At 59.5% G+C, this 113,788-nt stretch carries 103 protein-coding genes, 4 tRNA genes and 2 pseudogenes (2 of these 109 cut by a window edge); 55 read left to right on the top strand and 54 right to left on the bottom strand.

The window, feature by feature from the left end; all coding sequences use genetic code 11:
* Positions 1-164: pseudogene (locus tag K5R88_RS31010) on the bottom strand (MCP four helix bundle domain-containing protein); its annotated part reaches 556 nt to the left of the window's first position; the annotation flags it as partial.
* A gap of 95 nt (positions 165-259) precedes the next feature.
* Positions 260-1,516: an MFS transporter gene (locus K5R88_RS16945; RefSeq protein ID WP_223414472.1), complete on the bottom strand. Its 1,257-nt coding sequence runs from the start codon at positions 1,514-1,516 to the stop codon at positions 260-262.
* Between the two features lie 434 nt (positions 1,517-1,950).
* On the opposite strand from K5R88_RS16945, the gene quiC reads away from it, so the two are divergent.
* Both quiC and K5R88_RS16935 read left to right on the top strand, forming a co-directional pair.
* Positions 1,951-3,852: a 3-dehydroshikimate dehydratase QuiC gene (gene quiC / locus K5R88_RS16940; protein WP_226298081.1), complete on the top strand. Its 1,902-nt coding sequence runs from the start codon at positions 1,951-1,953 to the stop codon at positions 3,850-3,852.
* Between the two features lie 102 nt (positions 3,853-3,954).
* Positions 3,955-4,632, top strand: a complete 678-nt coding sequence (locus tag K5R88_RS16935; protein ID WP_226298080.1) for a TetR/AcrR family transcriptional regulator — start codon at positions 3,955-3,957, stop codon at positions 4,630-4,632.
* 88 nt (positions 4,633-4,720) lie between these two features.
* Here K5R88_RS16935 and K5R88_RS16930 read toward each other — a convergent pair whose 3' ends face one another.
* From K5R88_RS16930 to K5R88_RS16910, 5 genes are all read right to left on the bottom strand, one after another.
* Positions 4,721-5,575 carry a shikimate dehydrogenase gene (locus tag K5R88_RS16930; protein WP_207285507.1) on the bottom strand — a complete coding sequence of 285 codons (855 nt, stop codon included), beginning with the start codon at positions 5,573-5,575 and terminating at the stop codon, positions 4,721-4,723.
* Positions 5,576-5,580: 5 nt separating this feature from the next.
* Positions 5,581-6,021: a type II 3-dehydroquinate dehydratase gene (gene aroQ / locus K5R88_RS16925; protein WP_226298079.1), complete on the bottom strand. Its 441-nt coding sequence runs from the start codon at positions 6,019-6,021 to the stop codon at positions 5,581-5,583.
* Positions 6,022-6,161: 140 nt separating this feature from the next.
* Entirely contained in the window at positions 6,162-7,073 is a 912-nt protein-coding gene (locus tag K5R88_RS16920) for a LysR family transcriptional regulator (RefSeq protein WP_008028916.1), read from the bottom strand.
* A gap of 190 nt (positions 7,074-7,263) precedes the next feature.
* Positions 7,264-8,343 (bottom strand): tRNA (uridine(54)-C5)-methyltransferase TrmA, encoded by a 1,080-nt coding sequence (trmA, locus tag K5R88_RS16915; RefSeq protein ID WP_192228019.1) that lies wholly within the window; start codon positions 8,341-8,343, stop codon positions 7,264-7,266.
* Positions 8,340-9,635 carry an NCS2 family permease gene (locus tag K5R88_RS16910; protein WP_008028910.1) on the bottom strand — a complete coding sequence of 432 codons (1,296 nt, stop codon included), beginning with the start codon at positions 9,633-9,635 and terminating at the stop codon, positions 8,340-8,342. The genes trmA and K5R88_RS16910 overlap by 4 nt, the downstream gene beginning before the upstream one ends.
* Before the next feature lie 222 nt (positions 9,636-9,857).
* Here K5R88_RS16910 and K5R88_RS16905 point away from each other — a divergent pair, with 222 nt between their 5' ends.
* Positions 9,858-10,304 (top strand): DUF4879 domain-containing protein, encoded by a 447-nt coding sequence (locus tag K5R88_RS16905; RefSeq protein WP_226298078.1) that lies wholly within the window; start codon positions 9,858-9,860, stop codon positions 10,302-10,304.
* Positions 10,305-10,370: 66 nt separating this feature from the next.
* A complete protein-coding gene (locus K5R88_RS16900) occupies positions 10,371-10,922 on the top strand; it encodes a DJ-1 family glyoxalase III (protein ID WP_207285511.1) in 552 nt (183 codons plus the stop codon).
* A gap of 6 nt (positions 10,923-10,928) precedes the next feature.
* Here the strand turns inward: K5R88_RS16900 and K5R88_RS16895 are convergent, their stop codons facing one another.
* From K5R88_RS16895 to K5R88_RS16885, 3 genes are all read right to left on the bottom strand, one after another.
* Positions 10,929-11,216 (bottom strand): HigA family addiction module antitoxin, encoded by a 288-nt coding sequence (locus K5R88_RS16895; protein WP_192228018.1) that lies wholly within the window; start codon positions 11,214-11,216, stop codon positions 10,929-10,931.
* A 13-nt stretch (positions 11,217-11,229) separates the two neighbouring features.
* On the bottom strand, positions 11,230-11,508 hold the full coding sequence (locus K5R88_RS16890; protein WP_226298077.1) for a type II toxin-antitoxin system RelE/ParE family toxin: 279 nt from the start codon (positions 11,506-11,508) through the stop codon (positions 11,230-11,232).
* An 86-nt stretch (positions 11,509-11,594) separates the two neighbouring features.
* Positions 11,595-12,833: an MFS transporter gene (locus K5R88_RS16885; protein WP_192228016.1), complete on the bottom strand. Its 1,239-nt coding sequence runs from the start codon at positions 12,831-12,833 to the stop codon at positions 11,595-11,597.
* A 480-nt stretch (positions 12,834-13,313) separates the two neighbouring features.
* Here K5R88_RS16885 and K5R88_RS16880 point away from each other — a divergent pair, with 480 nt between their 5' ends.
* The 3 genes from K5R88_RS16880 to K5R88_RS16870 all read left to right on the top strand — a co-directional run bounded on the left by K5R88_RS16880 (position 13,314) and on the right by K5R88_RS16870 (position 16,010).
* Positions 13,314-14,756, top strand: coding sequence for a cytochrome ubiquinol oxidase subunit I (locus K5R88_RS16880; RefSeq protein WP_008040295.1), 1,443 nt, complete (start codon positions 13,314-13,316; stop codon positions 14,754-14,756).
* Between the two features lie 3 nt (positions 14,757-14,759).
* On the top strand, positions 14,760-15,767 hold the full coding sequence (gene cydB / locus K5R88_RS16875; RefSeq protein ID WP_008028900.1) for a cytochrome d ubiquinol oxidase subunit II: 1,008 nt from the start codon (positions 14,760-14,762) through the stop codon (positions 15,765-15,767).
* 75 nt (positions 15,768-15,842) lie between these two features.
* Positions 15,843-16,010, top strand: a complete 168-nt coding sequence (locus tag K5R88_RS16870; protein ID WP_008028899.1) for a DUF2474 domain-containing protein — start codon at positions 15,843-15,845, stop codon at positions 16,008-16,010.
* A gap of 78 nt (positions 16,011-16,088) precedes the next feature.
* Here K5R88_RS16870 and K5R88_RS16865 read toward each other — a convergent pair whose 3' ends face one another.
* Positions 16,089-17,213: a methyltransferase gene (locus tag K5R88_RS16865; RefSeq protein WP_192228015.1), complete on the bottom strand. Its 1,125-nt coding sequence runs from the start codon at positions 17,211-17,213 to the stop codon at positions 16,089-16,091.
* A 150-nt stretch (positions 17,214-17,363) separates the two neighbouring features.
* Positions 17,364-18,095: an autoinducer binding domain-containing protein gene (locus tag K5R88_RS16860; protein WP_226298076.1), complete on the bottom strand. Its 732-nt coding sequence runs from the start codon at positions 18,093-18,095 to the stop codon at positions 17,364-17,366.
* A 336-nt stretch (positions 18,096-18,431) separates the two neighbouring features.
* On the opposite strand from K5R88_RS16860, the gene K5R88_RS16855 reads away from it, so the two are divergent.
* Positions 18,432-19,208, top strand: a complete 777-nt coding sequence (locus K5R88_RS16855; protein WP_226298075.1) for a ferredoxin--NADP reductase — start codon at positions 18,432-18,434, stop codon at positions 19,206-19,208.
* A gap of 42 nt (positions 19,209-19,250) precedes the next feature.
* On the opposite strand, the gene mscL is transcribed toward K5R88_RS16855, so the two are convergent.
* Positions 19,251-19,667 carry a large-conductance mechanosensitive channel protein MscL gene (gene mscL, locus K5R88_RS16850; RefSeq protein WP_008040320.1) on the bottom strand — a complete coding sequence of 139 codons (417 nt, stop codon included), beginning with the start codon at positions 19,665-19,667 and terminating at the stop codon, positions 19,251-19,253.
* Between the two features lie 657 nt (positions 19,668-20,324).
* On the opposite strand from mscL, the gene radA reads away from it, so the two are divergent.
* Positions 20,325-21,692 carry a DNA repair protein RadA gene (gene radA, locus K5R88_RS16845; protein ID WP_223557260.1) on the top strand — a complete coding sequence of 456 codons (1,368 nt, stop codon included), beginning with the start codon at positions 20,325-20,327 and terminating at the stop codon, positions 21,690-21,692.
* Positions 21,693-21,824: 132 nt separating this feature from the next.
* Here the strand turns inward: radA and K5R88_RS16840 are convergent, their stop codons facing one another.
* Positions 21,825-22,193, bottom strand: a complete 369-nt coding sequence (locus K5R88_RS16840; RefSeq protein ID WP_008040322.1) for a PilZ domain-containing protein — start codon at positions 22,191-22,193, stop codon at positions 21,825-21,827.
* 158 nt (positions 22,194-22,351) lie between these two features.
* Here K5R88_RS16840 and K5R88_RS16835 point away from each other — a divergent pair, with 158 nt between their 5' ends.
* The 3 genes from K5R88_RS16835 to yjiA all read left to right on the top strand — a co-directional run bounded on the left by K5R88_RS16835 (position 22,352) and on the right by yjiA (position 25,764).
* A complete protein-coding gene (locus K5R88_RS16835) occupies positions 22,352-24,418 on the top strand; it encodes a carbon starvation CstA family protein (RefSeq protein WP_008040323.1) in 2,067 nt (688 codons plus the stop codon).
* Between the two features lie 14 nt (positions 24,419-24,432).
* A complete protein-coding gene (locus K5R88_RS16830; RefSeq protein WP_007895266.1) occupies positions 24,433-24,630 on the top strand; it encodes a YbdD/YjiX family protein in 198 nt (65 codons plus the stop codon).
* Between the two features lie 162 nt (positions 24,631-24,792).
* Entirely contained in the window at positions 24,793-25,764 is a 972-nt protein-coding gene (gene yjiA, locus K5R88_RS16825) for a GTPase (protein WP_008028882.1), read from the top strand.
* Positions 25,765-25,859: 95 nt separating this feature from the next.
* Here the strand turns inward: yjiA and K5R88_RS16820 are convergent, their stop codons facing one another.
* From K5R88_RS16820 to K5R88_RS16810, 3 genes are read right to left on the bottom strand one after another with little or no spacing between them, the layout of a single operon-like run.
* The gene (locus K5R88_RS16820) at positions 25,860-26,549 is read right to left on the bottom strand and encodes a GntR family transcriptional regulator (RefSeq protein WP_226298074.1); all 690 of its coding nucleotides are present in this window, start codon (positions 26,547-26,549) and stop codon (positions 25,860-25,862) included.
* A gap of 25 nt (positions 26,550-26,574) precedes the next feature.
* The gene (locus K5R88_RS16815; protein WP_008040325.1) at positions 26,575-27,279 is read right to left on the bottom strand and encodes a FadR/GntR family transcriptional regulator; all 705 of its coding nucleotides are present in this window, start codon (positions 27,277-27,279) and stop codon (positions 26,575-26,577) included.
* A 52-nt stretch (positions 27,280-27,331) separates the two neighbouring features.
* Positions 27,332-28,645, bottom strand: a complete 1,314-nt coding sequence (locus tag K5R88_RS16810) for a C4-dicarboxylate transporter DctA (RefSeq protein ID WP_008040326.1) — start codon at positions 28,643-28,645, stop codon at positions 27,332-27,334.
* Here K5R88_RS16810 and K5R88_RS16805 point away from each other — a divergent pair.
* Positions 28,644-28,964 carry a hypothetical protein gene (locus K5R88_RS16805; protein ID WP_226298073.1) on the top strand — a complete coding sequence of 107 codons (321 nt, stop codon included), beginning with the start codon at positions 28,644-28,646 and terminating at the stop codon, positions 28,962-28,964. The genes K5R88_RS16810 and K5R88_RS16805 overlap by 2 nt on opposite strands.
* 8 nt (positions 28,965-28,972) lie before the next feature.
* On the opposite strand, the gene glyA is transcribed toward K5R88_RS16805, so the two are convergent.
* Together glyA and K5R88_RS16795 are read right to left on the bottom strand one after the other, a co-directional pair.
* Positions 28,973-30,226, bottom strand: a complete 1,254-nt coding sequence (gene glyA / locus K5R88_RS16800) for a serine hydroxymethyltransferase (protein WP_008028869.1) — start codon at positions 30,224-30,226, stop codon at positions 28,973-28,975.
* 217 nt (positions 30,227-30,443) lie between these two features.
* On the bottom strand, positions 30,444-34,292 hold the full coding sequence (locus tag K5R88_RS16795) for a sensor domain-containing protein (RefSeq protein ID WP_226298072.1): 3,849 nt from the start codon (positions 34,290-34,292) through the stop codon (positions 30,444-30,446).
* 283 nt (positions 34,293-34,575) lie between these two features.
* Here K5R88_RS16795 and ettA point away from each other — a divergent pair, with 283 nt between their 5' ends.
* Both ettA and gdhA read left to right on the top strand, forming a co-directional pair.
* Positions 34,576-36,240: an energy-dependent translational throttle protein EttA gene (gene ettA / locus K5R88_RS16790; protein ID WP_008037925.1), complete on the top strand. Its 1,665-nt coding sequence runs from the start codon at positions 34,576-34,578 to the stop codon at positions 36,238-36,240.
* Positions 36,241-36,587: 347 nt separating this feature from the next.
* Positions 36,588-37,925 carry an NADP-specific glutamate dehydrogenase gene (gene gdhA, locus K5R88_RS16785; protein WP_192228009.1) on the top strand — a complete coding sequence of 446 codons (1,338 nt, stop codon included), beginning with the start codon at positions 36,588-36,590 and terminating at the stop codon, positions 37,923-37,925.
* On the opposite strand, the gene K5R88_RS16780 is transcribed toward gdhA, so the two are convergent.
* The 4 genes from K5R88_RS16780 to K5R88_RS16765 form a co-directional block, all read right to left on the bottom strand.
* Positions 37,922-38,416, bottom strand: a complete 495-nt coding sequence (locus K5R88_RS16780; RefSeq protein WP_223451881.1) for a GreA/GreB family elongation factor — start codon at positions 38,414-38,416, stop codon at positions 37,922-37,924. The two genes, gdhA and K5R88_RS16780, sit on opposite strands and share 4 nt — an antisense overlap.
* A 70-nt stretch (positions 38,417-38,486) precedes the next feature.
* Positions 38,487-38,843, bottom strand: a complete 357-nt coding sequence (locus K5R88_RS16775; protein WP_008037920.1) for a hypothetical protein — start codon at positions 38,841-38,843, stop codon at positions 38,487-38,489.
* A 291-nt stretch (positions 38,844-39,134) separates the two neighbouring features.
* Complete coding sequence (locus K5R88_RS16770; protein WP_226298071.1) at positions 39,135-40,988, bottom strand: Lnb N-terminal periplasmic domain-containing protein; 1,854 nt, start codon at positions 40,986-40,988, stop codon at positions 39,135-39,137.
* Between the two features lie 131 nt (positions 40,989-41,119).
* Positions 41,120-41,608 carry a DUF3015 domain-containing protein gene (locus tag K5R88_RS16765; protein ID WP_008028855.1) on the bottom strand — a complete coding sequence of 163 codons (489 nt, stop codon included), beginning with the start codon at positions 41,606-41,608 and terminating at the stop codon, positions 41,120-41,122.
* Between the two features lie 276 nt (positions 41,609-41,884).
* Between K5R88_RS16765 and K5R88_RS16760 the strand changes: the two genes are divergently transcribed.
* Both K5R88_RS16760 and K5R88_RS16755 read left to right on the top strand, forming a co-directional pair.
* Complete coding sequence (locus K5R88_RS16760; RefSeq protein ID WP_192228007.1) at positions 41,885-44,323, top strand: Lon protease family protein; 2,439 nt, start codon at positions 41,885-41,887, stop codon at positions 44,321-44,323.
* A 281-nt stretch (positions 44,324-44,604) separates the two neighbouring features.
* Entirely contained in the window at positions 44,605-44,946 is a 342-nt protein-coding gene (locus K5R88_RS16755) for a PA4575 family protein (protein ID WP_008028851.1), read from the top strand.
* A gap of 5 nt (positions 44,947-44,951) precedes the next feature.
* Here the strand turns inward: K5R88_RS16755 and K5R88_RS16750 are convergent, their stop codons facing one another.
* Entirely contained in the window at positions 44,952-46,781 is a 1,830-nt protein-coding gene (locus tag K5R88_RS16750) for a hypothetical protein (protein WP_226298070.1), read from the bottom strand.
* Positions 46,782-46,940: 159 nt separating this feature from the next.
* On the opposite strand from K5R88_RS16750, the gene K5R88_RS16745 reads away from it, so the two are divergent.
* The 3 genes from K5R88_RS16745 to K5R88_RS16735 all read left to right on the top strand — a co-directional run bounded on the left by K5R88_RS16745 (position 46,941) and on the right by K5R88_RS16735 (position 48,721).
* Positions 46,941-47,429, top strand: coding sequence for a TIGR00645 family protein (locus tag K5R88_RS16745; protein ID WP_008037914.1), 489 nt, complete (start codon positions 46,941-46,943; stop codon positions 47,427-47,429).
* Positions 47,430-47,669: 240 nt separating this feature from the next.
* Positions 47,670-47,981 (top strand): DUF6482 family protein, encoded by a 312-nt coding sequence (locus K5R88_RS16740; protein WP_223451770.1) that lies wholly within the window; start codon positions 47,670-47,672, stop codon positions 47,979-47,981.
* Positions 47,982-48,103: 122 nt separating this feature from the next.
* On the top strand, positions 48,104-48,721 hold the full coding sequence (locus K5R88_RS16735; protein ID WP_008028844.1) for an FKBP-type peptidyl-prolyl cis-trans isomerase: 618 nt from the start codon (positions 48,104-48,106) through the stop codon (positions 48,719-48,721).
* Between the two features lie 115 nt (positions 48,722-48,836).
* Here K5R88_RS16735 and K5R88_RS16730 read toward each other — a convergent pair whose 3' ends face one another.
* From K5R88_RS16730 to K5R88_RS16720, 3 genes are all read right to left on the bottom strand, one after another.
* Complete coding sequence (locus K5R88_RS16730) at positions 48,837-49,094, bottom strand: PA4570 family protein (RefSeq protein WP_008028843.1); 258 nt, start codon at positions 49,092-49,094, stop codon at positions 48,837-48,839.
* 206 nt (positions 49,095-49,300) lie between these two features.
* Positions 49,301-49,642, bottom strand: coding sequence for a zinc ribbon domain-containing protein YjdM (locus tag K5R88_RS16725; protein ID WP_008028840.1), 342 nt, complete (start codon positions 49,640-49,642; stop codon positions 49,301-49,303).
* A 163-nt stretch (positions 49,643-49,805) separates the two neighbouring features.
* A complete protein-coding gene (locus K5R88_RS16720; RefSeq protein WP_008028837.1) occupies positions 49,806-50,774 on the bottom strand; it encodes a polyprenyl synthetase family protein in 969 nt (322 codons plus the stop codon).
* A 240-nt stretch (positions 50,775-51,014) separates the two neighbouring features.
* On the opposite strand from K5R88_RS16720, the gene rplU reads away from it, so the two are divergent.
* From rplU to K5R88_RS16690, 6 genes are all read left to right on the top strand, one after another.
* Positions 51,015-51,329, top strand: coding sequence for a 50S ribosomal protein L21 (rplU, locus tag K5R88_RS16715; protein ID WP_003176051.1), 315 nt, complete (start codon positions 51,015-51,017; stop codon positions 51,327-51,329).
* Between the two features lie 34 nt (positions 51,330-51,363).
* A complete protein-coding gene (gene rpmA, locus K5R88_RS16710; protein ID WP_003215862.1) occupies positions 51,364-51,639 on the top strand; it encodes a 50S ribosomal protein L27 in 276 nt (91 codons plus the stop codon).
* 193 nt (positions 51,640-51,832) lie between these two features.
* A complete protein-coding gene (gene cgtA, locus K5R88_RS16705) occupies positions 51,833-53,056 on the top strand; it encodes an Obg family GTPase CgtA (protein ID WP_008037904.1) in 1,224 nt (407 codons plus the stop codon).
* A 137-nt stretch (positions 53,057-53,193) separates the two neighbouring features.
* Positions 53,194-54,312: a glutamate 5-kinase gene (gene proB, locus K5R88_RS16700; protein ID WP_017340857.1), complete on the top strand. Its 1,119-nt coding sequence runs from the start codon at positions 53,194-53,196 to the stop codon at positions 54,310-54,312.
* A 12-nt stretch (positions 54,313-54,324) separates the two neighbouring features.
* A complete protein-coding gene (locus tag K5R88_RS16695) occupies positions 54,325-54,780 on the top strand; it encodes a CreA family protein (RefSeq protein WP_192228005.1) in 456 nt (151 codons plus the stop codon).
* Between the two features lie 11 nt (positions 54,781-54,791).
* Positions 54,792-56,900, top strand: a complete 2,109-nt coding sequence (locus K5R88_RS16690; protein ID WP_226298069.1) for a toxin-antitoxin system YwqK family antitoxin — start codon at positions 54,792-54,794, stop codon at positions 56,898-56,900.
* A gap of 125 nt (positions 56,901-57,025) precedes the next feature.
* On the opposite strand, the gene rpsT is transcribed toward K5R88_RS16690, so the two are convergent.
* Positions 57,026-57,301 carry a 30S ribosomal protein S20 gene (gene rpsT, locus K5R88_RS16685; RefSeq protein WP_226298068.1) on the bottom strand — a complete coding sequence of 92 codons (276 nt, stop codon included), beginning with the start codon at positions 57,299-57,301 and terminating at the stop codon, positions 57,026-57,028.
* 252 nt (positions 57,302-57,553) lie between these two features.
* Here rpsT and murJ point away from each other — a divergent pair, with 252 nt between their 5' ends.
* The 6 genes from murJ to ispH all read left to right on the top strand — a co-directional run bounded on the left by murJ (position 57,554) and on the right by ispH (position 65,033).
* On the top strand, positions 57,554-59,092 hold the full coding sequence (gene murJ / locus K5R88_RS16680) for a murein biosynthesis integral membrane protein MurJ (protein ID WP_008037902.1): 1,539 nt from the start codon (positions 57,554-57,556) through the stop codon (positions 59,090-59,092).
* A gap of 129 nt (positions 59,093-59,221) precedes the next feature.
* Entirely contained in the window at positions 59,222-60,172 is a 951-nt protein-coding gene (gene ribF, locus K5R88_RS16675; protein ID WP_008028822.1) for a bifunctional riboflavin kinase/FAD synthetase, read from the top strand.
* The gene (gene ileS, locus K5R88_RS16670) at positions 60,173-63,004 is read left to right on the top strand and encodes an isoleucine--tRNA ligase (protein ID WP_192230186.1); all 2,832 of its coding nucleotides are present in this window, start codon (positions 60,173-60,175) and stop codon (positions 63,002-63,004) included. It begins immediately after the preceding gene.
* Positions 62,997-63,509, top strand: a complete 513-nt coding sequence (gene lspA, locus K5R88_RS16665) for a signal peptidase II (protein WP_008028819.1) — start codon at positions 62,997-62,999, stop codon at positions 63,507-63,509. The genes ileS and lspA overlap by 8 nt, the downstream gene beginning before the upstream one ends.
* Before the next feature lie 7 nt (positions 63,510-63,516).
* On the top strand, positions 63,517-63,954 hold the full coding sequence (gene fkpB, locus K5R88_RS16660; RefSeq protein ID WP_177318165.1) for an FKBP-type peptidyl-prolyl cis-trans isomerase: 438 nt from the start codon (positions 63,517-63,519) through the stop codon (positions 63,952-63,954).
* 131 nt (positions 63,955-64,085) lie between these two features.
* A complete protein-coding gene (ispH, locus tag K5R88_RS16655) occupies positions 64,086-65,033 on the top strand; it encodes a 4-hydroxy-3-methylbut-2-enyl diphosphate reductase (protein ID WP_008028815.1) in 948 nt (315 codons plus the stop codon).
* Here ispH and K5R88_RS16650 read toward each other — a convergent pair.
* Entirely contained in the window at positions 65,010-65,552 is a 543-nt protein-coding gene (locus K5R88_RS16650) for a GspH/FimT family pseudopilin (protein WP_226298067.1), read from the bottom strand. The genes ispH and K5R88_RS16650 overlap by 24 nt on opposite strands.
* A 129-nt stretch (positions 65,553-65,681) precedes the next feature.
* On the opposite strand from K5R88_RS16650, the gene K5R88_RS16645 reads away from it, so the two are divergent.
* Genes K5R88_RS16645 through thiO form a run of 7 tightly spaced genes read left to right on the top strand, consistent with a single transcriptional unit; the run spans position 65,682 to position 72,471 of the window.
* Positions 65,682-66,155: a GspH/FimT family pseudopilin gene (locus K5R88_RS16645; RefSeq protein WP_008028811.1), complete on the top strand. Its 474-nt coding sequence runs from the start codon at positions 65,682-65,684 to the stop codon at positions 66,153-66,155.
* Entirely contained in the window at positions 66,152-66,601 is a 450-nt protein-coding gene (gene pilV, locus K5R88_RS16640) for a type IV pilus modification protein PilV (RefSeq protein WP_008037891.1), read from the top strand. Before K5R88_RS16645 ends, pilV begins: the two co-directional genes overlap by 4 nt.
* Positions 66,598-67,311: a PilW family protein gene (locus tag K5R88_RS16635; protein ID WP_226298066.1), complete on the top strand. Its 714-nt coding sequence runs from the start codon at positions 66,598-66,600 to the stop codon at positions 67,309-67,311. The genes pilV and K5R88_RS16635 overlap by 4 nt, the downstream gene beginning before the upstream one ends.
* Before the next feature lie 11 nt (positions 67,312-67,322).
* Positions 67,323-67,802 carry a pilus assembly PilX family protein gene (locus tag K5R88_RS16630; RefSeq protein ID WP_192227999.1) on the top strand — a complete coding sequence of 160 codons (480 nt, stop codon included), beginning with the start codon at positions 67,323-67,325 and terminating at the stop codon, positions 67,800-67,802.
* Entirely contained in the window at positions 67,789-70,902 is a 3,114-nt protein-coding gene (locus tag K5R88_RS16625; RefSeq protein WP_226298065.1) for a pilus assembly protein, read from the top strand. Before K5R88_RS16630 ends, K5R88_RS16625 begins: the two co-directional genes overlap by 14 nt.
* 14 nt (positions 70,903-70,916) lie before the next feature.
* Positions 70,917-71,315, top strand: a complete 399-nt coding sequence (locus K5R88_RS16620; RefSeq protein WP_008028801.1) for a type IV pilin protein — start codon at positions 70,917-70,919, stop codon at positions 71,313-71,315.
* Between the two features lie 55 nt (positions 71,316-71,370).
* A complete protein-coding gene (gene thiO, locus K5R88_RS16615; protein ID WP_226298064.1) occupies positions 71,371-72,471 on the top strand; it encodes a glycine oxidase ThiO in 1,101 nt (366 codons plus the stop codon).
* Positions 72,472-72,600: 129 nt separating this feature from the next.
* Here the strand turns inward: thiO and K5R88_RS16610 are convergent, their stop codons facing one another.
* The 4 genes from K5R88_RS16610 to K5R88_RS16595 all read right to left on the bottom strand — a co-directional run bounded on the left by K5R88_RS16610 (position 72,601) and on the right by K5R88_RS16595 (position 76,905).
* Positions 72,601-73,932, bottom strand: coding sequence for a sigma-54-dependent transcriptional regulator (locus K5R88_RS16610; protein WP_207285527.1), 1,332 nt, complete (start codon positions 73,930-73,932; stop codon positions 72,601-72,603).
* Positions 73,933-73,934: 2 nt separating this feature from the next.
* A complete protein-coding gene (locus K5R88_RS16605; protein WP_226298063.1) occupies positions 73,935-75,524 on the bottom strand; it encodes a sensor histidine kinase in 1,590 nt (529 codons plus the stop codon).
* Positions 75,514-75,747, bottom strand: coding sequence for a PP0621 family protein (locus K5R88_RS16600; protein WP_008028794.1), 234 nt, complete (start codon positions 75,745-75,747; stop codon positions 75,514-75,516). The genes K5R88_RS16605 and K5R88_RS16600 overlap by 11 nt, the downstream gene beginning before the upstream one ends.
* A gap of 135 nt (positions 75,748-75,882) precedes the next feature.
* Entirely contained in the window at positions 75,883-76,905 is a 1,023-nt protein-coding gene (locus K5R88_RS16595) for an outer membrane protein assembly factor BamD (RefSeq protein WP_008028792.1), read from the bottom strand.
* A gap of 151 nt (positions 76,906-77,056) precedes the next feature.
* Between K5R88_RS16595 and rluD the strand changes: the two genes are divergently transcribed.
* The 8 genes from rluD (at position 77,057) to K5R88_RS16555 (ending at position 83,928) form a co-directional block, all read left to right on the top strand.
* Positions 77,057-78,019, top strand: coding sequence for a 23S rRNA pseudouridine(1911/1915/1917) synthase RluD (gene rluD, locus K5R88_RS16590; RefSeq protein WP_008028788.1), 963 nt, complete (start codon positions 77,057-77,059; stop codon positions 78,017-78,019).
* On the top strand, positions 78,016-78,741 hold the full coding sequence (gene pgeF / locus K5R88_RS16585) for a peptidoglycan editing factor PgeF (protein WP_223434753.1): 726 nt from the start codon (positions 78,016-78,018) through the stop codon (positions 78,739-78,741). Before rluD ends, pgeF begins: the two co-directional genes overlap by 4 nt.
* 130 nt (positions 78,742-78,871) lie before the next feature.
* Positions 78,872-81,436 (top strand): ATP-dependent chaperone ClpB, encoded by a 2,565-nt coding sequence (gene clpB, locus K5R88_RS16580; RefSeq protein WP_226298062.1) that lies wholly within the window; start codon positions 78,872-78,874, stop codon positions 81,434-81,436.
* Between the two features lie 300 nt (positions 81,437-81,736).
* Positions 81,737-81,812 (top strand) — tRNA-Asn (locus K5R88_RS16575).
* Between the two features lie 9 nt (positions 81,813-81,821).
* A tRNA-Pro gene (locus tag K5R88_RS16570) sits at positions 81,822-81,898 on the top strand.
* Between the two features lie 5 nt (positions 81,899-81,903).
* Positions 81,904-81,979, top strand: a tRNA-Lys gene (locus K5R88_RS16565).
* Between the two features lie 95 nt (positions 81,980-82,074).
* Positions 82,075-82,151 (top strand) — tRNA-Pro (locus K5R88_RS16560).
* Between the two features lie 151 nt (positions 82,152-82,302).
* On the top strand, positions 82,303-83,928 hold the full coding sequence (locus K5R88_RS16555) for a methyl-accepting chemotaxis protein (RefSeq protein WP_008037880.1): 1,626 nt from the start codon (positions 82,303-82,305) through the stop codon (positions 83,926-83,928).
* A gap of 289 nt (positions 83,929-84,217) precedes the next feature.
* On the opposite strand, the gene K5R88_RS16550 is transcribed toward K5R88_RS16555, so the two are convergent.
* The 4 genes from K5R88_RS16550 to K5R88_RS16535 form a co-directional block, all read right to left on the bottom strand.
* Positions 84,218-85,516 carry an NAD(P)/FAD-dependent oxidoreductase gene (locus tag K5R88_RS16550; protein WP_226298061.1) on the bottom strand — a complete coding sequence of 433 codons (1,299 nt, stop codon included), beginning with the start codon at positions 85,514-85,516 and terminating at the stop codon, positions 84,218-84,220.
* 60 nt (positions 85,517-85,576) lie between these two features.
* Entirely contained in the window at positions 85,577-85,750 is a 174-nt protein-coding gene (locus tag K5R88_RS16545) for a DUF3094 domain-containing protein (protein WP_008028730.1), read from the bottom strand.
* Between the two features lie 68 nt (positions 85,751-85,818).
* Positions 85,819-86,346 (bottom strand): MOSC domain-containing protein, encoded by a 528-nt coding sequence (locus K5R88_RS16540; protein ID WP_223437615.1) that lies wholly within the window; start codon positions 86,344-86,346, stop codon positions 85,819-85,821.
* Positions 86,343-86,969, bottom strand: a complete 627-nt coding sequence (locus K5R88_RS16535) for a DUF1780 domain-containing protein (protein WP_032828736.1) — start codon at positions 86,967-86,969, stop codon at positions 86,343-86,345. The genes K5R88_RS16540 and K5R88_RS16535 overlap by 4 nt, the downstream gene beginning before the upstream one ends.
* Before the next feature lie 234 nt (positions 86,970-87,203).
* Here K5R88_RS16535 and K5R88_RS16530 point away from each other — a divergent pair, with 234 nt between their 5' ends.
* The 4 genes and pseudogenes from K5R88_RS16530 to K5R88_RS31005 all read left to right on the top strand — a co-directional run.
* Positions 87,204-88,571 (top strand): aromatic acid/H+ symport family MFS transporter, encoded by a 1,368-nt coding sequence (locus tag K5R88_RS16530; protein WP_008028725.1) that lies wholly within the window; start codon positions 87,204-87,206, stop codon positions 88,569-88,571.
* On the top strand, positions 88,568-89,773 hold the full coding sequence (locus K5R88_RS16525) for a benzoate/H(+) symporter BenE family transporter (RefSeq protein WP_226298060.1): 1,206 nt from the start codon (positions 88,568-88,570) through the stop codon (positions 89,771-89,773). Before K5R88_RS16530 ends, K5R88_RS16525 begins: the two co-directional genes overlap by 4 nt.
* 17 nt (positions 89,774-89,790) lie before the next feature.
* Entirely contained in the window at positions 89,791-91,059 is a 1,269-nt protein-coding gene (locus K5R88_RS16520; protein WP_207285532.1) for an OprD family porin, read from the top strand.
* 242 nt (positions 91,060-91,301) lie between these two features.
* A pseudogene (locus K5R88_RS31005) lies at positions 91,302-91,703 on the top strand (methyl-accepting chemotaxis protein); the annotation flags it as partial.
* Between the two features lie 9 nt (positions 91,704-91,712).
* Here the strand turns inward: K5R88_RS31005 and K5R88_RS16510 are convergent.
* Positions 91,713-91,952, bottom strand: coding sequence for a DUF2790 domain-containing protein (locus K5R88_RS16510; RefSeq protein ID WP_008028718.1), 240 nt, complete (start codon positions 91,950-91,952; stop codon positions 91,713-91,715).
* A gap of 1,215 nt (positions 91,953-93,167) precedes the next feature.
* Here K5R88_RS16510 and K5R88_RS16505 point away from each other — a divergent pair.
* Both K5R88_RS16505 and K5R88_RS16500 read left to right on the top strand, forming a co-directional pair.
* On the top strand, positions 93,168-93,857 hold the full coding sequence (locus K5R88_RS16505) for an energy-coupling factor ABC transporter permease (RefSeq protein ID WP_192227990.1): 690 nt from the start codon (positions 93,168-93,170) through the stop codon (positions 93,855-93,857).
* Positions 93,858-93,921: 64 nt separating this feature from the next.
* A complete protein-coding gene (locus K5R88_RS16500) occupies positions 93,922-94,137 on the top strand; it encodes a hypothetical protein (RefSeq protein WP_008033212.1) in 216 nt (71 codons plus the stop codon).
* Between the two features lie 8 nt (positions 94,138-94,145).
* Here K5R88_RS16500 and yacG read toward each other — a convergent pair whose 3' ends face one another.
* From yacG to pilB, 5 genes are read right to left on the bottom strand one after another with little or no spacing between them, the layout of a single operon-like run.
* Complete coding sequence (gene yacG / locus K5R88_RS16495) at positions 94,146-94,346, bottom strand: DNA gyrase inhibitor YacG (RefSeq protein ID WP_008033210.1); 201 nt, start codon at positions 94,344-94,346, stop codon at positions 94,146-94,148.
* Complete coding sequence (gene coaE / locus K5R88_RS16490) at positions 94,343-94,966, bottom strand: dephospho-CoA kinase (RefSeq protein WP_008033209.1); 624 nt, start codon at positions 94,964-94,966, stop codon at positions 94,343-94,345. The genes yacG and coaE overlap by 4 nt, the downstream gene beginning before the upstream one ends.
* Entirely contained in the window at positions 94,963-95,835 is an 873-nt protein-coding gene (locus K5R88_RS16485) for a prepilin peptidase (protein WP_192419974.1), read from the bottom strand. Before K5R88_RS16485 ends, coaE begins: the two co-directional genes overlap by 4 nt.
* Before the next feature lies 1 nt (position 95,836).
* On the bottom strand, positions 95,837-97,054 hold the full coding sequence (locus K5R88_RS16480) for a type II secretion system F family protein (RefSeq protein WP_192227988.1): 1,218 nt from the start codon (positions 97,052-97,054) through the stop codon (positions 95,837-95,839).
* A 2-nt stretch (positions 97,055-97,056) separates the two neighbouring features.
* Positions 97,057-98,757 (bottom strand): type IV-A pilus assembly ATPase PilB, encoded by a 1,701-nt coding sequence (gene pilB, locus K5R88_RS16475; protein WP_223437600.1) that lies wholly within the window; start codon positions 98,755-98,757, stop codon positions 97,057-97,059.
* Between the two features lie 225 nt (positions 98,758-98,982).
* Here pilB and K5R88_RS16470 point away from each other — a divergent pair, with 225 nt between their 5' ends.
* Complete coding sequence (locus K5R88_RS16470; RefSeq protein ID WP_008033203.1) at positions 98,983-99,399, top strand: pilin; 417 nt, start codon at positions 98,983-98,985, stop codon at positions 99,397-99,399.
* Positions 99,400-99,726: 327 nt separating this feature from the next.
* A complete protein-coding gene (locus K5R88_RS16465) occupies positions 99,727-100,080 on the top strand; it encodes a BON domain-containing protein (RefSeq protein ID WP_008042835.1) in 354 nt (117 codons plus the stop codon).
* 294 nt (positions 100,081-100,374) lie between these two features.
* On the opposite strand, the gene K5R88_RS16460 is transcribed toward K5R88_RS16465, so the two are convergent.
* From K5R88_RS16460 to K5R88_RS16410, 11 genes are all read right to left on the bottom strand, one after another.
* On the bottom strand, positions 100,375-100,671 hold the full coding sequence (locus tag K5R88_RS16460; protein WP_008033199.1) for a DUF2845 domain-containing protein: 297 nt from the start codon (positions 100,669-100,671) through the stop codon (positions 100,375-100,377).
* Entirely contained in the window at positions 100,671-103,619 is a 2,949-nt protein-coding gene (locus K5R88_RS16455) for a DUF748 domain-containing protein (RefSeq protein WP_226298059.1), read from the bottom strand. The genes K5R88_RS16460 and K5R88_RS16455 overlap by 1 nt, the downstream gene beginning before the upstream one ends.
* 93 nt (positions 103,620-103,712) lie before the next feature.
* A complete protein-coding gene (locus K5R88_RS16450; RefSeq protein ID WP_008033195.1) occupies positions 103,713-104,729 on the bottom strand; it encodes a class I SAM-dependent rRNA methyltransferase in 1,017 nt (338 codons plus the stop codon).
* 160 nt (positions 104,730-104,889) lie between these two features.
* The gene (locus tag K5R88_RS16445; protein ID WP_192227985.1) at positions 104,890-105,762 is read right to left on the bottom strand and encodes an oxygenase MpaB family protein; all 873 of its coding nucleotides are present in this window, start codon (positions 105,760-105,762) and stop codon (positions 104,890-104,892) included.
* A gap of 180 nt (positions 105,763-105,942) precedes the next feature.
* Positions 105,943-107,880 (bottom strand): acetate--CoA ligase, encoded by a 1,938-nt coding sequence (acs, locus tag K5R88_RS16440; protein ID WP_008042826.1) that lies wholly within the window; start codon positions 107,878-107,880, stop codon positions 105,943-105,945.
* Between the two features lie 172 nt (positions 107,881-108,052).
* A complete protein-coding gene (gene pgi, locus K5R88_RS16435) occupies positions 108,053-109,717 on the bottom strand; it encodes a glucose-6-phosphate isomerase (RefSeq protein ID WP_008033191.1) in 1,665 nt (554 codons plus the stop codon).
* 220 nt (positions 109,718-109,937) lie between these two features.
* Positions 109,938-110,318: an aspartate 1-decarboxylase gene (gene panD / locus K5R88_RS16430; protein WP_003228271.1), complete on the bottom strand. Its 381-nt coding sequence runs from the start codon at positions 110,316-110,318 to the stop codon at positions 109,938-109,940.
* Positions 110,319-110,514: 196 nt separating this feature from the next.
* Complete coding sequence (gene panC, locus K5R88_RS16425) at positions 110,515-111,375, bottom strand: pantoate--beta-alanine ligase (protein WP_226298058.1); 861 nt, start codon at positions 111,373-111,375, stop codon at positions 110,515-110,517.
* Positions 111,372-112,172, bottom strand: coding sequence for a 3-methyl-2-oxobutanoate hydroxymethyltransferase (gene panB, locus K5R88_RS16420; protein ID WP_226298057.1), 801 nt, complete (start codon positions 112,170-112,172; stop codon positions 111,372-111,374). Before panB ends, panC begins: the two co-directional genes overlap by 4 nt.
* 367 nt (positions 112,173-112,539) lie before the next feature.
* On the bottom strand, positions 112,540-113,025 hold the full coding sequence (gene folK / locus K5R88_RS16415) for a 2-amino-4-hydroxy-6-hydroxymethyldihydropteridine diphosphokinase (protein ID WP_226298056.1): 486 nt from the start codon (positions 113,023-113,025) through the stop codon (positions 112,540-112,542).
* Between the two features lie 2 nt (positions 113,026-113,027).
* A protein-coding gene (locus K5R88_RS16410) for a polynucleotide adenylyltransferase PcnB (protein WP_008033187.1) crosses the window boundary here: on the bottom strand, positions 113,028-113,788 show its 3' portion. The gene runs 640 nt beyond the window's last position; the window shows 761 of its 1,401 coding nt (coding positions 641-1,401); the start codon falls outside the window, past its right edge; its stop codon occupies positions 113,028-113,030.

Below are 113,788 nucleotides of genomic sequence, written 5' to 3'. Positions count from 1 at the left end.
AGGTAGCGAACGCTCGGCAGGGAGATGTTTTCCGTGTGCTGGCCGGTGGCGCGGACCTGTGCAACCTGTTTGAGGGCGAACAATCCCTGCAACAGAACCAGCAGGGCGATAACGCCGAAGCTGATCACGGCGCGTTTGGCAATGCTCAAGTGACCTGGCGACATGGTGGGTCTCTGTGGTGTTGAGAAAAAAGGGGGCATTCATAAATCCTGCGCATAAAAAAACGCAGGCCCGGGATCAGGCCTGCGTTTGGGGTGTATCAGTTTTCGACTGTAGGAATCTTGCGCGGCGCCATGAAGTACATCCAGGTCAGCGCGATGAAGTACATCGCCGGAATGATGGTGAACAGCACGGTGTAGTTGTTGTTGGTGATGGTCAGAATGTGGCCGACCAACTGGGTCATGAACATCCCGCCAATCGCCGCACACATGCCGCCGAAGCCGAACACCGTACTCATCATGTGTTTAGGCGTGTAGTCCATCACCAGGCTCCAGATGTTCGCGGTCCAGGCCTGGTGTGCACCGATGGCCAGGGAGATCGCAAACACCGCCACCCACAGGCTGCTCGAACCGGCGGCCATGACCACGCCGATGATGCAGCAGGCGAACAGGAACATCGACATCAGGCGCGCCTTGATCGGGTTGATCCCGCGGCCGATCAGGAACGAGGACAGGATGCCGCCGCCAACGCTGCCGAAGTCAGCGGTGAGGTAGATGATGATCAGCGGGATACCCATCTGGGTCACGTTGATCCCCAGGTTGTATTGCTGATTGAGGAACGGTGGCAGCCAGTACAGGTAGAACCAGAACACCGGCGCGGTGATCGAGTAGGCGAGGGCGAAGGCCCAGGTGCCACGCATGCGCAGGATTTTGGAGAACGGTACGCGGGATTGTTCCGGTTCGACTTCCTTCTGGATGTAGTCCAGTTCCGATTGTTTAACGCTTGGGTGATCTTCCGGGTTGAAGTACTTCAGGCCCCAGAACAGCAGCCAGATACCGCCCAGCGACGCCATGCACAGGAACGCGGCTTGCCAGCCCCACACGTGCAGGATCAGTGGCAGCAGCATCGGGGTGAACATCGCACCGACGTTGGTGCCGGCGTTGAAGATGCCGGTGGCCACGGCGCGTTCGCCGGCCGGGAACCACAACCGCGTGGTTTTCACGCAAGCCGGGTAGTTGGCGGCTTCGGTCAGCCCGAGGATAAAGCGGCAAACCATGAAGCCGACCGCTGACGTGGCCAGGCCGTGGGCGCCGGTCGCCAGGCTCCAGAGCAGCACCGCGCAGAAGAACACGCGCTTCACGCCGACCCGGTCGATCAGCCGGCCTTGCAGCACGAAACCGATGGCGTAGCCGACCTGGAACCAGAAGTTGATGTTGGCGTAATCCATCGCCGTCCAGCTCATTTCCTTGGCCAGGATCGGCTGCATCACGCCCAGTGCGGCACGGTCGATGTAGTTCAGGGTGGTGGCGAAAAACACCAGCGCCAGCATGCCCCAACGGGTCTTGCCGACGGCCATGGCGCCGCGGATCTTGTCGCCGATGCCACCGACGGCAGGAGTCGTGGAGGAACGCTCCACGGGAGAGCTTTGAGAAGGAGTCATGTAGGCCACCGATTATTTTTATGTGGTGTTCTGAGTCTTGGGTCACCGAGACCGATGGTTGTGACCGGACTCAATGTGTAGTGGATGGTGGGCAGTGGACGAAAAATCGTCAATTCGCCAAAGGCCATTGTGTTCGATAATCGCACGGAAAACTAACCGGATAGTACACTTTGAATTGCTGTGCTCGATACTACAGCCAATAATTTACTCCATGAAAAACGCGGTCCCTTGTAGGAGCCGGCTTGCTGGCGATGGGGTCCTCAAGATTGCCTTCGCGAGCAAGCTTCGCTCCTACAAAAAATGCGTGCAATGCCCCTAACAAGATGGTCTCCACCACCGGGAGTCGAAACATGCAGCGTTCCATTGCCACCGTGTCCTTGAGCGGTACCCTGCCGGAAAAACTCGAAGCCATTGCCGCCGCCGGTTTCGACGGGGTGGAGATTTTCGAGAACGACCTGCTCTATTACGACGGCAGTCCTCGGGAAATTAAACAGATGTGCGCCGATCTCGGGATCGCCATCACGCTGTTTCAACCGTTCCGCGATTTCGAAGGCTGCCGCCGCGACCGCCTGCCGCGCAATCTGGAGCGGGCCGAGCGCAAGTTCGACTTGATGCAGGAACTGGGCACTGACCTGGTGCTGGTGTGCAGCAACGCTTCCGCCGATTCCGTGGGTGATGAGCAAATCCTCATCGACGACTTGCGCCTGCTGGCCGAGCACGCCGGTGCGCGTGGTCTGCGAATCGGTTACGAGGCGTTGGCCTGGGGCCGGCACGTCAACACCTGGCAACAGGTATGGAACATCGTTCGCCAGGCGGACCACCCAAGTCTGGGCGTGTTGCTGGACAGTTTCCACACGTTGTCGCTCAAGGGCGATCCGAGTGCCATCGCCGACATTCCCGGCGACAAAATCTTCTTCGTGCAAATGGCCGACGCGCCGATCCTGGCCATGGACGTGCTGGAATGGAGCCGGCATTTCCGCTGCTTCCCGGGCCAGGGCGAATTCGATTTGCCGGGGTTCCTCGCGCCGATCATCAAAAGTGGCTACACCGGGCCGTTGTCGCTCGAGATCTTCAACGACGGCTTCCGCGCCGCACCGCCACGGGCCAACGCCGCCGATGGTTTGCGTTCGTTGCTGTACCTGGAAGAGAAGACCCGCGAGCGGCTGGCGCAGGAAACCAAACCTGCGACCAGCCCGGACATTCTGTTCGAGACGCCGAAGGCCAGTGAATACAACGGCATCGAGTTTCTTGAGTTCGCCGTGGACGAAAGCCTCGGCGCCAGGCTTTCTCATTGGCTGGAGCGGCTGGGCTTCGTCAAGGCCGGTCAACACCGTTCAAAAAGCGTGAGCCTGATGCGTCAGGGCGACATCAACCTGATTCTCAACTCCGAGCCCTACTCGTTTGCCCACAGCTTTTTCGAAGCGCATGGCCCGTCGCTGTGCGCCACTGCGGTGCGGGTCAATGACAGCGCCAGCGCGCTGGCCCGGGCCGTGGCTTACAAAGGTCAGCCTTATCGCGGACTGGTCGGCCCCAATGAGCTGGAACTGGCTGCGGTGCGCGCGCCGGATGGCAGCCTGATTTACCTGGTGGACCAGGACGCCGACGTCTACGGCACCGACTTCAATCTGCAACCGACGGAAACGGCCAGCGGTGGCCTCAAGCGCATCGACCACATGGCCATGGCGTTGCCGGCCGACAGCCTCGACAGTTGGGTGCTGTTCTACAAAAGCCTGCTGGATTTCGAAGCCGATGACGAAGTGGTGCTGCCCGATCCGTATGGTCTGGTGAAGAGCCGGGCGCTGCGTAGCCGCGACAGTTCGATCCGCTTGCCGCTGAACATTTCCGAGAACCGCAACACCGCGATCTCACACGCGCTGTCGAGTTATCGCGGCTCCGGCGTGCATCACATCGCGTTTGACTGCGACGATATCTTTGCCGAAGTCCGTCGGGCCAAGGAGGCGGGCGTACCGCTGCTGGATATCCCGCTCAACTATTACGATGACCTGGCGGCGCGGTTCGATTTCGACGACGAATTCCTCAGCGAACTGGCTTATTACAACGTGCTGTACGACCGTGATGCCCAGGGCGGTGAGCTGTTCCACGTTTACACCGAGCCGTTCGAAGGGCGGTTCTTCTTTGAAATCATCCAGCGCAAGAACGGCTATGCCGGTTACGGCGCGGCGAATGTGGCGGTGCGGCTGGCGGCGATGGCCAAATCCCGCAGCGGCGCCATTCGTCAGGCGAAGTTGTAGCAATTTCGTAAACGCGAGGTTAAACCGCTGCCGCGCGGCTTCCTTCACTGTGCCGTGCGGCTCATAATCGCCAGCCTGTGCAGTGATGGCCGTGAGCCCGCAATGACAATGACATCAGAACTCTCCGTAGCGCCCGACGAACCCATGGCCGAGCCACGCAAGAGTCGCAAGAACAACCCGGAAAAGACCCGCGAGAACATTCTTCAAGAAGCCATTGTAGAGTTCGTCCAGCAGGGGCTTTCCGGCGCTCGCGTCGATGCGATCGCCGAGCGTATCCACACCTCCAAACGCATGATCTATTACTACTTCGGCAGTAAGGAACAGCTCTACATCGAGGTGCTGGAGAAGCTCTACGGCGATATCCGCAGCACCGAAAACCGCCTGCACCTGGCCGAACTGGCGCCGGTGGAGGCGATTCGGCGGCTGGTGGAATTCACCTTCGATCACCATGATCGCAATGTCGATTTTGTGCGCATCGTCAGCATCGAGAACATTCACAATGCCGAATTCGTGAAGCGCTCCGATGCGATCAAGGCGATGAACAACACCATTCTTGATTCACTGGGCGTGATATTGCGTCGCGGGGTTGAAGAGGGTGTGTTCCGGGCGGGGCTTGAGCCCTTGGATGTGCATCTGTTGATCAGTTCGTTCTGCTTCTATCGCGTGTCGAACCGCCATACGTTTGGTGAGATTTTTCAGATCGACCTGCCGGACGAAAGCATCAAGCAGCGTCATCGAGAGATGATTTGCGAGTCGGTGTTGCGATACCTGCAGGCCTGACGCCTTCGCGGGCGAGCCTCGCTCCTACAGGTTTTGCGTTGATCTGTAGGAGCGAGGCTTGGTCTGGGCGGCATTCCGACGAAGCTTTTCAGCTATTCATGCTTTGAAAATGCGCCAGCATTCGCTGTGCATCCGGCACCACGCCGCTGAACAATTCAAACGCCTTCACCGCCTGAAACACCGCCATGTTGCCGCCATCCAGTGTCCGGCATCCCAAGGCGCGGGCGTTGCGCAGCAGTTCGGTTTCCAGCGGGAAGTACACGATCTCCGCCACCCACAACTGTGGCCTTAGCAACTCCACCGGGACCGGCATGCCAGGCAGTTTTTTCATGCCCATAGGCGTGGTGTTTACCAGGCCGTCAGCCTGAGCCAGCGTGTTCGGCAAATCATGACCCGCCACGGCTCGACCAGCGCCGAAATGCTGATTGAGATTGTCCGCCAGACTCTGCGCGCGACTGATTTCCACATCGAAAATGCTCAACCGCTGTACGCCTTCGCTCAATAGCGCGTGGGCCACCGCCGCACCGGCACCACCGGCGCCCATCTGGACGACACGCTCAAGGGCAACGCCCTGCAAGCCACGGCGAAAACCTTCGGCAAAACCCAGGCAATCGGTGTTGTGGCCGATGCGTCTGCCGTCCTTCAACACCACCGTGTTCACCGCGCCGATACCGCGGGCTTCCGGCGACAATTCGTCGAGCAGGGGGATGATCGACTGCTTGCACGGAAAGGTGATGTTCAGACCGGTGAAGTTCATACGTTCCGCCGCCATCAACAGGTCGGGCAGGGCGCTGCTGTCGAGTTTCAACTGATCGAGATCGATCAGGCGGTAGAGGTAACGCACACCCTGGGCGTCGCCTTCATGTTCATGCAGTGCGGGCGTACGGGACGCCTGAATGCCGGCGCCGATCAGCCCGGCCAGTACCGCGTTGTTCTGAGTCACGGCGTTCACCCTTTCAAGCGCAGGCTGAAATGCTCCAGCGCCAGGCGATAGCCGTGGCTGCCGAAACCGGCCATTACTGCGGTGGCAATGGCTGAAACAAAGGAGTGGTGGCGGAAAGGTTCGCGAGCATGGACGTTGGACAGGTGGACTTCGATCACCGGCAATTCGCTGGCGACCAGGGCATCACGAATGGCGACCGAGGTGTGAGTCCAGGCGGCGGGGTTGATGACGATCCCGGCGCAACGACCGCGGGCGGCGTGAATCCAGTCGAGCAGTTCGCCTTCATGGTTGGTCTGGCGAAACTCCACCGCCAGGCCGAACTCTTCGGCGGCCCGGCCGCACAACGCTGCGATATCCGCCAGGGTTTCGCGGCCGTAAGTTGCCGGTTCACGGGTGCCGAGCAGGTTCAGGTTCGGGCCGTTGAGCACCAGAACGATAGGGTTCATCAGGGTCTCTCCACATATTATTTTTGGCATGGGCTGATGCTTCAGCCTGTGGAGATAAATTGTACTAGATGGTTAATTTGGTCAATTGAACAGGCGCCAAGACGGAGGTTTGTGTGCGGTGATCGGACGGTTTCGGTGTCTCAACGCGGCAAATGCTCGATCAGAAAATCAATAAACGCCCGTAATCGCAGAGGCACATGGCGGCTTTGCGGGTAAAGCAGGGTGAATGGTCGTGACCGTCCGCCGTAAGGTTTGAGGATTTCCACCAGCGAGCCATCGGCCAGCTCTTTTTCGACGATAAAACGATAAGTCTGGAAGAGACCCGCACCATGTTTGGCCAGGGTCACACCGCCCAGCACGTCGTCGGAACAACTGAGATCGCCCTCGGCGAGGATTTCGCGCTGCACGCCATCGTCGTTGAACAGCCAGGCAATCCGCCGACCGCTGCTGGGCAAATCGTACTGGATGCATTCATGATTTTTCAGGTCATCCAGGGTTTGCGGCGTGCCCGCGCGCTTCAGGTAGTCGGGGCTGGCGATCATCACCAATTGCGCGTCCTCCAGTTGCCGGGCGATCAGCCCGGAATCCGGAATCGCCCGCACGCGGATGGCCAGGTCATAGCCTTCACCGACGAAATCGATGTTGCGATTGCTGATGTGCGACTCGACTTTCACCTGCGGAAAACGCTCCCGAAACGCCGGCAGCAACGGCAGGATCCGGTGATGCGCATACGTCGTGGGAATACTGATGCGCAAGGTGCCTGAAGGCTCTTGCTGCTGGCCCATCACTTCGCGCTGAGCCTCGACCAATTGCGCCAGCGCCTGACGACATTCTTCGTAATACCGGCGCCCGCTATCCGTCAGTTTGACACTGCGAGTGGTGCGCGCGAACAGCCGCACGCCCAGGCGTTCCTCCATGCGCGACACGGACCGACTCACCGCTGCCGGCGTCACGCCAGCGACCAGCGCGGCGGCGGTAAAGCTGCCCGCTTCGGCGGCGAGGCAAAACAGTTCGATGCTGCCGAGCTGAAGATCGTCGAATGTTCGCTGCATGATTGATTACACCGGGGATCAAATGGAGGGCCTGATGCAGTGTTTATCAAATTGCGGAAAGGATTGCTTACCATTTTTGCTCCTGGGTGCCGCTGGAAGCCTTGCTGGTCCGCGCATGCCATATCTCACCGAATGAGCACGCACAAAAAAGCCGTCGAAATGACGGCTGTTTTGTATCGCTCAGCAGCAATCAACGCCGGGTCAACAACACCCCGGATTCCATGTGGTGAGTCCACGGGAACTGGTCGAACATTGCGCATTGGGTAATGCGGTGGGTGTCGTGCAACTGGGCAATGTTGGCCGCGAGCGTTTCCGGGTTGCAGGAGATGTACAGGATATTGTCGAAGCGTCGGGTCAACTCGCAGGTGTCCGGGTCCATGCCGGCGCGAGGCGGGTCGACGAAGACGCTGCCGAACTCGTAGCTCTTGAGGTCGATGCCGTGCAGGCGACGGAACGGGCGAACTTCGTTCAGGGCTTCGGTCAGCTCTTCGGCGGACAGGCGCACCAGCGTGACGTTGTTTACCGCGTTTTCGCTGAGATTGCTCAGTGCCGCATTGACTGAGGTCTTGCTGATCTCGGTGGCCAGCACTTTGCGTACGCGGGTCGCGAGCGGCAGCGTGAAGTTGCCGTTACCGCAATACAGTTCCAGCAGATCGTCGGGACGGTCGCCGAGTGCGTCGTAAGCCCAGTTCAGCATTTTCTGGTTCACGGTGCCGTTGGGCTGGGTGAACGCGCCTTCCGGCTGGCGGTAGCTGAACGTGCGGCCACCGACTTCCAGTTTTTCGACCACGTAATCGTGACCGATCACTTCGCGTTTGCCTTTCGAGCGACCGATCACGCTGACGTTCAAGTCGGCTGCCAGCTTCGATGCCGCCGCGTGCCAGTGTTCATCCAGCGGGCGGTGATAGCACAGGGTAATCATCGCATCGCCGGCCAGGGTGGTCAGGAACTCCACCTGGAACAGCTTGTGGCTCAGGGCCGCACTGGCTTTCCACGCGGCCTTGAGCTGCGGCATCAGTTGATTGATGCGCAGGCTGGCAATCGGGAACTCTTCGATCAGGATCGGCGTGCGTTTGTCTTCCTGGGAAAACATCGCGTAGTGACGCTCGCCGGCTTCACGCCACAGGCGGAATTCGGCACGCAGGCGGAAGTTCTTCAGCGGCGAATCGAACACTGCCGGCTCCGGTGCATCGAACGGGGCCAGCAGGTCGCGCAGGCGCGAGACCTTTTCTTCGAGCTGAACGGTGTAAGCCTGGGAATCAAAAGTCATGCGTTGAACCAACCCAACTTGATCACAAACAGAATCGACAGAATCACCAGCGCCGGGTTCAGCTCACGGCCGCGACCGGACAGCAGCTTGATGGCGGTCCAGGAAATGAAACCGAAGGCGATGCCGTTGGCGATGGAGTAAGTGAATGGCATGGCCAGCGCAGTGACCACGACCGGTGCGGCAACGGTGATGTCGTCCCAGTCTATTTCGGCCAGGCCGGAAGTCATCAGGACTGCGACGAACAGCAGTGCCGGCGCCGTGGCAAATGCCGGAACACTGGCGGCCAGTGGCGAGAAGAACAGCGCCAGCAGGAACAGGATCGCCACCACAATGGCCGTCAGACCGGTGCGGCCACCGGCGCTCACGCCCGCGGCGGATTCGATGTAACTGGTGGTGGTCGACGTACCCAGCAACGAACCGGCCATGGCCGCGGTGCTGTCCGCGATCAGCGCGCGGCCCATTTTCGGCATGTGGCCGTCCTTGCCCATCAGGCCGGCGCGTTTGGCGACGCCGATCAGAGTGCCGGAGTTGTCGAACAGGTCGACGAACAGGAAGGCGAAGATGACGCTGACCAGACCGATGTCCAGTGCACCCTTGATGTCCAGTTGTAGGAAGGTCGGCGCCAGCGATGGCGGCATCGACATCACGCCGCCGAACGGGGTGAAACCGAGGGCAATCGACGCAATGGTCACGACCAGAATCCCGATCAGCACCGCACCGCGCACGGCGAGGGCTTCAAGGGCAACGATCAGGGCAAAACCCAGGGTGGCGAGGATCGGTGCCGGTTGTTTCAGGTCACCGAGGCCGACCATGGTCGCCGGATTGCTGACCACGATGCCGGCGTTGTGCAGGGCGATCAGCGCCAGGAACAGGCCGATACCGGCAGCAATCGCCGAACGCAGCGGCAGCGGGATGCTGTTGATGATCCATTCCCGGATGCGGAAGATCGACAGCAGGAAGAAGCACACTGCCGAGATGAACACCGCGCCCAGTGCCACTTGCCAGGTGTGGCCCATGTGCAGGACCACGGTGTAGGTAAAGAAGGCGTTCAGGCCCATGCCCGGTGCGAGGGCGATCGGGTAGTTGGCGATCAGGCCCATGGTCGTGGAGCCGATGGCGGCTGCCAGACAGGTGGCGACAAACACCGCACCTTTGTCCATGCCGGTCTCGCCGAGGATGCTCGGGTTGACGAACAGAATGTAGGCCATGGCCAGGAAGGTCGTGACGCCCGCAAGAATCTCGGTCCGCACGTTGGTGTTGTGTGCCTTGAGTTGAAACAGCCTTTCCAGCATGTCTGCTCCCCGTGGCGCGCCCGGCGCCGTGAATGTATCGACCTCAACAGCAAAGCACAGACCGCAGCAGGCGCCTGGTAATTTTCTGTGGGTCGGAAAAAGCCGCGCATCATACCAGCCGCGTGGGGTTGTGGCTGCTTATGGTGGTGATCGTCGTCGATGTTTTGCGTTAAAGCCAAGTGCGCCATACTGCGCGCTGGTTTTGGGGGACATGGGGATTGCATGAAAAAGCGTCTGGTTAACGTATTTGGAGTATTGATTGCCTTGATGCTGGGGGCGCAAACCGCTTCGGCTGCCTCGGCGGCGCCGTTGAGCCAGGTCAAGGTGCTCAAGGTCGAGTCGCCGGCCTGTGGGTTTGAGGACATTGGCGAGGGGCAGGAGGCAACACGCTGCGATCACAGCGGGCCGAACATCAAGATCTACGTGCTGGAAGTCGGCTATGGCCGCAAGGCGCAAGTCGGGCTGGACGGTTTCGATGTGGACGGCACCCGGACCCCGGTCTGCGCCTTTGATAACGGCAACCTTACCGATTGCACCGTCGGCAGAAAAACCGTGGGCTATCTGTATGTCTTCGATCTGGCCGGCAAGCAAGAAGGCACGTTCACCTTCAGCAACACGTCCATCAATGCGCCGGGCAACACGCTGTCGACGCAGCTTTACATCAAGTAACGGCCGGCTCGAACAAGGGTCAGGAAAGCTGACTACGCTTTAAAGATCATTCTGTGGATTGCGCCCATGACCTTTAGAGCCCTGATTACCCTCGCCGAGGGCATCGATGACCTGCAAACCGTGACGCTGATCGATGTGCTGCGCCGCGCCAAGGTTGAAGTGGTGGTGGCCAGCATCGAGGGCCGGCGCATGCTCACCTGTGCCCGCGGCACCCGCGTGACGGCCGATGCAATGCTGGTGGATTTGCTGGCCCAGCCGTTCGACCTGGTCGCGCTACCTGGCGGTGCCGTCGGCGCGCAACATCTGGCCGGCCATCAACCTTTGCAGCAATTGATCAAGGATCAGGCGGCAGCCGGCCGTCTGTTCGCCGGCATCGCCGAAGCCCCGGCCCTGGCACTTCAGGCCTTTGGCGTCCTGCGTCAACGGCGGATGACGTGCCTGCCGACCGCCAGTCATCAACTGTCGGGTTGCAACTTCGTCGACCAACCGGTGGTGGTCGACGGCAACTGCGTGACCGCTCAAGGTTCAGGCGGCGCTTTGGAGTTTGCCCTGACACTGGTGGAACAACTTTGCGGCAAGGCCATGCGTGCGACGGTGGCGGGGGAGTTGATGGTTTAGAACGTGTCAGGCGTGGACTGCGAGGGGTTTGATGACCGGTTGCTCCCGCTGCTCTGCTTGCCAGAGATCGTAGTCGGTCTGAACCCCTAGCCACATCCGCGCCTTACCAATTCCGGCCCGCTCCAGACGGACTGCCAGGTCTGGACTGATCGGCGCATGGCCATGCAGCACCCGCGAAAGGTGAGGGCGTGCAAACCCCAAATGCCGGGCAAGTTCCGTCACGCTGATGCCCAGTTCGGGCAGGACGTCCATCAACAGTGTTTCGCCAGGGTGTGGCGGGTTGTGCAAGGGCATGTCCTGCCTCCTGTCAGTGGTAGTCCAGATAGTCGACCAACTCGATATCCGAACCGATAAAACGAAAAATAACCCGCCAGTTTCCTGAAACGCTCAGTGCCCAGAACTCGGCCAATTCGCCCCTGAGCGGGTGTAATCGCCATCCCGGTAGATCGAGGTCACCCGGTGCCATTGCGCGGTCCATGAATTGCAGCATCCGAGACAGACGCTTTGCATGGTTTGCCCGGATTCCACGCGTCGAACCTGTTTCATAGAAACCGCGAAGGCCTTTGTGCTGAAAGGATTTGATCATGGGTTGAGTGTAAGGCGTTACATTACACTCAATGCACTATCTATGTATTGCACCTGGTCGGCAAATTTGTGCTCTGCCTCAGTATTTCAAACCTTGGCTTCTTCCGCAGGCACATGCATGCGATCCCGGTTGGCCAGGGTCGGAAACAGTTTGATCCAGACCCCGGTCACCACCAGCGTGCCGATGCCGCCCATGACCACCGCCGGCACGGTGCCGAACCAATGGGCGGTGAGACCGGATTCGAATTCGCCCAACTGGTTCGAAGCGCCGATAAACAGGCCGTTGACGGCGCTGACCCGGCCACGCATTTCATCCGGGGTTTCCAGTTGCACGAAGGACGCGCGGATCACCATGCTGATCATGTCTGCTGCGCCCAACACGACCAGCACCGCCAGCGAGAACCAGAATGAAGTGGACAGGCCGAACGCAATGGTCGCGACGCCGAATACACCGACGGCGGTGAACATCACCCGACCGACCTTGCGATCCACGGAGAACCGCGCCAGCCACAGCGACATCAGCAACGCGCCCACTGCCGGAGCCGAACGCAACAAGCCCAGGCCCCATGGCCCGGTCAGCAGAATGTCCTTGGCAAACACCGGCAGCAAGGCCGTCGCGCCGCCGAGCAGCACGGCAAACAGATCCAGAGAAATCGCCCCGAGAATGTCCGGTCGGCTGCGAATGAAGCGGATACCCGCCAGCAGCGAGTCCAGGGTGGCCTTGCCTTTGTTCAATGGCGTTTGCCGCGCAGGCAGGTTGAGCATCAGCAGGCAGGCGATCACATAGAGAATCACGGTCGGGCCGTAGACCCAGACGCTGCCAAAGGCATACAGCAAGCCGCCGAGGGCCGGCGCGACGATGGTCGCCGATTGTTGGGCGGACTGTGCAGCGGCGACGGCGCGGGGGAACAGCGCGGAGGGAACGATACTTGGCAGCAGTGCCTGGGTGGTCGGCATCTCGAAGGAGCGCGCGGCGCCGAGCAGAAACGCGAGGATGAAGATCATTTCCCGGGTGACATGGCCGGTGGCGCCGCCAATCGCCAGGGTCAAGGCAATCAAGGCTTGCAGCGACTGACAGATCGCCGCGACTTTGCGCCGGTCGTAGCGGTCGGCGACATGCCCGGTGTGCAACATGAACAGCACGCGCGGGGCAAATTCCACCAGGCCGACCAGGCCCAGATCCAGCACGTTGCCGGTCAGTTGATAGAGGTTCCAGCCGATGGCCACGGTGAGCATCTGAAAGCCGCTGGCGGTAAACACCCGGGCCAGCCAGAACGCGATGAAAGGGCGGTGATGACGTAACAGCAAAGGCGCTTGGCTGGGCATCGGAGGCAGATCTTGAGCGAGGGGAGGCCCGAGATTATCACCAACCTGTAATCAGAAGTTGCAGAGACGGGAAATTTAGTTAGCTAGACACCGATCCCGAAATCCCTGAAATCCCCTGTGGGAGCGAGCCTGCTCGCGAAGGCGTCGGTACATACAACCTATAAGGGACAGACAGACCGCTTTCGCGAGCAGGCTCGCTCCCACAGGAATGTGTTGCCAGCTATGACTGTGGCTATGAGGCAACCTGTCACGCGGCAAAAGACCACACCGTCCATCGCCAAAAACCGGACTACTCTTTTACCCATGCTTGATCCAGATCAAGGCCTTTGCGGAATTGATCTGGTGGCCAGATGGCCGAATTCCCTACGTGTGATGTTTGTAAAAAGAAGAACGAATTCAAATTCGCCACACTCCTATTCGTGGGGGCCGTGGGTGTAGGCCGCAAGCCTTCAGCCGGTATTACCTGACAGAGGAAGACTTATGTTCGGTTTGGAGGCGCTTGATCTCGCCCGAATTCAGTTCGCGTTCACCATCTCGTTCCACATCCTGTTCCCGGCCATCACCATTGGTCTGGCGAGTTACCTGGCGGTACTCGAAGGCCTGTGGCTGAAAACCAATAACGACACCTACCGCGATCTGTACCACTTCTGGTCGAAGATCTTTGCCGTCAACTTCGGCATGGGCGTGGTCTCCGGGCTGGTCATGGCCTATCAGTTCGGCACCAACTGGAGCCGCTTTTCGGACTTCGCCGGTTCCGTCACCGGGCCGTTGCTGACGTATGAAGTACTGACCGCGTTCTTCCTTGAAGCCGGTTTCCTTGGGGTCATGCTGTTCGGCTGGAACAAGGTCGGGCGCAATCTGCACTTCTTCGCCACGGTCATGGTCGCCATCGGCACGCTGATCTCGACCTTCTGGATTCTCGCGTCCAACAGCTGGATGCAGACCCCGCAGGGCTTCGAAATCGTCAACGGCCAGGTCATTCCAACCGACTGGCTGGCGGTGATCTTCAACCCGTCGTTCCCGTACCGCCTGATGCACATGGCGACGGCCGCGTTTGTCGCGACCGCATTCTTCGTCGGTTCCTCGGCGGCCTGGCATTTACTGCGCGGCAAGGACAACCCGGCGATCCGTACCATGCTCTCGATGGCCATGTGGATGGCCTTGATCGTCGCGCCGATTCAGGCGGTCATCGGTGACTTCCACGGTCTCAATACGTTGAAGCATCAACCGGCGAAAATCGCCGCGATCGAAGGCCACTGGGAAAACCACGGTGATGAACCGACCCCGCTGATCCTGTTCGGCTGGCCGGACATGAAAGAAGAGAGGACCAAGTTCGCCGTCGAGATTCCGTACCTGGGCAGCCTGATCCTCACGCACTCGCTGGACAAACAGGTGCCGGCGCTCAAGGAGTTCCCGCCGGAAGACCGGCCGAATTCGACCATCGTGTTCTGGTCGTTCCGGATCATGGTCGGCTTGGGCATGCTGATGATCTTTACCGGTCTGTGGAGCCTGTGGCTGCGCAAAAGCGACAAGCTGTATACCTCGCGACCGTTCCTGTACCTGGCATTGTGGATGGGGCCGTCCGGCCTGATCGCGATCCTCGCCGGTTGGTTTACCACTGAAATCGGCCGTCAGCCTTGGGTCGTCTACGGCCTGATGCGCACGGCGGATGCGTCCTCCAATCACAGCTTCATGCAGATGAGCATCACGCTGATCCTGTTCGTCGTGGTCTATTTCGCGCTGTTCGGTGCCGGTCTGGGCTACATGATGCGCCTGGTGCGCAAAGGGCCGAAGATCGACGAAGGCAAGGAAACCAACGACGGTGGTCCCGGCCAGAAACGCACACCGGCGCGTCCCCTGTCTGCGGCTGACGATGATGGCGCCGAAAACGACCACAGCCCCAGCCTGACCAAGGAGATTTGAGTCATGGGTATTGATCTTCCGCTGATCTGGGCCGTGATCATCATCTTCGGCATCATGATGTACGTGGTCATGGACGGCTTCGACCTGGGGATCGGGATTCTCTTCCCGTTCATTCCGGGCAAGACCGACCGTGACGTAATGATGAACACCGTCGCACCGGTCTGGGACGGCAATGAGACCTGGCTGGTGCTGGGCGGTGCGGCGCTGTTCGGCGCCTTCCCGCTGGCGTATTCGGTGGTGCTCTCGGCGCTGTACCTGCCGCTGATTTTCATGCTGATCGGGCTGATCTTTCGCGGCGTGGCGTTCGAGTTCCGCTTCAAGGCCAAGGACGACAAGCGCCACCTCTGGGACAAGGCGTTCATTGGAGGCTCCATCGCCGCGACCTTTTTCCAGGGTGTCGCGTTGGGTGCGTTCATCGATGGGCTGCCGGTGGTCAACCGTCAGTTCGCCGGCGGGTCACTGGATTGGCTGACACCGTTCACGATGTTCTGCGGCGTGGCGTTGGTGGTGGCTTATGCGCTGCTCGGTTGCACTTGGCTGATCATGAAAACCGAAGGCAAGTTGCAGGAACAGATGCACAACCTGGCGCGGCCGCTGGCGTTCGTGGTGCTGGCGGTGATTGGTATCGTCAGCATCTGGACGCCGCTGGCTCACGCGGAAATCGCCGCGCGCTGGTTCACGTTGCCGAATCTGTTCTGGTTCCTGCCGGTGCCGATTCTGGTGTTGGTGACCATGTACGGCCTGATCCGCGCTGTGGCTCGCAATGCGCACTACACGCCGTTCCTGCTGACGCTGGTGCTGATCTTCCTCGGCTACAGCGGTCTGGGCATCAGCCTGTGGCCGAACATCGTGCCGCCGTCGATCTCGATCTGGGACGCCGCCGCACCGCCGCAAAGCCAGGGCTTCATGCTGGTCGGCACCTTGTTCATCATCCCGTTCATCCTGGGTTACACCTTCTGGAGCTACTACGTGTTCCGCGGCAAGGTCACCCATGAAGATGGTTACCACTAATCCTGTAGGAGCAAGCTTGCTCGCGATGGCGTCATCACTGACGCCATCAACCTTGAAGAGGAGGGTTGGAACGCCATGACTGGTAAACACACTTTGGAAGAAATCCAGGCCGCAGAGAAAAAGCCGCTCTGGCAGCGGCTTGGCTGGCTGGCGATGATCTGGGCCGGCAGCGTGGTAGCGCTGTTCATCGTTGCGAGCCTGATGCGCATGTTCATGAATGCCGCAGGCCTGTCGACCCACTGAATTCGCAAAATCCCATCCCGATGCCTTGCGGCACGGATTTACAACCCTCCTGCGCTGGAGGGTTTTTTTTGTCCGGGATTATTTTCGGGCTTTGAGGATCACGAACTTCGGTGTGGCCGCCACTTGTTCGACGCCACGGAACAACCGCGCCAGTTTGCTGTGATAACCCAGATGACGGTTGCCGACGATGTACAGCGCGCCGCCCACCACCAGCGCTTCGCGCGCTTGCTGGAACATCCGCCAGGCGAGGAAATCGCCCACGACTTGTTGTTGGTGAAACGGGGGGTTGCACAGCACCACGTCCAGTGACTGCGGCTCCTGCCCGGCCAGACCATCCCCGGCACGCACGATCACGTCCCGGTCACCCAGCGCCGCGCGCCAGTTTTCGGCGGCCGATTGCACGGCCATGAAGGATTCGTCCACCAGCGTGTAGTGCGCCTGCGGGTTTTGCAGAGCGCTGGCAATGGCCAACACGCCATTACCGCAGCCCAGATCCGCGACCCGTGCCGCGCCGAGGTTTGTCGGCAAGTGCGGCAAAAAGGCTCGGGTACCGATATCCAGCCCTTCGCGGCAGAACACATTGGCGTGGTTGAGCAGTTCAATCGCCGGCGCATCGAGCTGATAGCGAGTCGGGTAGGGCGACGTCGCGGGTGCTTTGGCTTCAGCGGTGGCCATCAACAGCCGAGCCTTTTTCACCGCCAGCGAGGCTTGAACCGGACCGATGTAGCGCTCCAGCAAATCCCCGGCGGCGCGTGGCAGATGCTTGATCATGGCGCCGGCAATCACTTGGGCGCCGGGCGCCAGTTGGCTTTGCAGACGGATCAGTTGTTCTTCCAGCAAGGCCAGGGTTTTCGGTACACGAATCAGGACCCGATCAAACGGGCCGCTAAACGCTTCGCTGGCAGGTACGCGAGGCACGGCATCAAATGCCTGAGCGTTACGGATCAGATTTTTTTCCAGGCCTTGAAAGGCCAGGAACGAGTCGCCGCTGCTGGTCACCTGAACCTTGCCCGCGAGGCTGGCAGCCAATGCGCCAAAGCTGTCGTTGAGCACCAAAACACGCGTATCCGGAGCCGGTTGTTGTTCGGCCAGGTGATTGAGCAGGTATTCGTCGGCGGCATCAAACGCTTGCAGCGGTTCGTTCTGCTGTTCTGGCTGGCGGATCAGGTCGAGGCGGGCGAAGGGTGTTTCGAGCAAAGGCATGGGGCGGGGCTCTGGGTAAATCAACGGGTATCCCGCGGCCCAGGGGCGTTGTAGCGGGCGAGGCCGTCCGAGTGCACTGCGTCGTGAAGGTTCACACGTCAACACTCAGGAGGAATCGCAAATGGTACGTTACTCGCAGGTTTTAATCGATCAACGTGTCGAGGTGCTTTTGAGGTGACCGGCCTTGATCGCGGCGATGATCGCGGCAATCTTGTTGCTGACCCCGAGTTTCAAAATCACGCTTTGAATGTGGAAATGGATGGTCCGTGCGCTCAGGTTAAGAATTCGCGCGCTTTCTTCAGCCGTCTTGCCGGCTGCCGCCAGTTCCAATACGTCGATTTCCCGTGGAGATAAATGTGGAGCGGGTGGTTTCAGCATTTTCCTGGGCAACGATTGTGCGATCAACGCATGAAGATGACGGCACATGAACACCGAGAAACCGAGGTTTTCATACAGCTCCAGGGCCGTGATCGGGTAATGGCTCCTTGCCAGGCTCAGAATACTGCACAGGCCGCTCTCTTCGTCATGCAGCGATTGTGACCAGCCGTGCTGCAAACCATGCGTTTCCAGGGCCTCCCACAGGGAAGGAACCTTGGAGAAAAGCGTTTCGCTCCTCATAATGGGCAGCATTGAGTGATTGCAATGAGCTACTACCGGGTCCACCGAGCTTAAGTTTTTCTGTTCATAATACGTGTTCCAGATGGTTGGGTAATTGTTGTGTCGGATAGTATTGAGCTGGTTGCTTTTTGTTTGATAAGTAGTTGAAAAAGCGAAAAATTTAAACCCGATGTTTTTCGCGAATTCAAGTGCGATCGGGTACGCGGCATCAATATGCTTCGTGCTCGATAGTTGGTTGAGTTGTGACTCCTTCCACCGCTCCATCATGTATCTCCATTTTACAATCTGCCGGGGTGCTGATTGGATCCGAAATCCTGCACGAGCCGAGTGTAGGATGATTCGTACATAAAGGTGAGATTTTTTGGCTTTACTGCGCTTTAAAAAATAAATATCAAGTTCTAATGGGATTTTTAAAAATGCGGCGGGTTTTGAATGTCGAGTTTAATTTCATTGGCCGTTTTATTAACTGAATGGTACGTCTGAAAAGATCAAATACTCTTTGTAATGTTCAGGTTGATAATTAAAGACACTACAAATCATCGGTGTTTGTTTTTCCCGCTTTGCGGGACACTGGATGCAATCTGTTGAATGGAGCGCACCATGACTGCCAGTGCAGAAAAATTCACGCGCCAGACCCTGCTCGACGTCAAGCCGTTGACCCCGAGCCTGTTCACCCTGCGCACGACGCGGGATCCGGGCTTTCGTTTTCGTGCGGGGCAATTCGCCCGGCTGGGCGTGACCAAGGCTGACGGCAGCGTTGTTTGGCGTGCCTATTCCATGGTGTCTTCGCCTTACGACGAGTTCCTCGAATTCTTTTCCATCGTGGTGCCGGGGGGCGAGTTCACCAGTGAGCTGAGTCGGCTGGGCGTCGACGATACGCTGCTGGTCGACCGCCAAGCCTTTGGATACCTGACGCTTGATCGCTTCATCGATGGGCGGGATCTCTGGTTGTTATCCACCGGCACGGGCGTGGCGCCGTTTCTGTCGATCCTGCAGGACTTCGAGGTCTGGGAGAAGTTCGAGCGAATCATCCTGGTCTACAGCGTGCGCGAAGCCCGGGAGCTGGCGTATCAGGAACTGATCGCGGAATTGATGCAGCGTGACTATCTGGCCGAGTACGCGCACAAGTTTCAATACATTGCCACCGTCACCCGCGAGCAGCATCCAGGTGCCTTGAATGGCCGGATCACCACCTTGATCGAGAGTAGCGAACTGGAGCGGGCGGCGGGTGTGGCAATGACGTCCGAGCATTCGCGGGTCATGCTGTGTGGTAACCCGCAGATGATCGATGACACGCGAAAACTGCTCAAACAGCGTGACATGCACTTGAGTCTCAGCCGACGCCCCGGGCACGTGGCGGTGGAAAACTACTGGTAAAAAAAACGGCGCCTCGAAGGCGCCGTTTTTACCTGCATCAGATCATTCTGGCCGATTGTTCTGAGCCTTCAACAGATCGCGAATTTCACCCAACAGCTCCTCTTCCTTGGTCGGAACCGGCGGCAGGGTGGGCGCAACGGCTTCTTCGCGCTTCAAGCGATTGATGGCTTTGACGCCCATGAAAATCGCGAACGCGACGATGATGAAGTCGATCATGCTCTGGATGAATTTACCGTACGCCAGCACCACTGCGGGGGCGTCGCCGCTGGCGGCCTTGAGCGTAATGGCGAGATCACTGAAATCCACCCCACCGATCAGCAGGCCGATTGGCGGCATGACCACGTCGCCGACAAACGACGAAACGATCTTGCCGAAGGCGGCACCGATGATGATACCGACGGCCATGTCGACCACGTTGCCTTTTACCGCGAAGGCCTTGAACTCATTTAGCACGCCCATAGGTTATTTCCTTGTTACAGATGAGGTTGGTAACGCAGTGTAAATCAGCCAAATGGTTCTTGCCCGAAACAACTGCTTACAGCGCTTGCCTGCTATCGACCGGGGCAACGGTAAAAAGTTTTCAAAATGCCATCATTGGTGCATTGATCTGCGTTTTTCAGGTGTGTGCCCGCTATCCATCTGAAGGGTGTTGTTCGTCATTCAGTCGCTTGCGCTGATCAGCGATGGAGGTGGTGGTCCTTATCAAAAGTGCGTGCGTCACAGGAGCGACTTGTTGAGTGTAATGGGAGAGTGCGTGCTATAAGTTTTACAGCGGTTAACTTCAAGTATAAGTTCCTGGTTCGGAAAATAGTGGCTGGAAAAACACAGAATGCGTGATGCCGTAAAGCCATCGATTTGATTTTCAGTATTAAACTCTTGGTTTGTTAGGTGATGTTGTACGTTAAGTTTGCAGAGTGTTAAGAGTTGTACAGCTTTGTGGGTTTTGGATTTAACGTTGGTCGAGTTATTTTGGCAGCGCGTTGTACAAGTTATGAAAGTTGCAACGCTGTCGTTGTCTCGAGAATCGAACAAGTTGCCGCACAATTCCATTTGGCAACTCCGTCGCACTGATCCAGCCCAGCTGAGCTATCATCGCGGTTTTTGCCGGGAGTTCAGATGGCCAAGGCCAAACGCATGTACGGCTGCACCGAGTGCGGCTCAACCTTCCCCAAGTGGGCCGGCCAGTGCGGCGAGTGCGGGGCCTGGAACACCTTGACCGAAACCATGGTCGAGAGCGGCGGTGCCGCAGCCCCCAGCGGCCGCACCGGCTGGACCGGCCAACAGGCACAGATCAAGACCCTGGCCGAAGTCAGCGTCGAAGAAATACCGCGCTTTTCCACTGCATCCAGTGAGCTCGATCGCGTCCTGGGTGGCGGGCTGGTGGACGGTTCGGTGGTTTTGATCGGCGGTGATCCGGGCATCGGCAAATCAACCATCCTCTTGCAAACCTTGTGCAACCTCGCCAAGAGCATGCCGGCGTTGTACGTCACGGGCGAAGAGTCCCAGCAGCAAGTGGCCATGCGCGCCCGACGCCTGGGATTACCGCAGGATCAACTGCGGGTCATGACCGAAACCTGCATCGAAACCATCATAGCCACCGCCCGGGTCGAAAAGCCCAAGGTCATGGTGATCGACTCGATTCAGACGATTTTCACCGAGCAGCTGCAATCGGCACCGGGCGGCGTGTCCCAGGTGCGGGAGAGCGCGGCCTTGCTGGTGCGTTATGCCAAACAGAGTGGCACAGCCATTTTTCTGGTTGGCCACGTGACGAAAGAAGGTGCGCTGGCCGGACCGCGCGTGCTGGAGCACATGGTCGATACCGTGCTGTATTTCGAGGGCGAATCCGACGGTCGCTTGCGCTTGCTGCGGGCGGTGAAGAACCGTTTTGGCGCGGTCAACGAACTGGGCGTGTTCGGCATGACCGACAAGGGTTTGAAAGAAGTCTCCAACCCTTCGGCGATTTTTCTTACTCGTGCACAGGAAGAAGTCCCGGGCAGTGTGGTCATGGCAACGTGGGAAGGGACCCGACCGATGCTGGTGGAGGTTCAGGCGTTGGTGGATGACAGCCATCTGGCCAACCCGCGTCGGGTCACGTTGGGGCTGGATCAGAACCGACTGGCGATGTTGCTGGCGGTTCTGCATCGACACGGCGGCATTCCGACCCACGACCAGGACGTGTTCCTCAACGTGGTGGGTGGCGTGAAGGTGTTGGAAACCGCATCCGACCTGGCGCTGATGGCGGCGGTCATGTCCAGTTTGCGCAACCGGCCATTGCCCCATGATCTGCTGGTGTTCGGCGAAGTCGGTTTGTCTGGCGAAGTGCGTCCGGTGCCGAGCGGGCAGGAACGCTTGAAAGAAGCGGCCAAGCACGGCTTCAAACGGGCCATCGTGCCCAAGGGCAATGCGCCGAAGGAGTCTCCGTCGGGATTGCAGATTATTGCCGTTACCCGCCTCGAACAGGCCCTCGACGCCCTGTTCGAATAACCTGCCAGATAGAACACCGATCCTGTGGGAGCGAGCCTGCTCGCGATAGCGGACTGTCAGTCAACATCATCGTTGAATGTTAAACAGCTATCGCGAGCAGGCTCACTCCCACATTGGATTGGTGTCGGGTTTTCAGACTTCGATCAGGGCACCCAACTCGCGCTCCAGCTCCTGCGGATCCCCCAGATTGAGCTCGATCAATCGCCGCAGCCGCTCGATGGATTCCAGGCTGATGTATCGGCAAACGAATCCCAAATGGCGAGGATCGTCGTGCGTCAGTTGCACATCCATCTTGATGTCAAAGTCCTTGCTGAGATGAATGTCGACAGAAAACATCTTTTTCGGGTCGCCCAGCCACGGCTCGGGTCGCTCGATCAGTATTCCCTTGAGCGACAAGTCAATCAGCTTCACTGGCCAGATGAATTCCCCTTGGCAAAGCTCGGTTCGGGCATCGAACGCAATACGTTTGAAGCGGCGGCGATTGGCAGGGTGTTCGCTCATGTCTTATTCCTCTTAATGTCCGCTGACTATAGACCCGCATTGTCAAAGCCTGCCAGCTGACACGGGCGTCTAGACCAATGTCGGGTATGGCCTTTGCCGTCAGGAGAGCTAAACTCGGGGTGGCTGTCTTTCTTGTCCACCCTGGCTGGAATAAAAAAATGAAAAATAATAATAGCCCGCTACGCCACCTACCCTGGCTGCTGCTGGCAATCGTAGGAGCGTGCGCCCTTGGCGTAGTGGCATTGCGTCGAGGCGAGGCAATCAACGCCTTGTGGATTGTGGTCGCTGCCGTGGCCATTTATCTGGTTGCGTACCGTTATTACAGTCTGTTCATCGCTAACAACGTGATGCAACTCGATTCACGACGGGCCACCCCCGCTGTGCTCAACAATGATGGTCTGGACTACGTCCCGACCAACAAACACATCCTTTTCGGTCACCACTTCGCAGCCATTGCCGGCGCAGGGCCATTGGTCGGTCCGGTGTTGGCGGCGCAGATGGGCTACTTGCCCGGCACGCTGTGGCTGATTGCCGGTGTGGTGCTGGCCGGTGCGGTTCAGGACTTCATGGTCCTGTTCATGTCCACCCGCCGCAACGGCCGCTCCCTGGGCGACATGGTCCGCGAAGAAATGGGCCGCATCCCCGGCACCATCGCGCTGTTCGGCTGCTTCCTGATCATGATCATCATCCTCGCGGTGCTGGCTCTGATCGTCGTAAAAGCCCTGGCCGAGAGCCCGTGGGGCATTTTCACGGTGATGGCGACTATCCCGATCGCGATGTTCATGGGCATCTACATGCGCTACATCCGCCCGGGCCGCATCGGTGAGATCTCCATCGTCGGCGTGCTGTTGCTGCTGGGTTCGATCTGGCTGGGCGGGCAGATTGCCGCGGACCCGGTCTGGGCCAAAGCCTTCACCTTCACTGGCGTGCAGATCACGTGGATGCTGGTCGGTTACGGTTTCGTCGCTGCCTCTTTGCCGGTGTGGCTGATTCTGGCTCCGCGTGACTACCTGTCGACGTTCCTGAAAATCGGCACCATCATCGCGCTGGCGATCGGCATCCTGGTCACCATGCCCGAGCTGAAAATGCCGGCGCTGACCCAGTTCATCGATGGCACCGGTCCGGTATGGAAAGGCGGTCTGTTCCCATTCCTGTTCATCACCATCGCCTGTGGCGCGGTCTCGGGCTTCCACGCGCTGATCTCCTCCGGCACCACGCCAAAACTGCTGGATAACGAGGTCAACGCCCGTTACATCGGTTACGGCGGCATGTTGATGGAATCGTTCGTGGCCATCATGGCGATGGTTGCCGCTTCGGTGATCGAGCCAGGCGTGTATTTCGCCATGAACAGCCCGGCGGCCGTCGTCGGTGGTGACGTGGTCGCGGTTGCACAAACTGTCAGCAGCTGGGGCTTTGCAATTACCCCGGAAGCGCTGCAAACGGTGGCCAAGGACATCGGTGAAACCACCATCCTGGCCCGCGCCGGCGGTGCGCCGACCCTGGCGGTCGGTATTGCGCAGATCCTGCACAGTGTCCTGCCGGGTGAAAACACCATGGCGTTCTGGTACCACTTTGCGATCCTGTTCGAAGCGCTGTTCATCCTGACAGCGGTGGACGCCGGTACCCGTGCCGGTCGCTTCATGTTGCAGGACTTGCTCGGCTCCTTCGTGCCGGCGCTGAAACGCACCGAATCCTGGACCGCCAACCTGATCGCCACCGCCGGTTGTGTGGCGATGTGGGGCTGGTTGCTGTATCAGGGCGTGATCGATCCGCTGGGTGGCATCAACACCTTGTGGCCGCTGTTCGGTATCTCCAACCAGATGCTGGCCGGTATCGCGCTGATGCTCGGCACCGTCGTGCTGATCAAAATGAAACGCCAACGCTACGTCTGGGTGACCATGGTGCCAGCGGTCTGGCTGCTGATCTGCACCACCACCGCCGGCTTCATCAAGCTGTTCGACGCCAACCCGGCGATCGGCTTCCTGTCGCTGGCCAAAAAATACAGCGATGCGCTGGCCAACGGTCAGATCCTCGCCCCGGCCAAGGACATCACCCAGATGCAACACGTGATTTTCAACGCCTACACCAACGCAACGCTGACCGCGCTGTTCCTGTTCGTGGTGTTCAGTATCCTGTTCTATGCACTCAAGGTCGGCATTGCCGCCTGGGGTAAAAAAGAGCGTACGGATAAAGAATCGCCATTCCAGGCCTTGCCGGACGCGTAATCGAGGATTGCAGCATGTTCAATGACCTGAGTCGCCTCGGTAAATACCTCGGTCAGGCCGCGCGCCTGATGGTCGGCATGCCCGACTACGACAACTACGTCGAGCACATGCAAACCAAACACCCGGACAAACCGGTGATGAGCTACGAAATGTTCTTTCGGGAACGTCAGGAAGCCCGTTACGGTGGCAAGGGTGGGCCGAAGTGCTGTTGACCCGGTTGTCGGGTTAACAGCAATCCCTGTGGGAGCTAGCCTGCTGGCGATGGCGGCTGAACATTCAACATCACTGTTGATTGACAGTCCGCCATCGCTAGCAGGCTAGCTCCCACATTTGTTTTATGTTGTTTTCTAATTCTGTAAAGCAGGAGACTCCAGTTGTCCTCTCCCATCCCCGTCACGATCCTCAGCGGCTTCCTCGGCGCCGGCAAGACTACGCTGTTGCGCCACCTGCTCAAAGCCGAGCACGGCCTGAAAATCGCCGTGATCGAAAACGAATTCAGTGACGCCGGCATCGACACCCAACTGTTGGGCGACGAGCCGGTGCAGGTGATGACGCTGTCCAACGGCTGCGTCTGCTGCACCATCCACACCGACCTGACCAAGGCGCTCTACCTGTTGCTCGAACGCCTGGACAGTGGCGAAATCGCCTTCGACCGTCTGGTGATCGAGTGCACCGGCCTGGCGGATCCGGCACCGGTGGCGCAAACCTTCTTCATCGACGAAGAACTGCGTGAGCGTTACATCCTCGACGGCATCATCACGTTGGTCGATGCAGCGCACGCCGACGTACACCTGACCCAAACCATCGCCCAGGCGCAGATTGGTTTTGCCGACCGCTTGCTGGTGAGCAAACGCGATCTGGTGGACGAGCCGACCTTCACCGCGTTGAGCGAGCGCCTGACCCGTATCAACCGTCGCGCGCCGATTCGCGTGGTCGACCACGGCCAGATCGATCTGGCCGAACTGCTCGATGTGCGCGGCTTCAACCTCAATGCCGACCTGGGTGGCGGCGTGAGTTTGCGCCCGGTCAGCAAAGCGCCTTCCATCGACCGCATTTCCAGCCTGGTGCTGCGCACCGACAAGCCGCTGGATATCGACAAGCTCAGCGAGTTCATGAACGAACTGCTGGAAGAACATGGCAAGCAGTTGCTGCGCTACAAAGGCGTGCTGAACATCCTTGGCGAGCCGCGGCGCATGGTGTTTCAGGGGGTGCTGAAGTTGTATGGCTTCGACTGGGACACGGAGTGGGCAGAGGGCGAGGCGCGGGAAAGCGTGATTGTGTTTATTGCCGATGAATTGCCGGAAGAGAAGATTCGCGAGGGGTTTGCGCGGGTAGCGGCGGATTGAATCATTTCGTTCGTCAGTGATAACGCCATCGCGGGCAAGCCTCGCTCCTACAGTCGGTGATATCCGTAGGAGCGAGGCTTGCCCGCGAAAGCGATCTAACCAGCAACACGATCCTGACTAAGCCCAAGTCCTGAGTTCAGCAATATTTCCTCAAGATCATCCAGGTGCCCGCTCAGCAGCGAGACCGCCTTCACCGCATCCCCACGCTCCACCGCATCCAGAATCGCGGAATGCACCCGCCAATCGCAATAACCCTCCGCCGATACATCAAACTGCGCAATCGCCAGCGAAGTCAGTGGCACCAGGCTGCCCAGAAAATGCGCCAGCGGTGCATTCCCCGCCATTTCGGCCAGCTGCAGATGAAACGCCCCCGCCAACCTGATCGCCGAGCCATGCGCGGCACATTGGCGCTCGCGATCAATCAACCCACGCAGACACTTCAAGTCTTGTGCACGGGGCTGCTGACACGCCAGCCGCACCACCGTGGTTTCGGTCAGCCGCCGCGCATGCAGCGTCTGCCGGACTTGCTCATGATCGAGCGCCGCGACTCGGGGACGATGGTGAGTGCGCAACACGATGATCTGCTGATGGGACAGCTGCGTCAGCACCCCGCGCATGTCACTGCGGCGAGCGCCGAACATCTGCGCCAGGCTTTCTTCGGTAACGCGACTGGCCGCATCGATGCGCTGTTCAAGAATGGCGTCGAAGACTCGCGAGTAGAGATCATCCGTCGGCGTGGGAAAGGGCAGGGCAACAAGAGTTTGCGCTGAAGCGAAGCTGTTCATGGCCTGTCTCCGGTTCCAAGAGGGTTCAACTGCCGAGGTTGTCGTCCGGGATATTCAATTCGATGCCCATCCGCTGGCCTTCGCGAAGAATGTGCCGACGCATTTCGGCACTCGCCAGGGCGCTGTTTTTGCTGCGGATCGCGCGCACCACGGCTTCGTTTTCTTCGAGGCGTTCGGCCAGATGCTCGGGGGAGTTGCGCAGCACCTCGGCGCTTTGCTTGAGGGCGTTGCTGGTCTGCTGTACCACGCTCTGGAAAATCGGGTTCGAGGTCAGCGTGAACAGCTCTTCGTGGAACGCGATGTAGGCGTTGACCCCGGCTTCGCTGTCGTTCGCCTCCAGGGCTTCGCGCATGTCCATCAGGGTCAGGCGCAATTGCCCGACTTCCTTGCTGCTGATCGACTGCGCCACCAGGCCGACGATAAACGGCTCAAGGGTGTAGCGCAGTTGCAGCACGTCTTCCAGGCTCGCGCCGGCCACTGCACTGTCGTGGCTTTGGCTGTCTGTCAGTTGGGCATCGAGCACCACCACGCCTTTGCCCGGCATCGAGCGCACCAGGCCGAGGGTTTCCAGGACGATGACCGCCTCGCGCAGGCTCGGGCGGCTGATGCCCAGTTGTTCGGCCAGTTCACGTTGCCCCGGCAGCATCTCGCCGGAGCGCCATTGCCCACGTGCCAGCGCGGCACGAAGTTTTTCCACTACTGAATTTACGACGGTTGACGAGGTAATCACTGTTCGCTCCAAGTCGCGATAATGTGCCCGCCCAAAGGCAGGCACACGTTGTTTAAAATTCCTGCTGGTGCGCGGGCGCGACCGGTTTTCGAGGCTGGAAGGTATAACCCACCTGACCGGAAAGCACCTTGTTTGCGCGTTGGATATCGATGTCTTTTTCCCATCGGGCGATGGCCACGGTGGCCACGCAGTTGCCGATCAGGTTGGTCAGCGCGCGGCCGATGCCCATGAACCAGTCCACCGCCAATACCAGCACCAGACCGACCACCGGAATCGCCGGGATGGCCGTCAGTGTCGCGGCCAGAATCACCAGCGCCGAGCCGGGAATCCCGTGAGCCCCTTTGGAGGTGATCAGCGACACCAGCAAAATGGTCAGCAAATCAGTCATGGCCAACGGCGTACCGGTGGCATTGGCGATGAACACAATGGCCAATGTCAGGTAGATCGAAAAGCCGTCGAGGTTGAACGAGTAACCGGTGGGAATCACCAGCCCGACCGTCGAACTGCCGATGCCCAGATGTTCGAGCTTGCGCATGATTTGCGGCAGCACGGCGTCGGACGAGGCGGTGCCCATGACGATCATCAGTTCTTCGCGCAGGTATTTGAGCAGCGGCCACATGCGCAGGCCGGACAGGCGCATCACCAGGCCGAGAATCAGCGCCACGAACGCGACACACGTCAGGTAGAAAAGACCGACCAGACTGCCAAGGTGTTGCAGCGAGTCCAGGCCATATTTGCTGGTGGTGAAGGCAATTGCGCCGAACACGCCGATCGGCGCCAGGCGCACGATCATGCCCATGATGCGGAAAATCACGTGGCTCAGCTCATTGATCAGCCGGGAAATGCCCGACGCGGCTTCGCCCACCAGGTTCAGTGCGCTGCCGAACAGCACTGAAAACAGCAGGACCTGCAGGATGTTGTTGTCGGCGAAGGCGCCGATCACCGAGGTCGGAATCAGGTCCATCAGGAACTGCGTAGTGGTGTGCATGTGCTGGCCGCGCTGGGCGATGTCGCCCATGTCGGCGGCAGACAGCTGCTCCAGATGAATGTTCGCGCCGCTGCCGATGCCGGTGCTGAAGGCGAACACCAGGCCAATCACCAGGGCGATGGTGGTCAGCACTTCGAAGTAGATCACCGATTTCAGGCCGATGCGCCCGACCTTCTTCAGGTCGCCGGCGCCGCTGATGCCGCTGACCACCACGCAGAACACGATCAGACCGATGAGCATCTTGATCAGTTTGATGAAACCGTCGCCGAGGGGTTTGAGCTGGGCGGAGTATTCGGGAAGGGTCAGCCCGCAGACGATGCCGAGCACCAGTCCGAGAACCACTTGAAGGAAGATTGAACGCGAGCACCATCTGAGCATGGGAGGAATCCTGGTCGGTGTCCTGGCTGCCGTGCGCTGCGCGCATCAGATTCAGGACTTAATTATTGTGGTCTTACCGGTATGTCCAGTGCAGGCGCAGTCTACGCCGGATTTTTTTACGATTACAAGTGAAAACCTGAAAATTGGCATGACCGGTCTGACCAGCGAAGCTGGTTGTGTAGGAGCCGGCTTGCTGGCGATGGCGCCAGAAAGATCCCTACAAGGCTCAAGAACAAGCACTCCAGCCAGCCACCTCCCACAAATCGCAGGCGAAAAAAAACCGGCCATCACTGGCCGGTTTTTTCTAACTACGGTTTAACGGGCTGATTAAGCGCCGTACACCGGCAGCTTCTTGCAGATAGCCTTGACCTTCTCACGAACGGCGTCGATCACCGCTTCGTTGTTCAGGTCAGCCAGGATGTCGCAGATCCAGCCGGCCAGCTCTTTGCACTCTGCTTCCTTGAAGCCGCGAGTGGTCACAGCCGGAGTGCCGAAGCGCAGGCCGGAGGTGACGAACGGGGAACGTGGATCGTTTGGCACGGAGTTCTTGTTCACGGTGATGAATGCTTTGCCCAGAGCGGCGTCAGCGTCTTTACCGGAGATTTCCTGCTTGATCAGCGACAGCAGGAACAGGTGGTTTTCAGTACCGCCGGAAACCACGTCGAAACCGCGCTCGATGAAGACGCTGGCCATGGCCTGGGCGTTTTTCACCACTTGTTGCTGGTAAGCCTTGAACTCAGGCTGCAGCGCTTCCTTGAAGCAGATCGCTTTAGCAGCGATCACGTGCTCCAGCGGGCCACCCTGGGCGCCCGGGAATACTGCGGAGTTCAGCTTCTTCTCGATGTCGGCGTTGGCGCGAGCCAGGATCAGGCCGCCACGTGGACCGCGCAGGGTCTTGTGCGTGGTGGTGGTCACGACGTCAGCGAATGGCACCGGGTTCGGGTAGACGCCAGCGGCGACCAGACCGGCCACGTGGGCCATGTCGACGAACAGGTAGGCGCCCACCTTGTCAGCGATTGCGCGGAAGCGCGGGAAGTCGAGGATCTGCGAGTAAGCAGAGAAACCGGCCACGATCATTTTCGGCTTGTGCTCAACGGCCAGGCGCTCGACTTCGTCGTAGTCGATCAGGCCATTGGCGTCGATGCCGTACTGAACGGCGTTGTACAGCTTGCCGGAGGACGAAACGCTGGCACCGTGGGTCAGGTGACCACCGTGAGCCAGGCTCATGCCCAGGATGGTGTCGCCCGCTTGCAGCAGGGCCAGGTAAACGGCGCTGTTGGCTTGCGAACCGGCGTGCGGCTGAACGTTGGCGTAATCGGCACCGAACAGTTCTTTGGCACGGTCGATGGCCAGTTGCTCAACGACGTCGACGAACTCGCAACCACCGTAGTAGCGCTTGCCCGGGTAGCCTTCGGCGTACTTGTTGGTCAGTACCGAGCCTTGAGCTTCCATCACCGCAGGGCTGGTGTAGTTTTCCGAAGCGATCAGCTCGATGTGTTCTTCCTGGCGCTGAGCTTCTTGCTCCATGGCGGCAAAAAGATCGGCGTCGTACTTGGCAATAGTCAAATCACGGCTGAACATGGCGGTCCTCAAGGATCGGGGCAGAAAAGGGGGCATTCTAACCCAATGGGATTTAGATGGCATATGAAAGGGCATCATGTCGCAGACAAGTGGTGTTCATGCAGGAATCGGCGGCGATCGTGCCGGCCTCTTCGCGGGCAAGCCTCGCTCCTACAGTCGGTGATATCCGTAGGAGCGAGGCTTGCCCGCGAAGGGGTCATCTGCAGCACTACAAATTTCAGTCGAACATGAAGAGCGCATCATTACTGAACTGCGCTTCAAACCGGCCCGCGGGCATCGGCCGCCCGAACAGGTAACCCTGAACCTCATCGCAGCCATGCTCACGCAGGAAGTCCAGCTGCTCATGGGTTTCCACGCCCTCGGCGATCACCGCCAGGTTGAGGCTGTGGGCCATGGCAATGATTGCCCGGGCGATCTGCGCATCCTGTTCACCCGACGGCAAGCCATCGACAAAGGTACGGTCGATCTTCAGCACGTCGATCGGGAACTGCTTGAGGTAGTTGAGCGACGAATAACCGGTGCCGAAGTCGTCGACCGCGATGCTCAGCCCGAGGTTTTTCAGCCCGGCCAGAATCTGCATCGCCTCGCTGACTTCGCGCATCAGGATACTTTCGGTCAGCTCCAGTTCCAGGCACGCCGGTGGCAGGCCTGTTTCCTTGAGGATGGTGGCGATCCGTGTGCCGAGCTGGCCGTCGGAGAACTGCCGGGCAGAGATGTTGACCGATACCTTCGGCACCCGCACCTTGGCCTGATGCCAGGTCTTGAGCTGACGGCACGCCTCGCTGATCACCCAGTCGCCGACGTCCACCACCAGGCCCAGTTCTTCGAGCACCGGAATGAAATCCCCCGGCGGCACCAGGCCACGGCGCGGATGACGCCAGCGCAGCAAGGCTTCGGCACCGGTCAGGCGTTTGCCGTCGCCACTGAATTGCGGCTGGTAGTACAGAACGAATTCGTTCTGTTCCAGGGCGTGACGCAAGTCGCTTTCCAGCTCCAGGCGCTCGAGGGCACTGGCGTTCATGTCCGCCTGATAGAACTGGAAGTTGTTCTTGCCGCGTTCCTTGGCGTGATACATCGCGGTGTCGGCGTTCTTCATCAGCTGACTGAGTTCGTTGCCGTCCTGCGGGCTCAGGGCGATGCCGATACTGGCGGTGACGAAGAATTCGCGGCCTTCAAGCACGAACGGTTTCACCAGGCTGGCGAGAATCTGTTCGGCCACGTGAATCGCCCGATTGAGGGCGATTTCGCGGTTGGCCCGCGGTTGCAGGAGCAAGGTGAATTCGTCGCCGCCCATGCGCGCCACGGTGTCGTCGTCATCGACGCAACCGAGCAGGCGCGTGGCCATTTCCTTGAGCATGCGATCGCCGGCGGCGTGGCCCAGGGAGTCGTTGATCGGCTTGAAACGGTCGAGGTCGAGGAACATCAGCACCACCCAGGACTTCTGCCGTTCCGCCGATTGCAGCGCGGTGTGCAGGCGGTCCTGGAATAGCGTGCGGTTGGGCAGGTGCGTCAGGGCGTCGTAATAGGCGAGGCGGTGAATCCGTTGTTCACTGGCCTTGCGCTCGCTGATGTCGCTGAAGAAACACACGTAACTGGCCAGATCGCCTTCATCGTCGAGCACCGCCGTGATGCCGACCCACGCCGGGTAATGCTCGCCGTTACGACGCCTGAGCCAGACTTCGCCTTCCCAGGTGCTGTGCTGGTTCAATTGCTTGAGCACATAGCGCAGGTGCGCTTCCTGCTGCTCGTCGACGGTCAGCATGTTCGGCAACTGGTCGAGCACTTGCTCCACCGCATAGCCGCTCACGCGACTGAACGCTTCGTTGGCCTGCACGATGTAGCCTGCCGGGTCGGTGATCAGGATCGCCGACGTCGAGTGTTCGAATACCGTGGCCGCCATGCGCAGGTCTTTCTCGGCGCGGCGTTGCTGGCTGATGTCGCGACCGACACCGAGCACGCCTTCGAAGGCACCGTGTTCGTCCCAGACCAGCACCAGCCGCAACTCGATCGGAATCTTGCGCCCATCGGCACGCAGGCAGTCGAACAGGAACAGTTGGGTCTGCACCTGGCTGCGCAACAGCGCCAGTTGGTCGGGTTTGCCCAGCGCTTTGCTGACGCGGTCCATCAGGTTGTAGATGCCGGTCAACTGTTGCGGGTTGGCGATGGTCGACTGCCAGCCGTTCTGGAAAATCCAGTCGGTGTCGTAGCCCAGCACGGCTTGCACCGACGGGCTGACGTAGTTGAGCGAGAGCTTGCTGTCGGTGGAGAAAATCACGTCGCTGATGCTTTCGGCGAGCATCCGGTAGCGCTGCTCGCTGTCGCGCAGGGACTCACTGGCCTCGATCTGCTCGGTGATGTCCTTGGCCACGCCGATGATCCGTGTGACCTGGTCGTGTTTGTCCCGCGCCAGTGCCTGTTCACGAATATCGAAACGCCGCCATTTGCCGTTGCGGTGACGGAAGCGCAGTTGGCATTGCAGCAATTGCGTATAGCCCGCGTGCCGCTGGGTCTGTCGCGCGCGGTGGTAGTGGTCGGCATCTTCGGGGTGCAGCAGGATTTCCCAGAAGTACTCGCCCATCTGGTGCAGCTCGGTGCGGTTGTAACCGAGTGTCTGGCCCAGGTGGTGGTTGCTGAAGATCATGCGCTGGCTGATCACGTCCTGGACGTACAAATGATCCGGCACGGTGCGCACCACGTCGGACCAGAACCCTTCACGCTCAAGCAGCGACAGTTCGATGAGCTTGCGACTGGTGATGTCGCTGATGCTCAGGATCACCGCTTTATAGTCGTCCTGGTTTTCCGGCAGGCGCATCACCAGCCACAGGTGCTGATCGCGGCCATTGGCGTCTTGCAGTTTTATTTCCAGCTCGAACTGTTTCTGCTGATTGAGTACCGCTTCGAGCACTTGATTGCCGATGGCGGTGCCATCCAGCGGATTGCCGTCGATCAGCAACTTCCAGGCTTGTTCACAGGAATTGACGTTGAGCAGTTGCAGGGCGACCTGGTTGACCTCGGTGATGCGCAGTTCCTGCAACAGTTGCTGGCGCTGTTCCGGGGTTTCCAGCCAGGCTTGCAGGTGTTCGGTGCTGAGCAACTGGTTTTTGTCGAAGACGTTCTTGAGGCCCGACACATCGAGCACACACAGGGCGACGCCGGTGCCTTCGAAAATATCCTGATAGCGCCGGCGACCTTCACTCACCTGGCGCTGACGACGGCGTATGTTCAACAGGGCGATCAGCGGCAGCAGAGAGAGCGCCAGCCCCAACAGGCATTTACCGATAAACGCCGGCAGCAGTTCTTCGATCACGCGTTGCCGGTCGAACAACCCGCGCAGTTGCCAGTCGCTGCCGGTCAGGGGAACCGTCAGCACGCTGTTGGCCACATCATTTGCGGTCAGCTCGCTCGGCTTGGCCAGGGGCTGTGAATCATCGCGGCTGATGACCTGGTGATTGACGCGGTTTTCCACCAGCCACATTGGGCGGATACCGGCCTCGCCTGGTTTGGTCAATGACGAGAAAAAGCTCGGCGTCAGGCGCAGGACCCAATAGCCCCGAGAGCTGCCGCTGGCTTGATGCAGCAACAGGTGCACCACCGAACCGTTATCGGCATTGCTGAAATAATGTGCCTGGGTACGGCTGCGGCGTACCAGCTCGATGAGGTAGTCGGCGTCGTCGCTGTCGGCGGTGGTGTCGCCGATGACTTTCCCTGAGGGGCTCAACAACGCGAGGCTGCGCAGGTCGGGCAAGGACTTTTGCAGCTTGCGCAGCAGCTCCTGCTGTTCGTCGGCGCTTTGCGGCTGTTCGACGATCGGTAGCAGGTTGAGGGCGATCTGCGCATTGAGCGACATGTTCAGGCTGACTTGTGCAGCCAGATCGGCGGTGTAGTCGATGGTGTATTGGCGCTGGTTTTTCTGGGTTTCGCGCAGCTGATCCAGCAGTTGCCAGAACAGCAACGCGAGCAGCAAAAGCACGAGTGTCGCCAGCGCACCCTTTAATGTTCCGCGCAGGGGGGAACCGGGCACAGCAGTCGGTGCACGGGTGGTCAAGGGCGGAGTGACATTAGACAAACTGTAATCCTGCGATTTAGCTGGACTGGCGCGACGTGCACTATAAGCCGGACGCCCGGAGGGCGGCTAGCATGCCTTGAGTTGTGGCAAAGTGCCAGACCCTCCCGGCTGGACTGCCTTCTGTCAATAAGGTAGCTTTGCCGGTTACGCGGGAGCGTTCCAGCTCCTAGAATCAGGTTTTTTCAGCGCGCAGCATTGATACCTATCAGTCGTCGACGCGCACGGCCTGGCCGGGCATCGCCTGCGCTCCAATCATTCATCTGTCACTGACCCAAGGTTCTCCATGGCTCAATACGTCTTCACCATGCATCGGCTGGGCAAAGTTGTTCCGCCGAAGCGGGAAATCCTGAAAAACATTTCGCTGTCCTTCTTCCCCGGCGCCAAGATCGGCGTGCTCGGCCTCAACGGTTCGGGTAAATCCACGCTGCTGAAAATCATGGCCGGCGTCGACACCGAGTTCGAGGGCGAAGCCCGTCCGATGCCGGAGTTGAACATCGGCTACCTGCCACAGGAACCGATCCTGGACCCGACCAAGACCGTGCGTGAAGTGGTCGAGGAAGCGGTCAGCGTGATCAAGAACGCCCAGGCACGCCTGGACGAGGTCTACGCGGCTTACGCTGATGAAGATGCCGACTTTGACAAACTGGCCGCCGAACAGGCCAAGCTCGAAGCCATCCTGCAAGCCAGCGACGGTCACAACCTGGATCGCCAACTGGAAGTCGCCGCCGATGCGCTGCGCCTGCCGGCCTGGGACGCCAAGGTCGAATTCCTTTCCGGTGGTGAAAAACGTCGTGTGGCCCTGTGCCGCCTGCTGCTGTCCGCACCGGACATGCTGCTGCTCGACGAACCGACCAACCACCTGGACGCCGATTCCGTCGCCTGGCTGGAACACTTCCTCCACGACTTCCCGGGCACTGTCGTTGCGATCACGCACGACCGTTACTTCCTGGACAACGTTGCTGGCTGGATCCTCGAGCTCGACCGCGGCGCCGGTATCCCGTACGAGGGCAACTATTCGGGTTGGCTTGAAGCCAAGTCCGATCGTCTGGCCCAGGAATCCAAGCAGCAGTCGGCCCACGAAAAAGCCATGAAGGAAGAACTGGAGTGGGTGCGCAAAGGCGCCAAGGCCCGCCAGTCCAAATCCAAGGCACGTCTGCAACGCTTCGAAGAAATGCAATCGCAGGAATTCCAGAAGCGTTCGGAAACCAACGAGATCTACATCCCGGCCGGTCCGCGCCTGGGTGACAAGGTCATCGAGTTCAAGAACGTTTCCAAGGGCTACGGCGATCGCGTGCTGATCGACAACCTGTCGTTCTCCATGCCTAAAGGCGCCATCGTTGGCGTGATCGGCGGTAACGGTGCCGGTAAGTCGACGCTGTTCCGCATGCTGATGGGCAAGGAACAACCGGATTCGGGCAGCATCGAAGTCGGCGAAACCGTGCAACTCGCCTGCGTCGATCAGAGCCGCGAAGACCTGGACGGCAGCAAGACTGTGTTCCAGCAAATCTCCGACGGTTCGGATCAGATCCGCATCGGCAACTACGAGATCCCGTCGCGTACCTACGTCGGTCGCTTCAACTTCAAGGGCGGCGATCAGCAGAAGTTCGTCAAGGACCTGTCCGGTGGTGAGCGCGGTCGCTTGCACCTGGCCCTGACCCTGAAAGAGGGCGGCAACGTCCTGCTGCTCGACGAACCGTCCAACGACCTCGACGTTGAAACCCTGCGTTCCCTGGAAGAAGCCCTGCTGGACTTCCCGGGCGCCGCCATTGTGATCTCTCACGATCGGTGGTTCCTTGACCGCGTCGCGACGCACATCCTGGCGTACGAAGACGATTCGCAAGCGGTGTTCTTCGAAGGTAACTACACCGAGTACGAAGCCGATCGCAAGAAACGCCTCGGCGAAGCGGCTTCCCAGCCGCATCGTGTACGGCACAAGAAACTGGCCTGATTTCGGGTTGGTTGCATGAAAAAACGGAGCCTTCGGGGCTCCGTTTTTTTATGGGTTTTTTCAGGTACACCGAGGTGCATTCATCGCGAGCAAGCTTTGCTCCTACAGGGGACGCGATCAACTGTAGGAGCAAAGCTTGCTCGCGAAAGCGGAATCACTACTGGTGCATGATCCAATTTGTGAATCCCTTTTTAGGTGCGGAATCAGCCTGAAAATGGAGGTTATTTATATCCTGCGCACCATTTAATTTCATAAACGCGACATTTTGCTCTATTACTGTGCGCACTCCGTTTGCTAAAGTCCGGCCCAATCTCTTCCAACGACAATAAATTTGCCGAGACTTTTCCATGATCGAATCCGTCGAAACCTTCCTTGCCCGACTGAAAAAACGCGACCCGGACCAACCTGAATTCCACCAGGCCGTCGAAGAGGTCCTGCGCAGTCTGTGGCCATTTCTCGAAGCCAATCCGCATTATCTGACCTCCGGCATTCTGGAGCGGATCTGCGAGCCGGAGCGGGCGATTGTGTTCCGTGTTTCCTGGGTCGACGATCACGGCAAGGTGCAGGTCAATCGCGGGTTCCGCATCCAGATGAACAGCGCGATCGGTCCGTACAAGGGCGGCTTGCGTTTCCATCCTTCGGTGAACCTCGGCGTACTGAAATTCCTCGCCTTCGAACAGACCTTCAAAAACTCCCTGACCTCGTTGCCAATGGGCGGTGGCAAGGGTGGCTCGGACTTCGACCCTAAAGGCAAAAGCGACGCGGAAGTCATGCGCTTCTGCCAGGCCTTCATGAGCGAGTTGTACCGCCACATCGGTGCAGACGTTGACGTGCCGGCCGGCGACATCGGCGTCGGTGCCCGCGAGATCGGTTTCCTGTTCGGCCAGTACAAGCGCCTGAGCAACCAGTTCACCAGCGTGCTGACCGGCAAGGGCCCGAGCTATGGCGGCAGCCTGATTCGTCCGGAAGCCACCGGTTTTGGCTGCGTGTACTTCGCCGAGGAAATGCTCAAGCGCAGCGGTGAAGCCGTCGAAGGCAAGCGCGTAGCGATCTCGGGTTCCGGCAACGTTGCGCAGTACGCGGCGCGCAAGGTCATGGACCTGGGCGGCAAGGTGATTTCGCTCTCGGACTCCGAAGGCACGCTGTACTGCGAGGCTGGTTTGACCGAAGAACAGTGGCTGGCGCTGTTGGAGCTGAAAAACGTCAAGCGTGGACGGATCAGCGAGCTGGCCACGCGTTTCGGCCTGGAGTTCCGTGCGGGTCAGTGCCCATGGGATCTGGCGTGCGACATCGCGCTGCCCTGCGCCACTCAAAACGAACTGGATGCCGAGGCCGCGCGCACGTTGCTGCGCAACGGCTGCATCTGCGTGGCGGAAGGCGCGAACATGCCGACCACCCTGGACGCCGTGGACCTGTTTATCGAGGCCGGGATTCTGTTCGCGCCGGGCAAGGCGTCCAACGCCGGCGGTGTCGCGGTGAGCGGGCTGGAGATGTCGCAGAACGCCATGCGTCTGCTGTGGACCGGCGGGGAAGTGGACAGCAAGCTCCACGGGATCATGCAGTCGATCCACCATGCGTGCGTGCATTACGGCGAAGAGAACGGCCGCATCAACTACGTCAAAGGCGCGAACATTGCCGGTTTCGTCAAAGTCGCCGACGCCATGCTCGCCCAGGGCGTGGTTTAAGCCGGTTCGATGCGGATGATTTCGATCGTCTGATCGCCCGCCGGGCGTTGCCACAGCACCTCGTCGCCGAGTTGCGCCCCAAGCAATGCCCGGCCCAGCGGTGAACCCCAGTTGATCAGGCCCGCAGACGCGTCGGCCTGGTCTTCACCGACCAGTTGCACGGTTTGCTCGGTGCTGTGCTCGTCGGCGAAGGTCACGCGGCTGCCGATCTGCACCTTTTGCGTTGAACTGGCGGCGGTCACGACTTGAGCGCTTTGCAGGCGCTGATTGAAGTAGCGCAAATCCCGCTCAAGGTCCACCAGGCGTTGCTTGTCGGCCTGCTCGCCTTGGGCCGATTGTTCATTGTGCAATTGTTGCAACCCGGCAACTTTTGCCTGCAACTGGGCAAGGCCTGCGGGCGTGACGTAATTGGGCTGCGTGCTGACCTGCCGTTCGACGGGCTGATCAACTTGCGCGGCGGCGTTATCTTCATTGACGAAGGCGCGACTCATGGTTTCCTCCCGTTATAGGGTTTAGGCCATGGTCACAGGCTTTTAGTTTCGGCGGATGTCTGTCAGCGACTCATTGCGAGCGAAACGCACGGGCGGCGTCCTGATCTTTCTGCTGTTGCCAGGCTTTTTCACGTTCGTCCCAGTGATGGCTGCGATAGTCCTCGCGGTCTTCGCTTTCGCGCATGGCCTGGCATTGGCGGAAACCATCGCTCCAGCCTTCGGCGTATGGCTTGTCCTTGAGATACCGCGGCACGTTCTTGCGAAATTCACCGGTGATCGCCCCGGCAGCCTGTCGACCACTGCTGCAGCCGTCATCGAAACCATCGGCGAATGCCGGAGGATAACCCTTGGCAATCAGGTCTTCGTGAGTCGTCTGGCAACCCGCGCACAACAGCAACACACCCATCACACCCACACAACGCCACATCTCGGACTCCCGGCCGTTCAACGGCCTATGGTTCAAGTCTAGAAGTGCATTCGTGAGACCTTCGTGAAAGGCCTGTGATGAATCCGTTGAACAACACAGATCCCTTGTAGGAGCCGGCTTGCCGGCGATGGCATCAACACGGTCGTTCAGTTACTCCGCGGTGACGCCATCACCTGTAGGAGCCGGCTTGCTGCGGGCGGCGTTCCGACGATCGCATCAACACGGTTTTTCAGATTCACCGCGGTGATGCCATCGTCGGAACGCCGCCCGCAGCAAGCCGGCTCCTACAGGTCAGTAGTGATACCACTTCAGCTCAAGCATCACTTCATTCTCAGGTGTGGCCAGATGGCTGAATTCGCGCTGGGCGCTCAGACGCAGACCCAGGTTGCGCGACAATTCCCACTGCTGGTTCAGACTCAAACTACGGCGCACTTCGCCATTGGTGAAGAAATCCCCCTTGGCCTCCAGGCTGAAATTCCCCAGAGGATTCTTCCATAGCACACCGCTGTTGAAACCCGCCGCGGGGGCGATGAAACCGGCGAAGTCGTTGTTGTGCTCGACGCGCACGGTGCCCAAGGCAAAACCGAGCATGTCGTCGCCCAGTTGCCACGTGCCGCCACCACCGCCGTTGACATGACTGACGAGGGTTTCATCGTCATGTTTGCCCGGCACCCGCTCCAGGCCGCCGGTGACCTGCCACGACAGCGGTTGCAGCAGCTCGTTGCGCGGGGTCAGGGAGCGAATGGTCGCCAGATCCAGTTGCTGCAACTGCCACTGATTGCCTTCGTACTGGCGCAGTTTCATCTGCAGGATTTCGATCTGCGCGCCGAGGGGAAAGCTTTCCGAGTTGTCGTTGAGGTCGTGATACGCCATGCGCAGGCCATATTCACCGAAGGCCTTGTCGCCCCGGGTGCCGAGGCCGGCCTGCCAGGTGCGCGATTCATGGCCATCTTCGGGCAAGCCCGGTTGCGGGATGTCCAGCTCCGGCGCCGGGTTCTGGTTGATCGCTCGCAGCAATTCAAAACTGCGCTGAGCTCGCTGCGGGTCGCGTTCCTGGCCATTGGCGCGGTAGCGTTCGAGCCGGTAAGCCGCGTCGATGATCAGCGCCTGACGTTCGCGCGGTTGCGCCTTGAACGCCGGTTCCTGCAACTGTTTCTGGTCGGCGCTGACTTTCAGCACCCATTGCTGCTCTTCAGGATTCAACGGTTCGGCGCGGCTCAGCAGTTCGCGTTCGCGGGACGGCCGATACTGAATGGACTCCACCAGGCCGGCTTCTTTCACCGCTTTGACCGTGTCGGTGGGGATGGCGGTCAGCGGGAATTGTTCGGTCAGGCGCAGGCTTGGACGCGCCACTTGCAGCAGTTCCAGCAGGCGATAGGAGCAGTTTTCGTCGAAGAAGAAATAGTCGAACTGGATCTGTTTGAGTTCCCAGACGTGCTCGACCATGCGCTCGGTTTCCTGCTGTGTCAGGTTCAGCCGGTATTCCCACAGGTCACGGTTTTCGAGGCTGCGGTATTCCGAGAGTTTTTCCTGATACGGCACCAGCGCAAACAGGCCCGGGTAGCCGCCCATCAAACCTTTCCAGGCGTAGAGAATGCTGTTGTCGGAACCTTCGATGTAGGCGCCGAAGTTGATGGCATAGCTGAGCAATGACGTCTTGTCGCTCTGCACATCCGCCTGATCGATGCGCAGCAGCGTGTGGCCGAACATCGATGACGGACTGTTCAGGTACGCCGCCGGGAAAATCATCACCGCGCTGTGGGGCGAGACATCCTTGAACCATTGCTTGAATTCGGCACAGTCCGGGGCCGGCAAGTCAGTCAGGTTGAGTTGCGCCTTGAGCCAGCGGGTACGGGCCGGGTAGACGCATTGCGCATGTTTTTCGCCGGCACTGGCCGGGGCGTACAGCGCCTGCACGGTGGCCGCGAGTTCGCGGTCGGGGTGTTCGTTGCCATCGGGCGCCAGAAAGAATTTCCTGTCGCTGACATAGCTGCGCCAGCCACCGAGCTTGGCGGTTTCGTAATGCCCCAGGGAAATCCAGAAGGGGTCGTTGGCCAGTTGCTGCAAACGTTGATTGTCGATGTGAGGCGCGGCGGACAGCGGGGCGCAGACACAGAGCGCCAGCCAGGCAAGGCGTTTGAGCATAGGTGGGCAACTTAAGTCGAAAAAAATAAAGACCCAGCGCGGTTGATGCTCCTACAGGGAAAGAACATTACCGAAAGAGGGCAGGTCCAAAAAATAAAACCCGCTCCCCGAAAGGAGCGGGCGGGTCGAGCTTAAGCTTGAGTTGCGTACTTGGCCAGACGAGGATCGGCCTTCAAAACGGCCAGGGTGTTGGTATGCACATCTTCTGCAGTCACGTCAGCCTTGCTGAAGATCTGCTGGAAGTGCTCGTGAGTCACAGCCGCGAAATGCGCACGGTCTTCCGGCGCCACGCCCAGTACCACGGCGTAGGTCGTCAGCGCTTCGCCGTTACCTTTAGCCATGTCTTCGGACAGCTCGTTCATCATGCCATTCATGGCAAACCAGGATTTGCCGCCATAAGTCAGCGACGCATTAGTCGCGCAACCGTTGGTACCAGAGGTCATACCGAACGTTGCGTTGCCGGAAGTGCCGTTGGTGGTGGATGCCAGGAAGTGAGCCGGGGTGCCACGCTGACCTTCGAACAGCATGTTGCCCCACCCGCAATCCGGGCCGCCTGGCGCCTGTGCCATAGCGTTGATGGATACAGCGGTGAAGAGAGTACCGAGAAGAATCCGTTTCATAGCTTTGTTCTCTTTATGTGCGTACCAATGGACAAGGGTTCTGGCCCGATCTGGCGCCAGTGGGCCGGTTATTGTTCCAGCCGCGCAGCTTGGAGTTTAGGCACGTTCCAAGGGTTCCGTTACTTTTTACGAAACATTCGTTGAAAACATTGATTTAGACCCGGCCCGCCTGGGGATGCCCGTTTGGCTATGCTTTGGCGAAAGGCGCGCCTTGCAAGTGGGGTATGGGCAGCGCCAGAATGCCGCTATCTGCCCCGCCTGATGTAAGGAAGCCCGATGCCTGATCCTGTTGCTGCCAGCTTGCGTCTAGCGCCCGAAGCGCTGACCCGTCCGTTTTCCGCTGAACAGTTCAGCTTCTCTACCACCAATGATCTGGAGCCCTTCCGCGGTGTGCTTGGCCAGGAACGTGCGGTCGAAGCCTTGCAGTTTGGTGTGGCCATGCCACGCCCCGGTTACAACGTATTCGTCATGGGCGAGCCTGGCACTGGCCGGTTTTCGTTCGTCAAACGCTACCTGAAGGCCGAAGGCAAGCGCCTGCAGACCCCGGCCGACTGGGTCTACGTCAACAATTTCGATGAACCCCGCGAGCCGCGAGCCCTGGAATTGCCATCGGGCACGGCCGGCGCGTTCATCGGTGATATCAACGCTTTGATCGACAACCTGCTGGCGACCTTCCCGGCGGTCTTCGAACATCCGTCTTATCAGCAGAAAAAAAGCGCCATCGACCGCGCCTTCAACCAGCGCTACGACAAGGCGCTGGACATCATCGAGCGCCTGGCGCTGGAAAAAGAAGTCGCGCTGTACCGTGACGCGAGCAACATCGCGTTTACCCCGATGAGCGAAGGCAAGGCGCTGGATGAAGCGGAATTCGCCCAGTTGCCGGAAGCCGATCGCGAGCGTTTCCACGAAGACATCTCTGGCCTGGAAGAGCGACTGAACGAAGAACTCGCCAGCCTGCCGCAGTGGAAGCGCGAGTCGAGCAATCAGCTGCGCCACCTCAACGAAGAAACCATCACCCTGGCCTTGCAGCCGTTGCTGTCGCCGTTGTCGGAAAAATACGCCGAGAACGCGGCGGTGTGCGGTTACCTGCAAGCCATGCAGGTTTACTTGCTGAAAACCGTGGTCGAGCAATTGGTCGACGACAGCAAGGTCGATGCGGTGGCGCGCAAGATGCTGGAAGAGCAATACGCGCCGAGCCTGGTGGTCGGTCACTCGGCCAGCGGCGGTGCGCCGGTGGTGTTCGAGCCGCACCCGACCTACGAAAACCTGTTTGGCCGCATCGAATACAGCACCGATCAGGGCGCGCTCTACACCACGTATCGCCAGTTGCGTCCCGGCGCGTTGCACCGTGCAAATGGCGGTTTCCTGATCCTTGAAGCAGAAAAAATGCTCAGCGAGCCGTTCGTATGGGATGCGCTCAAGCGCGCCCTGCAATCGCGCAAACTGAAAATGGAATCACCGCTGGGTGAGCTGGGGCGTCTGGCCACCGTGACCCTGACACCGCAACACATTCCGTTGCAGGTCAAAGTCGTCATCATCGGTGCCCGGCAGTTGTATTACACGCTGCAAGACCTCGATCCGGACTTCCAGGAGATGTTCCGCGTTCTGGTGGACTTCGACGAAGACATCCCGATGGTCGACGAAAGCCTGGAGCAGTTCGCCCAGTTGTTGAAAACCCGTACCTCCGAAGAAGGCATGGCACCGCTGACCGCCGATGCGGTGGCGCGTCTGGCGACCTACAGCGCGCGTCTGGCCGAGCACCAGGGGCGTTTGTCGGCGCGGATCGGTGACTTGTTCCAACTGGTCAGCGAGGCGGATTTCATTCGTCACCTGGCCAGCGATGAAATGACCGACGCCGGGCACATCGAGCGTGCGCTCAAGGCCAAGGCCACCCGCACCGGGCGCGTTTCGGCGCGGATTCTCGATGACATGCTGGCCGGGATCATCCTGATCGACACCGATGGCGCGGCCGTGGGCAAGTGCAACGGGCTGACGGTACTGGAAGTCGGGGATTCGGCGTTTGGTGTCCCGGCGCGGATTTCCGCCACGGTGTACCCGGGTGGCAGCGGCATTGTCGACATCGAGCGTGAGGTCAACCTCGGCCAGCCGATTCACTCCAAAGGCGTGATGATCCTCACCGGGTATCTGGGCAGCCGTTACGCCCAGGAATTCCCGTTGGCGATTTCCGCGAGTATCGCCCTGGAGCAATCCTACGGTTATGTCGATGGCGACAGTGCGTCGTTGGGTGAGGCATGCACGTTGATTTCGGCGTTGTCGAAAACACCGCTCAAGCAATGCTTTGCAATCACCGGCTCGATCAACCAGTTCGGCGAAGTGCAGGCGGTGGGCGGGGTCAACGAGAAGATCGAAGGCTTCTTCCGCCTCTGCGAAGCCCGCGGGCTGACCGGTGAGCAGGGGGCGATCATTCCTCACGCCAACGTGGCGACGCTGATGTTGGACGAGAAGGTGCTGGCGGCGGTGCGCGCAGGGCAATTCCACGTTTACGCAGTGCGCCAGGCTGACGAAGCGCTGAGCCTGTTGGTCGGCGAGCCTGCCGGTGCGCCGGATGAAAATGGCGAATTCCCAGAAGGCAGCGTGAATGCGCGGGTGGTGGAGCGCTTGCGGGTGATCGCGGAAATGATCAGCGAAGAAGACCTGAAAGAAGCCGAGAAAGAAGCGGCACAGGAAGCGTTGGTCGAAGCCAAGCCGGCCTGACACAGAGGAGTCCCTGTAGGAGCGAGGCTTGCCCGCGAAGAACGATAACGCGGTTATTCCGGCAAACCGCGTCATGGCTTTCGCGGGCAAGCCTCGCTCCTACAAGTGCCATCACTCTGACGTCAATATTCACACAATGACCATTCGGCGCCTTCTGGTCTCAGTTGGCGTGCGGGTCTGACTTTTCTTCTATTCTCAGCTCAAGGACATCGACAGTAATCACTGGATCGAGACAGTTCTCCCGTGGGAGCTGAATACCGGATCTACCGAGGGTCGCCGCCATGTCGCGCAACCTCTGCCTCACCCGTCAATGCCTGGGCCTTGTGACCCGTATCGAATGTGCCATCAAGCCATTGGCTGGTGATACGGGCATGTGGACTTTGCTTTTCGCCGCCGGAATGGCTGGCGAACAACCCTCAGCCATCAAAGCCCAAGGTCCGTTTCCTGGGCCCTTCGCGGCTGAATCGATCCTCGACACCATCGTTGAAAGCCTGACGTTGCATGGCTATGAACTGGCCGATGACCCGCAAATCTGGTGCCTGCACCTGCAAGCCCAGCTACGGGAAATCAATGGTGGGCGCTGCCGCAACATGGGCGGCTTCGAGTTCCGCCCCGATCACTGAGACGACTATTGGGCGAGGCTGGACGTATCAGCCTTGTCGAGTTTGACCTCGAAACCATATTGCACCGTGGTGAGATCGGTTCGCTGGTAGGTTTCCAGCTGCGCTGGCTGGCCGTAGAAGTAATGCACGCTGAATAACGCCGGGCCCTGCGCACTTGCATCGTGAATGACTGAAAGAATCTCCTTGAGATAGTGGCCGCTGTCGTCCCTGGCGAAAAAGCGCCAGTCCTGGGCGGGGAACAGCTTCAGATCAACCACCAGTGCATTGCCTTTCAGTTCCAGGCCTTTGGGCAGCCGGTCGGTTTCAAGCGTCTGCTTGTCGACGGTGGCCAGGAACAGCGGCATGGAACCCACCGCAAACGCCGGCGTTTGTGCGAACAGGTTCAGGTCATAAGTGATGATGCCGCGCAGGGGATCGACCTGGTAAGCCTCGGGCGGCAGTTCGATCGGCTCGTCGCGTTGACCGCTGCTGTCCTCGGTAAAGAAACTGACCGGGCTATCGCCAGGGCTGAAGGACGTGCCGAGCAGTTCATCGTTGAAGCTTCGGGTGTGATCGAACTCGATGCGCGCCGCGCTCGGGTCGTCCACCGATTGCCGGATGCTGACGCTCTTCTTCAGTTGCTCCTCGCTGAGCGTTGCGCCTTTGAGCCAGGTCGGTGCCTGATCGTCGTACACGACCACGGGTAAAGTCAGTGGCTGGATGGTTTTTGCCGTGGTGTGTTGATCGAAGCGACGGATCGGAAGGTCCAGGTCCTTGCGCGTGACCGTGGCCGCCGAAAAGTCCAACAGGCTGACTTCAAGGGTTTCGATCGGGCCGTTGAAATACACCTTGGAGTAATGCCTGGTTTGTTGCTTCTCAAACGCGCGTTGTTCTTCATCGAGCTGCCTTTCGAAGGCTTCGCTCCAGCTCTTCTGCTGTTGCATTTTCGCCAGTTGTTTCTGGTAGAAGGCAATTTGCGCGGCGGTTTGGTTGATCGAGCCCGAGCGTGAGAGAAATTGCCCGGTGGCGTCCCTGGCCTGGACGACCGACGGGTTGAAGGGTATCTCGCTGACTTCCGGGGCCAGCGGCGCGCTGTTGCTGAACTCGATTTCGGCGTAGTTGTTTGTCAGCTTCAGCAGCGTGACGCTCAGGTTGTCATTGCTGCGAGTCTGGCCGACGTCTTTTTTTGTCAGGTCGAAGCTATAGAGCCTGCGCGGGGCGATGACTTCGACCTTGCCTTGCAGGCTGACGGGCTGCGGCTGGTTCTTGATTTCCATGCCCAGGCCGTCGATGAAGGGGTAAGTCACCGTGAGATCGTCGGGGCTGGTCAGGTTGGAGCTCGACGGGCTCAGTTGAATGCCCGGATCGGTTTCCGACCACTCCGGCTGGAACGGGATCACGCGTTTGTTGCTCAAGGTCACTGACTGCCATTCCAGGCCGTGGGGAAAGAGAAACTCGGCCGGAATGTTGAAGTTGAACGGGAACACCGGTTGCAGATCGGTCAGGTAGTCGGAGCTGGAATCCTTGTGCAGCACGAACAGGCCGTTAATGTACGTGTCGACCAGCGCCTGTGGCGTGGGGTAGTGCTTGAGCACGGCGAGGACATCTGCGCCGTACTCGGTTTCCACCGGTTTGCTGTCGAGTTTGAGTTGCGCACGTTCGAGCAGCAGCAGGGAGCCACCGAGTTCGGCCACGGCATCCTTGAGTTTCGGGTCCTGGATTGCGTCGAGGGAGGTTTCGAATTGCGCGGTCTTTTCCTCAAGGCTGACCTGGCGTTTGTCATCGTCCGGTGAACAGCCGCTCACCAGCAGGGCCAGACAAATCCCGACGCTCATTAAAGGCAATCGCACATCCATTTCCCGTCGTCCTGTCCGATGTCGCAGAGGTGTCAATGCTTTGGACACTAGCAGAAAAACCTTGTCACACACGCGCAGGTGGCGGATTTTCCGAGTGTTTCTGGCTGTAACGGGTGGCTGGTATACTCGCGGCCATTTCCAGCCCACGTGTGAGATTCAATGGAACGCTTTATCGAAAATGCAATGTACGCCTCCCGCTGGCTGCTGGCGCCGATCTACTTCGGTCTGTCCCTCGGGCTGCTGGCCCTGGCGCTGAAATTCTTCCAGGAAGTCTTCCACGTCATCCCTAACGTGTTCTCGATGGCCGAGTCGGACCTGATTCTGGTGCTGCTGTCGTTGATCGACATGGCGCTGGTGGGCGGTTTGCTGGTGATGGTGATGATTTCCGGCTACGAGAACTTCGTTTCCGAGCTGGATATCGATGACAACAAGGAAAAGCTCAACTGGCTGGGCACCATGGATTCGTCTTCATTGAAGATGAAGGTCGCGGCGTCCATCGTGGCGATTTCGTCGATTCACCTGCTGCGGATCTTCATGGACGCCAAAAACGTCGATCCCGAGCATTTGAAGTGGTACGTGATCATCCACATGACCTTCGTGGTATCGGCGTTTGCCATGGGGTATCTGGATAAACTCACCAAGCACTGATCCACGCGGCCTCTGTAGGAGCGTGCGGTGCGGCGATCCGACTTGCCCGCGAATAGGCCGGGTCAGTCGACATAGGTGTTGTCTGTCACGCCGCCTTCGCGGGCAAGTCGGATCGCCGCACCGCACGCTCCTACATGGGCAGTGTGAAACAGACGGGCGGTGGCGTTTATGGCTTGTACTTTGATGCTGTGAGGCCTATGCCTGTATGAATGCTGGCTCGCCACTGCGTGAGGTGCGTTCATGAACTTCGTAGAGTTACGTGCTTATGCCATCGCAGGGAAAGTCGATGAGCTGAACCTGATCTCCATGGAAGGCGGGATCTACCTGCTGGAGGCGCGCATGCACGGGGCCGCCTACCCGTTGAGTGATGCTCACGGCGTGATGGTTCACCTGCGCTCGGTCGAGCATGCGCGTGAAGTGCTGCATAACTTTCCCACCTTGCCATTCAACCTTGTGCATACATCGGTTCACGATGAAATGTGCGGGTTGGGTGCGAGTGCGGGGGAAAGCCTGAAGGTGCCGATTGCCTTCGGTTCTGCCTGGCAGCACTGACACCCCCTCATCAGCGCAACGACATCTGTGCTAGTCTGCTGGCCCTTTTGGTTCCGGGCGTTCCGGGACGCGCTGTGCACGCACGGCAAGTTCCAGGGCCGTCCGCACAGCGGAGCAGTGTCATGTCCGAAGTAAATCTGTCCACCGACGAAACCCGCGTCAGCTACGGCATTGGCCGTCAGTTGGGCGACCAACTGCGCGACAACCCGCCGCCGGGCGTTAGCCTGGACGCAATCCTGGCAGGCTTGACTGACGCTTTCGCCGGTAAGGAAAGCCGCGTAGGTCAGGAAGAAATGTCCGCCAGCTTCAAGGTTATCCGTGAAATCATGCAAGCCGAAGCAGCTGCCAAAGCTGAAGCGGCTGCTGGCGAAGGCCTGGCATTCCTGGCTGAAAACGCCAAGCGCGATGGCATCACCACCCTGGCTTCCGGTCTGCAATTCGAAGTGCTGACCGCCGGTGAAGGCGCCAAGCCGACCCGTGAAGACCAAGTGCGTACTCACTACCACGGCACCCTGATCGACGGCACTGTGTTCGACAGCTCCTACGAGCGCGGTCAGCCTGCAGAATTCCCGGTAGGCGGCGTGATCGCTGGCTGGACCGAAGCCCTGCAACTGATGAACGCTGGCAGCAAATGGCGTCTGTACGTGCCGAGCGAACTGGCTTACGGCGCTCAAGGCGTTGGCAGCATTCCGCCGCACAGCGTACTGGTCTTCGACGTCGAGCTGCTCGACGTTCTGTAAAACATGAGCCTGTAGGAGCGAAGCTTGCTCGCGAATGCATCACCTCGGTTTCAAGTCGGAACCGAGTTGTCGGGTTCGCGGGCAAGCCTCGCTCCTACAGGTTTTGTGGGGTTTCTCATATTTCTAGCTTGTGATGCAGTTCATGCGACGGGCGCAATGCCCGGGCGTAGCAGAACAGAAACAGATTGCGCACCAGTTCCTTGAGCACCACCGGCTCGCTGGAACTCAAGCCGTTGACGTCCAGGTCACCCTGATCCTGCAGCTCGTTCAAGGCTTCTTCTTCAAGCACCGCACAGACTTCCCCGGTTTCCCGATGCAGGATCCTGAGGTAGGGGTGTGGGCGGTCCAGCCAGGCATCGATCAAATAAGTCATGGGTCTCATCTCCATTGATTGGTTTCAATGAGAATAATTCTTATTCATCAAATAGCAAGGGCCTATTGGCGGTTTGTGATTTTTTCCGGGTAAAGATTGCGTAAGGTCAAAGCGGCTGGCGTTTGGCTATTGCGAGGAAATGCGGGGCGAATCGGGGGAGGGCGAAGCACCATCCCACGCCGGGCGCGGGATGGAATACAGCAGGTTCAGACTTTTCTGACGAACTCGGATTTGAGCTTCATCGGGCCGATGCCGTCGATCTTGCAGTCGATGTCGTGATCGCCATCGCACAAGCGGATGTTCTTGACCTTGGTGCCGACCTTGACCACCAGCGATGTGCCTTTGACCTTGAGGTCCTTGATCACGGTGATGGTGTCGCCGTCTTGCAGGACATTGCCCACCGAATCCTTTTTCACGGCGTCATCGGACGCCGCTTCGGCTTCGCCACTGGCGGACCATTCGTGGGCGCACTCCGGGCAGATCAGCTGCGCGCCGTCTTCATAGGTGTATTCGGAATTGCATTTCGGGCAGGGTGGCAACGTGCTCACTAAAGCTCCTTGGATTCAGGATCGCTAAAAAGCGCACATTATATAGGGTTTTAGGCGGGAGGGGGTCTGTAGGAGCCGGCTTGCTGGCGATCCAGTCGCCGCGGTGCTCCAGAAGCACCGCGGTGATGCAATCGCCAGCAAGCCGGCTCCTACGAAAAGCAGATTAATGCGTGCGGGCGACCGCGAATTCACTCAGCTCGACCAATGCATCGCGGTATTCGCTGGCGGGCAGCGCGTCGAGGCATTTGATCGCACGGGCCACGTAGTCGCGGGCCAGTTGCGCGGTGTACTCAAGCGAACCGGAAGCATCAACGGCCTCGCGAATGCTTTCCAGGTCCTCGATGCCACCTTTCTGGATCGCCTTGCGCACCAGGGCAGCCTGCTCCGGCGTGCCTTCGCGCATGGTGTAGATCAGCGGCAGGGTCGGCTTGCCTTCGGCCAGATCGTCACCGACGTTCTTGCCCAGGGTCTCTGCGTCACCTTTGTAGTCCAGCAGGTCGTCGACCAGCTGGAAGGCTACGCCCAGGTGATCGCCAAACGTGCGCAGGGCTTCAGCCTGTTCCGGCGTGGCTTCGCAGAGGGCGGCGGCGCTGTGGGTCGAAGCCTCGAAAAGCATCGCGGTCTTGCCACGGATGACTTCCATGTAGGTTTCTTCGGTAGTGCTCGCGTCACGAACCTTGGACAGCTGCAACACTTCGCCTTCGGCGATGATGCGCGTGGCTTGCGAAAGGATCTTCATCACCGGCATGGAGCCCAGTTCGACCATCATTTCGAAGGAACGCGAGTACAGGAAGTCGCCCACCAGCACGCTTGGCGCGTTGCCCCACATGGCGTTGGCAGTCGAGCGGCCGCGGCGCATGCCGGACATGTCGACCACGTCGTCGTGCAGCAGGGTGGCGGTGTGCAGGAACTCGATGGTCGCGGCCAGCAGACGCAGGTCGTCGCCTTCGCGGCCAAGGGCCTTGCCACACAGCAGCACTAATAAAGGACGCAGGCGTTTACCACCGGCCGAGGTAATGTAATCGCCGATTTTCGATACCAGCGGCACTCGGGAAGTCAGCTGCTTCTTGATGATGCCGTCGACGGCGCTAAAATCGTCCGCCACCGCGCGGTAGAAAGCTTGGGGTTGCATCAGCGACAGTCGCTCCAGAAGGGTTGCGCGGCATGCTAGGACCCACGTCGGCGGGTGTCAAGGCGCGATGGACGGCCTCTTGCAACGCCACGGTAGCTTGCGTACAATCGCGCACCCTGAACTTCCTGGGCAGCACCTGCCTTACGCAATTGCAAACTGGCCTTCCAGCCATATGCAGCCATGCCAGCCAATACCTCTTCTTATAAAGAGCTGGGTGAGCAGGATTATCGGAGAAATACCATGTCGTACGCAGTAATTGTTACTGGTGGCAAGCAATACAAGGTCGCCCCAGGTGAATACCTGAAGATCGAAAAACTGGAAATCGCTACCGGCGAATCCGTTACTTTTGATCGCGTTCTGTTGGTCGCCAATGGCGATGACGTGAACATCGGCGCTCCAGTTGTTGCTGGCGCTACCGTTGTGGCTGAAGTGATCTCCCAAGGTCGTCACGATAAAGTCCGCATCATCAAGTTCCGTCGTCGTAAGCACCACATGAAGCGTATGGGCCACCGCCAGTGGTACACCGAGATCAAAATCACCGGTATTCAGGCTTAATTTCAGCCTAATTCCTCACTAGGAGAATTGACTCATGGCACACAAAAAAGCTGGTGGTAGTACCCGTAACGGTCGCGACTCAGAAGCCAAACGCCTTGGCGTGAAGATGTATGGCGGCCAGGTTATCATTCCGGGCAACATCATCGTGCGTCAGCGCGGCACCCAATTCCACGCCGGTTACGGTGTTGGCATGGGTAAAGATCACACTCTGTTCGCTAAAATCGACGGCGTGATCAAGTTTGAAGTAAAAGGCGCTTTCAACCGCCGTTACGTGAGCATTGTCCCGAAGACTGAAGTCGTCGCGGCATAATTACGTAGATGCTGGAAAAGCCCTGTCTCGCGACGGGGCTTTTTCGTTTGTGGGGTGAGTCTCTTGCAAAGCTGTTTGTAATGAGCTCCAGCGCTGGATTTGCGGTCGTTGATTGAGGTCGCTGCGCTCATTTTTGCAAGAGTCTTATGTCTGGATTTTTTCGGCTCGTCCGTATGGCGAGAGGCGTTTTGTTATGAAGTTTGTTGATGAAGTATCGATTCGAGTAAAGGCCGGTGACGGCGGCAACGGTTGCATGAGCTTCCGTCGCGAGAAATTCATCGAAAACGGCGGCCCGAACGGCGGCGACGGTGGTGATGGCGGCTCGGTCTACATGATTGCCGACGAAAACCTCAACACCCTGGTGGACTACCGTTACACCCGGCACTTCGATGCCGAGCGCGGTTCCAACGGCGGCAGCACCGACTGCACTGGTAAGAAGGGTGAAGAGCTGGTGCTGCGAGTGCCGGTCGGCACCACAGTCATCGACGCTGCCACTCAGGAAGTGATCGGCGACCTGACCAAGGCCGGTCAAAAGCTGCTGGTGGCCCATGGCGGCTGGCACGGTCTGGGTAACACCCGTTTCAAATCCAGTACCAACCGCGCTCCGCGTCAGACCACTCCGGGTAAGCCGGGTGAGGCGCGTGACCTGAAGCTGGAAATGAAGGTGTTGGCGGACGTTGGTCTGCTGGGTTTGCCAAATGCTGGCAAAAGTACCTTTATCCGTTCGGTATCGGCCGCCAAGCCGAAAGTCGCCGACTACCCGTTCACCACGCTGGTGCCGAACCTGGGTGTGGTCAGCGTTGATCGCTGGAAAAGCTTCGTGGTCGCGGACATTCCGGGCCTGATCGAAGGTGCTTCCGACGGCGCTGGCCTGGGGATTCGCTTCCTCAAGCACTTGTCGCGTACCCGTTTGCTGCTGCACCTCGTGGACATGGCGCCACTGGATGACACCAGTGCCCCGGATGCGGCCGAAGTGATCGTCAGTGAGCTGACCAAGTTCAGCCCGTCCCTGGCTGAGCGTGATCGCTGGCTGGTACTGAACAAGTGCGACCAGATCCTTGAAGAAGAGCACGATGCTCGCGTCAAGGAAATCGTTGATCGCCTGGAGTGGACCGGTCCGGTTTACGTGATCTCCGCCATCTCCAAGCTCGGTACCGAGCGTCTGTGCCATGACATCATGCGTTACATGGAAGATCGTGCTGACCGCCTGGCGAACGACCCGGCCTACAAGGAAGAGCTGGCCGAGCTCGATCAGCGCATCGAAGACGAAGCGCGCGCTCAGTTGCAGGCCCTGGATGACCAGCGTGCCCTGCGTCGCAGCGGCGTGAAGTCGGTCCATGACATCGGTGACGATGATTGGGACGAAGAAGATGTAGATGATGAAGACGGTCCGGAAATCATTTACGTGCGCGACTGATCTGTTGCGATAAACTTGAACGCCGCTCCCTGGAGCGGCGTTTTAGTATCTGGAAATCGATTGTTGGTAACAAATAGCCACGATTAACGTCACGGGCAGCGCTGGGTCGCGCTGCCCTCAAGCTAAGGTTGAAGATGATGCGGAGCAAGGTGACAGGTGCGCAGCGTTGGGTCGTGAAAATCGGCAGCGCGTTGCTGACGGCGGACGGCAAGGGCCTGGATCGCGCGGCAATGGGTGTCTGGGTTGAACAGATGGTGGCCTTGCATGAGGCGGGCGTCGAGCTGGTGCTGGTGTCCTCCGGGGCGGTAGCGGCGGGCATGAGCCGTCTGGGCTGGACCGTGCGACCCAGTGCGATGCACGAATTGCAGGCTGCTGCCGCCATCGGTCAGATGGGTCTGGTTCAGGCGTGGGAGTCGAGCTTTGCCGAGCATGGCCGGCACACTGCGCAGATTCTTCTGACTCATGACGATCTGTCCGACCGCAAGCGCTACTTGAATGCCCGCAGCACCTTGCGTGCCTTGGTCGAGTTGAAAGTGATCCCGGTGATCAACGAAAACGACACCGTGGTCACCGACGAAATCCGTTTCGGCGACAACGATACGCTTGCGGCGCTGGTGGCCAACCTGGTCGAGGCTGATTTGCTGGTGATCCTGACGGATCGCGACGGCATGTTCGACGCCGATCCGCGCAACAATCCCGATGCCAAGCTGATTTACGAAGCGCGCGCTGATGATCCGGCGCTGGATGCGGTGGCGGGCGGTACCGGTGGTGCGTTGGGTCGTGGCGGCATGCAGACCAAGTTGCGTGCGGCGCGCTTGGCGGCCCGTTCAGGTGCGCACACCATCATCGTCGGTGGGCGCCTTGAGCGTGTGCTGGATCGCCTGAAGGCAGGCGAGCGCATCGGCACCTTGCTGTCGCCGGAGCGCGGCATGCTGGCGGCGCGCAAGCAGTGGCTGGCCGGGCATCTGCAAACTCGCGGCACGCTGGTGCTGGATGCTGGTGCGGTGACGGCCCTGTCCCAGGGCAATAAAAGTTTGCTGCCGGTGGGTGTCAAGCTGGTTCAGGGCAGTTTCCGTCGCGGTGAAATGGTGGTGTGCGTGGCGCCGGACGGTCGTGAAATCGCCCGTGGCCTGGCCAACTACAGCGCGCTGGAAGCGCAAAAAATCATCGGTCAGTCGTCTGAGGCGATTGTCGGTCTGTTGGGTTACATGGCGGAGCCGGAACTGGTTCACCGCGATAACCTGATCCTGGTCTGAAGGAATATTTGAATGCGTGTGGCAAAAGGATTGTTGGGCTTGCTGTTGGCGATGCCGCTGCTGGCTTCGGCCGAGGAGATTGGTCAGGTGTCGACGGTGTTCAAGTTCGTCGGCCCGAACGACCGCATCGTCGTTGAGGCATTTGATGATCCGAAGGTCGAAGGCGTGACGTGCTACCTGTCCCGAGCCAAGACGGGCGGTGTGAAGGGTGGTTTGGGTTTGGCTGAAGATCGAGCGGAAGCGTCCATTGCGTGCCGTCAGGTCGGTCCGATCAACTTCAAGGGTGAATTGAAGGATGGCGAAGAGGTGTTCAAGGAGCGTACTTCGCTAGTCTTCAAGACCATGCAGGTGGTGCGTTTCCTCGACAAGAAGCGCAATACGCTGGTGTATCTGGTCTACAGCGATCGCTTGATCGAAGGCAGTCCGCAGAATGCGGTGACGGCGATTCCGATATTGCCGTGGCGTTAATGGATGGTTGATTGACTGGCGAGCCGTTCGGCTCGCCATTTTTTTGTTCGGTGGAATTGAAGTGCTTCAGGCGCGAAAGGATTCGTATGCGGTCGTTTTTGTTGTGGTTTGTGCTGTGCTGTTCGGTGTCCGGCTCGGTATTGGCGGAGCCATTTTATGTTGGAAAGTCGCTGGCGCATCCAGTGATAAAGGGCTCTCAGGACAGTGGTGCGACGTTGGCCTTTCTCCGTGAGGCGGGCGGGGTGAAGGGTTATACCTGTCTGTGCGAGTCGCCTGATGAGGCGCCACAATTACTGGATAACTTCGGTGATGCGAGTATTGAGTCGGTGTTCTATGCCAGCCTCGACAGCGACATTGAGACGCTGATCGTGCTTTCCCGGGCTTCGGGGCGATATGCGCTTCGTGGTTACCGGTTCTCCCCGCAGGTGGGCCGATACCGCCGACTCGAAACCCTGCAGTCGGTTCTGGATCGAATTGCCAGTGGTCATAAAACCCTCAATGCCGCCCTCGTCCAGCGCGAGCTCGTTAAGTTGCCACCTTACGACTACGGTCGGCCCATGGTGAAAACCGGCATTGTCGAATTCGATGCGCTCGATCCTGCTGGCGGAACGCTGGTGGGGTATTTTGGCGTTGATGGCGTCCCGGCTTCTGCGGTGCATGGACCGGAGGATGGTCACCGTGACACCTATAAGAAGACTTTCGAGAATCGTGACGGGCATTGGCTGACGGTCACTTATGAGCGTGTCTATCCTTCGGAGGACGATGTCGGCTCTGCCTATAGGGTTAGCAGAGTGGCCTGGGAAACTGATCCGAAGCAGTATCGAGGATCGGAAGACGGTGTGTCGGTGTTGTTGAGTGAGGGCAGACTACTGGCGCGTGGTGCATTTGTTCAGGGTAAGCAGTCGGGCAATTGGGTCATCTTCGAAGTGTCGGGTGAGTCTAGCGGCGCCTACGTGGACGGGCTGCGTCAGGGGCGCTGGATTGTTCAGGATGAAGATACCGTTTCAGAAGGCATGATCGTCGATGACTTTTATGAGGGACGCTGGGTCATTCGTGCGCAATCGGGGGAGGGCGAGCTGTCGGGGTTTGATACCTACAAGCACGGTGAGTTCGACGGTCCTACCGAGCGCATGAGCCATGGTGAGATCGTCCAGCGCGGCGATTTCGTAAAGAGTCAGCAGCATGGTTACTGGATTACCAGAAGTGGCGAGGGCAGTTACCTGTGGGGTGTTCGCGAAGGCACCTGGAAGTTGAACGTTCAGGATGGGCGTGTACAGACTGTCAATTTCGTCGCCGGCAAGAAGCAGGGAGAGTTGCGGGAAGTTGATGCGGCAGGCGTGTTGCGCCTCGTCGAGCATTATCGTGCCGACGTTCTTGATGGGCTCAAAGAAACCTATACCGCCAATGGCAAGCTTACCTATTCGGCCAACTATGCCAATGGCCAGATTGAGGGGCGTGCGCTGACTTACAGTGAGGACGGTGCTGTGTTGCGCTCGGATATCTCCTGGCGTAACGGTTCGATAGACGGTGCTTTTCGAGACTTTCATCCCAATGGGAGGCCCGATCGGGTGGCTACCTACGAAGCGGGCGAGCCAATTGGCAATCTTCAGTCATTTGATGAGGCTGGAGTGTTGGTCGAGGATAAAAACTATTGCCATGTGGCGGACGGGAAGTACACCCGTATCAAGCTCTGCGGCAAGCAGCGAGGTGGCTTTAATAACGGCCAGTTCGACTTTGAGGCCGAGTATCTGTTCGGCAATGAGCAAAGTGTCCGGCATGTCCAGGATGGCCGAAAAGTTCGCGAAGTGTTGCTGGGGCCTGATGATCATGTGACTCGCAACAGTTACTACTCCAATGGACAGTTGGAGTGTTCGGAGGCAAAACAGGGCTTTCGTCTGATCACGGTCGAGGGGCGAGAGTACAAGGATTATTCGTATGCCAGGCGTGAGGGAGAAATGGTCTGCTATTACCAGACGGGTGTGATCAAGCGGCGATTCAACTTCAAGGATGACAAGCTGGTCGGTTGCTATACCGGTTACGATGAGGCGGGTGTTCAGAATTTTCCGCCGCCAGAAGGTTGTCCTCCGCCGAAGCCGGTGGTGTTCAATTTCGGTGAGTAGCCTTTGTCCGGAGAGTGCATCCCGCGGTGGATGTGCTCCCGGTGTGGGGTTGGGTTGAGTGACGAGGTCAAATCGCAGGCAATAAAAAACCGACCCTGAGGTCGGTTTTTTAACAAGCGTGTTACTTAGGCAGCAGCAAGGTTCAGAGTCTTGACGTGGCCATTCAGGCGGCTCTTATGGCGAGCAGCCTTGTTCTTGTGGATGATGCCTTTATCGGCCATACGGTCGATAACTGGCACGGCCAGAACGTAAGCAGCTTGAGCTTTTTCAGCGTCTTTTGCGTCGATGGCTTTAACTACATTCTTGATGTAGGTACGAACCATGGAACGCAGGCTGGCGTTGTGGCTGCGACGCTTCTCAGCCTGTTTTGCACGTTTTTTGGCGGAAGGTGTGTTGGCCACCGTCGAGCTCCTCGAAAGACTTTTTAGGAAATAGCAAACAAAATAGGCCGCGAATCATGCCGATGAGTTGATGTCTTGTCAAGGGCGGTTGAGACGTTCCGCTAAGTGGTAGGTATAAAGAGGCGGGATATTTATTTCCGGCGCTTGACCTGTAAACTCGCGAGCTTTGGCTCTGTGCTGCTGCGGCGCGGAGTATCGCATAAGTGGGCGCTTTGTTCGCCTGCTGTTTATCGACAGGCACAAACTCTTTCAATGAATCTGCTCAAATCGTTGGCCGCCGTCAGCTCTATCACGATGCTTTCCCGGATTCTGGGGTTCGTCCGTGACACCCTCATTGCGCGTATTTTTGGTGCGGGAATGGCCACCGACGCCTTCTTTATCGCCTTCAAACTGCCCAATCTGCTGCGCCGGATCTTCGCCGAAGGGGCGTTTTCCCAGGCGTTTGTGCCGATTCTCGCTGAATATAAAAGCCAGCAGGGCGAAGAGGCGACACGAACCTTTATTGCCTACGTCTCCGGACTGCTGACCCTGGCGTTGGCAGTGGTCACTGCGTTGGGCATGCTCGCTGCACCGTGGGTCATCTGGGTGACCGCGCCCGGTTTCACCGATACCCCGGAAAAATTCGAGCTGACCTCCAGTCTGTTGCGAGTGACATTCCCTTATATATTGCTGATCTCCCTGTCTTCATTGGCCGGGGCGATCCTCAACACCTATAACCGCTTCTCGGTGCCGGCCTTCGTGCCGACCTTGCTCAACGTCAGCATGATCATCTTTGCGGTGTTCCTGACACCGTATTTCGATCCGCCGGTCATGGCGCTGGGTTGGGCGGTGCTGGCGGGTGGTCTGGCGCAGTTGCTCTATCAGCTGCCGCACCTGAAAAAGATCGGCATGCTGGTGCTGCCACGCCTGAACCTGCGTGACAGTGGCGTGTGGCGGGTCATGAAACAGATGCTGCCGGCGATTCTCGGCGTTTCGGTGAGCCAGATTTCGCTGATCATCAACACCATTTTTGCCTCGTTCCTGGTCGCCGGTTCGGTGTCGTGGATGTATTACGCCGACCGCCTGATGGAATTGCCGTCCGGCGTGCTGGGCGTGGCGTTGGGCACGATCCTGCTGCCGACCCTGGCCAAGACCTACGCCAGCAAGGATCGCGCAGAGTATTCGCGGATTCTCGATTGGGGGCTGCGCCTGTGCTTTGTGCTGGTGCTGCCGTGCTCGCTGGCGTTGGGGATCCTGGCTGAGCCGCTGACGGTCTCACTGTTTCAATACGGCCAGTTCAACGCCTTCGATGCGTCTATGACTCAGCGGGCGCTCATTGCGTATTCGGTCGGGTTGCTTGGGATTATCGTGATCAAAGTGCTGGCGCCGGGCTTTTATGCGCAACAAAACATTCGCACACCGGTGAAAATCGCAATTTTCACCCTGGTGGTTACCCAGTTGTTCAACCTGGTGCTGATCGGGCCGCTGGCCCATGCCGGTCTGGCTCTGGCGATCAGCGCTGGTGCCTGCCTTAACGCCGGGTTGTTGTTCTATCAGCTGCGCAAACAGCAGATGTATCAGCCGCAGCCGGGTTGGGCGAAGTTCGGTGCCAAGCTGGTGGTAGCGGTCACGGTGATGTCCGCGGTGTTGCTGGCCGGGATGCATTTCATGCCGGCCTGGGATCAGGGCCACATGCTTGAGCGATTCCTGCGTCTGGGCGCTCTGGTAGGGGCTGGCGTGGTCTCGTATTTCGGCATGTTGCTGTTGATGGGCTTCCGTTTGCGCGACTTCAATCGCAAGGCGCTGAACTGAGGCTTTTGCCTCGATAAACACGGGCGAGCCGGCGGTTTTGTCGGTTCGATCACTTTGGGTTACGGTGTTGCCTGTCGTCGGCCGCCGGGTGTGGTTATAATCGACCACTTTATGAGCAAGAAGCGCGTTATGCAGCTGGTTCGAGGCCTCCACAACCTGCGCCCCCAGCATCGGGGCTGTGTCGCCACTATTGGCAACTTTGACGGTGTTCACCGTGGCCACCAGGCTATCCTGGCGAGGCTGCGTGAGCGAGCGCTCGAGTTGGGCGTGCCCAGCTGCGTGGTGATTTTCGAGCCGCAGCCACGGGAGTTTTTCGCCCCGGAGACAGCGCCGGCCCGCTTGGCGCGTCTGCGCGACAAACTGCAGCTGCTGGCTGACGAAGGCGTCGACCGGGTCCTGTGCCTGGCCTTCAACCAGCGCCTGAGCAAGCTCAGCGCCAGCGAATTCGTTGATACCATTCTGGTGGACGGTCTCGGCGTGCAGCATCTTGAGGTCGGTGACGACTTCCGCTTCGGCTGTGACCGGGTAGGGGATTTCGATTTCCTGCAACAGGCCGGCGTCATGCAGGGCTTCACCGTCGAAGCGGCGCAAACCGTTGAGCTGGACGGCATTCGCGTCAGCAGCACCCAGGTGCGAAATGCCCTGGCCGCTGCCGATTTTGCCTTGGCAGAGCGCCTGCTCGGTCGGCCGTTCCAGATTACCGGGCGAGTCCTGCATGGCCAGAAACTGGCGCGCCAGTTGGGTACGCCAACCGCCAACATTCAACTCAAGCGCCGTCGCGTGCCGCTCACCGGGGTTTACCTGGTCAACGTCGACATCGACGGCAAGACCTGTCCAGGCGTCGCCAATATCGGCGTGCGCCCTACGGTCCAAGGGGATGGCAAAGCCCACCTCGAAGTACATCTTTTAGATTTTGCCGGCGATCTGTATGACCGGCGTTTGACGGTGGTTTTCCACCACAAGCTGCGTGAAGAGCAGCGTTTCGCCTCTCTGGAGGCGCTTAAGACGGCGATCAATGCGGATGTCGCCGCCGCCCGTGCCCTGTCGCACCTAGCGCCAATCGCTAATGAAGAGCCATAAATGACCGACTATAAAGCCACGCTAAACCTTCCGGACACCGCCTTCCCAATGAAGGCCGGCCTGCCACAGCGCGAACCGCAGATTCTGCAGCGCTGGGACAGTATTGGCCTGTACGGAAAGTTGCGCGAGATTGGCAAGGATCGTCCGAAGTTCGTTCTGCACGACGGTCCTCCGTACGCCAACGGCACGATTCACATCGGTCATGCGCTGAACAAGATCCTCAAGGACATGATCATCCGCTCGAAAACCCTGTCGGGTTTCGACGCGCCTTATGTTCCGGGCTGGGACTGCCACGGTCTGCCGATCGAGCACAAAGTCGAAGTGACCCACGGCAAGAACCTGGGCGCGGACAAGACCCGCGAACTGTGCCGTGCCTACGCCACCGAGCAGATCGAAGGCCAGAAATCCGAATTCATCCGTCTGGGCGTGTTGGGCGACTTCGCCAACCCGTACAAGACCATGGACTTCAAAAACGAGGCCGGTGAAATCCGCGCACTCGCCGAAATCGTCAAGGGCGGTTTCGTGTTCAAGGGCCTGAAGCCTGTGAACTGGTGCTTCGACTGCGGTTCGGCCCTGGCTGAAGCGGAAGTCGAGTACGAGAACAAAAAGTCCTCGACCATCGACGTAGCGTTCCCGATTGCCGATGAAGCCAAGCTGGCTGCCGCTTTCGGTCTGCCGTCGCTGGGCAAGCCTGCTTCGATCGTGATCTGGACCACCACCCCGTGGACCATCCCGGCCAACCAGGCGCTGAACGTTCACCCGGAATTCAACTACGCCCTGGTCGATGTCGGCGACAAGTTGCTGGTGCTGGCGGAAGAGCTGGTTGAATCCTGCCTGGTCCGTTACAGCCTGGAAGGTTCGGTCATCGCGACCACCACCGGTAAAGAACTGGAACTGATCAACTTCCGTCACCCGTTCTACGACCGTCTGTCGCCGGTTTACCTGGCCGACTACGTTGAACTGGGCGCTGGCACTGGCGTGGTTCACTCCGCTCCGGCCTACGGCGTGGACGACTTCGTGACCTGCAAGAAATACGGCATGGTCAACGACGACATCCTCAACCCGGTACAAAGCAACGGCGTATACGCGACTTCGCTGGAGTTCTTTGGCGGCCAGTTCATCTGGAAAGCCAACCCGGCCATCGTCGACAAACTGACCGAAGTCGGTTCGCTGCTGCACACCACCATCATCGAACACAGCTACATGCACTGCTGGCGTCACAAGACCCCGCTGATCTACCGCGCCACCGCGCAGTGGTTCATCGGCATGGACAAAGAGCCTGTCAGCGGCGACACCCTGCGCAAGCGCGCTCTTAAAGCCATCGAAGAGACTCAGTTCGTTCCGGCCTGGGGCCAGGCGCGCCTGCACTCGATGATCGCCAACCGTCCGGACTGGTGCATCTCCCGTCAGCGCAACTGGGGCGTGCCGATCCCGTTCTTCCTGAACAAGGAAAGCGGCGAGCTGCACCCACGTACCGCCGAGTTGATGGAAGAAGTCGCCAAGCGCGTTGAAGTCGAAGGCATCGAAGCCTGGTTCAAGATGGACGCTGCCGAGCTGCTCGGTGACGAAGCGCCGCAGTACGACAAGATCAGCGACACCCTGGACGTCTGGTTCGATTCGGGCACCACGCACTGGCACGTCCTGCGCGGTTCGCACCCGATGGGCCACGAAACCGGTCCACGCGCCGACCTGTACCTGGAAGGCTCGGACCAACACCGTGGCTGGTTCCATTCGTCGCTGCTGACCGGTTGCGCCATCGACGACCACGCGCCATACCGCGAGCTGCTGACCCACGGCTTCACCGTCGACGAGTCCGGCCGCAAGATGTCCAAGTCGCTGGGCAACGTGATCGCGCCGCAAAAGGTCAACGATACCCTGGGTGCCGACATCATGCGTCTGTGGGTCGCTTCCACCGACTACTCGGGTGAAATGGCGGTTTCCGAGCAGATCCTGCAACGCAGTGCGGACGCCTACCGGCGGATCCGTAACACCGCGCGCTTCCTGCTCTCCAACCTGACCGGTTTCAACCCGGCCACCGACATCCTGCCGGCCGAAGAAATGCTCGCGCTGGATCGTTGGGCCGTGGATCGCACCTTGCTGCTGCAACGCGAACTGCAAGAGCACTACGGCGAATACCGTTTCTGGAACGTCTACTCCAAGATCCACAACTTCTGCGTGCAGGAGCTGGGCGGTTTCTACCTCGATATCATCAAGGACCGTCAGTACACCACTGGCGCCAACAGCAAGGCCCGCCGTTCGGCGCAAACCGCGCTGTACCACATCTCCGAAGCGCTGGTGCGCTGGATCGCGCCGATCCTCGCGTTCACCGCCGACGAACTGTGGGAATACCTGCCGGGCGAGCGCAACGAATCGGTGATGCTCAACACCTGGTACGAAGGCCTGACCGAGCTGCCGGAAAACGTCGAACTGGGCCGCGCCTACTGGGAGCGGATCATGGCGGTGAAGGTCGCTGTGAACAAAGAAATGGAAATCCAGCGCGCGGCCAAAGCCGTCGGTGGCAACCTGCAGGCCGAAGTGACGCTGTTCGCCGAAGACGCCCTGAGCGCCGACCTGGCCAAGCTGAGCAACGAACTGCGCTTCGTACTGATCACCTCGACCGCCAGCGTTGCGCCGTTCGTACAGGCTCCGGCCGATGCAGTGGTCACCGAAGTCAGCGGCCTGAAGCTGAAAATCGTCAAGTCGGCCTTCGCCAAGTGCGCCCGTTGCTGGCACTGCCGTGAAGACGTCGGCGTGAACCCGGAACATCCGGAAATCTGCGGTCGTTGCGTCGATAACATCAGCGGCACTGGCGAGGTTCGTCACTATGCCTAACGCCATTGGCCGTTTTGGACGGCTGGGCTGGCTCTGGTTGAGTTTGCTGGTCCTGGTCATCGACCAGGCCAGCAAGTTCTACTTCGAAGGCAAGCTTGAGATGTACCAGCAGATCGTGGTGATCCCCGATTACTTCAGCTGGACCCTGGCCTACAACACAGGCGCGGCGTTCAGTTTCCTGGCCGACAGCTCGGGCTGGCAGCGCTGGTTGTTCGCCCTGATCGCGGTCGTGGTCAGTGCGGTGCTGGTGGTGTGGCTCAAGCGTCTGGGGCGCAACGAAACCTGGCTGGCCATCGCATTGGCGCTGGTCCTGGGTGGTGCGCTGGGCAATCTGTACGACCGCATAGCCCTGGGCCATGTGATCGATTTCATCCTGGTGCATTGGCAGAACCGCTGGTACTTCCCGGCGTTCAACTTCGCCGACAGTGCAATTACTGTGGGTGCGGTGATGCTGGCGCTGGACATGTTCAAATCAAAGAAGACGGGAGAAGCAGTTCATGACTGAACAGGTATTGGCTGAGCAACGCATCCGCCAGAACACGGAAGTCACTTTGCATTTTGCACTGCGCCTGGAGAACGGCGACACCGTCGACAGCACCTTCGACAAAGCCCCGGCGACCTTCCAGGTCGGCGACGGTAACCTGTTGCCGGGTTTCGAAGCGGCGCTGTTCGGCTTCAAGGCCGGCGACAAGCGTACGCTGACGATTCAGCCGGAAAACGCTTTTGGTCAGCCGAACCCGCAAAACGTACAGATCATCCCGCGTTCGCAGTTCAAGGACATGGACCTTTCGCCGGGTTTGCTGGTGATCTTCAACGATGCGGCGAATACTGAGCTGCCTGGCGTGGTGAAAGAGTTCGATGACGAGCAAGTGACCATCGACTTCAACCATCCGTTGGCCGGCAAGACATTGACCTTTGACGTGGAAATCATCAACGTCAAATCGCTGTAAACGCTGTTCTGTAGGAGCTGGCTTGCCAGCGATGGGGCCATCAGGCTCGCTGCAACGCCAAGGGCCTCATCGCCGGCAAGCCAGCTCCTACAAAGATCTAATTTTCCTGCGCGCAAGACACGAGGCACAGCATGCAAATCAAACTCGCCAACCCCCGTGGCTTCTGCGCCGGTGTGGACCGGGCGATCGAAATCGTCAACCGCGCCCTGGAAGTTTTCGGGCCGCCGATCTATGTGCGCCACGAAGTGGTCCACAACAAATTCGTCGTCGAAGACTTGCGCGCTCGCGGCGCGATCTTCGTTGAAGAGCTGGATCAGGTGCCGGACGACGTCATCGTGATCTTCAGTGCCCATGGCGTTTCCCAGGCGGTGCGTACCGAAGCCGCCGGCCGTGGCCTGAAGGTGTTCGACGCCACCTGCCCGCTGGTGACCAAAGTGCACATCGAGGTCGCACGCTACAGCCGCGACGGCCGTGAATGCATCCTCATCGGCCACGCCGGTCACCCGGAAGTCGAAGGCACCATGGGCCAGTACGATGGCAGCAATGGCGGCGCGATTTACCTGGTCGAGGACGAGAAAGACGTCGCCGCGTTGCAGGTGAACAACCCCGAAAAACTGGCGTTCGTGACCCAGACCACCCTGTCCATGGACGATACCAGCCGCGTCATCGACGCCCTGCGTACACGCTTCCCGGCAATTGGTGGTCCGCGCAAGGACGACATCTGCTACGCCACGCAAAACCGTCAGGACGCCGTCAAGACGCTGGCCGACGAATGCGACGTGGTGCTGGTTGTCGGCAGCCCGAACAGCTCCAACTCCAATCGCCTGCGTGAGCTGGCCGAACGCATGGCCACTCCGGCCTACCTGATCGACGGCGCTGAAGACCTGCAAAAGAGCTGGTTCGACGGTGTCGAGCGCATCGGCATTACCGCAGGTGCCTCTGCACCGGAAGTACTGGTGCGTGGCGTGATCCAGCAGTTGCAGGCCTGGGGTGCTACCGGTGCCGATGAACTGGCGGGTCGCGAGGAGAACATCACGTTCTCCATGCCGAAAGAGTTACGCGTTCGTTCGCTGCTTTGATTTTTTTCCTTTCTCGCACAACGCCTGCACAGCCTTGATGCTGCGCAGGCTGACGCGACCGCTCGGGGCCAGCACCACTTGGTGCTGACTCACTGGCTCGTGTTTTGCGCAAACATGCAATGTCCCCGCTTGAAAGCCTCCGTGCTGCGGTTCGCCGAGATGGCTGAATCGTACTGAAGTCCTGACATAGTGATTGCCGATAACCGGCACCCGAGTGTCGCTTCGGCGCTCGACCAGCAGCGGATTGTTGCTGTCCTCATGTCCCTTGCCATTTAAATCCAGAATCATCCGCCAGCCTTGGCCCCAATCGTCGTTTATCCCGTGTATGACGACAGCCTGGTTTCGCGTGATCGCCTCGCCTCTGGCACTGCGCATGCCACTGACAAGCGACTTCGCTGCCTCCTCCTGATGGTTCGATTCCGTGAGCGCTGCAAACGCCGGACTGACCAGATGCAGAACAATCCCGACAATCGTCAGTCCCATGAGCAGTTCAATCAGACTGAAACCCTGCTGACGCATGACATCTCCCTCCCTGGAGTGCGGTGGCCCGCGCAATCCTTGCGCAGTAATGGCAAAACAACCGACACCTGTGGGTCGATTGTTCTAGCGTGTAACAGCAGGTATAGCCGACGGCAACGGAGGGCATTGATGGATCATCGTACAAAAGGTTTCACGCTGATCGAGTTGCTGGTCGCGCTTGCGGTCTTTTTGATTCTGATCACCCTGGCAGTGCCGGCGTTTACCCGTTCGGTGCAAGGCACCAGGGCCGACACCGAGATCGGCGACCTGCAGCGCGCCTTGAATTTCGCCCGGCTTGAAGCCATCGACCGCGGCATCACCACCCGGGTGCGGCCGACGGCGGGTGGCAGCGTCTGGACCGGGGAATTGGCGGTTTATGACAGTACTGGCACTGTGGCCAATGTATTGCGGGTTGTTCCCGCGATGAGCAGCGGCGCGACTCTGACGCTAACCTCAGGCGTGACCGCCATCGATTTCAACAATCTGGGCGGTCTGTCGGCACCGTCCACGGCGGTGGTGATCAGCTACGTACTGGGGGCGCAAAGCAGGACGCTGAATGTGTGTTTGAACGGACGAATTCTATTGGGTGGAAGTTGCGGATGAGGGGATGGAGCAAGCGTGCACAGGAGGGCATGACGCTGATCGAGGTTCTCGTGGCGTTGTTGATTTTGAGCGTGGGGCTGTTGGGGGCGGCGGCGTTCCAGCTCAATGCGCTGAAGTACACCGACAGTTCGCGGATGACCAGCCAGGCGAGTTTTATCGCCTACGACATGATGGACCGCATCCGCGCCAACGCCGGCGCCGATTACACGGTCACGCCGCCGACGTCGGGCAACCTCAACGTTGCCCGGGATCAGGACCTCTACGACTTCACCACCAATATCGTCAGTATGCTCGGCGCCACCGCTACGGGCAGCGTCACCCTCAATCAGCGGGTGTACACCATCACCATAACCTGGGACGACTCGCGGGCGGCCAATGCCGCCAATTCCCGTCGCAGCTTTGTGCTGACCAGTCGCGCCGCCGTTGATCCGGTGGCGACACCATGATCCGGCTCAACAGAGGTTTCGGCCTGATCGAAATGTTGATCGCGTTGGCGTTGAGCCTGGTCGTGGTGCTCGGTGTGGCGCAGATTTTCATAGCGGCCAAGAACACGTATGTCAGCCAGAACGCGGCGGCGAACATGCAGGAAGACGCGCGTTTCGTGCTGAGCAAAATGATTCAGGAAATCCGCATGGTGGGGATGTTTGGTTGTCTGGGGGCTATTACTGATGCAAGCGCCGGGGCGAGTTTTACTGCCAGCCAGATAGCGCCGATCAGTTGGGACAATGCCAACCTCAAGCTGACCCTGGTGACCGCCGATGTCGGAGCGGGTGGCGGTACGCCGACCTGGACGGTGGTTTCGGATTGCCGAAACACCGCGACGGCTTACTCCAACGTGCAGGCTCCCGCCACAGGACAATTGGCGTTTCCGATTCGACGACTGATCTACAGCCTCAAGAACGGCCAACTGACGATGGGCAGTGGCATCGGCACGCCGGCTCAGGCAGTGCTCGTCGACAACGTCAAAGCCTTTGACGTGAGCTTCGGTCTCGCAGCGTCAGCCACCGATACGGCCGCTTCCAGTTACAGCACCAACCCGTCCGACCCTGCACGAATCCGTAGTGTGCGCCTGACGCTGATACTGAAAGATCCGAACAGCCGGGTCCACGATCAAACTTTCAACGTGGTTGCCGCCTTGCGCAACCGCTTGCCATGAGGGGAGGGCCGATGAGTTTTTCTCCCGCTACCTCTCACGCCCAGCGCGGCATGGCGCTGCTGGTCAGCCTGGTATTCCTTCTGTTGCTGACGCTGATTGGCATTTCATCGATGCAGAACGCAACCCTGCAGGAAAAGATGGCCAGCAGCGTCACCCTGCGCAATCAGTCGTTCCAGATCGCCGAAGCCGCGTTGCGCATCGGCGAAAGTGCGGTTCAGCTCGATACCTATACATTGCCGGTTTGCAGCGGCAATCAATGTTTGCCGCCCGCCGAGTCATCGACCCTCACGGCTGCCGGTCTCAACTCCTCCTCGGGGGTCACCTGGATCGCGGCCGCCAACGGCTTCTATGGGGTACAGAACATCGGCACCACGTTGAATGCCGTGAATGTGCCGAGCAACACCTCTGCGACGCTTTATCGGGTCACGGCAGTGGCCATCGTGGGCAACAACGTGCGCAGTGTGGTGGAGAGCATCTATGCCAAATACTAATAGATGCTCAGGGATCTGGCGGTTTCTGAGTGGCATTGCATTGGGGTTGTACCTGTCAGCGCCTGCGTACGCGTTCACGCCCTCGGACTCGCCCCTGTTGAGCGCTGCGGCGGTTGCGCCCAACGTGATGCTGCTGATCGATGATTCGGGGAGCATGAACAACATCATCTGGGCGCCGGGTTTCGATCCGACGGTCAGTCGCCCGCAAATTGCCAATTGCAGTTCGAACAACTCGTGTCTGACCGGTCAGAATCTGGACATGGACGATACCAACATCGCCTTGTCGAGCCTCAATCGCGGCGGTTGCTCCAACAATGGCAACTGGTACGGTTTTTATCGGGGTTTCCTGGGACTGTCATCGATATGCCTGAAGCTGCCCGACCCGGTGGGCAACGAAAACACGCGTTATACGGCTAACTATCTGTCCTATCTGGTCACACTGGCCAACGGTTCGAACAGGGATTTCACCACCGGTACCGGCGCGATCCCCAATGATTACCGCATCAGCGTTGCGCAGGATGTGTCCACCAATCTGGTCGCCAGCAACCGTTCATTGAGAATAGGCCTGGCGACATTCAACCCTTCTGTCAGTGGCAACTCCGGCCCCGGCGGTTTTATCGCTCGCGCGGTCAGTGATCTGTCTCCCGTCAGTGGTAGCGTTTCCCAGGCCCAGGCGGACACCAACTACAACGCGTTGATCTCTTCGATCAATAGTTTGAGTGCAATCGCCAGTACCCCGTTGGCGGAAACCTATTACGAGATCACGCGGTACATGCGCGGCATGGCGCCGTACTACAACTCGACGCCAACCACTTACACCAGCCCGATCCAGTATCGCTGCCAGAAAAACTATGGCGTGGTGATCACCGATGGCCTGCCTACGTTCGACAGGACCTTCCCGACCAACGATCCGCTCGGTGGCGCCCGCTTGCCGAACTGGGACGGTAACAGCGCGAACGATGGCGACAACCTCTCCGGTGATGGCGAGGGGGACACGTTGTACCTGGACGACATCGCCAAATTCGCCTTCGACATCGATATGCGCACTACCGGTACCGACGCCGGTGGCAAAAACTGGAACGCCGCAGATTTCCCCAAACAGAACATGAACACCTACACCGTGGGCTTCACCGCCGCGAACCAGATGTTGTCGGACGCCGCCGGTTACGGGCAGGGCAAGTACTACCAGGCGACGGACAGTGCCGGCCTGAATACCGCGTTGTCATCAGCGCTGGGCGACATCACGTCGAAAGCCGGTTCCGGCGGGAGCGGCACCACCAGCAGCGCAATCGTCGGGGTCGGTTCCGCTTACTACCAGACCAGCTACGACCCCAAGGATTGGCGCGGCACCATCAAGTCTTACGGGTTCACCGCCACCGGCTCGGTCAATACCTCCACGGTGCTCTGGACGACTGACACGGCCATCGTGCCCGGCGCCACAGCGCCGATTTACCAGTCGTGGAACAACGTGAGCAATGCCCCCGTCACGCTGGCCTTCGCCAATTTCGCCCCGGCACAGCAGACGGTGCTGAATCAGGGCCTGCCCACCGGCATCACGGGCAGCGACCTTGTGGAGTGGAGCAAGGGCACCAACAAGACCGGGTTGAAAGTACGCAGCGTGTTGCTCGGCGACATCATCAACTCGCCTTTGGTGCTGGCCTCGCCAACGGAAAAAACCGCATCCGATCTGGTCAGTGACACCAGCTACAGCACCTATCTGGCCACCAAATCCAGCAACATGAACACCAGCCTTGTGGTCAATGCCAACGATGGTTTTGTCAGCGTCATCAACTCGGGTAACGGCGCCAGACGTTATGCCTACATGCCCTCCAGTGTTTTGCCATCGTTGCGCTATATCGCCGATACCGCCTACATCAACGGCGTCAGCCACAAGTTTCTGGTCGACGGTCAGGTCGGCGTTTTTGATGCTCAACTCAACAGTGCCTGGAAAACCCTGGCGCTCGGCGGAACAGGCGCGGGCGGCAAGACGTTCTACGCCTTGCAGCTGTTTGACGCCTCGGCCGGCAACGTGACCAAGGCGTTGTGGGAAATCAGTGCACCTGCCACAGCAAACACGGCGAACGTTTTCAATGATCTGGGTTATGCCTACGCCCGTCCGGAAGTGGCACGCTTGGCGGATGGTCGATGGGCAGCATTCATCTCCAACGGCTACGGCAGCAATTCGGGTGTGGCGGCGTTGTACGTGGTGGATATCCGCGATGGGTCGCTGATCAAGAAAATCGTCATCGACAGCACGGAAACCACCAACGGTTTGTCGTCGGTGAAACTCAAGGTCAACTCGCAGAATGTGGTGCAGGCCGCCTATGGCGGGGATCTGAAAGGGCGTTTATGGAAGTTTGATCTGAGCGGCGCCACCACGGACACCTGGGGCGTGGCGTTTTCCGGCAAACCGTTGTTCACGACGGCGGGCGGCGCCACCCAGCCAATCACCGCGCAGCCGTTGCTGGCGGACAATTCACTGGGCGGCAAAGTGGTGTTTTTCGGTACCGGCAAATTCAATGAAACGGTCGACAAGACCAACAAGGATCTGCAGGCGTTCTATGCGGTGTGGGATGCTGACGGCGGCTCTGGACAGATCACTACGTCCAGTTTGCAGGCCCAATCGGTGACCGGTGTGTTCTCGGGAAGTACGGGGCAGTTCATCACCACCAGCCAGAACGAAGTGACCTATCCGGCGGAGAAGGGCTGGTATTTACCACTGGTCTACAACAGCGTATTGACCGGTGAGCGGGTGATCAGCCAGGCGGCGCTGGTGCTGGGGCGAATCGTATTTACCACGGCCATTGTGGATACCACAGATCCTTGTGCCAGTTTTGGCACCGGCAAACTGGTCGAACTGGATGCGTTCAGCGGTAAGATGCTCAACTACGCGGTGCTCGACACCACTGGCGATGGGCTAGTCGACAGCAACGATGCGATATCCAGCGGGGTGATTTTCACTAGCGGGATGCCATTCTTGAGCGCCGTTACCAACGGCGGCACCGGCAAGATCGTAACCGATACAGGTTCAACGGTGACCAAGCTGACCGAAAAGGGCGGCGGTGGCAGCCGTCGCATCATGTGGCGACAAATACAGTAAGTGAGAGTTGAGGCATGCGCAGATCCAACCGAGGTTTTACCCTGATCGAAATCATGATCGTGATTGCGATCATCGGGATCGTCATCACCATTGGCTACCCGAGCCTCACCGAATACGTGAAAAAGGGCCGCCGGGCTGAAGTGGCCGGGCTGCTTTCCGAGCAGGCGCAGGTTCTTGAACGGTTTTACTCGAAGGGTAATGTCTACACCGGTGCCACCGGCCTGAGCGCCGGCAATGACTATTACACCATCACCCCGACCCTGACCGACCAGACCTTCCTGCTGACCGCTACACGCAAGGCCGGCAGCATGGCGACTGACAAGTGTGGCGATTTCACCATCACCAACACCGGTGTCAGAAGCATGGTCAATGCGACGGCCGGACTGACCACCAAAGATTGCTGGGGTCGCTGAGTTTTTTTTCGGGCGCCTTTTGCGCCTCCTGTCTCTTTAACGGTTGGATCGGAACATGACCATGCAACAGCAAGTGGTGATAGTCGGCGGCGGTGTAATTGGCCTGCTGACAGCGTTCAATCTCGCGTCGCAAGTACAGAGCGTTGTGCTGCTGGACCGTTCGAATGTCGGTCAGGAATCGTCCTGGGCCGGTGGCGGTATCGTTTCGCCACTCTACCCATGGCGCTACAGCCCGGCAGTTACCGCGCTGGCCCATTGGTCTCAGGACTTTTATCCACAGCTGGGCGAGCGTCTGTTTGCCGCGACCGGGGTTGATCCAGAAGTGCACACCACCGGCCTGTACTGGCTGGACCTGGACGATGAAGCCGAGGCGCTGGCCTGGGCTGAGCGGGAAAACCGTCCATTGCGGGCTGTGGATATCTCGGCGGCGCACGATGCGGTGCCGGTCCTGGGTGGCGGTTTCACCCGCGCGATCTACATGGCCGACGTGGCCAATGTGCGCAATCCGCGGCTGGTGAAATCCCTCAAGGCTGCCTTGCTGGCGATGCCGAACGTGACGATTCATGAGCAGTGCGAAGTCAGCGGGTTCGTTCGCGAAGGCGAAAAAGTCGTCGGCGTGCAGACTTCGGCGGGCGCGATCCACGGTGATCAGGTGGTGTTGACGGCGGGTGCCTGGAGCGGTGATTTGCTCAAAAGCCTGGGCCTTGCGTTGCCGGTTGAACCCGTGAAAGGGCAGATGATTCTTTACAAGTGCGCGGCGGACTTCCTGCCGAGCATGGTGCTGGCCAAGGGGCGTTATGCGATTCCTCGCCGGGATGGACACATTCTGATTGGCAGCACGCTGGAACATGAAGGCTTCGACAAGACGCCGACCGGCTCTGCGCTTGAGAGCCTGAAAGCGTCTGCAGTGGAATTGATTCCAGCGCTGGCGGATGCCGAGGTGGTCGGGCATTGGGCGGGGTTGCGACCGGGCTCACCGGAGGGCATTCCCTACATCGGCCGGGTGCCGGGCTTCGAGGGGTTGTGGCTCAACTGCGGGCATTACCGTAACGGGTTGGTGCTGGCGCCGGCGTCGTGCCAGTTGTTTGCGGATGTGATGTTGGGCAGGGCGCCGATCATTGATCCGGCGCCGTATGCGCCGGCCGGGCGGATCTAGACGCGAAACATTCGTCGTCTTCCAGAACGCTTTCGCGGGCAAGCCTCGCTCCTACAGGATTTGTGGCGATCACAATATTTTCGATCGACTCAAATCCTGTAGGAGCGAGGCTTGCCCGCGAAGGGGCCCTCAATCCAGCCCGAATTTCTTCAACCTGTAACGCATCGACCGAAACGACAAATTCAATCGCTGAGCCGCCGCCGTGCGGTTCCAGCGGGTTTCCTCAAGGGCCTGGAGGATGAGTTTGCGTTCGACGTTTTCCAGATAGTCTTCCAGATTGTCGATCTGCGTCAGGTCCGGCACACCGCTGTCGGCGCTGCAATTGCCTTCGGCCAGTCGCAGGTCGCTGGCTTCGATCTGCTTGTTGTCGCACAGGGTGTGGGCGCGTTCGAGCATGTTCTCCAGTTCCCGCACATTGCCCGGAAAGCGATAGCTTTTCAGCGCTTCAAGCGCTTGTGGGTGGAGCTTCGGGGCGGGTTGGCCGCTGGCTGCCGCCAGACGCTTGAGCACATGACCGGCCAATGACTCGATGTCGTCGCGGCGCTCGCGCAAAGGCGGAACCCGCAGTTCGATCACATTCAGCCGGTAATACAAATCCTGGCGAAAGCGTTCAGCGGCGACTTCGGCGTCGAGGTCTTTGTGGGTGGCGCAGAGGATCCGCACATCGACCACGGTTTCCTGTTGGCCGCCAACGCTGCGAACGGCTTTTTCCTGAATCGCCCGCAGCAGTTTGACCTGCATCGACAGTGGCAAGTCGGCCACTTCGTCGAGGAACAGCGTGCCTCCCTGGGCGGCCTGGAACAGTCCGGGTTTGTCTTCGATAGCGCCGCTGAAGCTGCCTTTGCGATGGCCGAAAAACTCGCTTTCCATCAGTTCCGACGGTATCGCGCCGCAATTGACCGGGACAAACGGCTGGTTGGCGCGCGGTCCTTGTTCGTGGATCAGTCGGGCGACCAGTTCCTTGCCGCTGCCGGACTCGCCGCTGATGTAGATCGGCGCCTGACTGCGGGCCAGTTTGTCGATTTGTTTACGCAGGCTGCGCATGGGCAGCGAATCGCCCAGCAACCGTCGGTCGATGGCTGCGCCCGGTGCCGGCATACGCAGGGCGCTGGTGACCAGTTCGCGCAGCCGCGTGAGGTCCACCGGTTTGGTCAGGAAGTCGAAGGCGCCGGCCTTGAGGGCGTTGATCGCCGTTTCGAGGCTGCCGTAGGCGGTAATCATGGCCACCGGCAGGTTTGGGGCGCGTTGCTGGATATGTTGCACCAGTTCAAGACCGGTGCCGTCCGGCAGGCGCATGTCGGTCAGGCACAGGTCGAACGTCTCACGCTTCAACAGCGCCAGGGCTTCGCCGAGGTTACGGGCGCTGAAGGTGTCGAGTTTCATCCGTCCCAGGGTGATTTCCAGGAGTTCGCGGATATCCGGCTCGTCGTCGACGATCAGGACTTTTTGCCGTGGACACATGTTCAACTTTGTTTCCGTCCGTGAGCAAAGGTGATGCGAAAGCAGCCGCCATCATGGCGTGGCTTGAAGTCTAGGCGGGCCTGATTGCTTTCGCACAGCTCACGGGACAGATACAGCCCCAGGCCTGTGCCTTGGGCGCTGGTGGTATAGAACGGTTCGAACAAATGCACCTGCTGGTCCGGTGCCACGCCGGGGCCATCGTCCCGAACCTCGATGATCGGCAACTGGCTGTCGGGGTCGACAAACAAATCGAGCCAGACCTGCGCCTGATCGTGGACCTGAGCGCTATGACGCCAGGCGTTGCGCAACAAATTGTCGAGAATCTGGGTGAGCTGGTTCGGGTCCATCAGGGTTTTGAAGTCGCCTGAACCGATGCGCAGGTGAATCTGCTGACGATCGAGCGCACTTTCGCGACTGTCGGCCACGAACTGCTCCAGCCACGGCTTCAGATCGAGTCGTTGCGGTACGGTTTGCTGGCGGCGGGACAGTTGCAGGACGTTTTCGATAACCCGATTCATTCGCTGAGAGTGGTCTTGAATAATCTGGGTCAGACGTCGATCCGCGCCGTTCAGTTCCTCCGATTCCTGCAATAGCTGAGCGGCATGACTAATGGCGCCCAAAGGATTGCGAATTTCGTGGGCGATACCGGCCGTCAGGCGACCCAAAGCGGCGAGCTTCAGTTGTTGGGCCTGTTGGGCGATTTGTGCGAGATCTTCAAGGAAGACCAGGGTTTGGTGGTGTGGGCTTTGGGCCAGGGCAATGAAGCTCGGTTGCAGTTCCAGGCCGCTGTTGGCGATTTTCAGGCTCTGGGGGCGCAGCGTCGGATTGTTCTGCCACAGTTGCAGGCGTTCGACCAGAATGGGCGAGCAGTCGTCGATCCGTTGGCCTTCGAGTTTGTCTCGGCCCAGTAAGATCAGCGCGCTGTGGTTGGCCAATTGCACCCGCAGTTGGCCGTCGAGCACCAGGATGCCGGTGCGCATGCGTTGCAGGATCAATGCATTGAGGGCTTCGAGGCCCACCACTTCGCTGGCCCGTTGTTCGGCGAGGGTTTCGCTGACTTCCAGGCGCTGGATCAAGCCTTGCACCAGCAACGCCGCGGCAAAGCACAACACACCGAGGGTGCCGGCTTGCAGGTAATCGTTGGGGCTGGCGGGATGGCTGAAACTCAGGAGAAAGCTCAGCCCGACGATGCCGAGCGCGCCCACGGCGGCGATCAGCAGGCCGATGCGGCTTCGCAACAAGGTGTTGCTGATGGCCACCGAGACGATCAGCAAGTTGCCGATGGCGCTGGCGACACCGCCGGCGGCGTAGAACAAGCCACACAGCAGCAGGACATCAATCAGCGCCAGGCCGAACAATTGCGCCGGGCGGCGAGTGTTCTCGAAGAAGACCACCAGCAAGATGTTCAGCACCAGGTACAGCCAGCTGCCACTGCGCAACAGGCTGTCATTGGCGAACGTCAGCAACTGGTTGTCCAGGTTGCTGGAGATCAGCAGCACCAAGGTGATGCCGACGCTTAGGCGGTAGAGGTGATAAAGGCGCAGCAGTCGCTGAGCCTGTTTGCTGCCGGGACTGGACGTCTCAGCGATCACTGGAGCCCGGGCCTTGCTCGAGGTGAGCCTGGCTGCAATACCACTGTTGTTGAAGGCTCAGCGCGCGGTCGCGGGGCAGGTGTACGCCGCAATGGGCGCAGCGGACCATGGGCGCGGCTTCCAGTTCGGCGGGGGACTTGGGCGCAGAAGCCTGGCCCTTGAACTTGCGCCAGAACCATACCGCAGCGGCAATCAGGGCGATCCAGAACAGTAAACGAAGCATGATGAGCTGCTTTATGACGAGTGATTAAGCAGTTTAGCCAAGGACATGACGGGCGCACAGCCTGTTAGTGCTGCAATAAAAATCCGCCATAAAAAAAGGAGCCTCGAAAGGCTCCTTTTTGCACCACCGGTCGTATCAGTCGAACACGCCGAAGGTCATGTAGCTGAACCACGAGCGGTCGCTGTTGTTGCCTTCCGCTTCGTGATTTTCTTCTTCGATCACGTCGCCATTTTCATCTTTAGGCTTGAGATCGTTCGGAATCGCTTCTTTGGCGTCCCGGAATTGTCTCTGCACGTCCTGGTTGGCGCGGGTTTCGCCCGGCGGCAGCGGTGGACGGGATTCGATCAGGCCCAGAGTCGCCTTGCTCAACCACGAACGGTTGTCGGCTTCGTCGACCGATGGCACGAACTGACCGTCTACCAGCGTTGGGTGGTTCGGGTAGTTGAGCTTCAGGGTTTCGAGGCTGGTGGCTGCCAGGTCGTCCAGGTGCAGACGCTGGTAGGCTTCAGTCATCACCGCCAGGCCGTCGCCGACCGATGGGGTTTCCTGGAAGTTTTCCACCACGTAACGACCACGGTTCGCGGCAGCGACGTAGGCCTGACGGGTCAGGTAGTAGTCGGCGACGTGAATTTCGTAGGCCGCCAGCAGGTTGCGCAGGTAAATCATGCGCTGCTTGGCGTCCGGCGAGTAGCGGCTGTTCGGGAAGCGGCTGGTCAGTTGGGCGAACTCGTTGTAGGAGTCGCGGGCAGCACCCGGGTCACGCTTGGTCATGTCCAGCGGCAGGAAACGCGACAGCAGGCCGACGTCCTGGTCGAAAGAGGTCAGGCCCTTGAGGTAATAGGCGTAGTCCACGTTCGGATGCTGAGGGTGCAAACGAATGAAACGCTCGGCGGCAGACTTCGCAGCCTCAGGCTCGGTGTTCTTGTAGTTGGCGTAGATGAGCTCGAGTTGAGCCTGATCGGCGTAGCGACCGAACGGATAACGCGACTCCAGCGCCTTCAGCTTGGCTGTGGCGGCGGTGTAGCTATTGTTGTCCAGATCTTGCTGAGCCTGCTGGTACAGCTCGACTTCGCTAAGGTTTTCGTCTACGACTTCCTTCGATGAGCAAGCAGCGGTCAATGCGAGGATGGCGATCAGCAGCAGGTGTTTCACTTGCATGGCGGCTTGCGTCCCTATGACGGCCGCTGTCTTGGGCGAGGCCGTCCTGTTATGATGAGCGCCCCGTTGAATAGCCTCGGGGCAAAAGACGCCGTATTTAACCACAAGCGCGCAGCCGAAACCAAAGGCTGTGCCGACGCCTAGTCTGAGCATGTCCGATAAAATTGAACTTCGCGCAGAGGTGCCGTCCGAATTGGGCGGCCAACGCCTCGATCAAGTCGCCGCACAATTATTCGCTGAGCACTCGCGCTCGCGCCTTTCCGCCTGGATCAAAGACGGCCGCCTGACTGTGGATGGGGCGGTTATCCGCCCGCGAGACATCGTTCACGGTGGCGCCATTCTTGAACTGACTGCCGAGCAGGAAGCTCAGGGCGAATGGATCGCTCAAGACATCGAGCTGGACATCGTCTATGAAGACGACGACATCCTGGTGATCAACAAGCCTGCGGGCCTGGTGGTGCACCCGGCTGCCGGTCACGCTGATGGCACCTTGCTCAACGCCTTGCTGCACCACGTGCCGGACATCATCAATGTGCCCCGCGCCGGTATCGTGCATCGTCTGGACAAGGACACCACCGGTCTGATGGTGGTGGCCAAGACCATTCAAGCGCAGACGCAGCTGGTGACACAGTTGCAGAGCCGCAGCGTCAGCCGGATCTACGAGTGCATCGTGATCGGCGTGGTGACGGCGGGCGGCAAGATCAACGCGCCGATCGGTCGTCACGGCCAGCAACGCCAGCGCATGGCCGTGATGGAAGGTGGCAAGCAAGCCGTCAGCCATTACCGTGTGCTTGAGCGTTTCCGCTCCCACACTCACGTGCGGGTGAAGCTGGAAACCGGTCGTACGCACCAGATTCGCGTGCACATGGCGCACATCAACTACCCGTTGGTCGGAGATCCTGCCTACGGCGGTCGTTTCCGTATCCCGCCAGCCGCCAGCCAGACCATGGTCGATTCCTTGAAGACGTTCCCGCGTCAGGCGCTGCATGCGCGGTTCCTGGAGCTGGATCACCCGACTACCGGTAAACGCATGAGCTGGGAATCGCCACTGCCGGACGATTTCGTCTGGTTGCTGACGCTGCTCAAGCAAGACCGCGAGGCGTTCATCGGATGAGTGACTGGCTGATTCCCGACTGGCCTGCGCCTGCCGGGGTGAAAGCCTGCGTCACCACCCGTGCGGGCGGCGTCAGTCTGGCGCCGTTCGACAGCCTCAACCTCGGCGATCACGTCGACGACAGCCCCGAAGCTGTTGCCGAAAACCGCCGTCGCCTCACCGATCATTTCTCCATGCAGCCGGCCTGGTTGAAGCAGGTTCACGGCATCGCCGTGGCTCATGCGGACCCAGGCCTTGTGGCCACCGCCGACGCCAGCTGGACGGCAACGCCCGGCATTGCCTGCGCGGCGATGACGGCTGATTGCCTGCCCGCGTTGTTTTGCGACCGTGCCGGCACTCGCGTCGCTGCGGCCCACGCCGGTTGGCGCGGGTTGGCGGCGGGTGTGCTCGAAGCGACGCTCGATGCGCTGGCCGTGCCCTCGGAAGACGTGCTGGTCTGGCTCGGTCCGGCCATTGGCCCGCAAGCCTTTGAAGTCGGCCCGGAAGTGCGGGCTACCTTCGTCGAGCAATTGCCCGAATCCGCGAAAGCCTTCGTGCCCAGCCAAAACGCTGGCAAATTCATGGCTGACATCTATGAGCTGGCGCGTTTGCGTCTGGCGGCTCGTGGTGTCACTGCTGTTTATGGTGGCGGTTTCTGCACCGTGACCGATCCCCGCTTCTTTTCTTACCGCCGCAGCCCTCGCACTGGTCGGTTTGCCTCCCTGGTCTGGCTCGAAAGCTAGACTCGACTGATCTGCATCAACGTCACGACGCTTGAAACTCCCAGAATCGACCACATCTATAGCGGTATCTGGCAGGTTTCTTCATTCAGGATGTTTTATAGGTCCGGCCTGCTCAAAAGGAAGGTGACCCATGCGTATAGATCGTTTAACCAGCAAATTGCAGTTAGCTCTATCCGACGCCCAATCGCTGGCCGTCGGCCTCGACCATCCCGGTATTGAACCGGCGCATTTGATGCAAGCCATGCTTGAACAGCAGGGTGGTTCGATCAAACCCCTGTTGATGCAGGTCGGTTTTGACGTCAACAGCCTGCGTAAAGAACTGACCAAAGAGCTCGACCAGCTGCCAAAAATCCAGAACCCGACCGGCGACGTCAACATGTCGCAGGACTTGGCGCGTCTGCTCAACCAGGCGGATCGCCTGGCCCAGCAGAAGGGCGATCAGTTCATTTCCAGTGAGCTGGTGCTGCTCGCCGCCATGGACGAGAACAGCAAACTCGGCAAATTGTTGCTCGGTCAGGGCGTCAGCAAAAAAGCCCTGGAAAACGCGATCAACAACCTGCGTGGTGGCGAAGCGGTCAACGACGCCAACCACGAAGAGTCGCGTCAGGCGCTGGATAAATACACCGTCGACCTGACCAAGCGCGCCGAAGACGGCAAGCTCGATCCGGTAATCGGTCGTGACGACGAAATTCGCCGGACCATTCAGGTGCTGCAGCGTCGCACCAAGAACAACCCGGTGCTGATCGGTGAGCCTGGCGTGGGTAAAACCGCCATCGCCGAAGGCCTGGCCCAGCGCATCATCAACGGCGAAGTGCCGGATGGCCTGAAAGGCAAACGCCTGCTGTCCCTGGACATGGGCGCGCTGATTGCCGGTGCCAAGTACCGTGGCGAGTTCGAAGAACGCCTGAAATCCCTGCTCAACGAGCTGTCGAAGCAGGAAGGGCAGATCATTCTGTTCATCGACGAACTGCACGCCATGGTCGGCGCCGGTAAAGGCGAAGGCTCGATGGATGCGGGCAACATGCTCAAACCTGCGTTGGCCCGTGGCGAGTTGCACTGCGTCGGCGCGACCACGCTCAACGAGTACCGCCAATATATAGAGAAGGACGCGGCCCTTGAGCGGCGCTTCCAGAAAGTGTTGGTGGACGAACCGAGCGAAGAAGACACCATCGCCATTCTGCGTGGCCTGAAAGAGCGTTATGAAGTTCACCACAAAGTGGCGATCACCGACGGCGCGATCATCGCTGCGGCCAAGCTCAGTCATCGCTACATTACCGATCGTCAGTTGCCGGACAAGGCCATCGACCTGATCGACGAAGCCGCCAGCCGCATCCGCATGGAGATCGACTCCAAGCCGGAAGTGCTGGACCGTCTGGAGCGCCGTCTGATTCAGCTGAAGGTGGAATCCCAGGCGCTGAAGAAAGAGAGCGACGAAGCGGCGATCAAGCGTCTGGAGAAACTCCAGGAAGAAATCGTTCGTCATGAACGGGAGTATTCGGACCTCGAAGAAATCTGGAACTCGGAAAAAGCCGAAGTCCAGGGTTCTGCGCAGATCCAGCAGAAAATCGAACAGTCCCGTCAGGAACTGGAAGCGGCACGCCGTAAAGGCGACCTGAACCGCATGGCCGAGCTGCAATACGGGGTGATCCCGGACCTGGAGCGCAGCCTGCAAATGGTCGACCAGCATGGCAAAAGCGAAAACCAGTTGCTGCGCAGCAAGGTGACCGAGGAAGAAATCGCTGAAGTCGTCTCGAAGTGGACCGGCATTCCGGTGTCGAAAATGCTCGAAGGCGAGCGCGACAAGCTGATGAAGATGGAAGGCCTGTTGCACCAGCGTGTGATCGGTCAGGACGAAGCGGTGATCGCGGTTTCCAATGCGGTGCGCCGTTCGCGGGCCGGTTTGTCCGACCCGAATCGTCCGAGCGGTTCGTTCATGTTCCTCGGCCCGACCGGTGTCGGTAAAACCGAGTTGTGCAAGGCGTTGGCCGAGTTCCTCTTTGATACCGAAGAGGCGATGGTGCGGATCGACATGTCCGAGTTCATGGAGAAACATTCCGTGGCCCGGTTGATCGGTGCGCCACCAGGCTACGTAGGGTATGAAGAGGGCGGCTACCTGACCGAGGCGGTGCGTCGCAAGCCTTATTCGGTGATCCTGCTGGATGAGGTCGAGAAGGCCCACCCGGATGTGTTCAACATATTGCTGCAAGTGCTGGAAGATGGCCGCCTGACCGACAGCCATGGCCGCACGGTGGATTTCAAGAACACCGTGATCGTCATGACCTCCAACCTGGGCTCGGTGCAAATCCAGGAACTGGTCGGTGATCGTGAGGCTCAGCGCGCAGCGGTGATGGATGCGATTTCCACGCACTTCCGGCCGGAGTTCATCAACCGGGTCGACGAAGTGGTGATCTTCGAGCCATTGGCGCGGGATCAGATCGCGGGCATCACCGAGATCCAGTTGGGTCGTCTGCGCAGTCGCCTGACTGAGCGCGAACTGAAACTGGAACTCAGCCCTGAGGCCATGGACAAGCTGATCGCGGTTGGCTACGACCCGGTGTACGGCGCACGGCCACTCAAACGTGCGATTCAGCGCTGGATCGAAAACCCGCTGGCGCAGCTGATTTTGTCGGGTCGTTTCATGCCCGGCGATACCGCCAAGGGTGTGGTGGAAAACGACGAAATCGTCTTCGCCTGATCCGCGTTAGCAACAAAACTGAAGAGGCCTCGCATTGCGAGGCCTTTTTTTCGTCAGGTTGTTGAACTCAAAGGAAAAGGCTTGTAAAGTGCGCCCCGCAGTAAGTCACCCGGAAGGGTTTCTGCTCCCCAAGCAGGAATCTGAAATAAGTTGCAAATCATTAACTTGAATGCAATTTAGGGGGTTGACAGAGGTGCTTAAGATTGTAGAATAGCGCGCCTCAGACACACGAACGCAGCGATGCGAACGGGTCGAAGAGAACGCAGTAAAGCTTCACCGTTGTAAATTGAAATATGTAGTTCCGTGATAGCTCAGTCGGTAGAGCAAATGACTGTTAATCATTGGGTCCCAGGTTCGAGTCCTGGTCACGGAGCCAATTTCAAACCGGGGTATAGCGCAGTCCGGTAGCGCGCCTGCTTTGGGAGCAGGATGTCAGGAGTTCGAATCCCCTTACCCCGACCATTTTTGGGTCGTTAGCTCAGTTGGTAGAGCAGTTGGCTTTTAACCAATTGGTCGTAGGTTCGAATCCCACACGACCCACCATTTTTGAAACCAGTTAACGCTGGAATCGAATCTTAAGATCAGACGCCAAAAGCTCTGTTCGCAGAAGGCGCCTTTTAAAGGTGCCTTTTTTTTACCGGGGTATAGCGCAGTCCGGTAGCGCGCCTGCTTTGGGAGCAGGATGTCAGGAGTTCGAATCCCCTTACCCCGACCATATTAAAAATCCTCGTATCGAAAGATACGGGGATTTTTTTGCCTTTGAAAAAGCCGAATCCTTTCAAGTCATCGTACAACTAGCCGATAACGAGCTGTCGGGGCGCACTCGCGACCTCCCATTCAGGCCAACAACAAGAAAGGCGCTCGTTATGTTTCTTCGTCAGCTGAATATTGCCCCTCGTGCTGCGCTGGGTTTTGCCTTGATTGCCGTGCTGGTGGCGTTGCTTGGAATATTTGCCCTGGGGCAGATGTCGAGCATTCGCGAGAGCGAGGTGGCGGTGGAGAAGCAATGGCTGCCGAGCATCCGTGGTGGTGATGAGATCCGCGAGCTGATGCTGCGCATCCGTACCATTTCCTTGCGTATGGCACTGGATCAAGACCCAAAGAACATTCCAACCTACCGCGGCCAGATGGACACCCGCGACAAGGAACTGAGCGAGAAGATTGCGGCTTACGACAAGTTGGTCGACACCGCTGAAGGTCAGGCCTTGTACGACCAGTTCAAAACCACCTTCGCCGCCTATCGCACCGGCATTGCCCAGTCGTTCACCCTGGCCGAGCAAGGTCGCCGTGACGAGCTGACCAAACTGCTGTTGATCGACATGAAAACCGTGGTCGATGGTTCCGGCAAGCAGCTCAATGACCTGGCGGAACTGTTCGCCAAACAGGTCGCCGTTGAAAGCCAGAAATCCGCAGCGCACTACGAAACCTCGCGGTCCATCGTCAGCCTGTTCATCGCACTCGCGGCGCTGGCGACAGTCGGCCTGGCAATGTTGCTGACTCGCAGTATCGTCCGTCCGCTGAACGAAGCCCTGAGTGCGGCGGAAAGCGTGGCGCAGGGCGATTTGACCCGACCTATCGCGACCCATGGCAACGACGAAGTGAGCCGTTTGCTCAAGGCGCTGGCGACCATGCAGCAGAACCTGCGGGAAACCCTGCAAGCCATCAGTGGCTCGGCGACGCAACTGGCCACGGCGGCAGATGAGCTGAACGCCGTCACCCTGGATAGCACCCAGGGCCTGCAACAACAGAACAACGAGATTGAACAAGCCGCCACGGCGGTCAACGAAATGACCTCCGCCGTCGAAGAAGTTGCGCGCAACGCAGTGTCGACCTCCGATGCCACTCGCCAGTCCAGCGAGTCGGCGCATCTGGGGCAGGAGCGGGTCAGCGAAACTGCAAGTGCCATCAGCGACCTGGCCAATGATGTTCAGCACACCGGTGAGTTGGTGCAATCGCTGGCCAATCAGTCTCAAGACATCGGCAAGGTGCTGGATGTGATTCGGGCCATTGCCGAGCAAACCAATCTGTTGGCGCTCAACGCTGCGATTGAAGCGGCGCGTGCGGGTGAAAGCGGGCGCGGTTTTGCGGTGGTGGCCGATGAAGTGCGTGCACTGGCGCATCGCACGCAGCAATCGACCCAGGAAATCGAACAAATGGTCCAGGGCATGCGCAATGGTTCGAGCCTGGCGCTGGACTCGATGAATGCCAGCGCTTCCCGTGCTGCCGAAACTCTGGTGATGGCGAAGCGGGCGGGTGATGCGTTGCAGACGATCACTGCATCGGTTCACGAAATCCACGAGCGCAACCTGGTGATTGCCAGTGCCGCCGAAGAACAGGCCCAAGTGGCCCGGGAGGTGGATCGCAATCTGGTGAACATTCGTGATCTGTCGGTGCGTTCCGCTACCGGCGCGGATCAGACCAGTGCCTCCAGCCACGAGCTGTCGAAACTGGCCAATGCGTTGCAGGGGATGGTGCAGCGTTTTCGGGTGTAAAACCGCCAGACGAAAAAAAGCCGCACCTCTCGGTGGAGAAGCGCGGCCGGGTGCCTTGCTCGGATGTGGCCATTTAACGGGCGAGGTGTATCGCTGCTGTGTCGCGCAAGGGGGAGTTTGTAAGCGAAGGGGGAAAATCGCGGGGGGAGGTACAGTAAGACACGGATCTCCAAATCAGTGGAGATCAAATGTGGGAGCGAGCCTGCTCGCGAAGCGGTGTGTCAGCCAACTCATCTGGTGACTGACACTCCGCTATCGCGAGCAGGCTCGCTCCCACAAGGGATGTATATCAGTGAAGTTTCAGGCGCGGCTCAGTCCCGCGGCCAATCTTGCTGCCCAGCATCAACATCGCCGTGCGGAACGCGCCATACAGCGCCATCTGGTGCATGCGGTACAGCGACACATAAAACATCCGCGCCAGCCAACCCTCGAGCATCACGCTGCCGGTCAGGTTGCCCATCAAGTTACCCACAGCCGAAAAACGCGACAGCGAAATCAACGAGCCGTAGTCGGTGTACTTGTATACAGGCAGCGGTTTGTTTTCGATCCGCAGCTTCAGCGATTTGGCCAGCAACGACGCCTGCTGATGTGCCGCCTGGGCGCGCGGCGGCACATTGCGATCGGTGCCCGGTTGCGGGCAGGCCGCGCAGTCACCGAAGGCGAAGATGTTCTCGTCGCGGGTGGTTTGCAGGGTCGGCAGCACTTGCAGCTGGTTGATGCGGTTGGTTTCCAGACCGTCGATATCCTTGAGGAAACCCGGCGCACGAATCCCGGCGGCCCAGACTTTCAGGCTGGCGTTGATCACTTTGCCGTCGGCGGTGATCAGGCTGTCGGCGGTCACTTCGCTAACGGCCGCGTTGGTCATGACATTGACCCCGAGTTTCTCCAGGGTTTTATGCACAGGCCCGCCAATGCGTTCCGGCAATGCTGGCAGCACCCGTGGACCGGCTTCGATCAAGGTGATGTGCATGTTCTCCGGTTTGATCCGGTCCAGACCGTAAGCCGCCAGTTCGTGCGCGGCGTTGTGCAGTTCGGCGGCCAGCTCGACGCCCGTGGCACCGGCGCCGACGATGGCCACGCTGATCCGCTGCACCACATCCGTCTGCCCGGCGTGCGCGCGCAAGTAATGGTTGAGCAGTTGCTGGTGGAAGCGCTCGGCCTGTTTGCGCGTGTCGAGGAACAGGCAATGTTGCGCCGCGCCCTGGGTGCCGAAATCGTTGGTGGTGCTGCCGACGGCGATCACCAGCGAGTCGTACGGCACTTCACGCGCCGGCACCAGTTCCAGGCCGGCTTCGTCATAGGTGGCGGCCAGCTGGATTTTCTTCTGTGCCCGATCAAGCCCGCTCATGCGCCCCAGCTGGAACTCGAAGTGGTTCCATTTTGCCTGGGCAACATAGTTGAGTTCGTCTTCGGAAGAGTTCAGGGAACCGGCCGCCACTTCGTGCAACAGCGGTTTCCAGATGTGGGTCAGGTTCGCGTCGACCAGCATCACACTGGCCGTGCCGCGCTTGCCCAGAGTCTTACCCAGACGGGTAGCCAACTCCAGACCGCCGGCGCCGCCGCCAACGATGACAATACGATGAGTCATGGGGATATCTCGCAAGGCTAAAAGAAATCGGTGCAATTACCCGAGCGAGCGCGATGCAGCTCATAGCGTCAGGTAACTGATAAATCGGCTCAACAGGCCCAGGCCAATAGTCACTGCCAGCACCACCACCAGGAGCATCCACGGCCGGAAAGGCCGGCGCTCGACTCGGTGCTGGGACAGGTGCAGGTACTCTTCGACATGCTTTTGGTCGTCGGGGTTCAGGCGGCTGGTCATATCGGGCCTCGTCAGGGGTAGACGTTGCTGAATGTGGGGAAGCTACATGCGGGCGGCGGTGTAACACATCAGCCCGCATTGAACGGAGCATAGCCGCTCGCTGGAACAGGCTCGACGCTGACCGTATCGTCCAGGCGAATGATTCCACTTTGTAACACTCGGGCGGTGATTCCGCCATGTCCGCGAACGGCCTGAAAGGTGCCAGGGCCGAGGTTGTTTTGCAGGCGCGCGCAGGGCTGACACCAACCGGTGGTTTCGAAAATCGCCTGGCCGATTTTGAAGCGGCGACCCTTGAGGCTGAACAGGTTGATCCCACTGATAACGAGGTTGCGCCGCAAATCATTAGGCAACAGCGGATTATCTTCCGAGCGGCCCATCAGCGAGTTGATCACCGCCAGATGCTCCCACTGAATCAGTGTCACCTGCCGCGCGTTGCGTACGCCGGGGCGGGCGCGATCGCCGGTCAACCCGGCCTCGAGTCGTGCCTCCACGGCCGCCAGTTCGATCATCGGCACGTGTGGCTGCGGGCGCACACCGATCCAGCGTACGCGGCCGGTTTGCGGGACTTCAGCGATCAGTTCCTGCAATGGACTCACAGGCTGATCCCGACATCGAAGACGATGCTGCGACCGAGGTTGCTGCGCAGGAAATCCGGGGCGTCGGGATGCGCAAATAAAACACGGGCGAAGGTCGGCCCCACCAGCGACAACGAGCGCCAACCCTGACGCAAGTATTCGGTGGGCGGCGGGAAATGGCTATTGAGGTCGAGCACTTCGCGCTTGAGGCTGGCGAAGGCGATGATGTCCAGTTCGCCCAGGTCCATGCCGCGCTCTTTGTAGTTGTGCGCTTTTTTGCGCAAGGTCGGCGCCAGTCTCAGCAGGAATTCATTGGCCGGAATGCGCCGGGGTTTGGCTTCGCGACGCACCAGCGAACTCAGCGAAAACGCACTGCGTCGGCGTTGCAGTTCATCGCGCCACTCATCGTTGAGGCGCCGGCCTTCGTCGAGCACGAAAAACACTTCGAAGTTCGCCTCGCGAAACAGCACGTCCGGCGGCTCCCCGGCAGGCGCGAACTCGTCGGTGCGGTAAGGAATGTTCAGCCCTTGCAGCAGGCGCTGGCACACCCAACGCTCACGCTCCCATTTGCGGGCATTGGAAAGAAACGCGTTGGCTTGCTCGGCCGCAATGGTCAGCAGGCGTAAGTAATCTGAGTCATCCATAGGCCCAAGCTTAGCGTTCAAATGCGTTCGCAAAGAAGACAGTTTGTCGGAGAAGAGCAAAAGCCTGTAACGCCATTGCCCCATCCCGTGCCCGTTTCAGGGCCCTGCACAAAACGGATAGCGATCTGCGCAAAGCGGATATTGCCCCGCGCCTGGCAGCTTTACCCTCGGCTTTACGGGACGTTAGCCGCTTTACCGACGTTCTGAATAAAACAACAACAAGAGATGAATGCCATGCGCAAGATCGACGTACATGAGGTTATCGACAACGCTCGATTCAACCGCTTCCACTGGATGGTGCTGTTCTGGTGTGCCCTGATCATCATTTTCGACGGTTACGATCTGGTGATTTACGGCGTGGTGTTGCCGATGCTGATGAAGGAGTGGGGGCTCAGTCCCTTGCAGGCCGGCGCGCTGGGAAGTTACGCATTGTTTGGAATGATGTTCGGCGCGCTGTTTTTCGGCCCGCTCTCGGACAAGATCGGCCGCAAGAAAGCCATCACGATCTGCGTGATGCTCTTCAGCGGTTTTACCGTGCTCAACGGTTTTGCCCGCAACCCCACCGAGTTCGGCCTGTGCCGGTTCATCGCCGGCCTGGGCATTGGCGGGGTGATGCCCAACGTCGTGGCGCTGATGAACGAGTACGCGCCGAAGAAAATCCGCAGCACGCTGGTGGCGATCATGTTCAGCGGCTACTCCGTGGGCGGCATGCTCTCGGCGGGACTGGGCATCGTGCTGATCCCGAGCTTCGGCTGGCAGTCGGTGTTTTACGTCGCGGTGCTGCCGTTGGTGCTGTTGCCGCTGATCATGTACTTCCTGCCCGAGTCGGTGGGTTTCATGCTGCGTCAGGGACGCAATGAAGAGGCGCGCGCCATTCTTCAACGGGTCGATCCGGCGTACGTCGCACAGTCCGGCGATCAACTGCACATGAGCGAAGTGAAGGGCACCGGCACCCCCGTGCTGCAACTGTTTCGCGAGGGGCGCGCACTGCGCACGCTGATGTTGTGGCTGGCGTTTTTCTGCTGCTTGTTGATGGTCTACGCCTTGAGTTCCTGGCTGCCGAAACTGATGGCCAACGCCGGTTACAGCCTGGGTTCGAGCCTGTCGTTCCTGCTGGTGCTCAACTTCGGCGCCATTTTCGGCGCGGTCGGTGGCGGCGTGCTGGGTGACAAACTGAACCTGCCTCGGGTGTTGGCGGTGTTCTTCGCCGTGGCCGCCGTGTCGATCACCTTGCTCGGTTTCAACAGCCCGATGCCGCTGCTGTACTTGCTGATCGCCATCGCCGGCGCCACCACCATCGGTTCGCAGATTCTGTTGTACGCCTGCGCCGCGCAGTTTTACTCCATGACCATTCGCTCCACCGGTCTGGGCTGGGCCTCGGGCATCGGACGCAACGGTGCGATTGTCGGGCCGCTGCTGGGCGGTGCCTTGCTTGGGATCAGCCTGCCGCTGCAACTCAACTTCATGGCGTTTGCCTTGCCCGGCGCGGTGGCCGCGATTGCCATGACCGTGTTTGCGATCAGCAGTCAGCGCAGTCACAGGCAAGCGCTGTCGGGCCTGCGCAACGGTTCGCCAGACGGGTCTGTCGGCGAAGCTTCATGAAAACGTTTGTCCGGGATTTTTCCCTGTCGGCGGCCGTCGCCGGGTTTATCGCCACGGTAATTTCCTATGCCGGCCCGTTGGTGATTATTTTCCAGGCGGCCGAGACCGCACACCTGTCGCGGGAAGTGTTGTCGTCGTGGGTCTGGGCGATTTCCATCGGCAGCGCGGTGCTCGGTATCGGTTTGAGCCTGCGTTACCGCGTGCCGGTGATCATCGCGTGGTCGGCGCCGGGCTCGGCATTGTTGGTGGCGCTGTTGCCGGGGATCTCGATGCCGGAGGCGGTGGGCGCGTACCTGGTCAGCAGCCTGATCATTTTCCTGGTCGGGGTGTCGGGGGCGTTTGACCGGATCATCGGCAAACTGCCGGCGGCTGTTGCGGCGGCGATGCTGGCGGGGATTCTGTTCAGTTTCGGCACCGGGTTGTTTGTCTCGTTGCAGGGCAAACCGTTGCTGGTGCTGGCGATGTTTGCCACGTACCTGATCTGCAAACGGCTGATGCCGCGTTATGCGGTGGTGATGGTGCTGCTGGTGGGCTGCTCGATGGCGTTTCTCGGCGGTGATTTGCACAGCGAAGCGCTGGTGATCGGGTTGGCCACACCGGTGTGGATCACGCCCGTGTTCAGCCTCAGCGCGACGCTGAACATTGCCTTGCCGCTGGTGATGGTGGCGCTGACCGGCCAGTTCGTGCCCGGCATGGCGGTGTTGCGGGCCAGCGGTTACGCGACGCCGTCCGGCCCGATCATCGCCAGCAGTGCGTTGGGCACGGCGCTGTTGGCACCGTTCGGTTGCCACGGGCTGAATCTGGCCGCGATCACCGCAGCCATTTGTACCGGTCGCGAGGCCCATGAAAACCCCGGCAAGCGCTACGTGGCCGGGGTGGTCGGCGGGCTGTGTTACCTGCTGCTGGGCATCTTCGGCGCCACCCTGGTTTCGCTGTTTTCGGCGTTCCCCAAAGAGCTGATCGCGGCGTTGGCCGGGCTGGCGCTGTTCGCCGCGATTGCCGGGGCGCTGGCCGGCGCAATGGCGGTGCCGACAGATCGCGAAGCCGCGCTGGTGACCTTTCTCACCACCGCTTCGGGCATGTCGTTGTTGGGTTTGTCCGCGGCTTTTTGGGGACTGATTTTCGGCATGGTCACCCATGTGTTGTTAAACGCCCGTCGCGAAAGCGCGGCGGCTGAAGCACTTCCAACTGTCGATCAATAAAAATAAGAGAAAAAACGATGAAACAGATTCTTCCAACAACCGGTTCCGTGTTGTCCATGGCGCTCGTCTCGGGTTTCTCCACCGGTGCGATGGCGGCAGAGGGCGGCTTTATCGAAGACACCACGGCCACCTTGCAGGCACGCAATTACTACTTCAGCCGGGACTTCTCCGACATCGTCGGGGCGAACAAACAATCGAAGGCCGAAGAGTGGGCGCAGGGCTTCATCCTTAACGTCAAATCCGGCTACACCCAAGGGCCTGTCGGGTTTGGTGTGGATGTGATCGGCCTGCTCGGCCTCAAACTCGACAGCAGCCCGGATCGGGTCAATACCGGTTTGCTGCCGGTCAAGGATGACGGGCGCGCGGCAGATGATTACAGCCGTCTCGAAGCTGCGCTGAAGGTGCGTTACTCCAAAACCGAGCTGAAGGTCGGGGAGTTGCAACCCAACCTGCCAGTGCTGGCGTTCAGTGATATCCGCCTGCTGCCGCCCAGTTACCAAGGTGCAAGTATCAGTTCCAATGAGATCAATGGTCTGACTTTGCAAGGCGGTCACTTGAACACGACCAGCCTGCGCAACGAGGCGGGCGACGAGAAAATGCAGGCCATGCTCGGCCATGTGCCGCAGCGCCAAGTCAGCAGTGATGGCTTCAACTTTGCCGGCGCCGATTACGCCTTCAACGATAAGCGCAGCTCGGTCAGCGCCTGGTTCGGGCAACTGGAAGACATCTACAACCAGCGCTTTCTCGGTCTCAAGCACAGCCAGCCGATGGGCGACTGGACCCTGGGCGCCAACCTTGGTTACTACGATTCGCGCGAAGACGGCAAGAAGCTGTTGGGCAACATCGATAACCAGGCGTTCTTCTCGCTACTGTCGGCCAAGCGCGGTGGTCACACGTTTTATGTCGGTTATCAGGGGATGTTCGGTGACAGCGCATTCCCGCGTGTCTTCGCCAACATCTCGCCGCTGGGCAACGAGGTGCCGACCTACGAGTTTGCCTTTACCGACGAACGCTCCTGGCAGGCGCGTTACGACTACGACTTCGCCGCCCTCGGTGTGCCGGGGCTGACCAGCACCGTGCGTTACATTTCCGGTAATAACGTCGACACAGGGCAAGGGTTCGAGGGCAAGGATCGCGAGCGTGATCTCGACCTCGGCTACGTGCTGCAAAACGGCAGCCTCAAAGGCCTCGGGATTCGCGTGCGCAACGTGATGGCCCGTTCCAACTACCGCAGTGATATCGACGAAAACCGCCTGATCCTCAGTTACACCTGGACGCTGCTATGACCATTGAAAAAGAACAACCGCCTTACAACATCGGCTTGCAGGTCAAGCTGGAGCAATTGACCGAGTCGGTGCTGCAAACCGAGGAAGACATGCGCTTTGCCAATCAACTGGCGCGCACGGCCGGCGATCGGGTCAAGGCGAGTGCGCAGAGCATGCAATCTTCGGCCAGTGTGCTGGAGGATCTGAACCTCTACATGCAGCGTCTGGATCAGGTGTTCGATGAGCTCGGCAGTCAGTCGATGCGCATCGGCGCGATTGTCGGCAGCATTCAGGACATCGCCCGTCAGACCAATTTGCTGGCGCTCAACGCGGCAATCGAGGCGGCGAGGGCGGGCAGTCATGGCCGAGGGTTTGCGGTGGTCGCCGATGAGGTGCGCAATCTCTCGCGTCAGGCCGCGGACTCCAGTGCGCAGATCCGGCAAATCGCCACGGGGCTGGAGCAGTCGGCGGAGCATGCACGCCAGGGGATTCAGCAGTTATCCGGCTCCACCCGTCTGGGGCTGGAAAAGGCTGGAGTGGCTTTGCATTCGATGGGGGAATTGCAAAGCGGTGCGGTGGCCAGGGTCGAGGTGGTCGAGCGGATCATGGCGCGTTTGGCCGGCCTGCATGATTTGGCGTTGCAGGCGAAACGGCTGATCGTGTGATGCCTGGTGTTACAGGTTGCTTGTGCAGTTGCCCATGACTTGGTAGGTCACGCGATGGGTCTGGCCCTGATGGTCGATGTAGACCATGGTTGCCGGCACGACGTCGCAAGCGGTTGCGGTGTCGGTCACGGAAACCACCTTGGCGATGTCCAGCGGCTGCGCCGGGTCGTACGGGGTGGCAGCGGGCTCGCTGGCGGCCATGGCTGAGGTGGCGATCAGGGTCAGAAACAGGGTGCTCAGGGTTTTCATTTTTGTGTGCTCGGTGTTGGTTTTGATGCTTGAAGTTTAGTCCTTGGTGGTGATGGATAAAGGGGGCTGGGGCTGATTCAGCTTTGCAGGAAACGTAACAATGGGGGCATATCCGTTTCTTTGGTTATGGCGGCTATTGGTTTCGCCCTTACGGCGAGTCACTTTCGAAAAGCGCGAAAGTATCCAAAGCGCTCTTGCCCCTGTCGTTCGGTGCCTCGCTGTGGCTCGGCATGCCCTCGCTCCGGTCCTGCTCCGTGGGCCCGCCGCCATCGGCCATCCATGGCCGGGGGCGGCTAACCCGGCATCCATGCCGGGTTGCCCACTGCGCAGAACCTGCGCTCGGCCTCTCGAGGGGGCGACTACCGCCACCGCCGCCGAGGCGGCCTGAAAGCCGACCTGGCTCATTTTGCGTACGCATTGTCCTTCACTGCTGCGAACACTCATTCGGGAGATGTACACCGATCTACTGTAGGAGCCGGCTTGCTGGCGATTGCGTCCGTCCAGCCAATACATACGTTGACTGATCCACCGCCATCGCCAGCAAGCCGGCTCCTACAGTTGATCGTATTCATCCAAACGCATCTGCATTGCCCTTGTAGGAGCTAGCTTGCTGGCGATGGCTTCCGTCCAGTCGAAAAGCAGGGTGACTGACCCACCGCCATCGCCAGCAAGCCGGCTCCTACAGTTGATCGTATTCATCCAGACACATCTGCATTTCCCTTGTAGGAGCCAGCTTGCTGGCGATGGCGTCCGTCCAGTCGAAAAGGAGGGGGACTGACCCACCGCTATCGCCGGCAAGCCGGCTCCTACAGGGATCGGCGTTTGCTTTTGATTCCCACCACTCATCAGGCCGAGCGTTAGCTCGCCTTCCGCTTTTGATCTGAGCGCCCCCTCGAGAGGCCGAGTGGAGGTTCTGCGCAGTGGGCAACCCGGCATGGATGCCGGGTTAGCCGCCCCCGGCCATGGATGGCCGATGGCGGCGGGCCCACGGAGCAGGACCGGAGCGAGGGCATGGCGAGCCTTAGCGAGCCACCGAACGAAAGGGGCAAGAGCCCTTGGTTACTTGGGGCTCTTCCAAGTGACTCGCCGTAAGGGCGAAACCAATAGCCGCCATCACCGCAAAAACGGATATGCCCCCAACCAAAGACCAACCAAACACCGGTGTAAACTGATACCCCACCCTATTCCGGCAAAGACAAGGGAGCCCACCCAGCCATGATCGGCGCCGAGCTGCTGTCCCCCGAAACCCTCACCGTCGGCTGGCTGATCTACATTCCAGCCCTGATCTGGGCCATCGCACGTGCCCCGTGGGTCGAGTTGTTCAGCGACAGCCGCCGCCAGCATCTGTTGTTCGGCACCGTGTTCGCGCTATTCATGCTGTGGCTGGTACGCCGGGATTTCGACACCGGCGTGTCCTATCACTTCATCGGCATGACCGCCGTAACCCTGCTCCTGGACTGGCCCTTGGCGATCGTCGGCGGACTGGTCGCACAAGCAGGCCTGGTCATGCTCGGACGCCAGGACCTCGCCGCCGTCGGCGTGAACGGCGCCTTGTTGATTCTGCTGCCCGTGCTGGTCACCGAGTGCTGCGCAATCCTGGTCGAGCGCGCGCAGCCGCGTAATCCCTTCGTGTATATCTTCGTTTCCGGTTTCTTCGCAGCGGCGCTGTCGGCCTTGCTGTGCCTGCTGCTAGCCCTGTGGCTGCTGTGGTTCAACGAGCTTTTCGTCATGCCTTACTGGCTGGAAGATTTTGTCGGTTACCTGTGGCTGATCATCTTTCCCGAAGCCTTCATCAACGGCATGGTCGTCAGCGCGCTGGTGGTGTTCAGCCCCGAATGGCTGGAGACCTTCAACCGCACACGCTATCTTTCGGCACCCTGGAAGGACGACGATCCGAAATCTTGATCCACATCAAATCCAAAAAACGTCGACGAATCCATGCTCCGAAAAACCTTCAGGAGCATCGAAAATGAGTGTCTACGAATGGGCAAGGCAGGAGTTGCGCCACAGTCTGGATGCAGCGCAGGAAGTCGGGTTTGATCCGGGGTTGAGCCTGCGCGCCCTGCTCAGCGCGGTGGTGCAGCAGAGCAAGGCCGTGCGCAGTGTCGAGGATCTGGCCGATGAGTTGCAGTTTCTCGCCGAGAACCTCGATGACGGTCAGGACTACGGCTTCATGCGGCCCTGAACCGTCACTTAGTGACGCGGGTCGAAATCACCACTGAACAACTCGTCCTCGGCATCGGGTGCCACTGGAATCTTGTGCTCTTCCGATGCCCACGCACCCAGGTCGATCAGTTTGCAGCGGTCCGAACAGAACGGCCGGAATGTGCTTTCCGGGGTCCATTCCACAGGGGCGCCGCAGGTTGGGCATTCGACGGTTGGGATCTGGCTCATGACTGGCCTCCACGCAATGTAAGGTAAAAGTGATGCAGGCGTTCGACCTCGCTGTGCAGCCAGGCGAGGTCGCGGTCGTTGACCACCACATCGTCGGCATGGCTCACGCGATCCTGGCGACTGGATTGCGCCTTGAGGATCGCCTGGACCTGTTGTTCGCTGGTCTGGTCACGCTGCAGGGTGCGTTCGATCTGTAGTTGTTCGGGCGCATCGATCACCAGCACTCGCTGGGTCATGGCGTACTGCCCGGACTCGATCAGCAACGGCGAAACCAGAATCGCGTAAGGCGATTGTGCCTTGCCCAGGTGATCGGCGATTTCCCTGGCGATCAGCGGATGCAAAAGCGCCTCGAGCCAGAGGCGTTGCTCAGGCACCTCGAAGATCAGTTTGCGCAACGCTGCGCGATCCAGTTGCCCGTCGGCTTGCAACACGCCGGGGCCAAAATGTTCGGCGATCTGTGCCAGCGCCGGGCGACCCGGCTCCACCACCCAGCGCGCCGCATGATCGGCATCGACCACGTGCACGCCCAGGTCGATGAAGTGCTGGGCGGCCGCGCTTTTGCCGCTGCCGATGCCGCCGGTCAGGCCGAGAATCCAGGGTTTATCCACAGGGGTATTCATTTCAAACCGACAAACTGCCAATAGAAGCCGGTTATTTGACCACCCCAGAGCAATGCAATCCAGCCGGCAATCGCCAGATAGGGACCGAAGGGGATCGGGGTCGAGGTTTTCGCATTGCGCAGGCTCAGCAAAATCATGCCGATAATCGCGCCCACCAGGGACGACAACAGAATGGTCAGCGGCAAAATCTGCCAGCCGCCCCAGGCGCCCAGCATGGCCAACAGCTTGAAATCGCCGTGGCCGATGCCTTCCTTGCCGGTGATCAGCTTGAACAGCCAGAACACCGACCACAGCGCCATGTAGCCCGCAATTGCGCCCCACAGCGCCTCGTGCAACGGCACGAACAATCCGAAGCTGTTGACGACCAGTCCCAGCCACATCAGCGGTAGCACCAGCACATCCGGCAACAGTTGATGCTCGGCGTCGATCAGGCTCATGGCCAACAGGCCCCAGCTCAGGACCAGCACCATCCCGGCTTGCCAGCCGAAACCGAAATGCCAGGCAATGAACGCCGACAGCAGGCCGCAGGCCAGTTCGGTCAAGGGGTAGCGTTTGCTGATGGGCGCTGCGCAGCTTGAGCATCGTCCACGTAAAAACACATAACTTAGCAGCGGGATGTTTTCCCAGGCGCGAATTCGGTGCCCACAATGCGGGCACTCGGAGTGGGGCAGCATCAGGTTGTAGGTCGCAGGCGGTGTTTCGCCAGGCAAACCGAGAATGTCCCGGGCCTGCAATTGCCACTCACGCTCGAGCATTTTCGGCAGGCGCCAGATCACCACATTGAGGAAGCTGCCGACCAGCAAGCCGACCAGCAGTGCAATGACGACAAACGCCAGCGGGTACACGGTCAGGATTTCGTTCAAAGGCATGTCAGATCGCATTGCCGAGTTGGAAAATGGGCAGGTACATCGCAACCACCAGGCCGCCGACGATAACACCCAGCACCACCATGATGAATGGCTCCATCAGGCTGGTGAGATTGTCGACCATATTGTCGACTTCCGCCTCATAGAAACTGGCGACCTTGTCGAGCATGTCGTCCAGTGCGCCCGACTCTTCGCCAATGGCCGTCATCTGGATCGCCATGTTCGGAAAGACGCCGGCGGTGCGCATGGAGAAATTCAGCTGCATCCCCGTCGAAACGTCCTGCTTGATACGCAGCACCGCCCGCTTGAACACGATGTTGCCGGTCGCGCCCGCCACTGACTCCAGCGCCTCGACCAGCGGTACACCCGCGGCGAAAGTGGTCGACAGCGTACGGGCGTAACGGGCCACGGCGGACTTGTACATCAATGCGCCAATCAACGGCAGTTTCAGCAGCCAGGTGTCTGTCCGGTCCCGAAAGCCTTGCGATGTCTTGAAGGCGTGGCGCACACCGAATATCGCCGCGATCAGCACGCCAAGCATCAGCCACCACCAATCCTGCATGAACTGCGACAGACCGATGACCATCACCGTGAACGCCGGCAGTTGCGCACCAAAACCTTTGAACACCGACTCGAACTGCGGCACCACCTTGACCAGCAGAATCCCGGTGACGATGATCGCGACGAACACCACCGCCAGCGGATAAGTCATGGCTTTCTTGATCTTGGCCTTGAGGCTTTCGCTCTTTTCCTTGTAGGTCGCGACCCGCTCCAACAGGGTGTCCAGCGCGCCGGCCTGTTCGCCGGCATCCACCAGATTGCAGTAGAGCTCATCAAAATACTGCGGCTTTTTGCGCAGGGCTGCCGCGAAGCTGTTACCCGCCGCGACTTCCTGTTTCACCTCGTCCACCAGTTTGCGCATGGCCGGGTTTTCGAAGCCTTCGCCGATGATGTCGAACGATTGCAACAGCGGTACGCCGGCTTTCATCATGGTCGCCATCTGCCGGGTGAACAGGGCAATGTCATTCGCCTTGATGCGTTGGCCGAGGCTGAAAAACGAGGCGGATTTCTTGCGCACCTTGCCGGGGTTGATGCCTTGCTTGCGCAGTTGCGCCTTGATCAGCGCCGGGTTCTGAGCGCTGAGTTCGCCGGTTATTTTCGTACCTTTTTTGTCGGTGCCTTCCCAGGCGTACACACTGATTTTTGCTGCTTTGACCGCCATGTTCAGTCCTTGGTGACCCGGTTGATTTCTTCAAGGCTGGTGATGCCTTGCATGGCCTTGATCAGCCCGGAAGTACGCAGGTCGTTGAAGCCGTCCTTGCGCATCTGGATATCGATTTCCAGCGAATTGCCTTCGGCCATGATCAGCCGTTGCAGGCCTGCTGTGTTCTTCACCACTTCATAAATCCCCACGCGCCCCTTGTAGCCGCCGTTGCACTGATCGCAACCGACCGGCTCATAGATCGTGAATGTGCCAATCCGTTCCTCTGGGAAGCCTTCCTTGATCAATGCCTCGCGGGGAATATCGATGGGCTTCTTGCACTGGCTGCACAGTTTGCGCGCCAGGCGCTGGGCGATGATCAGGCTGACGGACGTCGCGATGTTGAACCCCTGAATGCCCATGTTGTGCAGGCGGGTCAGGGTTTCCGCGGCGCTGTTGGTGTGCAGGGTCGACAGCACCAGATGCCCGGTCTGGGCGGCCTTGATGGCAATTTCGGCGGTTTCCAGGTCGCGGATCTCGCCGACCATGATCACGTCCGGGTCCTGCCGCAAGAAGGAGCGCAGCGCCTGGGCAAAACCCAGTCCCTGCTTGGCGTTGACGTTGACCTGGTTGATGCCTTCCATGTTGATCTCGACCGGGTCTTCGGCGGTGGAGATGTTGATGTCCACGGTGTTGAGTATGTTCAGCCCGGTGTAGAGCGACACGGTCTTGCCCGACCCCGTGGGGCCGGTCACCAGAATCATCCCTTGCGGCTGCTTCAGCGCGGCCATGTAGAGGTCTTTCTGGTCCGGCTCGTAGCCGAGGGCGTCGATGCCCATTTGCGCGCTGGATGGGTCGAGGATCCGGATCACCACTTTCTCGCCCCACAGGGTCGGCAGGGTGTTGACCCGGAAGTCGATGGATTTGCTCTTCGACAGGCGCATCTTGATCCGCCCGTCCTGGGGTTTGCGTCGCTCGGAGATGTCGAGGCTGGCCATGACTTTCAGGCGGGCGGCGATGCGGTTGGCCAGTTGAATCGGCGGCTTGGCGACTTCACGCAGCATGCCGTCGGTGCGCATCCGCACGCGGTAGGTTTTTTCGTAGGGCTCGAAATGCAGGTCGGAAGAGCCACTCCTGATCGCGTCCAGCAGCATCTTGTGAACGAAGCGCACCACCGGCGCGTCGTCGGCATCCTGTCCGGCGATGGCGTCCTGTTGGTGGTCATCGATCGACTCGATGTCCATGCCATCGAGGTCGACGTCGGCCATGTCTTCCAGTCCGCTGGCATGGCTGTCGAAGAACTTCTCGATGGCATCGCTGAGCTTGTCGTCCTCCACCAGGATGGCTTCGGTGTTCAGCCCGGTGCTGAACTGGATGTCGTTGATGGCCTGGTGATTGGTGGGGTCGGAAACCCCCACGAACAACTTGTTGCCACGCCGCCAGAGGGGCAGGGCGTGGTGCTGGCGAACCAGTTTTTCGCTGACCAGGCCCTTGGGTTGGGTTTCCTTGTCCAGGCAGTTGAGGTCGAGCAGTGCCATGCCGAAATGCTCCGAGGCGATCTCGGCGACCTGGCGGCTTTTCACCAGTTTGTTCTGCACCAGATAACTGACCAGGGAGATTTTATGACGTTGGGCTTGCTGATACGCCTGTTGCGCGCTTTGGTCGGTGAGCAGCTCGGCAAGCACCAATTGCTTGGCCAGACCGCTAAGGGCGATGTCATTCATGGGGATACCGGACACAGACAGTTCATGACTTATAGCCTAGTCAACCGGTGACGCCAAACCAGCGCTGCTCTGGTGACAAAAAGTGTCAGATAGTGCGGATCCTGAGGGCAGGACAAGGCCTTGCGTCGTTCTCGCGCCCCGCTAACAGGGGGTAACGGGCTTGGCATGGGCTGTGCTGAGACTGGTTCAGATCATGAGATTTCGACTCATGCATGGAGCTTGTCTATGAGTGCTCAGAAAGGTTTTACGCTTATTGAATTGTTGATCGTGGTGGCGATCATCGGGATTCTGGCGACGTTTGCGTTGCCGGCTTACTCGAAGTATCAGGCCCGGGCGAAAGTGACGGCGGGGTTGGCGGAGATTTCAGCATTGAAGGTTTCGTTTGAAGACCTGATGAATGCCGGCACTGCAGAACCCACCACACTGACGGGCGCCGGCACGACAACGCAGAACTGTGCAATTGCTGTCACCGGCACGGTTGCCTCAGGCGCTGGCACCATTGTCTGCACCCTGCAGAAAGCACCGGCCCCTGTGGCAGGTAAAACCATCACGCTGACTCGCAGCGCCACTGCAGGCTGGTCATGCGCGACCGGCGTGACTGCCGATTACGCACCGCCTGGTTGCACAGCCTCGGCAACTTAATGCTGAAAACGGCTAGATAGAAGAATGCCCCATCGTCGGATGGGGCATTTTTTGGGGGGGAAACTCCAGGTTCGCTGCGTTTCTTGGTGAGATTTGGAAAACCTCACAAATTCATGGCCTTAGGCCCACGTTAAAACCTGCAACTTGCATGTAGAGAATGTCGAAGTCATGCAATTTGCATGATTCCGAAAATCAGTCGATTTTTTAAGTTGTTGATTTATAAGGGGTTAGTAACTGTTTCAAAGTTGGCACAGCGTTCGCACTATACCCAGTAACCCTGCTGACAAGACACGCAGCAGACTTTATGAAAAAACAGGAGTTACTCGTATGAAGAAGTTCGCTATCGCTGCCGCTACTGCTACCGCGCTGACCCTGACCATGGCCAACGTTGCATTCGCTCAAACCCAGGCTACCCAAGCCCCAATGGTGCTGGCTGCCGGTGAAGTGACCAAGGCTAAAGAAGCCACTTCCGATACCTGGATCACCACCAAAGTCAAAGCTGACCTGGTGACCGAAAAAGGCATTCCTGGTACCGATATCAAAGTCGAAACCAACAAAGGTGTTGTATCCCTGTCGTCCACCGTCGCGGTGACTGACGCTCAGAAAGCCACCGCCGTGGCCATCGCCAAGAAAATCAAAGGCGTCCAGGCGGTCTCCGCTGACGGCCTGAAAGCCGAGTAAGGCAAGACTTCTCGCCTGAACGGGAGAAGACGCGGTAGACGAGCCGAGTCATGCGTCTGCCGCAACTTGAGAGTTCATGCGACGGCCACAAGGAAGTGGCCATTACAGGCCCCTGACATTCGTGTCCGGGGCCTGTTCTATTCCGGGCTACGCAAAACCAAAATGTGGGAGCCGGCTTGCTGCGGGCGGCGTTCCGACGATTGCGGTGTGTCAGTAAACAGTTTCGTCGACTGAAACACCGCAATCGTCGGAACGCCGCCCGCAGCAAGCCGGCTCCTACAAAGGGTCTGTGTGTCAGTTTCCGCGTTTGCTGGTGATCTGCTTCAAGCGATTGCCTTCAAACCGCAGGTATTGATACATCCCGCCGTTGGGCCCGTAGGTCCATTCCTCGACCTGGAATTCTTCCCGACGGTTGGCGCTGCGCTTGTAGCCCAACAGGTCTCGACTGACCGGCTCACCGCACTTCTGCAGGACTTCGCTGGACCGGTCGCCGACGCTGACCAACTGACTGCCGCAGCGCAGGGTATCGGCGGCTGAGGCCTGACTGGCCGCCATTGCCAGTGTCAGGCTGATCAGCAACCGACTGATCATCACTCGGCATCCAGGTGCAACGGCGTTACCACACGACCGTCACTTTCGGCTTCGCCGAGGCTGGCATCGATGAAGTACACGCGGTCATCGGCCAACTGCCCCTTGTCGACCAGATAATCCTTGATGCTGCTGGCGCGATCCTGGCCCAGCTGACGCAAGAGCACGTCGCTGGTGCTCCAGAACTTGATCACGTCTGCGCGCATTTTGGCGGTGCGTTCTTCCTTGCCCAAGTCCTTCCATTCGGCGGGTGGCTGGGTTTTCAGGCGGGTGCGGTAGATGCCTTCCAGCAGCGGGCCTTTCTCGCCGTCCGGTACTTGCAGCAACGAGGCCTGCGCCGGCACCTTGTCGCCGCGACGCTGGAGCATTTTGTAGTAGTTGTACTGGTATTCCCGTTCCAGGCGTTGCTCGGCGATCAGCGGGCCATCGCTGCTGGCGGCAGCGGTGCCTTCGATCTCCAGGCGCAGGGCCGGGCGTTCCTTGAGCGCATTGGACAGTTTGACCAGCGAACCCTCGGCGTCCTTGCTCAGATCGCTCGAGCCCGGCGCGAACGACACCGTGCCGAGGTCTTCCGAACCACCACTGACCAGCCCGCCAATCATTTTGAACGGTGCGGCAGCAGCTTTGACGATCAGGTTGCGCAGGGTCTGCCAGACAATCGGCATGACGCTGAACTGCGGATTGTTGAGGTCGCCGCTCACCGGCAGCTCGATGGAAATCTTGCCGTCGACGTCCTTGAGCAGGGCAATCGCCAGTTTCAGCGGCAGGCTTACGGCGTCGGGGCTGTCGACCTTTTCACCCAGTTGCAATTGCTCGACCACCACTTTGTTTTCAGCCTTGAGCTGGCCTTTGGTAATCAGGTAATGCAGGTCGAGATTGAGTCGGCCCTTGCGGATACGGTAGCCGGCGAACTTGCCGGAGTAGGGCGTCAGCGTGGTCAGTTCCACCCGTTTGAAACTGGTGGCGATGTCGAGGCTGGCCATCGGGTCGAACGGGTTGACCGAACCTTTGATGGTCACCGGCGCGTAACGATCGACCTTGCCCTTGATGTCGACGGTCGCCGGTTTCGCCTGACGGCTGTCGATGGTGCCGATCTGGCCGTTGAGCTGTTGCACGGCGGTGGCGAAGTTCGGGGTCAGGCTGAAGTCGGCGAAGTTGGCGGAACCGTCATTGATGGCAATGCCACCGATGTGAATGCCCAGCGGTTTGTCCTTGCTGACGGGTTTGGCCGCAGCGGTTTTTGCGCCGGAATCGGGCGGTTGCGGGATCAGCAGGTCATCGATGTTGGTGGTGCGGTCATCGTTGATCATGAAACGCACGTAGGGCTGGAACAGGTTGACCTTGTCGATCGACAGGCTGTCGCCGTGCTGATAATTCAGGCCTTCGACCACCACCTGCTGCCACTTGAGAAAGTCGCGGGTTTTCAGGGTGTCGAGGGTGTGCAGCTGATCGATCTGCGCCCGTCCTGTGACGCTGAACGCCAACGGCTCGGTGCTTTTCAGGTTGACCGCCAGATCGCTGCCGAGCATGCCGCTGCGCAGTTCAAGGCGAATGAACGGATTGATGTAGGACTGGGCGACCCGCAGGTCGATGTCCTTGGTCTGCACGTTCAATTTAGCGCTGACGGGAGCGAGATTGACCTCGCCCTCGGCGGTGATCTTGCCTTGCTTGCCCACCCCGGTGTCGAGCTTGAGGGTAAAAGGCGAGCCATTGAGGCTGTCGAAATTTTGCAGGTCCAGGTTCAGCGGGTTCAAATCCAGCGTCACGGCGGGTTGCGCTTTGCGGTCAGCCAGGTGCACCTGGTAATTGCGCAACTGCACATCTTTCAACAGCACTTGCCAAGGTTTGCTCGGCGGCGTCGGTTCTGGCTTTGGCGAGTCGGCGGCCGCTGGCGTGCTGGCCGGCTCGGCTTTGGCCTTGGCGGCGGCCTTGGACGGTTGGCTGGCGAACAGCTTCTGCCAGTCGAGTTGCCCGTCGGCTTCCAGTGCCGCCCAGGTTTCCAGTTTGTTGCTGCGGATCTTGCCGACGACAACTTGCTGCTTGGCCAGGTCGACCGTGGTTTCAGTTACGTCCAGGCGTTCGAGTTTCGCCAGTGGCCGACCGTCCGGAGCCTTGATGGCGAAGGGCGCCACGCTCACTGCGACGTTGTTCAGCAGCAGCTCGGTTTCCTTGGACAGGTTGAGTTTGTAGTCGGTGCTCAGGTTCAGCACGCCGTTTTCCAGCACCAGCGGCAGCGCGTCACGCACATAGGGCCAAAAGGTTTTCATCTGCCCGTCGGTGATTTTCAGCTTACCTTCGGAGGCGATCGGGATGAGGCTGAAGTTACCGGTCCAGTCGATCTGCCCACCGTTCGGGCCAATGGCCACAAGGGTCATGTCGGCATTGTCATCGGGCAGAGTGCTGAGGTTGTTCAGCTCGAAATCGAGTTTGTCGTAGAGGAACTCGATGGCTTCGCTGGGACGGTCATCCTTGAAATGCACGGCACCACCGGCCAGTTTGATCCGCTCTACGCGCAGCGGAAACGGTTTGGCGTCCGGGTCGGCCGGCGTCGGCTCGCTCGCCGGCAGTTTGAACAGGCCAAGCAAGTTGAGTTTGCCGTCCTTGCCGAAAAGGATCTCGGTCTTCGGCTTGTCCAGTTCGATATCGGACAGGTGCAGCGCCTTGGTCCAGAGGCTGTCGATCTGCAGGTTGGCGTAAAGCCGTTCGAAACCGACCTGTTCCTTACCCGGTTCGCCGATGATCAGGCCCCACAGGGTGACTTCCAGGCTGAACGGGTTGAGTTCGATTCGCTGAATAGTGGCGGGCGTCGTTGCGTAGTTGGCCAGTTGCTGGTTGGCCACCCGCAATGCGATGCCCGGTAAAATCAGAAACCCCAGCAGGCTGTAGAGGGCCAGAGCAGTCAACAAGGCGCCGATAGCGCGGATCAATCCTTTGGGCATGTGCGGCTTCATCTGTCTGAATCGGAGTGCCTTGGAGTATGGCACGCCAATCCGGTTCCGAAGTAATCGCTCAGCCCAGGATTTTTCAGATTTATCTCACGTGATTCAGAGCTGCAGGATCAGTGTTTTCAGCGGCGGCTGTTGATCCATGGACGGGAAATCGGCGCCCGGTTTCATCACCGTCCATTCGCGCACCGGGCGGCCGGCCTTCTCGGCGCAGCGCAAAACCTGTTCGCGCCAGTCGTCCATGCTGACTTTTGCCAGGTTGTTGCAGCAGATCAGCACGCCGTTGTCGGCGGTGGTCAGCAGCGCGGGCTTGAGCAGGCTCTGGTAGTCGCGCAGCAGGTCGACGGTGCCGAAAGCGCTCTTGGCCCAGGCCGGAGGGTCCAGCAAAACCAGATCGTATTGACGTTGTTCCAGGCGTTGATAGCTCGGCAGTTTCTGCCCGCGACGCTGGCTGATGGGCAGGCCGGCGAGTTGGCGAATGGCCGGGAAATAATCGGACTGGATGAATTGCATGGTCGGCAACTGTGGATTGAGCAGACCGTTTTCGCGGCCGACCGCCAGGTTGCCCTCGGCGAAGTCCAGGTTGCACACCTCGCTCGCGCCACCGGCCGCAGCGCTCAGGCCGACGCCGCAGGTGTAGGCAAACAGGTTCAGCACGCTTTTGTTCTTGCTGTGATCCTTGACCCAGCCACGGGTGTTGCGCAGGTCGAGAAACAGCAGCGGATCCTGGCCGGCGTGGCGGCCGCGAACCCGGTAATTCAGGCCCCATTCGTGACCGACCAAGTCTTGCAGGGCGGCTTCGTCGGCGCGGTAGACCGTGTCTTCACGGTCGATGCGCGAGTTGCCCCGGGAGCGGTCGTTGTAGACCAGCAGGGTATCGAGGCCCAGATGTTGGTTGATCGTTTCATGCACTTGCAGCAGGGCGTCGCGCTCCAGCGCCTGATGAAAGCTCTGCACCAACAGCTGCGGGCCGTAGCGGTCGATGGTCAGGCCGCCGGCGCCTTCCTGGCTGCCGTGGAACAGGCGATAGCAATCGGTGCCTTGCTGATGCAGTTCGGCAAGCAGGTCCTGGCGATGTTCGAGGGCGGCGCACAGCGCCTGATTCAAGGAAGACATGCTGGGCGCCTTGCAGGGGAGGGAATTTTGCGCGGGAGTTTAACAGCTTGCGCACGAGAGGACTTGTAGGAGCGAGGCTTGCCCGCGAAGAATGCCGCACGGTCTGGCGGATACACTGCGTTATCGTTCTTCGCGGGCAAGCCTCGCTCCTACAAGGGTATTAGGTTGGTAGTCCCATCCGTCGCTTGGCCCTATGCACCGAGCCGTTACGCACGGCCCAGCGCAGCATCGGTGCGCTGCGGTTGACGCTGGCGCGGATGAGTTTGCGTTGCAGCGAGCTCTGGCGCACGCCGAGCATGTCGCTGGCCCAATCCGGCAGCAGATCAATGCCTGCCTGCATCATCAACCCACCGAACGGCTTGGCCAGACGGCTCGGGGAGGGGGCGTTCAACAACAGTCGCAACACCTCGCGACTGCGCTCGTCGCACAGCAATTGCGGACGAATGCGCTCAAGGTATTCGGCCGTTTCCTGTCGCGAACGCGGTACGTCCCGCGCGCCCAGGCGTTCGGCGACCAAGGCGATTTCATCGTAGTAACGGTCCTGATCGGCCAGCGAAAGGTGTGGGTTGCGATAACGCAAATGCGCCGCGAGGAAGTTGCTGACTTCGGCCACGTGCACCCAGGTCAACAAGTCGGGATCACTGGCGGCATAAGGCCGGCCATCCGGCGCGGTGCCGGTCACTTGCAGGTGGATGGTGCGGACTTTCTCGATCAGCCAGTCGGCATCTTTACGCGAGCCGAAGGTGGTGCCGGAAATGAATTGCCCGGTGCGGCGCAGGCGACCGAGCATGTCCTCGCGAAAATTCGAATGGTCCCAGACCCCGGCCAGCGCCAAGGGGTGCAGGGCTTGCAGCATCAACGCGCTGATGCCGCCGATGAGCATGCTGCTGAAGTCGCCGTGGACTTGCCAACTGACCGAATCAGGGCCGAACAGGCCGGGATCACCCTTGGGGTTTTCCAGGTCGAGCTTGCCGAGGGACAGGCCGGTGAGGCTCATGACCTGTGTTTCGATGCGGCTGCGGATGAATTCCATGGCGACTCATTGCTGAAAAAAAGGGGGAGCGCCAATCTTCCCCTGTAGGAGCCGGCTTGCTGCGGGCGGCGTTCCGACGATAGCGGTGTGTCATTCAACATTTTTGTCGATTGATACGCCGCAATCGTCGGAACGCCGCCCGCAGCAAGCCGGCTCCTACAAGGGCAAGGCGTGCACACGTTATTGGTTCAGGCGTTTATCCACCAGATCCTGAACCACGCTCGGGTCGGCCAACGTCGAGGTGTCGCCCAGGCTGTCCAGCTCATTACAGGCGATCTTGCGCAGAATCCGTCGCATGATCTTGCCCGAACGGGTTTTCGGCAAGGCCGGGGCCCACTGGATCAGGTCCGGTTTGGCAAAACTGCCGATTTCCTTGCTGACGTGGGCCAGCAGTTCCTTCTTCAGTTCGTCGGTGGGATCGGTGCCGTTCATGGGCGTGACAAAGGCATAGATGCCCTGGCCTTTGACGTCGTGAGGGTAACCGACCACCGCCGCTTCGGCGATGCTGTCGTGCAGCACCAGCGCGCTTTCCACTTCGGCGGTGCCGATGCGGTGGCCGGAAACGTTGATCACGTCGTCAATGCGCCCGGTGATCCAGTAGTCGCCGTCCTCGTCGCGCCGCGCGCCGTCGCCGGTGAAATAGTAGCCGGGATACGGTTTGAAATAGGTATCGACCATCCGTTGCGGATCGCCGTAGACACTGCGGATCTGCGCCGGCCAGCTGGATTTGATCGCCAGCACGCCGCTGCCGGCGCCTTTGATTTCCTTGCCCACTTCGTCGAGCAACACCGGCTGCACACCGAACATCGGTTGCGTGGCGCAGCCGGGTTTGATCCGCTGCGCGCTCACCAGCGGGCTGAGCATGATGCCGCCGGTTTCGGTCTGCCACCAGGTGTCAACGATCGGGCAACGCTGTTCGCCGACGACGTTGAAATACCAATCCCACGCTTCCGGGTTGATCGGCTCACCGACGCTGCCGAGTAATCTGAGGCTCGCGCGGGACGTTTCCTTCAGCGGTTCGGGGCCTTCGCGCATCAGCGAGCGCAGGGCGGTGGGGGCGGTGTAGAAGATGTTCACGTGGTGCTTGTCGATCACCTGCCAGAAGCGCGAGCTGCTCGGGTAGCTCGGCACGCCTTCGAAGATCAGCGTGGTCGCGCCGTTGGCCAGCGGGCCGTAGACGATGTAGCTGTGGCCGGTGACCCAGCCGACATCGGCGGTGCACCAGAAGACTTCGTTGTCGCGGTAGTCGAGCACGTATTTGAAGGTCATCGCCGCTTGCAACAGGTAGCCGCCGGTGGTGTGCAACACGCCTTTGGGTTTGCCGGTGCTGCCGGAGGTGTAGAGGATGAACAGCGGATCTTCGGCGTCCATGGGTTCCGGCGGGCAATTGTCATCGACGTCGCGCAGGGCCTGGTGATACCAGAGGTCGCGGCCTTCGACCCAGTCGACATCGCCCTGGGTGCGCTCGACCACGATCACGGTGCTGACGTTCGGGCAACTTTTCAGCGCCTGGTCGACTTTCTGCTTGAGCTGTACGAATTTGCCGCCGCGCACGCCTTCATCGGCGGTGATCACGGTGCGGCAGTCGGCATCGAGAATGCGGTCGCGCACAGAGTCCGGGGAGAAACCACCAAACACCACCGAATGCACCGCACCGATTCGCGTGCAGGCGAGCATGGCGTAGGCGGCTTCGGGGATCATCGGCATGTAAATGCACACGCGGTCGCCTTTCTTCACGCCACGGTTTTTGAGCACATTGGCCAGGCGGCAGACGTTGTGATGCAGTTTTTTGTAAGTGATCTGGGCCGATTCGGCGGGGTCATCGCCTTCCCAGAGGATTGCGATCTGATCGCCGCGTTTTTCCAGGTGGCGGTCGATGCAGTTGTAGCTGACGTTTAATTTTCCGCCGGCAAACCAGCTGGCTTCGCCGGTTTTCAGGTCATAGCGCTGGACGGTTTTCCACGGTGTGCTCCAGTCGAGGAAGCGTGTGGCCTGTTCAGCCCAGAATTCACTGGGGTGCTCGATGGATTGACGATACAGGCGCTTGTAGTCGTCTTGACTGAGGTGTGCGGCCCGGCGGACGGCATCGGCTTTGGGGAACGTGCTGATATCGAACATGACGGTTCCTTCTTCTTGTTTTTGCGACAAGAGGGGAGCTACGCGACCCTCGTAGGAGCCGGCTTGCTGGCGATAGCGGCGTATCAGTCGACAAAAATGTTGAATGACACACCGCTATCGCCAGCAAGCCGGCTCCTACAAGGTTAGTACCGTCTGTAGGAGTGGCGTCAGATTAACCGCGGTGACGACCGCGGAAATAGTTGATCAGCCCTTGGGTGGAAGCATCGTCAGCCGGGGTTTCTTCGCTGCCGACCAGACGGTTGTAGACGCCTTTGCCCAGCTCTTTGCCCAGCTCCACGCCCCACTGGTCGAAGGCGTTGATGCCCCAGATCACGCTTTGCACGAAGACTTTGTGTTCGTACATCGCCACCAGTGCGCCGAGACGGCGCGGGCTGATGCGTTCGACCACCAGGGTGTTGCTCGGACGGTTGCCCGGGATCACCTTGTGCGGCGCGAGTTTCTGCACGTCGGCTTCGGCCATGCCTTTGTCACGCAGCTCGGATTCGGCCTCGGCGCGGGTCTTGCCGAGCATCAGTGCCTGGCTTTGCGACAAGCAGTTGGCGTACAGCCACTGGTGGTGATCGGACACAGGGTTGAAGCTGACGATCGGCACAATGAAGTCGGCCGGAATCAGTTGGGTGCCCTGATGCAGCAACTGGTGATACGCGTGCTGACCGTTGCAGCCCACGCCACCCCAGATCACCGGACCGGTATCAGTGGACACCGGTGTGCCGTCCTGGCGCACGCTCTTGCCGTTGGATTCCATGTCCAGCTGTTGCAAGTGTTTGGTGATGTTGCGCAGGTAGTGGTCGTACGGCAGGATCGCGTGGCTCTGCGCGCCCCAGAAGTTGCCGTACCAGACACCGAGCAACGCCAGCAGCACCGGCATGTTCTGTTCGAATGGCGCGCTCTGGAAATGCTGGTCCATGGTGTAGGCACCGGACAGCAGTTCCTTGAAGTTCGACATGCCGATGGCCAGGGCAATCGGCAAACCGATGGCCGACCACAGCGAATAACGGCCGCCGACCCAATCCCACATCGGGAAGATGTTTTCTTCGCGGATACCGAACGCCACGGCGGCGGCGTTGTTGCTCGAGACCGCGATGAAGTGACGATACAGCTCGGCTTCCGAACCACCCTGAGCCAGGTACCAGGCGCGAGCGGCCTGGGCGTTTTTCAGGGTTTCGAGGGTGTTGAAGGACTTCGACGAAACGATAAACAGCGTGGTCTCGGCGCGCAGCTTCATGGTCAGTTCATGAAGCTCGGTGCCGTCGATGTTTGCCAGGTAATGGCAGCGCACGCCTTTCTGGGCGTAGGACAGCAGGGCTTCGGATACCAGCTCCGGGCCGAGGAACGAGCCACCGATGCCGATGTTCACCACGTCGGTGATCGGCTTCTCGGTGTAACCGCGCCACAGACCGTCGTGGATACGGCCCACGAGGTCGGTGATCTTGTTCAAGACCTTGTGTACTTCGGGCATCACGTTGACGCCGTTGACCGACAGCTTCTCGCCCACTGGGCGGCGCAGCGCGGTGTGCAGGGCCGGGCGTCCTTCGGAAGAGTTGACGATTTCGCCTTCGAACAGCGCCTTGATCGCGCCCTTGAGGTCAACTTCATTGGCCAGGCCCACCAGCAGATTGCGGGTCTCGGCGTTGATCAGGTTCTTCGAGTAGTCGAGAAACAGGCCGCAGCTGCTGAGGGTGAATTGGGTAAAGCGCTGCGGATCGGCATTGAAGGCTTCGCGCATGCTGAAATCCTGCATGGCTTGGCGGTGGTCATTCAGCGCCTGCCAGGCGGGCAGAGCGGTCACGTCTTGAGGAGTGCGGTAGTACGCCATCGCTGCGGGTTTCCTTTTTACTTGAACGGCCTTTTGAACACTAAAAATCCCGGAGCGCCGTGGGTGGGCGTCCGGTCAACTGCGTCGACACGATTTCATGGCACAGGGCGAATACAGTAAACCTCGCGCTGCGATCTGTCTTGACTTTGTCTGACCCGTTCCCGGTACTTTTTTGTACATGAAGCAGGGAACGGTCCGACAAACGGAAGAGAAGGTTCGGTCAGGCGACCTGAACCGGAATGGCATTGCTGGTGTGGCTCAGCTCGTTACCCGGTGCCATGTAGAGCATGCGCGGCTTGAAGTTGAGCAGCTCGGCTTCGCTGTAGTGAGCGTAAGCACAGATGATCACACGGTCACCGACCTTGGCCTTGTGGGCGGCGGCGCCATTGACCGAGATCATGCGCGAGCCTTCTTCGCCACGAATGGCGTAGGTGGTGAAGCGTTCGCCGTTGTCGACGTTGTAGATCTGGATCTGTTCGTATTCACGGATGCCGGACAAGTCCAGCCATTCGCCGTCAATGGCGCAAGAACCTTCGTAATCGAGTACTGCGTGGGTGACTTCGGCGCGATGCAGCTTGGCCTTGAGCATGATGGCGTGCATGAGTGTTTTCCCAGGTCGGAATCGAACGGCGGGCAGTTTGCCCGAAGCGATTGTGGGCAGCAATACAGCGGCGAGGCAACGCAACTCCCTGTAGGAGCGAAGCTTGCTCGCGAAGGCGCCGTGTCAGTCGATGCAGATGTCGAATGACGCGATGCCTTCGCGAGCAAGCTTCGCTCCTACAGAGGGGTTGTGGTGTTCAGACGGGGGCGTCGAGGTTCAGGTGCAGGTTGTCGATCAACCGCGTGGTGCCGAGGAACGCTGCCACCAGAATCACCAGGTCCCGATCTTCCGCCGTCGCCGGGCGCAAGGTCAGCGCATGGCGGATTTCCAGGTAGTCGGTACGCAAACCCGCAGCTTCAAGCTGTTTGGTCTGTGCGGCGATCAACGCCGGATAATCGCGCTCACCCTGTTTAATGGCATCAGCAATCGAGGTCAGCGTGCGATACACAACCGGCGCCACGGCCCGCTGTTCTTCACTGAGAAAGCCGTTGCGCGATGACAATGCCAGCCCATCGGCCGCACGGACCGTCGGCTCGCCGATGATCTGGATCGGCATGTTCAGGTCATGCACCAGCGCGCGAATCACGGCCAGTTGCTGGAAATCTTTCTGGCCAAAGATCGCCAGGTCCGGCTGAACCATGTTGAACAGTTTGCTGACCACCGTCGCCACGCCTTCGAAATGCCCCGGACGGCTGGCGCCGCACAGGCCTTCGGACAGTTGTGGAACGCTGACGCGGGTCTGGCCGGTCATGCCGTCGGGGTACATTTCTTCTACGGCGGGTGCGAACAACAAGTGGCAACCGGCCTCGAGCAGTTGTTCCTGATCCGCTGCCAGGGTGCGCGGGTACTTGTCGAGGTCTTCGCCGGCGCCGAATTGCAGCGGGTTGACGAAAATACTCGCGACCACGAAGTCCGCCCGCTGGGAGGCCTTGGTAATCAGCGCGATATGACCGCTGTGCAGGTTGCCCATGGTCGGTACGAAGGCGATGCGCTTGCCTTCACTGCGGGCGCGGGCCACGGCGGCCCGCAATTCGCGTACGGTTTTTACGGTGTTCATGCAGAGAATCCGTGTTCGATACCAGGGAAAGTCGCCGCTTTGACTTCAGAGACATAAGCGCTCAGGGCCGCGTGAATGCTGGTTTGGCCGTTCATGAAGTTCTTCACGAACTTTGGCACTCGGCCAGTGATCGACAGGCCAAGCATGTCGTGCAGCACCAGGACCTGGCCGTCGGTACCGCTGCCGGCGCCGATGCCGATCACCGGAATCCCCACTGCCTGGGTGATTTCCTGAGCCAGTTCACTCGGCACGCATTCGAGCAGCAGCATGGCGGCACCGGCCTGTTCCAAGGCGATGGCGTCGGCGCGCATCTGCCGTGCCTGGTTCTCGCCACGGCCCTGGACTTTGTAACCGCCCAGAATGTTCACCGATTGCGGCGTCAGGCCCATGTGCGCGCACACCGGGATGCCGCGCTCGGCCAGCAGACGGATCGAATCCGCCAGCCACAGCGCACCTTCGACCTTGACCATGTGTGCACCGGCCTGCATCAACTGGGCGCTGTTGGTCATGGTTTGTTCGATAGTGGCGTAGGCCATGAAGGGCAGGTCGGCGAGGATAAACGCGTCGGTGTTACCGCGTTTGACGGCGGCGACGTGGTAAGCCATCTCGGCGGTGGTCACCGGCAGGGTGCTGTCGTGACCTTGCAGAACCATGCCGAGGGAGTCGCCCACCAGCAGCACTTCGACGCCGGCTTCATTGCAGGCGTGGGCGAAGGTCGCGTCATAGCAGGTCAGCATGGTGATTTTTTCACCTTTTTGCTTGAGACCTTGCAGAGTGGTCAGGGTGATGGCTGGCATGAAAAGTTCCTCATTCAGGCGCTGTGGAAACTACTGCGAGTAACGCGCGTGATTCTTCGTTAAATACAGGCGCACGGTCTGTTGTCGTGCTTTTAAGGCCTGGATTGCGCCCTTTAACGCCGTGTTGGCGGCAGCGGGACGCCTATAGTCGTGAGGAGAACTCGGGAAGTCAATTGCGTGTGTTACCGCATTGTTACGCGTGGGGTGTTACCGAAGTAACTGATGCGATTCAGCACCTGCAGATCCTGTACACAACACTAATCCCCTGTGGGAGCGAGCCTGCTCGCGATAGCGGTGTGTCATTCAGCATTGATGCCGACTGATCCACCGCTATCGCGAGCAGGCTCGCTCCCACAGGGGATGTGCGTTAATTCGGGGGGAGGCGTTCCAACCCGACGAACGGGCAGGCTGCGAGTAGTTCTTTCAGACTGCGGCCATCGGCCAACCGCAAATCCACTGGCGCCAATTCGGCCAACGGATACAGAACGAACGCGCGTTCCTGCATATGGTAGTGGGGCACTTTGAGGCGTGGCTCGTCGATCAGCCGATCACCGAACAGCACGATGTCGAGATCAAGCGTGCGTGGCCCCCAGCGCTCAAGACGTTCGCGGCCCTGTCCGTTCTCGATGGTTTGCAGCGCATCGAGCAGCTCCAGCGGGGCAAGCGTGCAGTCGAGGGCGGCGACCGCGTTGGTGTAACGCGGTTGGCCAGGCAGCAGCGAGTCGCTCTGATAAAACCCGGAAACCCCGACCAGTTCGGTCTGCGGCAACCGCGCCAGCGCTTCGACGGCGCTGCGCAATTGTTCGGCGGGGTCAGCCAGGTTGCTGCCCATGCCGATGTAGATGCGTTCCATGCTTACTCGCCCGTGGTGCTCGGTGCGCCGGCTGCACGTTTGCGCTTGGCACCGCCGCTGCGGCGACGTTTGCGTGGTGCGCCAGTGCCGTCTTCCTTGCCACTGAGGTCGCGGATCATGTCACGACGTTCGCTGTCGTTGGCGTCCTGATAATCCGTCCACCATTCGCCCAGGCCATCGGTCTGTTCGCCAGCGCTTTCGCGCAGCAGCAGGAAGTCGTAACCGGCGCGGAAACGCGGGTTGTCCAGCAGCAGGTCGGCGCGTTTGCCGCTGCGGCGCGGCAGGCGTTCCTGCATGTCCCAGATCTCGCGGATCGGCATGGTGAAGCGTTTTGGAATCGCGATCCGCTGGCACTGTTCGGCAATCAGCTCGTGCGCCGCTTCCTGCATCGCCGGAATCGGCGGCATGCCACGTTCCTGCAAACGCAGCACGCGAGCCGGCAGGGCAGGCCACAACAGGGCTGCAAACAGGAACGCCGGGGTCACCGGTTTGTTCTGCTTGATGCGCAGGTCGGTGTTGATCAGCGCTTCGCTGATCAGGGTGTGGGTGTACGTCGGGTTGTATTCCAGCGCCTCGGCACTGGCCGGGAACAGCGGATCGAACAGCTGCAGGTCGACCAGCATCTCGAAGGTGTCCGCGGCGTGGCCGGAGAGGAACAGCTTGAGCACTTCTTCGAACAGACGGGCCGACGGGATCTCGCGCAGCATCGGTGCCAGGTCGCGGATCGGCAGGGCGCTGTGTTTTTCGATGCCGAAATTCAGCT

The sequence above is a fragment of the Pseudomonas sp. MM213 genome (assembly GCF_020423045.1).
GTDB classification, from domain to species: Bacteria; Pseudomonadota; Gammaproteobacteria; order Pseudomonadales; family Pseudomonadaceae; genus Aquipseudomonas; species Aquipseudomonas migulae.
This window is presented reverse-complemented; position numbering and strand designations above follow the sequence as displayed.

Excerpts from the sequence above, each read along its gene's own strand:
- K5R88_RS16945 (WP_223414472.1), bottom strand. The coding sequence starts at position 1,516 with ATGGCCGTCGGCAAGACCCGTTGGGGCATGCTGGCGCTGGTGTTTTTC.
- quiC (WP_226298081.1), top strand. The coding sequence starts at position 1,951 with ATGCAGCGTTCCATTGCCACCGTGTCCTTGAGCGGTACCCTGCCGGAA.
- K5R88_RS16935 (WP_226298080.1), top strand. The coding sequence starts at position 3,955 with ATGACAATGACATCAGAACTCTCCGTAGCGCCCGACGAACCCATGGCC.
- aroQ (WP_226298079.1), bottom strand. The coding sequence starts at position 6,021 with ATGAACCCTATCGTTCTGGTGCTCAACGGCCCGAACCTGAACCTGCTC.
- K5R88_RS16920 (WP_008028916.1), bottom strand. The coding sequence starts at position 7,073 with ATGCAGCGAACATTCGACGATCTTCAGCTCGGCAGCATCGAACTGTTT.
- trmA (WP_192228019.1), bottom strand. The coding sequence starts at position 8,343 with ATGACTTTTGATTCCCAGGCTTACACCGTTCAGCTCGAAGAAAAGGTC.
- K5R88_RS16910 (WP_008028910.1), bottom strand. The coding sequence starts at position 9,635 with ATGCTGGAAAGGCTGTTTCAACTCAAGGCACACAACACCAACGTGCGG.
- K5R88_RS16905 (WP_226298078.1), top strand. The coding sequence starts at position 9,858 with ATGAAAAAGCGTCTGGTTAACGTATTTGGAGTATTGATTGCCTTGATG.
- K5R88_RS16900 (WP_207285511.1), top strand. The coding sequence starts at position 10,371 with ATGACCTTTAGAGCCCTGATTACCCTCGCCGAGGGCATCGATGACCTG.
- K5R88_RS16895 (WP_192228018.1), bottom strand. The coding sequence starts at position 11,216 with ATGCCCTTGCACAACCCGCCACACCCTGGCGAAACACTGTTGATGGAC.
- K5R88_RS16890 (WP_226298077.1), bottom strand. The coding sequence starts at position 11,508 with ATGATCAAATCCTTTCAGCACAAAGGCCTTCGCGGTTTCTATGAAACA.
- K5R88_RS16885 (WP_192228016.1), bottom strand. The coding sequence starts at position 12,833 with ATGCCCAGCCAAGCGCCTTTGCTGTTACGTCATCACCGCCCTTTCATC.
- K5R88_RS16880 (WP_008040295.1), top strand. The coding sequence starts at position 13,314 with ATGTTCGGTTTGGAGGCGCTTGATCTCGCCCGAATTCAGTTCGCGTTC.
- cydB (WP_008028900.1), top strand. The coding sequence starts at position 14,760 with ATGGGTATTGATCTTCCGCTGATCTGGGCCGTGATCATCATCTTCGGC.
- K5R88_RS16870 (WP_008028899.1), top strand. The coding sequence starts at position 15,843 with ATGACTGGTAAACACACTTTGGAAGAAATCCAGGCCGCAGAGAAAAAG.
- K5R88_RS16865 (WP_192228015.1), bottom strand. The coding sequence starts at position 17,213 with ATGCCTTTGCTCGAAACACCCTTCGCCCGCCTCGACCTGATCCGCCAG.
- K5R88_RS16860 (WP_226298076.1), bottom strand. The coding sequence starts at position 18,095 with ATGGAGCGGTGGAAGGAGTCACAACTCAACCAACTATCGAGCACGAAG.
- K5R88_RS16855 (WP_226298075.1), top strand. The coding sequence starts at position 18,432 with ATGACTGCCAGTGCAGAAAAATTCACGCGCCAGACCCTGCTCGACGTC.
- mscL (WP_008040320.1), bottom strand. The coding sequence starts at position 19,667 with ATGGGCGTGCTAAATGAGTTCAAGGCCTTCGCGGTAAAAGGCAACGTG.
- radA (WP_223557260.1), top strand. The coding sequence starts at position 20,325 with ATGGCCAAGGCCAAACGCATGTACGGCTGCACCGAGTGCGGCTCAACC.
- K5R88_RS16840 (WP_008040322.1), bottom strand. The coding sequence starts at position 22,193 with ATGAGCGAACACCCTGCCAATCGCCGCCGCTTCAAACGTATTGCGTTC.
- K5R88_RS16835 (WP_008040323.1), top strand. The coding sequence starts at position 22,352 with ATGAAAAATAATAATAGCCCGCTACGCCACCTACCCTGGCTGCTGCTG.
- K5R88_RS16830 (WP_007895266.1), top strand. The coding sequence starts at position 24,433 with ATGTTCAATGACCTGAGTCGCCTCGGTAAATACCTCGGTCAGGCCGCG.
- K5R88_RS16820 (WP_226298074.1), bottom strand. The coding sequence starts at position 26,549 with ATGAACAGCTTCGCTTCAGCGCAAACTCTTGTTGCCCTGCCCTTTCCC.
- K5R88_RS16805 (WP_226298073.1), top strand. The coding sequence starts at position 28,644 with ATGGGAGGAATCCTGGTCGGTGTCCTGGCTGCCGTGCGCTGCGCGCAT.
- K5R88_RS16810 (WP_008040326.1), bottom strand. The coding sequence starts at position 28,645 with ATGCTCAGATGGTGCTCGCGTTCAATCTTCCTTCAAGTGGTTCTCGGA.
- glyA (WP_008028869.1), bottom strand. The coding sequence starts at position 30,226 with ATGTTCAGCCGTGATTTGACTATTGCCAAGTACGACGCCGATCTTTTT.
- ettA (WP_008037925.1), top strand. The coding sequence starts at position 34,576 with ATGGCTCAATACGTCTTCACCATGCATCGGCTGGGCAAAGTTGTTCCG.
- gdhA (WP_192228009.1), top strand. The coding sequence starts at position 36,588 with ATGATCGAATCCGTCGAAACCTTCCTTGCCCGACTGAAAAAACGCGAC.
- K5R88_RS16780 (WP_223451881.1), bottom strand. The coding sequence starts at position 38,416 with ATGAGTCGCGCCTTCGTCAATGAAGATAACGCCGCCGCGCAAGTTGAT.
- K5R88_RS16775 (WP_008037920.1), bottom strand. The coding sequence starts at position 38,843 with ATGTGGCGTTGTGTGGGTGTGATGGGTGTGTTGCTGTTGTGCGCGGGT.
- K5R88_RS16770 (WP_226298071.1), bottom strand. The coding sequence starts at position 40,988 with ATGCTCAAACGCCTTGCCTGGCTGGCGCTCTGTGTCTGCGCCCCGCTG.
- K5R88_RS16765 (WP_008028855.1), bottom strand. The coding sequence starts at position 41,608 with ATGAAACGGATTCTTCTCGGTACTCTCTTCACCGCTGTATCCATCAAC.
- K5R88_RS16760 (WP_192228007.1), top strand. The coding sequence starts at position 41,885 with ATGCCTGATCCTGTTGCTGCCAGCTTGCGTCTAGCGCCCGAAGCGCTG.
- K5R88_RS16755 (WP_008028851.1), top strand. The coding sequence starts at position 44,605 with ATGTCGCGCAACCTCTGCCTCACCCGTCAATGCCTGGGCCTTGTGACC.
- K5R88_RS16750 (WP_226298070.1), bottom strand. The coding sequence starts at position 46,781 with ATGGATGTGCGATTGCCTTTAATGAGCGTCGGGATTTGTCTGGCCCTG.
- K5R88_RS16745 (WP_008037914.1), top strand. The coding sequence starts at position 46,941 with ATGGAACGCTTTATCGAAAATGCAATGTACGCCTCCCGCTGGCTGCTG.
- K5R88_RS16740 (WP_223451770.1), top strand. The coding sequence starts at position 47,670 with ATGAACTTCGTAGAGTTACGTGCTTATGCCATCGCAGGGAAAGTCGAT.
- K5R88_RS16735 (WP_008028844.1), top strand. The coding sequence starts at position 48,104 with ATGTCCGAAGTAAATCTGTCCACCGACGAAACCCGCGTCAGCTACGGC.
- K5R88_RS16730 (WP_008028843.1), bottom strand. The coding sequence starts at position 49,094 with ATGACTTATTTGATCGATGCCTGGCTGGACCGCCCACACCCCTACCTC.
- K5R88_RS16720 (WP_008028837.1), bottom strand. The coding sequence starts at position 50,774 with ATGCAACCCCAAGCTTTCTACCGCGCGGTGGCGGACGATTTTAGCGCC.
- rplU (WP_003176051.1), top strand. The coding sequence starts at position 51,015 with ATGTCGTACGCAGTAATTGTTACTGGTGGCAAGCAATACAAGGTCGCC.
- rpmA (WP_003215862.1), top strand. The coding sequence starts at position 51,364 with ATGGCACACAAAAAAGCTGGTGGTAGTACCCGTAACGGTCGCGACTCA.
- cgtA (WP_008037904.1), top strand. The coding sequence starts at position 51,833 with ATGAAGTTTGTTGATGAAGTATCGATTCGAGTAAAGGCCGGTGACGGC.
- proB (WP_017340857.1), top strand. The coding sequence starts at position 53,194 with ATGCGGAGCAAGGTGACAGGTGCGCAGCGTTGGGTCGTGAAAATCGGC.
- K5R88_RS16695 (WP_192228005.1), top strand. The coding sequence starts at position 54,325 with ATGCGTGTGGCAAAAGGATTGTTGGGCTTGCTGTTGGCGATGCCGCTG.
- murJ (WP_008037902.1), top strand. The coding sequence starts at position 57,554 with ATGAATCTGCTCAAATCGTTGGCCGCCGTCAGCTCTATCACGATGCTT.
- ribF (WP_008028822.1), top strand. The coding sequence starts at position 59,222 with ATGCAGCTGGTTCGAGGCCTCCACAACCTGCGCCCCCAGCATCGGGGC.
- ileS (WP_192230186.1), top strand. The coding sequence starts at position 60,173 with ATGACCGACTATAAAGCCACGCTAAACCTTCCGGACACCGCCTTCCCA.
- lspA (WP_008028819.1), top strand. The coding sequence starts at position 62,997 with ATGCCTAACGCCATTGGCCGTTTTGGACGGCTGGGCTGGCTCTGGTTG.
- ispH (WP_008028815.1), top strand. The coding sequence starts at position 64,086 with ATGCAAATCAAACTCGCCAACCCCCGTGGCTTCTGCGCCGGTGTGGAC.
- K5R88_RS16650 (WP_226298067.1), bottom strand. The coding sequence starts at position 65,552 with ATGCGTCAGCAGGGTTTCAGTCTGATTGAACTGCTCATGGGACTGACG.
- K5R88_RS16645 (WP_008028811.1), top strand. The coding sequence starts at position 65,682 with ATGGATCATCGTACAAAAGGTTTCACGCTGATCGAGTTGCTGGTCGCG.
- pilV (WP_008037891.1), top strand. The coding sequence starts at position 66,152 with ATGAGGGGATGGAGCAAGCGTGCACAGGAGGGCATGACGCTGATCGAG.
- K5R88_RS16635 (WP_226298066.1), top strand. The coding sequence starts at position 66,598 with ATGATCCGGCTCAACAGAGGTTTCGGCCTGATCGAAATGTTGATCGCG.
- K5R88_RS16630 (WP_192227999.1), top strand. The coding sequence starts at position 67,323 with ATGAGTTTTTCTCCCGCTACCTCTCACGCCCAGCGCGGCATGGCGCTG.
- K5R88_RS16625 (WP_226298065.1), top strand. The coding sequence starts at position 67,789 with ATGCCAAATACTAATAGATGCTCAGGGATCTGGCGGTTTCTGAGTGGC.
- K5R88_RS16620 (WP_008028801.1), top strand. The coding sequence starts at position 70,917 with ATGCGCAGATCCAACCGAGGTTTTACCCTGATCGAAATCATGATCGTG.
- thiO (WP_226298064.1), top strand. The coding sequence starts at position 71,371 with ATGACCATGCAACAGCAAGTGGTGATAGTCGGCGGCGGTGTAATTGGC.
- K5R88_RS16610 (WP_207285527.1), bottom strand. The coding sequence starts at position 73,932 with ATGTGTCCACGGCAAAAAGTCCTGATCGTCGACGACGAGCCGGATATC.
- K5R88_RS16600 (WP_008028794.1), bottom strand. The coding sequence starts at position 75,747 with ATGCTTCGTTTACTGTTCTGGATCGCCCTGATTGCCGCTGCGGTATGG.
- K5R88_RS16595 (WP_008028792.1), bottom strand. The coding sequence starts at position 76,905 with ATGCAAGTGAAACACCTGCTGCTGATCGCCATCCTCGCATTGACCGCT.
- rluD (WP_008028788.1), top strand. The coding sequence starts at position 77,057 with ATGTCCGATAAAATTGAACTTCGCGCAGAGGTGCCGTCCGAATTGGGC.
- pgeF (WP_223434753.1), top strand. The coding sequence starts at position 78,016 with ATGAGTGACTGGCTGATTCCCGACTGGCCTGCGCCTGCCGGGGTGAAA.
- clpB (WP_226298062.1), top strand. The coding sequence starts at position 78,872 with ATGCGTATAGATCGTTTAACCAGCAAATTGCAGTTAGCTCTATCCGAC.
- K5R88_RS16555 (WP_008037880.1), top strand. The coding sequence starts at position 82,303 with ATGTTTCTTCGTCAGCTGAATATTGCCCCTCGTGCTGCGCTGGGTTTT.
- K5R88_RS16550 (WP_226298061.1), bottom strand. The coding sequence starts at position 85,516 with ATGACTCATCGTATTGTCATCGTTGGCGGCGGCGCCGGCGGTCTGGAG.
- K5R88_RS16545 (WP_008028730.1), bottom strand. The coding sequence starts at position 85,750 with ATGACCAGCCGCCTGAACCCCGACGACCAAAAGCATGTCGAAGAGTAC.
- K5R88_RS16535 (WP_032828736.1), bottom strand. The coding sequence starts at position 86,969 with ATGGATGACTCAGATTACTTACGCCTGCTGACCATTGCGGCCGAGCAA.
- K5R88_RS16530 (WP_008028725.1), top strand. The coding sequence starts at position 87,204 with ATGCGCAAGATCGACGTACATGAGGTTATCGACAACGCTCGATTCAAC.
- K5R88_RS16525 (WP_226298060.1), top strand. The coding sequence starts at position 88,568 with ATGAAAACGTTTGTCCGGGATTTTTCCCTGTCGGCGGCCGTCGCCGGG.
- K5R88_RS16520 (WP_207285532.1), top strand. The coding sequence starts at position 89,791 with ATGAAACAGATTCTTCCAACAACCGGTTCCGTGTTGTCCATGGCGCTC.
- K5R88_RS16510 (WP_008028718.1), bottom strand. The coding sequence starts at position 91,952 with ATGAAAACCCTGAGCACCCTGTTTCTGACCCTGATCGCCACCTCAGCC.
- K5R88_RS16505 (WP_192227990.1), top strand. The coding sequence starts at position 93,168 with ATGATCGGCGCCGAGCTGCTGTCCCCCGAAACCCTCACCGTCGGCTGG.
- K5R88_RS16500 (WP_008033212.1), top strand. The coding sequence starts at position 93,922 with ATGAGTGTCTACGAATGGGCAAGGCAGGAGTTGCGCCACAGTCTGGAT.
- yacG (WP_008033210.1), bottom strand. The coding sequence starts at position 94,346 with ATGAGCCAGATCCCAACCGTCGAATGCCCAACCTGCGGCGCCCCTGTG.
- coaE (WP_008033209.1), bottom strand. The coding sequence starts at position 94,966 with ATGAATACCCCTGTGGATAAACCCTGGATTCTCGGCCTGACCGGCGGC.
- K5R88_RS16485 (WP_192419974.1), bottom strand. The coding sequence starts at position 95,835 with ATGCCTTTGAACGAAATCCTGACCGTGTACCCGCTGGCGTTTGTCGTC.
- K5R88_RS16480 (WP_192227988.1), bottom strand. The coding sequence starts at position 97,054 with ATGGCGGTCAAAGCAGCAAAAATCAGTGTGTACGCCTGGGAAGGCACC.
- pilB (WP_223437600.1), bottom strand. The coding sequence starts at position 98,757 with ATGAATGACATCGCCCTTAGCGGTCTGGCCAAGCAATTGGTGCTTGCC.
- K5R88_RS16470 (WP_008033203.1), top strand. The coding sequence starts at position 98,983 with ATGAGTGCTCAGAAAGGTTTTACGCTTATTGAATTGTTGATCGTGGTG.
- K5R88_RS16465 (WP_008042835.1), top strand. The coding sequence starts at position 99,727 with ATGAAGAAGTTCGCTATCGCTGCCGCTACTGCTACCGCGCTGACCCTG.
- K5R88_RS16460 (WP_008033199.1), bottom strand. The coding sequence starts at position 100,671 with ATGATCAGTCGGTTGCTGATCAGCCTGACACTGGCAATGGCGGCCAGT.
- K5R88_RS16455 (WP_226298059.1), bottom strand. The coding sequence starts at position 103,619 with ATGAAGCCGCACATGCCCAAAGGATTGATCCGCGCTATCGGCGCCTTG.
- K5R88_RS16450 (WP_008033195.1), bottom strand. The coding sequence starts at position 104,729 with ATGTCTTCCTTGAATCAGGCGCTGTGCGCCGCCCTCGAACATCGCCAG.
- K5R88_RS16445 (WP_192227985.1), bottom strand. The coding sequence starts at position 105,762 with ATGGAATTCATCCGCAGCCGCATCGAAACACAGGTCATGAGCCTCACC.
- acs (WP_008042826.1), bottom strand. The coding sequence starts at position 107,880 with ATGTTCGATATCAGCACGTTCCCCAAAGCCGATGCCGTCCGCCGGGCC.
- pgi (WP_008033191.1), bottom strand. The coding sequence starts at position 109,717 with ATGGCGTACTACCGCACTCCTCAAGACGTGACCGCTCTGCCCGCCTGG.
- panD (WP_003228271.1), bottom strand. The coding sequence starts at position 110,318 with ATGCACGCCATCATGCTCAAGGCCAAGCTGCATCGCGCCGAAGTCACC.
- panC (WP_226298058.1), bottom strand. The coding sequence starts at position 111,375 with ATGAACACCGTAAAAACCGTACGCGAATTGCGGGCCGCCGTGGCCCGC.
- panB (WP_226298057.1), bottom strand. The coding sequence starts at position 112,172 with ATGCCAGCCATCACCCTGACCACTCTGCAAGGTCTCAAGCAAAAAGGT.
- folK (WP_226298056.1), bottom strand. The coding sequence starts at position 113,025 with ATGGAACGCATCTACATCGGCATGGGCAGCAACCTGGCTGACCCCGCC.